The 115,343-nt window shown below is 33.9% G+C and carries 80 protein-coding genes, 4 pseudogenes, 1 riboswitch and 1 other annotated feature (1 of these 86 cut by a window edge); of the genes and pseudogenes, 13 read left to right on the top strand and 71 right to left on the bottom strand.

The window, feature by feature from the left end:
- Positions 1–71: 71 nt before the first annotated feature.
- From V5E38_RS18370 to V5E38_RS18380, 3 genes are all read right to left on the bottom strand, one after another.
- A complete protein-coding gene (locus V5E38_RS18370) occupies positions 72–962 on the bottom strand; it encodes a LysR family transcriptional regulator (protein ID WP_499211040.1) in 891 nt (296 codons plus the stop codon).
- Between the two features lie 54 nt (positions 963–1,016).
- A complete protein-coding gene (locus tag V5E38_RS18375; protein ID WP_499211041.1) occupies positions 1,017–2,429 on the bottom strand; it encodes a M20 family metallopeptidase in 1,413 nt (470 codons plus the stop codon).
- 71 nt (positions 2,430–2,500) lie between these two features.
- Complete coding sequence (locus V5E38_RS18380; protein ID WP_499211042.1) at positions 2,501–3,742, bottom strand: MFS transporter; 1,242 nt, start codon at positions 3,740–3,742, stop codon at positions 2,501–2,503.
- Positions 3,743–3,934: 192 nt separating this feature from the next.
- Between V5E38_RS18380 and V5E38_RS18385 the strand changes: the two genes are divergently transcribed.
- Positions 3,935–5,227 carry a helix-turn-helix domain-containing protein gene (locus tag V5E38_RS18385; protein ID WP_499211043.1) on the top strand — a complete coding sequence of 431 codons (1,293 nt, stop codon included), beginning with the start codon at positions 3,935–3,937 and terminating at the stop codon, positions 5,225–5,227.
- A 217-nt stretch (positions 5,228–5,444) separates the two neighbouring features.
- Here the strand turns inward: V5E38_RS18385 and V5E38_RS18390 are convergent, their stop codons facing one another.
- Positions 5,445–9,302, bottom strand: a complete 3,858-nt coding sequence (locus V5E38_RS18390) for a S8 family peptidase (protein WP_499211044.1) — start codon at positions 9,300–9,302, stop codon at positions 5,445–5,447.
- A gap of 705 nt (positions 9,303–10,007) precedes the next feature.
- Here V5E38_RS18390 and V5E38_RS18395 point away from each other — a divergent pair.
- Positions 10,008–10,199, top strand: a pseudogene (locus V5E38_RS18395) (IS110 family transposase); the annotation flags it as partial.
- On the opposite strand, the pseudogene V5E38_RS18400 reads toward V5E38_RS18395, so the two are convergent.
- From V5E38_RS18400 to V5E38_RS18415, 4 genes and pseudogenes are all read right to left on the bottom strand, one after another.
- Positions 10,200–10,364: pseudogene (locus V5E38_RS18400) on the bottom strand (YetF domain-containing protein); the annotation flags it as partial. It lies immediately after the preceding pseudogene.
- A gap of 46 nt (positions 10,365–10,410) precedes the next feature.
- Entirely contained in the window at positions 10,411–14,163 is a 3,753-nt protein-coding gene (locus V5E38_RS18405; RefSeq protein ID WP_499211045.1) for a S8 family peptidase, read from the bottom strand.
- Positions 14,164–15,735: 1,572 nt separating this feature from the next.
- Complete coding sequence (locus V5E38_RS18410; RefSeq protein WP_499211046.1) at positions 15,736–16,863, bottom strand: IS110 family RNA-guided transposase; 1,128 nt, start codon at positions 16,861–16,863, stop codon at positions 15,736–15,738.
- Between the two features lie 206 nt (positions 16,864–17,069).
- Positions 17,070–17,510: a hypothetical protein gene (locus tag V5E38_RS18415; RefSeq protein WP_499211047.1), complete on the bottom strand. Its 441-nt coding sequence runs from the start codon at positions 17,508–17,510 to the stop codon at positions 17,070–17,072.
- A 385-nt stretch (positions 17,511–17,895) separates the two neighbouring features.
- Between V5E38_RS18415 and V5E38_RS18420 the strand changes: the two genes are divergently transcribed.
- The gene (locus V5E38_RS18420) at positions 17,896–19,131 is read left to right on the top strand and encodes an IS110 family RNA-guided transposase (RefSeq protein WP_499211048.1); all 1,236 of its coding nucleotides are present in this window, start codon (positions 17,896–17,898) and stop codon (positions 19,129–19,131) included.
- Positions 19,132–19,431: 300 nt separating this feature from the next.
- On the opposite strand, the gene V5E38_RS18425 is transcribed toward V5E38_RS18420, so the two are convergent.
- The 3 genes from V5E38_RS18425 to mmuP all read right to left on the bottom strand — a co-directional run bounded on the left by V5E38_RS18425 (position 19,432) and on the right by mmuP (position 22,915).
- Positions 19,432–20,217: a hypothetical protein gene (locus V5E38_RS18425; RefSeq protein ID WP_499211049.1), complete on the bottom strand. Its 786-nt coding sequence runs from the start codon at positions 20,215–20,217 to the stop codon at positions 19,432–19,434.
- A gap of 360 nt (positions 20,218–20,577) precedes the next feature.
- Positions 20,578–21,531 carry a homocysteine S-methyltransferase gene (mmuM, locus tag V5E38_RS18430; RefSeq protein WP_499211050.1) on the bottom strand — a complete coding sequence of 318 codons (954 nt, stop codon included), beginning with the start codon at positions 21,529–21,531 and terminating at the stop codon, positions 20,578–20,580.
- Positions 21,506–22,915: an amino acid permease gene (mmuP, locus tag V5E38_RS18435; RefSeq protein WP_499211051.1), complete on the bottom strand. Its 1,410-nt coding sequence runs from the start codon at positions 22,913–22,915 to the stop codon at positions 21,506–21,508. Before mmuP ends, mmuM begins: the two co-directional genes overlap by 26 nt.
- An 83-nt stretch (positions 22,916–22,998) precedes the next feature.
- A riboswitch (SAM riboswitch) is annotated at positions 22,999–23,105 on the bottom strand.
- A gap of 480 nt (positions 23,106–23,585) precedes the next feature.
- Positions 23,586–23,798: a binding site (T-box leader), on the top strand.
- Between the two features lie 104 nt (positions 23,799–23,902).
- Here mmuP and proB point away from each other — a divergent pair.
- A complete protein-coding gene (proB, locus tag V5E38_RS18440) occupies positions 23,903–25,006 on the top strand; it encodes a glutamate 5-kinase (protein ID WP_499211052.1) in 1,104 nt (367 codons plus the stop codon).
- A gap of 165 nt (positions 25,007–25,171) precedes the next feature.
- Complete coding sequence (locus tag V5E38_RS18445) at positions 25,172–26,419, top strand: glutamate-5-semialdehyde dehydrogenase (RefSeq protein WP_098231558.1); 1,248 nt, start codon at positions 25,172–25,174, stop codon at positions 26,417–26,419.
- A gap of 595 nt (positions 26,420–27,014) precedes the next feature.
- Here V5E38_RS18445 and V5E38_RS18450 read toward each other — a convergent pair.
- From V5E38_RS18450 to V5E38_RS18460, 3 genes are all read right to left on the bottom strand, one after another.
- A complete protein-coding gene (locus tag V5E38_RS18450; protein ID WP_499211053.1) occupies positions 27,015–35,084 on the bottom strand; it encodes a glycoside hydrolase family 94 protein in 8,070 nt (2,689 codons plus the stop codon).
- Between the two features lie 239 nt (positions 35,085–35,323).
- Entirely contained in the window at positions 35,324–36,709 is a 1,386-nt protein-coding gene (rlmD, locus tag V5E38_RS18455; RefSeq protein WP_499211054.1) for a class I SAM-dependent RNA methyltransferase family protein, read from the bottom strand.
- A 13-nt stretch (positions 36,710–36,722) separates the two neighbouring features.
- Positions 36,723–37,583, bottom strand: a complete 861-nt coding sequence (locus V5E38_RS18460) for a DNA-3-methyladenine glycosylase family protein (protein WP_499211055.1) — start codon at positions 37,581–37,583, stop codon at positions 36,723–36,725.
- 638 nt (positions 37,584–38,221) lie between these two features.
- Here V5E38_RS18460 and V5E38_RS18465 point away from each other — a divergent pair.
- A complete protein-coding gene (locus tag V5E38_RS18465) occupies positions 38,222–40,951 on the top strand; it encodes a bifunctional glycosyltransferase/CDP-glycerol:glycerophosphate glycerophosphotransferase (RefSeq protein WP_499211056.1) in 2,730 nt (909 codons plus the stop codon).
- 71 nt (positions 40,952–41,022) lie between these two features.
- Here V5E38_RS18465 and pdaA read toward each other — a convergent pair whose 3' ends face one another.
- A complete protein-coding gene (gene pdaA, locus V5E38_RS18470) occupies positions 41,023–41,823 on the bottom strand; it encodes a delta-lactam-biosynthetic de-N-acetylase (protein WP_499211057.1) in 801 nt (266 codons plus the stop codon).
- Positions 41,824–41,945: 122 nt separating this feature from the next.
- Here pdaA and V5E38_RS18475 point away from each other — a divergent pair, with 122 nt between their 5' ends.
- On the top strand, positions 41,946–42,245 hold the full coding sequence (locus tag V5E38_RS18475) for a hypothetical protein (protein WP_499211058.1): 300 nt from the start codon (positions 41,946–41,948) through the stop codon (positions 42,243–42,245).
- A gap of 69 nt (positions 42,246–42,314) precedes the next feature.
- Here the strand turns inward: V5E38_RS18475 and V5E38_RS18480 are convergent, their stop codons facing one another.
- Together V5E38_RS18480 and V5E38_RS18485 are read right to left on the bottom strand one after the other, a co-directional pair.
- A complete protein-coding gene (locus V5E38_RS18480) occupies positions 42,315–43,838 on the bottom strand; it encodes a fumarate hydratase (RefSeq protein WP_499211059.1) in 1,524 nt (507 codons plus the stop codon).
- A 191-nt stretch (positions 43,839–44,029) separates the two neighbouring features.
- Positions 44,030–44,197 carry an SE1561 family protein gene (locus V5E38_RS18485; protein ID WP_098230791.1) on the bottom strand — a complete coding sequence of 56 codons (168 nt, stop codon included), beginning with the start codon at positions 44,195–44,197 and terminating at the stop codon, positions 44,030–44,032.
- A 198-nt stretch (positions 44,198–44,395) separates the two neighbouring features.
- Between V5E38_RS18485 and yfkAB the strand changes: the two genes are divergently transcribed.
- A complete protein-coding gene (yfkAB, locus tag V5E38_RS18490; protein WP_499211060.1) occupies positions 44,396–45,523 on the top strand; it encodes a radical SAM/CxCxxxxC motif protein YfkAB in 1,128 nt (375 codons plus the stop codon).
- 115 nt (positions 45,524–45,638) lie between these two features.
- Here yfkAB and V5E38_RS18495 read toward each other — a convergent pair whose 3' ends face one another.
- From V5E38_RS18495 to cax, 3 genes are all read right to left on the bottom strand, one after another.
- Entirely contained in the window at positions 45,639–46,442 is an 804-nt protein-coding gene (locus V5E38_RS18495; protein ID WP_499211061.1) for a YfkD famly protein, read from the bottom strand.
- 90 nt (positions 46,443–46,532) lie between these two features.
- Positions 46,533–47,141, bottom strand: a complete 609-nt coding sequence (locus V5E38_RS18500; RefSeq protein ID WP_499211062.1) for a YczE/YyaS/YitT family protein — start codon at positions 47,139–47,141, stop codon at positions 46,533–46,535.
- 19 nt (positions 47,142–47,160) lie between these two features.
- Positions 47,161–48,219, bottom strand: a complete 1,059-nt coding sequence (cax, locus tag V5E38_RS18505) for a calcium/proton exchanger (RefSeq protein ID WP_091023022.1) — start codon at positions 48,217–48,219, stop codon at positions 47,161–47,163.
- Positions 48,220–48,455: 236 nt separating this feature from the next.
- Between cax and V5E38_RS18510 the strand changes: the two genes are divergently transcribed.
- The gene (locus V5E38_RS18510) at positions 48,456–48,866 is read left to right on the top strand and encodes a pyridoxamine 5'-phosphate oxidase family protein (protein WP_499211063.1); all 411 of its coding nucleotides are present in this window, start codon (positions 48,456–48,458) and stop codon (positions 48,864–48,866) included.
- Positions 48,867–49,326: 460 nt separating this feature from the next.
- Here the strand turns inward: V5E38_RS18510 and V5E38_RS18515 are convergent, their stop codons facing one another.
- From V5E38_RS18515 to V5E38_RS18555, 9 genes and pseudogenes are all read right to left on the bottom strand, one after another.
- Positions 49,327–49,842, bottom strand: a complete 516-nt coding sequence (locus V5E38_RS18515) for a VanZ family protein (protein WP_499211064.1) — start codon at positions 49,840–49,842, stop codon at positions 49,327–49,329.
- Positions 49,843–49,855: 13 nt separating this feature from the next.
- On the bottom strand, positions 49,856–50,746 hold the full coding sequence (galU, locus tag V5E38_RS18520; RefSeq protein WP_499211065.1) for a UTP--glucose-1-phosphate uridylyltransferase: 891 nt from the start codon (positions 50,744–50,746) through the stop codon (positions 49,856–49,858).
- A gap of 162 nt (positions 50,747–50,908) precedes the next feature.
- Positions 50,909–51,673 (bottom strand): annotated as a pseudogene (gene tagH, locus V5E38_RS18525) (teichoic acids export ABC transporter ATP-binding subunit TagH); the annotation flags it as partial.
- Positions 51,674–51,685: 12 nt separating this feature from the next.
- A complete protein-coding gene (locus V5E38_RS18530) occupies positions 51,686–52,498 on the bottom strand; it encodes an ABC transporter permease (protein WP_097973322.1) in 813 nt (270 codons plus the stop codon).
- A complete protein-coding gene (locus tag V5E38_RS18535; RefSeq protein ID WP_499211066.1) occupies positions 52,495–53,781 on the bottom strand; it encodes a nucleotide sugar dehydrogenase in 1,287 nt (428 codons plus the stop codon). The genes V5E38_RS18530 and V5E38_RS18535 overlap by 4 nt, the downstream gene beginning before the upstream one ends.
- Positions 53,782–54,023: 242 nt before the next feature.
- Complete coding sequence (locus V5E38_RS18540; protein ID WP_499211067.1) at positions 54,024–55,601, bottom strand: glycosyltransferase family protein; 1,578 nt, start codon at positions 55,599–55,601, stop codon at positions 54,024–54,026.
- 35 nt (positions 55,602–55,636) lie between these two features.
- Positions 55,637–56,965 carry a glycosyltransferase family protein gene (locus V5E38_RS18545; protein WP_499211068.1) on the bottom strand — a complete coding sequence of 443 codons (1,329 nt, stop codon included), beginning with the start codon at positions 56,963–56,965 and terminating at the stop codon, positions 55,637–55,639.
- Positions 56,958–58,241 (bottom strand): glycosyltransferase family 4 protein, encoded by a 1,284-nt coding sequence (locus tag V5E38_RS18550; protein ID WP_499211069.1) that lies wholly within the window; start codon positions 58,239–58,241, stop codon positions 56,958–56,960. The genes V5E38_RS18545 and V5E38_RS18550 overlap by 8 nt, the downstream gene beginning before the upstream one ends.
- Before the next feature lie 113 nt (positions 58,242–58,354).
- Positions 58,355–61,045, bottom strand: coding sequence for a CDP-glycerol glycerophosphotransferase family protein (locus V5E38_RS18555; protein ID WP_499211070.1), 2,691 nt, complete (start codon positions 61,043–61,045; stop codon positions 58,355–58,357).
- A 490-nt stretch (positions 61,046–61,535) separates the two neighbouring features.
- On the opposite strand from V5E38_RS18555, the gene V5E38_RS18560 reads away from it, so the two are divergent.
- A complete protein-coding gene (locus V5E38_RS18560; RefSeq protein WP_499211071.1) occupies positions 61,536–62,462 on the top strand; it encodes a Rossmann-fold NAD(P)-binding domain-containing protein in 927 nt (308 codons plus the stop codon).
- A gap of 110 nt (positions 62,463–62,572) precedes the next feature.
- Here the strand turns inward: V5E38_RS18560 and wecB are convergent, their stop codons facing one another.
- The 33 genes from wecB to V5E38_RS18725 form a co-directional block, all read right to left on the bottom strand.
- Positions 62,573–63,673, bottom strand: coding sequence for a non-hydrolyzing UDP-N-acetylglucosamine 2-epimerase (gene wecB, locus V5E38_RS18565; protein WP_499213602.1), 1,101 nt, complete (start codon positions 63,671–63,673; stop codon positions 62,573–62,575).
- 314 nt (positions 63,674–63,987) lie between these two features.
- Positions 63,988–64,971, bottom strand: coding sequence for a glycosyltransferase family protein (locus tag V5E38_RS18570; protein WP_499211072.1), 984 nt, complete (start codon positions 64,969–64,971; stop codon positions 63,988–63,990).
- Positions 64,972–64,983: 12 nt separating this feature from the next.
- Entirely contained in the window at positions 64,984–67,098 is a 2,115-nt protein-coding gene (locus V5E38_RS18575; protein ID WP_499211073.1) for a CgeB family protein, read from the bottom strand.
- A 10-nt stretch (positions 67,099–67,108) separates the two neighbouring features.
- A complete protein-coding gene (locus V5E38_RS18580) occupies positions 67,109–67,525 on the bottom strand; it encodes a hypothetical protein (protein WP_499211074.1) in 417 nt (138 codons plus the stop codon).
- Between the two features lie 269 nt (positions 67,526–67,794).
- Positions 67,795–70,521: a bifunctional glycosyltransferase/CDP-glycerol:glycerophosphate glycerophosphotransferase gene (locus tag V5E38_RS18585; RefSeq protein ID WP_499211075.1), complete on the bottom strand. Its 2,727-nt coding sequence runs from the start codon at positions 70,519–70,521 to the stop codon at positions 67,795–67,797.
- Between the two features lie 416 nt (positions 70,522–70,937).
- Positions 70,938–71,945, bottom strand: a complete 1,008-nt coding sequence (gene rfbB / locus V5E38_RS18590) for a dTDP-glucose 4,6-dehydratase (RefSeq protein WP_499211076.1) — start codon at positions 71,943–71,945, stop codon at positions 70,938–70,940.
- A gap of 4 nt (positions 71,946–71,949) precedes the next feature.
- Positions 71,950–72,807, bottom strand: a complete 858-nt coding sequence (gene rfbD / locus V5E38_RS18595; protein ID WP_499211077.1) for an SDR family oxidoreductase — start codon at positions 72,805–72,807, stop codon at positions 71,950–71,952.
- A gap of 5 nt (positions 72,808–72,812) precedes the next feature.
- On the bottom strand, positions 72,813–73,373 hold the full coding sequence (gene rfbC, locus V5E38_RS18600) for a dTDP-4-dehydrorhamnose 3,5-epimerase family protein (RefSeq protein ID WP_499211078.1): 561 nt from the start codon (positions 73,371–73,373) through the stop codon (positions 72,813–72,815).
- 18 nt (positions 73,374–73,391) lie between these two features.
- Entirely contained in the window at positions 73,392–74,270 is an 879-nt protein-coding gene (gene rfbA, locus V5E38_RS18605) for a sugar nucleotidyltransferase (protein WP_499213603.1), read from the bottom strand.
- Positions 74,271–74,472: 202 nt separating this feature from the next.
- On the bottom strand, positions 74,473–75,393 hold the full coding sequence (gene tagU, locus V5E38_RS18610; RefSeq protein ID WP_499213604.1) for an LCP family protein: 921 nt from the start codon (positions 75,391–75,393) through the stop codon (positions 74,473–74,475).
- A gap of 193 nt (positions 75,394–75,586) precedes the next feature.
- Positions 75,587–76,588, bottom strand: coding sequence for an NAD-dependent epimerase/dehydratase family protein (gene galE / locus V5E38_RS18615; protein ID WP_499211079.1), 1,002 nt, complete (start codon positions 76,586–76,588; stop codon positions 75,587–75,589).
- A gap of 115 nt (positions 76,589–76,703) precedes the next feature.
- Positions 76,704–78,434, bottom strand: a complete 1,731-nt coding sequence (locus V5E38_RS18620) for a phospho-sugar mutase (RefSeq protein ID WP_499211080.1) — start codon at positions 78,432–78,434, stop codon at positions 76,704–76,706.
- 76 nt (positions 78,435–78,510) lie between these two features.
- A complete protein-coding gene (gene manA / locus V5E38_RS18625) occupies positions 78,511–79,476 on the bottom strand; it encodes a class I mannose-6-phosphate isomerase (protein WP_499211081.1) in 966 nt (321 codons plus the stop codon).
- Positions 79,477–79,529: 53 nt separating this feature from the next.
- A complete protein-coding gene (locus V5E38_RS18630; protein WP_499211082.1) occupies positions 79,530–80,606 on the bottom strand; it encodes a glycosyltransferase family protein in 1,077 nt (358 codons plus the stop codon).
- An 18-nt stretch (positions 80,607–80,624) separates the two neighbouring features.
- Positions 80,625–81,995 carry a sugar phosphate nucleotidyltransferase gene (locus V5E38_RS18635; RefSeq protein ID WP_499211083.1) on the bottom strand — a complete coding sequence of 457 codons (1,371 nt, stop codon included), beginning with the start codon at positions 81,993–81,995 and terminating at the stop codon, positions 80,625–80,627.
- 77 nt (positions 81,996–82,072) lie between these two features.
- Positions 82,073–83,407: a UDP-glucose dehydrogenase family protein gene (locus V5E38_RS18640; protein WP_499211084.1), complete on the bottom strand. Its 1,335-nt coding sequence runs from the start codon at positions 83,405–83,407 to the stop codon at positions 82,073–82,075.
- Positions 83,408–83,638: 231 nt separating this feature from the next.
- On the bottom strand, positions 83,639–85,144 hold the full coding sequence (locus V5E38_RS18645) for a lipopolysaccharide biosynthesis protein (protein ID WP_499211085.1): 1,506 nt from the start codon (positions 85,142–85,144) through the stop codon (positions 83,639–83,641).
- Positions 85,145–85,320: 176 nt separating this feature from the next.
- Positions 85,321–87,333 (bottom strand): HAD family hydrolase, encoded by a 2,013-nt coding sequence (locus tag V5E38_RS18650; RefSeq protein ID WP_499211086.1) that lies wholly within the window; start codon positions 87,331–87,333, stop codon positions 85,321–85,323.
- A 142-nt stretch (positions 87,334–87,475) separates the two neighbouring features.
- The gene (locus V5E38_RS18655) at positions 87,476–88,738 is read right to left on the bottom strand and encodes a glycosyltransferase family 4 protein (RefSeq protein WP_499211087.1); all 1,263 of its coding nucleotides are present in this window, start codon (positions 88,736–88,738) and stop codon (positions 87,476–87,478) included.
- Between the two features lie 20 nt (positions 88,739–88,758).
- Entirely contained in the window at positions 88,759–90,015 is a 1,257-nt protein-coding gene (locus V5E38_RS18660; protein ID WP_499211088.1) for a hypothetical protein, read from the bottom strand.
- Positions 90,016–90,040: 25 nt separating this feature from the next.
- Positions 90,041–90,859 carry a glycosyltransferase family 2 protein gene (locus V5E38_RS18665; protein WP_499211089.1) on the bottom strand — a complete coding sequence of 273 codons (819 nt, stop codon included), beginning with the start codon at positions 90,857–90,859 and terminating at the stop codon, positions 90,041–90,043.
- Positions 90,860–90,882: 23 nt separating this feature from the next.
- Positions 90,883–91,788: a hypothetical protein gene (locus V5E38_RS18670; RefSeq protein ID WP_499211090.1), complete on the bottom strand. Its 906-nt coding sequence runs from the start codon at positions 91,786–91,788 to the stop codon at positions 90,883–90,885.
- A gap of 1 nt (position 91,789) precedes the next feature.
- Positions 91,790–92,896: a glycosyltransferase family protein gene (locus V5E38_RS18675; RefSeq protein WP_499211091.1), complete on the bottom strand. Its 1,107-nt coding sequence runs from the start codon at positions 92,894–92,896 to the stop codon at positions 91,790–91,792.
- A gap of 44 nt (positions 92,897–92,940) precedes the next feature.
- On the bottom strand, positions 92,941–93,465 hold the full coding sequence (locus V5E38_RS18680) for an acyltransferase (RefSeq protein ID WP_499211092.1): 525 nt from the start codon (positions 93,463–93,465) through the stop codon (positions 92,941–92,943).
- A 271-nt stretch (positions 93,466–93,736) separates the two neighbouring features.
- Complete coding sequence (locus tag V5E38_RS18685; RefSeq protein WP_499211093.1) at positions 93,737–94,582, bottom strand: WecB/TagA/CpsF family glycosyltransferase; 846 nt, start codon at positions 94,580–94,582, stop codon at positions 93,737–93,739.
- Between the two features lie 67 nt (positions 94,583–94,649).
- Complete coding sequence (locus tag V5E38_RS18690; RefSeq protein WP_499211094.1) at positions 94,650–95,249, bottom strand: acyltransferase; 600 nt, start codon at positions 95,247–95,249, stop codon at positions 94,650–94,652.
- Between the two features lie 374 nt (positions 95,250–95,623).
- A complete protein-coding gene (gene gmd / locus V5E38_RS18695; RefSeq protein WP_499211095.1) occupies positions 95,624–96,709 on the bottom strand; it encodes a GDP-mannose 4,6-dehydratase in 1,086 nt (361 codons plus the stop codon).
- A gap of 21 nt (positions 96,710–96,730) precedes the next feature.
- On the bottom strand, positions 96,731–97,669 hold the full coding sequence (locus V5E38_RS18700) for a GDP-L-fucose synthase family protein (protein WP_499211096.1): 939 nt from the start codon (positions 97,667–97,669) through the stop codon (positions 96,731–96,733).
- A 17-nt stretch (positions 97,670–97,686) separates the two neighbouring features.
- On the bottom strand, positions 97,687–98,358 hold the full coding sequence (locus V5E38_RS18705) for a sugar transferase (RefSeq protein ID WP_499213605.1): 672 nt from the start codon (positions 98,356–98,358) through the stop codon (positions 97,687–97,689).
- Between the two features lie 24 nt (positions 98,359–98,382).
- On the bottom strand, positions 98,383–99,258 hold the full coding sequence (gene galU / locus V5E38_RS18710; RefSeq protein WP_499211097.1) for a UTP--glucose-1-phosphate uridylyltransferase: 876 nt from the start codon (positions 99,256–99,258) through the stop codon (positions 98,383–98,385).
- A gap of 342 nt (positions 99,259–99,600) precedes the next feature.
- Positions 99,601–100,374: a tyrosine-protein phosphatase gene (locus V5E38_RS18715; protein ID WP_499211098.1), complete on the bottom strand. Its 774-nt coding sequence runs from the start codon at positions 100,372–100,374 to the stop codon at positions 99,601–99,603.
- The gene (locus V5E38_RS18720) at positions 100,371–101,066 is read right to left on the bottom strand and encodes a CpsD/CapB family tyrosine-protein kinase (RefSeq protein WP_499211099.1); all 696 of its coding nucleotides are present in this window, start codon (positions 101,064–101,066) and stop codon (positions 100,371–100,373) included. The genes V5E38_RS18715 and V5E38_RS18720 overlap by 4 nt, the downstream gene beginning before the upstream one ends.
- Before the next feature lies 1 nt (position 101,067).
- The gene (locus tag V5E38_RS18725; RefSeq protein ID WP_499211100.1) at positions 101,068–101,793 is read right to left on the bottom strand and encodes a YveK family protein; all 726 of its coding nucleotides are present in this window, start codon (positions 101,791–101,793) and stop codon (positions 101,068–101,070) included.
- 439 nt (positions 101,794–102,232) lie between these two features.
- Between V5E38_RS18725 and V5E38_RS18730 the strand changes: the two genes are divergently transcribed.
- Positions 102,233–102,382: a BH0509 family protein gene (locus V5E38_RS18730; RefSeq protein ID WP_175403455.1), complete on the top strand. Its 150-nt coding sequence runs from the start codon at positions 102,233–102,235 to the stop codon at positions 102,380–102,382.
- Positions 102,383–103,178: 796 nt separating this feature from the next.
- On the opposite strand, the gene V5E38_RS18735 is transcribed toward V5E38_RS18730, so the two are convergent.
- From V5E38_RS18735 to V5E38_RS18755, 5 genes and pseudogenes are all read right to left on the bottom strand, one after another.
- Positions 103,179–104,750 carry a chitinase gene (locus tag V5E38_RS18735; protein ID WP_499211101.1) on the bottom strand — a complete coding sequence of 524 codons (1,572 nt, stop codon included), beginning with the start codon at positions 104,748–104,750 and terminating at the stop codon, positions 103,179–103,181.
- 9 nt (positions 104,751–104,759) lie between these two features.
- Positions 104,760–107,057 carry a glycosyltransferase family 2 protein gene (locus tag V5E38_RS18740; protein ID WP_499211102.1) on the bottom strand — a complete coding sequence of 766 codons (2,298 nt, stop codon included), beginning with the start codon at positions 107,055–107,057 and terminating at the stop codon, positions 104,760–104,762.
- A 98-nt stretch (positions 107,058–107,155) separates the two neighbouring features.
- Positions 107,156–107,407: a sugar transferase gene (locus V5E38_RS18745; RefSeq protein ID WP_499211103.1), complete on the bottom strand. Its 252-nt coding sequence runs from the start codon at positions 107,405–107,407 to the stop codon at positions 107,156–107,158.
- Between the two features lie 31 nt (positions 107,408–107,438).
- Positions 107,439–108,314: a UTP--glucose-1-phosphate uridylyltransferase GalU gene (gene galU, locus V5E38_RS18750; protein WP_387329849.1), complete on the bottom strand. Its 876-nt coding sequence runs from the start codon at positions 108,312–108,314 to the stop codon at positions 107,439–107,441.
- A 255-nt stretch (positions 108,315–108,569) separates the two neighbouring features.
- Positions 108,570–108,753: pseudogene (locus V5E38_RS18755) on the bottom strand (Wzz/FepE/Etk N-terminal domain-containing protein); the annotation flags it as partial.
- A 445-nt stretch (positions 108,754–109,198) separates the two neighbouring features.
- Here V5E38_RS18755 and V5E38_RS18760 point away from each other — a divergent pair.
- A complete protein-coding gene (locus V5E38_RS18760; RefSeq protein ID WP_499213606.1) occupies positions 109,199–109,273 on the top strand; it encodes a hypothetical protein in 75 nt (24 codons plus the stop codon).
- A 492-nt stretch (positions 109,274–109,765) separates the two neighbouring features.
- On the opposite strand, the gene V5E38_RS18765 is transcribed toward V5E38_RS18760, so the two are convergent.
- On the bottom strand, positions 109,766–110,452 hold the full coding sequence (locus V5E38_RS18765; RefSeq protein ID WP_499211104.1) for a response regulator: 687 nt from the start codon (positions 110,450–110,452) through the stop codon (positions 109,766–109,768).
- 172 nt (positions 110,453–110,624) lie between these two features.
- Between V5E38_RS18765 and V5E38_RS18770 the strand changes: the two genes are divergently transcribed.
- A complete protein-coding gene (locus tag V5E38_RS18770; protein ID WP_499211105.1) occupies positions 110,625–111,578 on the top strand; it encodes a phosphate ABC transporter substrate-binding protein PstS family protein in 954 nt (317 codons plus the stop codon).
- A 72-nt stretch (positions 111,579–111,650) separates the two neighbouring features.
- Here the strand turns inward: V5E38_RS18770 and V5E38_RS18775 are convergent, their stop codons facing one another.
- The 3 genes from V5E38_RS18775 to V5E38_RS18785 all read right to left on the bottom strand — a co-directional run.
- Entirely contained in the window at positions 111,651–112,616 is a 966-nt protein-coding gene (locus tag V5E38_RS18775) for a phosphotransferase enzyme family protein (protein ID WP_499211106.1), read from the bottom strand.
- 105 nt (positions 112,617–112,721) lie between these two features.
- The gene (locus V5E38_RS18780; RefSeq protein ID WP_499211107.1) at positions 112,722–114,275 is read right to left on the bottom strand and encodes a response regulator transcription factor; all 1,554 of its coding nucleotides are present in this window, start codon (positions 114,273–114,275) and stop codon (positions 112,722–112,724) included.
- Positions 114,253–115,343, bottom strand: the 3' portion of a protein-coding gene (locus tag V5E38_RS18785; protein WP_499211108.1) for a sensor histidine kinase. It continues 742 nt past the right edge of the window; 1,091 of the gene's 1,833 nt are visible here — the last part of the coding sequence; its start codon lies beyond the right edge, outside the window; its stop codon occupies positions 114,253–114,255. Before V5E38_RS18785 ends, V5E38_RS18780 begins: the two co-directional genes overlap by 23 nt.

The raw sequence follows: 115,343 nt of genomic DNA on the forward strand, positions 1-115,343 counted from the left end.
ACGTTTTTATAAAATTTCTCTCCACTAGTAAAATAGTTATAACACCATTAAAAGAATATCGTTAGGCTTTTTTATCCCATAGTAGAAATGTTATTCCAAATTTTTTGGATTAGATTAATAAAGGATTGAATTGTTACTACTTTTTCTTTTTCCTTCAATGTAATAATAGAAGTTTTTATTTTCACCTTGTTCTCAGTAACTTGGATCGGGACTAAATCACCATTGCGAATTTCTTCTTTTATGCAGAGACTACATCCTAACCCTACCCCGAAATTATTTAATACGGCCTTTTTGATACCATCTAAACTTCCAAATTCTATTACGTTTTGTGAAGAGAGTTTCGATTGTCTCATAAATTTTTTCATCATCGTTTCATAATATCCGTCAGCTTGATATTTAATTAAAGGAAATTTCGTCAGTAATTGGTCTTCAGAGTAGCTAGCATATAAATCTTTAGAAACGACTAAAACTATTTCTTCTTCTGCAATCACGATGTTCGTAATTTCACTTTTACATAGCTCACCCGAAATAATCCCTATATCGAATTTGTTTGATTCGATCCCTCTTATCACTTCATCCCTTTTACAGGAAATCAACTTAATCTGTATATGGGGAAATAGTTTCAAGTACTCAGAAATGACATAAGGAAAATAATTCGAACAAAAGCTTTCACCAGCAGCAATCGTAACAATTCCATGCGAATTAGAAAGTTCTGCGAATGATGATTCAATCTCCTCTACTATGGAAAAAAGCTGTTCCGTATATGATTTAAGGATTTCACCTTCAGGCGTCAAAAAGGTCTTCTTTCCTATTCGTATAAACAACTCTTGTTTCAATTCTTTTTCAAGTGTCTGAATTTGTGCAGTAACAGCTGGTTGAGTGAAATTTAACTGTTGCGCAGCCTTTGTAAAATTTAAGTACTCTGCTACGAATTTGAAAGTTTTCAGATGTCTTAATTCCATTATTGCTTCTCCATCTATCTAATTTTTTAGGACTTGTACATAATGGACAGAGCCTTAATAAATACGTGCTGTATATTTCTTTACTTCTGCTGGAAGTGGAGAAACATATTTCACACCGTCACAACGTTCAACTAGCTCTGCTTTTGCTTTTTCGATAAGTTCTGGACAATTAAGCACTTCCATTGCTGTAGCTGCCATCACTTTTCCAGCATGAAGCATCCCTTTATGAGCAATAGAGGTTGTTCCAGTTGCAACGATCTGCCAAGTATGTAACGGTGTTCCAAGTGGTTCACATGCCGTCATACATTGTGCTGTAGGAACTATCCAACTTACATCCCCAACGTCTGTAGAACCTGGCAGGACTCCATTTGCAGGAGAAAATGGGTCGATAAGGTCTGATAGCACTTTCCCTACTAATTCTTTATTCATTTTCACTTCTAGGTTTATATCTGCTTCCGTTAGTGTTTCTTGAATATTTTTTGCAAATTGTAATTCCTCTTCATCATGCCTTGGTACACCTAATGAAATGAAGTTATCATACATGATTTTTTCTAACGTTGTATTAGAAATTACATTAGAAAGGCCTGATGCAAAGTCAATTTCTACTTCAGTTCCAGTCATTAATGCAGCCCCTCTTGCAATGTCACAAATACGTTGATAAATTTCTTCTGTTTGTGACACACGTGGTGCACGTATAAAATAAAGTGTTTCCGCTTCTTTTTGTACCACATTTGGTGATAAGCCACCTGAATTCGTCACGGCATAATGAACCCTTGCTTCTGGAATAATATGTTCACGTAAATAGTTCACTCCAATATTCATAAGTTCAACTGCATCCAATGCACTTCTTCCTAAATGTGGAGTGGCAGCTGCATGTGAACTTTTCCCTAAAAATTTAAAGTATACTTCGTAACACGCAAGTGAAGCGATGGACATTACACCATTACGTGTTCCTGGATGCCATGTTAATGCTATATCCACATCATTAAACAATCCTTCTCTTACCATAAATGTCTTTCCACCACCAATTTCTTCACCAGGGCAACCATAATAACGAACAGTACCTTCTACATTGTTTTCCTCCATGTAGTAACGAAGGGCAATTGCTGCTGCTAGTGATCCTGTTCCGAGTAAATTATGCCCACATCCATGACCATTTCCACCTATTTTCACTGGATTATAATGTGATACTCCACCTGACTGACTTAACCCTGAAAGAGCGTCAAACTCTCCTAAAAATGCTATAATAGGTTTTCCACTTCCAAAACTACCAATAAATGCAGTATCAATGTTTCCCACACCTTTTTGAACGCAAAAACCTTCTTCATCTAATGTTTTGCATAACAATTGTGCAGATTTATCCTCTTGAAACCCCAATTCAGCATAACTCCAAATTTTATCACTCACTTGAATAAGCTTTTGACGCTTTTCTTCTATTATTTCTGATAATCGTTGACGAAAATCCATATATTTCACCTCTGTTATATTTGTAGTAAAATTCACTATATCTTTTTAAAGCGTAATGAAATGAATGTAACTTACGCTATCTTAGATGAATTGCTTTCGAAAATACCGTTATTGTTATTCTCAATTTTAAATACTAAAGAACAAATACTCGTTATACCTAATGCTACAACAAGGAAAATGAACGCAGCTTGAAACGATCCACCAAATGCATCAATTAATGCTCCCATCGCCGTTGGAGCAATAAATCCTGCCAATCCAGCAACAAAATACATAGTACCCATAAAAGACCCAACAATATTTTCTGAAACGTATTTTAACGGTATAGATAAAATAGTCATAGTTAGCGCTGATGATCCCAAAGAGTAAATACTTTGATAGACAATTACCATTTGAATAGAAGACGCATTAACCATTAACAGCAAGCAAATACTTGCTAGAATTGCGCAAAATAAAACGATAAACTTCTCTTTACCTGCCAACGATTTATCAATTAAATAGCCTGTTAAAATAGCAGATGCTAATCCAAATACTTGTGGAATCATTGAAAGAGAACCCAATTCAGTTAAATTTAAACCACGTTCTTGCTCTAAATAAGACGGCATCCATGACGAAAAGCCCCATTGTGCAATACTTGAACCAAAATACATGATGACCAGAACCCACAGGATTTTATTTCTGTATAAGTCTTTCATCGTTATTTTAGGAATGTTATGACCATCTTCTATCGTTTTTACCATTTTTGGCGGATTGTAATGTTTAGCTAAAAATAGAGTTACAACAAGACCAACGCTCCCAATAATATAAAACATTACACGCCAACCCCAAGTATCTGTGATTAAACCAGTAATATATAAAGCGAGAACCGAGCCTATTAACTGAGCAGCAAGTAAAATAGACTTCGCTCTTGCACGCACTTCTCTTTTATAAATTTCAGTAACAGCTACACTACTGCCAGTAGGTAATCCCCCATCACCTAATCCAAGAATAAAGCGCATCGCTAAAATCGCAACAAATGATCCAACCATACCTGTTAACAATGAAAAGAGAGAGATAATGAATGTAGCTATTATAATCACTTTTCTAGAGCCAAACTTATCTGAGAACCACCCTGCCAAAAGTGTCATACATGCACTACTTAACCAAAAGCTGCTAATCACCATTCCACTCTGTGTTTGAGATAAATGTAATTCTTTACTAATCGGTATGATGGCAATATTCATACCAAACAATGTCAAAGAATCAACAATCCAACCTAAGAACAATAATGAAAAGATAAAATGACGTTTCCCATTGCTCAATTGCGCTTTTTCCATAGTTCTCCCCCTAATTATCTTCTGAAAAAATCCAGATTTTAGTTTGTTATTTTCGGACCACTTACGGACATTTCCTTAAGTATATCATATCCTTTAAATCACGCCATAATATTCTGAAAATACCAGAAATTTCTTTTTAGGATTCTTATTACCAATTTCTGTTACACTATATAATGAAGGGAGCGAAAAACATTGAGTATATTTCTAGGTTTACTTGGACCAAGTGATTCTGTCGAAGTAGTTCAACAAAATTTGAAGAAATACGATGACATAACTTGTATTCCTATTGCGTTCTTAACCGAAGAGGATTTAGAAAAACGTGTTTTACCACGTAAAAATGATATAACCATGTGGCTATGTACTGGGCCAATTTCATATAATATTGTTAAAAATTGGGGGAAATTAACCGATCCTATTTTCCACCTTTCATTCAGCGGTGCTGTTTTATACAAACTATTGCTTCATATAGCTCATGAGCATAATTTGAAAGTTTACGAAATAAGCTACGATGGTATCTCTCGTAATGAGATTGAACGAGTCTTACAAGAAACTAATATTAAAACAAAACTAAAATATGTTAAATCAGATACAATAGAATTACAAGAATTAATCGACTTTCACTATCATTGCTATAATAATGGATATACTAAAGTGGTTGTTACAGGTCATCCAATTCTTCAACAATTAAAAAAGCTTGGCGTCCCTGCCTATCGAATGTTTCCATCAGATATTACTGTTGAATCAACTGTAAATGAAATTCGCAGAACGTACGAAATGCTTCTTTTTAAACGAGCTCAAATTGCTGTTCAAATTATCGAATATGATTCTGCTTTTGCTGACTTGACTAACACAGCATTTACAACTCACAAACTTCAAGAAATTGAACTCGAATTTATGAATAAATTGCGTACATATACAAATAAAATTCAAGGTTCCTATCTTTCTATTGGTCCAGGTCGATATATGATCTTTTCAACAAGAGGTTTTTTGCAAGATATCACTAATGACTTCACACATAGACCAGAAATTGATACATTTAGGGGATTAAAGGATGAGTTGGAGACTTGTGGAATTGGTATTGGTCATTCAGCATATGAAGCTGAACTCAATGCATGGAACGCTTTATTACAAAGTAGAAAGTGGGGAAAAGGTTCATGGGCAGTTTGCTTTGATGATAAGAGAATTGCAGGCCCTCTTGGACAAGAAAAACAGCTTACTTTTTCTTATACATCAGAAGAAATAAAATCTATAAAAGAAAAAACCTCTCTCAGTGTAGCGACGCTTCATAAATTGAAATCGATAATAAAAAAACGTTTAAATGAAGAAATGAGTGCTAATGAACTTGCTCAATATATGCAAATTACAACACGCAGTGCTCGACGTATACTAAGTGAGTTAGAAGTAAATGGACTTGCTCAAGTTATAGCTGAGGAAAATCCAAGTACTAAGGGACGCCCGAGGAAGATTTATAAACTATTATTATAAAGGGACTAGTTGGAACACTTACTGATTCTGGTGCAATATAGTAAAAAACAGCACCCTACACACTATTAAAAATAAAAATGGTTTACTTTGCTTAATAAATAATGGTCAAAAATATAATGAGGCTTACGTAACACACGCAGGTCATGCTAAAAAATTATAGAATAACAAACTATAAAAATAGCCTACCCATCATCTGCAGATAGATAGGCTATTAAACTTATTTCAAGCCATAAGCCTTAAAGATATCTTGAGAAATTTTGTTGCCTTGATCATCCCAAGCAGTTGTTCGTAATGAAACATACTTAGCATTCTTCGGATTGTTGATCTTGGCTAACCACTTGTTATCGTCTGTTCGCTCGAGTTTCACAGTCTCCCACGACTCACCTTCATTAAAGGAGACCTCTAATGTCGCTCCTTCTAGCTTACCGTAATCTGCTACACCTTCAAGTTTTGCAACAGATAGTTCGAGTGGAGTGGAAGGTGCCGCAAGTGCGTTACCGTTCATATCGGTCTCAACCTTATAATCCAGTGAATAGAATGGGAGTAAAGTTTTGATTCCTTTACCTTTTTGAGACCAGAATGTCCATTCTGTATGTGTACTTAATGATGTTTTCAATGTATTCCAGCGATTCGTGTCTCGCTTCGCATCATTTACTAGACGGAATTGTGTTTTTTCTTCTGGGACTGGTTTTGAAAGCATAGTTCGTCCTTTTCCTTCTTTTAGAAGAGTATCTCCTTGGTACAATTTAAGTGTTTGATTTTCTTCGTCATCATTGATATAACCTGTAGAACCATTTCCTGAATCAGCCCATGCAGGAATATTAAATTGTAAATTGTTCCCTTGGCGGTTAGGTGTATAGCCTTCACCCAAGCGCGGACGAACTACTGGAGAGAACCAGTCTTCCTGAAGTTTTTGTCCTTTTTCATACGTAACTAAAGGCTGGCGAACTACCCATGGACACTGATAAAGATAAGGATAGCCTACTGGTGCGCATGATTTTGTACCAAATACGCTAGCTTCGTGATACCAGCGAGTATCTTTCACTGCTGAAACCCACTCTGTTCGAACAGAAGGAAACTGTATAGTGTTAATAGTCCCCAGATAGTCATTTGTATACGGACGAAAATCATAACGGAACTCAGTACCACGTGCTTCACGATCTGATTTGTAACGCGTGTCGATTTTAACGAGTTCATTGTTAGATGGAGCATATGTTAAATTTTTTGGAATCTGGCCTTGATGAACATCGATCAAATCATAGACATATGGTGTCTTTGCTTCACCTTCAACAAACAGATGCAGGTTGCCGGAACGTGCTGCTGCAATCACTTCATCGCCTTCACTTTTACTAATTCCAGAAACGGGCAGAGGAATATTCTTGCCATCTAGATTTTCCAGAGTATTTCCTATAAGTGGAGTGAATTCCTCATCTAGATTGTTTACGATAATTAACAGCTTTGCTCCCGCTGCAAGTGCCGCAGTGGCTTGTGCTCGTGTCGCAGCGACCCGCTCAGAAAAAGTACCTTCCGTGATGCGATCGACGACAACTACTTTTGCATTTTTGTCTAGATGCTCAAAGTCAGCCGGTGTTCCTTTTCCTGCGTAAACCGTTGATAAGTTATATTTACCGTCAAGAAGTTCACTTGCCGACGCCAGTTGTTCATCCAACACTTTTTCTTTAAATTTGATCTCAAGGGCAGGTTTTATTAAACGCCAGCGAGTCAGAAATTCGAATTCGCCTGTTTCAACCTCCTTTGTTGGTGTAGCATATATTTTATCGACATTTGGAGCTATTGTATAGCGAGAAATCAATGATTGGTTACCAAGTGTACGGTAGTATTGCAAGCGGCGTTGACTTGGTTCTGTCTTATGCGGCACTTCAGCTGAAATTTCTTGTGCATTTCGCGCATCAAGTTCCACTGTTTTAGGACCGTCTACCTTGATTTCAGGATTACCGACTAATGCTACACTAACATGATCGGTATAGCCATCCATTCCTATATAAGCCATAGCTGAATACGTACCAGGTGGCAAACGAAGTGTTTTTGTTCCAGTTGCGGGTATGGATTCGTATGTAGGTTTCATGTTTTCGCTAACGAGACCGACAATCGTAAAATTAGGCTTTCCATTAAGGTCCTTAGCGTTAAACGTTACCGGATACCTCTCATCTTCTTTCACCATGCCCATTGAAGTATGAGCCACTTGCTTGCCTTCAGAATCAGTTGCTGTTAACTGCCCTTCAAAACGACCCCAGTTACCAATCGTTGGATCTACTGTAACGGTTACTGTCTTTTTACCATTAGCTGGAACAATAATTTGGTTTTCTGAAACCTTCAGCAAACCATCAGGTACGTTTTTGCCAACTGTATTCTTAAAATTAGCTTGGAGGTTAAGCGTAACTGCAGTATCGCTGTCGTTTGAGTATGTGACTGTTTTTTGTACAGGCTGAGCCTTGTCGTATGGCCACTCAAAGTAACCGAACGACAGAGAACCCGTTGCTCGAACAGTGCTGTTTACAGCTGCAGCTACATCCAATCGGCCCGAACCGATATGATAAGGCGAATAATCTAATCTCTTAGACGTACTCATTAACGCTTCTTTCAGTTGAGTTCCATTCCACTCAGGATGCTTTTGCAGTAGGATTGCTGCAGCACCCGCCACATGTGGGGTTGCCATGGATGTACCACTCAGACTCTTGTAAAATCCGCTTCCTGATGTTAGTCCAGATCGAGCAGCAACAATCCCAACACCTGGTGCAGACAGGTCAGGTTTCAATCCCATATCTCCAAAACGAGGTCCTTTTGATGTGAAATCAGCAATTTTGTCTGCCTTATCCACAGCACCAATCGTTAATGCAGCATCTGCTGCTCCTGGTGAACCGATGGACCCTTCACCACCTGAGTTACCGGCAGCAATAACAAACAGTGCACCTGTTTCTTCACTTAGATTATTTACAGCTTGGGACAACGGGTCTGTTCCGTCACTTTGCCCCCCTCCCAAACTCATGCTTACTATCTTTGCGTTATGTGCAGCCCATTCCATACCGTCAATAATCCATGATTCCATACCGCGTCCATTGTTATCTAAAACTTTCCCTACGAGTAAACTTGCTTCAGGAGCAACTCCTTTGTTCTTGCCTTCAGAAGCAGCACCTGTCCCTGCGATCGTTGAAGCAACGTGTGTACCATGCCCTTGACCATCATCAACCGTTTGTCCTGGTACAAAGCTTTTTGCCTCGTCTACTTGATTTGAAAGATCGGGATGATTCGGATCGATTCCTGTATCAAGTACAGCTACCTTAACCCCTTTACCTGTAAAACCAGATTCCCAAGCCGTTGGTGCACCGATTTGAGGTACGCTTTGTTCTAATGTGGCTTCCACATGACCATCAAGCCAGATCTTTTCAATGCCTTGATCGAATTCTGAATTAGATTTATTTTGCTCTGATGCCTCAGGTGTGATATCCTTCCAGAACATTTCCTCTTCTTTCTTAGATGTTTCAAGAGCAGCACCATTAATACTTTCTAACTTACGAACCGTTTTTGCTCCTTTTAGATTGGCCTTCTTTGTTTCAACGGTTCCCGCTGTTTGGGCAGATCCCACTGTTTGTACGGCTCTCGCTGACTGGGTAGATCCCGCTGTGGACTCTTTATATTCTACGATAATTGGAAGGGAAGAAAGACTTTTATCATCATAGCCGTTCTCTATTAATTCCGTTACATTAAACAAATTCTTGTCCAGTTTGTCAGCAGCTAGATAAGGAATAGCTGAATTTGGTATGACATACGTATCATCATCAATTGTTAAAATTTGTGCGCCTGCATCGTTCGGATCGGCAGGTTCCACGTTTATGACATTTTTACCGTCTTCGATCTTTTTAATTTTGACGACGTCACCCGTAATAAGGGTAATGGTTTTTTCATCGGAACCATTCAAAGGTAACTTATCAATCTTTAAATTAGGTATATTCTCTGCTATTGCTTCAGTTGAAGGTACCGAATGAATTGTTGAGATTATTAAGCCCGCTGAAAACGCCATAGTAGTTGATTTTTTAATTAATGAATTAAATTTCATAATACTCCCCTATCTGATTTAACTAAATTTTCAGAATACTAACAATTAAGTGCTCCTTTCTTAAAATTTTGAATTTCTATACTGATCATGCCTCTTTATTTGAGTAATAGAATCAGTATGTTTAAGATTTAGAGATTCATTGTAAGTGCTTTCAAATTCATGTTTCAGAAAATCTTGGCTGCTGCAACTTATATTAAAACATTAAGTTTTTATTAGATTATTGTAAAATCATAAAATATTATGGTAACCATAACATAATTTTATAGATGTTCAGAACTATACTGATATCCACCAGTCCAAAATCTAGTATTAGTACAATAAAATATGCCCTCCTCCAAATTAGAGGGGGGATCTTAAATTCACATAGTTAGTTACATTTTCTAGTGGGGAGGCTTCTTATTGAACTAACGCATGCGTTCGTATTATAAGGTCAACCAGTTAAATTTTCTGGTTGACCATTTTTTATATGGTTTTATCATTAAAGTAGTCGGGGCGGAACGAAGCTTGCGTGGGGCTTGGACCCCGTCAACTAAACAGTTCACCCCCTACTTATAGAAACATGCTTTGGGCTGGTTGGGACAAGGATCCCTAATAAAAAGCGAACCTATGACACTATAAGGGAGTATTAGGGGAACCGATAAATTTAGTTTTAGGAGGAGATCGTTATGAATCCAGTAGAGGGTCTGGATGTCGCAAAAGGAGAGAGTCAGATCGACAGGGCATTACCATTCACCTGTTATGCAGTTCTTAGATAACTTAAATTATATTTATATCGTTATTAATCCATTAATCTCTTATCGAGCTAAAAGTTTAAGAAAGGTAAAGACTGATGCCATCGATGCGTGCCATCTCTGCGAGCTGTATTACAAAGAAGAGTTAGAGCCACATAAAAAACGTGTCCCTTAACTGTTGATTCAAATAGTCTAAAGAATATCGCATTTTCCTCATATTAGCTTCCAAAATCTTTCCATTTTCAATAATGACGGTTGGGTTACCTGCAAATATATTTCTTCCAATTCTGCTTTTCATAGAAATGTAACTAACAAGTAAAATGATGGGCACTAAAAAATAGCCTACCCATCATCTGCAGATGGATAGGCTATTAAACTTATCTCAAGCCATAAGCCTTAATGATATCTTGAGAAATTTTGTTACCTAGATCATCCCAAGCAGCTGCACGTAATGAAACATGCTCAGCATTCTTCGGATTGTTGATCTTGGCTACCCACTTGTTATCGGCTGTACGCTCGAGTTTCACAGTCTCCCACGACGCACCTTCATTAAAGGAAACCTCTAATGTCGCTCCTTCTATCTTACCGTAACCAGCTACACCATCAAGTTTTGCAACAGATAGTTCGAATGTAGTGGAAGGTGCCGCAAGTGCGTTACCGTTCATATCGGTCTCAACCTTATAATCCAGTGAATAGAACGGGAGTAAAGTATAGACTTCTTTGCCTTTTTGAGACCAGAATGTCCATTCTGTATGCGTACTTACTGATGTTTTCCAGCGATTCGAGTCTCGCTTCGCATCACTTACTAGACGGTATTGTGTATTTTCTTCTCGGACTGGGTCTGAAATCATAGTTTGTCCTTTTTCTTCTCTAAGAAGAGTATCTCCTTGGTACATTTTAAGTGTTTGATTTTTTACGGATTCCTCATACATGACATGACCTGTAGAGCCATTTCCTGAATCTGCCCAAGCAGGAATATTAAATAGTAAATTTTCCCCTTGGCGGTTAGGTATCCAATAGCTTCTACTCAAACGCGGACGAACTACTGGAGAGAACCAGTCTTCCTGAAGTCTTTGTCCTTTTTCATACGTAACTAATGGCTGGCGAACTACCCATGAACTGTCTTTTACGCTGGCTTCTTTATACCAGCTAGTATCTTTCACTGCTGAAACCCACTCTGTTCGAACAGAAGGCAACTGTAGATTATTTAAAATCCCTATAGCTGCTTTATTATACGGACGTAGATCATAACGGAACTCTCCACCAGATGCTTTACGATCTGATTTGTAACGCGTGTCGATCTTAACAAGTTCATTGTCAGATGGTGTATATTTTAAATTCTTTTGAATCTGACCTTGATGAACATCCATCAAATCATATACATATGGTGTATTAGCTTCACCTTCAACAAACAGGTGCAGGTTTCCGGAACGTGCTGCTGCAATCACTTCATCGCCTTCACTCTTACTGATTCCAGCAACGGTAAGTGGGCTGTCCGTCCAATCTGTTGTACTTCCTACATAATCATAGAATTCCTTATCTTCGTTGTTTACGATAATCAACAGCTTTGCACCCGCTGCATGTGCCGCAGCTGCCTGCTCAGAAGTCGTAACTTCCGTGTTACGATCGACGACAACCACTTTACCATTTGCTTTCAGATGCTCATAGTCAGCAGGTGATCCTTTTCCTGCATAAACCGTTGATAAGTTATATTTACCATCAAGAAGTGAACTTCCCTCCAACAGTAGATCATCCAACACTTTTCCTTTAAAATTGATCTCAAGGGAAGGTTTTATTAAACGCCAGCGAGTCAAAAATTCGAATTCTCCTGTCTCAACTTTCTTTGTTGGGGCAGCATACATTTTATCGACCCATGGATACATCCAAAAAAGATGGGAAAAGTTTTTATTTTTATTATCCCAGTCACGGTGGTATTCCATGCGTCGATAGCTTGGTTCTGTTTTCTTAGGCACTTCAACTGAAATTTCTTGTGCATCTCGTGCATCAAGTTCCACGGTTTGAGGACTGTCTAGCTTGACTTCAGGATTACCGACTAGTGCTACACCTTCATGATCGGTTTCAGTATCCACTTCTATATAAGACATGGCTGAATATGTACCAGCTGGTAATCGAAGTTCTGTTGTTCCGTTTACAGCTACAAACTGGAACTTCATGGTTTCGTTATTAATAAGTCCTACAAACGTATTAATCGGGTCACCATTACGGTCCTTAGCGTTAAGCTTTAGCGGAATCCTCTGTGCGTCTTTCATCATGCCCATTGAAGTATGAGCCACTTGCTTGCCTTCAGAATCCGTTGCTGTTAGGTGCCCCTCATAACGACCCCAGTCGCCAAGCTTCGGATCTACTGTTACTGTTACTGTCTTTGTACCATTAGCTGGAACAGTGATTTGGTTTTCGGAAACCGTCAGCAAACCATCAGGTACATTTTTACCATTTGTATTTTTAAAATCAGCTTGGAGGTTAAGCGTAACTGCAGAATCGTTGTCGTTTGTATATGTGACTGTTTTTTGTACAGGCTGCGCCTTATCGTATGGCCACTCAAAGATGCCGAACGACAGAGAACCCGTTGCACGAACAGTGCTATTTACAGCTGCAGCTACATCTAGTCGGCCCGATCCGATATCGTAAGGCGAATAATCTAATCTCTTAGATGTACTCATCAACGCTTCTTTCAGTTGAGTACCATTCCACTCAGGATGCTTCTGCAGAAGGATTGCCGCAGCACCCGCCACATGTGGTGTTGCCATGGATGTACCACTCAGACTCATGTAAGATTGGTTGATTCCTGCTCGAGTAGTTAGAGCAGCAACAATCCCAACACCTGGTGCAGACAGGTCAGGTTTCAATCCCATATCTCCAGTACGAGGTCCTTTTGATGTGAAATAAGCAATTTTGTCTGCTTTATCCACAGCACCGATCGTTAAAGCAGCATCTGCAGCTGCTGGTGAACCGATTGATTCTACTGCACCTGAATTACCGGCAGCAATTACAAATAGTGCACCTGTTTCTTTACTTAGGCTATTTACGGCTTGAGACATCGGGTCTGTTCCGTCACTTGTCCCGCCTCCCAAACTCATGTTTATAATCTTGGCTTTGTGTGCAGCCCATTCCATACCGTCAATAATCGCTGAAAATGCACCGCGTCCATTACTATCTAATACTTTCCCTACGAGTAAACGTGCTTCAGGAGCAACTCCTTTGTTCTTGCCTTCAGAAGCAGCACCTGTCCCTAATACCGTTGAAGCAACGTGTGTACCATGCCCGTTAAAATCATCAACCGTTTCTCCATAGACAAAGCTTTTTGCCTCGTCTATTTGATTTGCAAGATCGGGATGATTAGGATCAATTCCTGTATCAAGTACCGCTATCTTAACCCCCTTACCAGTAAAACCAGATTCCCAAGCCGTTGGGGCACCAATCTGAGGTACGCTTTCGGCTAATGTGGCTTCCACACGACCATCAAGCCAGATCTTTTCAATGCCCTGGTCGAATTCTGGGTTAGATTTGGCTTTCTGGGATGCCTCTGGTGTGATATCCTTCCAGAACGTACGTGCTTCTTTCTTAGATTCTGCAAGAGCGGCACCATTAATACTTTCTAACACGCGAACCTTTTTTACCCCTTTTGGATCGGCTTTATTTGTTTGGATGGCTTCCGTTTTTTGGTCTGGTCCCGCTGTGGGCTCTTTGTATTCTACGATAACTGGCAGGGAAGAGAGACTTTTATCATCATAGCCGTTCTCTATTAATTTCGTTACATTAAATAAATCATTGTCCAGTTTGTCAGCAGCCAGATAAGGCATAACTGAATTTGGTATGACATACGTATCTTCACCAATCGTAAATATTTCTACGCCTACATCGTTCTGATTGGCAGGTTCCACGTTTATGATGCTTTTACCATTTTCAATCTTTTTGATTTTGACGATGTCACCGGTAATTAGCGTAATGGTTTTTTCGTCGGAACCACTCATATTTAACTTGTCAATCTTTAAACCAGGAATATTCTCTGCTATTGCTTCAGTTGAAGGTACCGAATGAATTGTTGAGATTATTAAGCCCGCTGAAAACGCCATAGTAGTTGATTTTTTAATTAATGAATTAAATTTCATAATACTCCCCTTTCTGGTTTGACAAAATTTTCAGAATACTAACAATCAAGTGCTCCTTTCTTAAAATTTTGAATTTCCATACTGATCTTGCCTCTTTATTTGAGTAATAGAATCAGTATGTTTAAGATTTAGAGATTCATTGTAAGTGCTTTCAAATTCATGTTCCAGAAAATCTAGGCTGCTGCAACTTATATTAAAACATTAAGTTTTTATTAGATTATTGTAAAATCATAAAATATTATGGTAACCATAAAAATATTTTATTGATTTTCAGCACTATTCTCATTTGCACCAGTCCAAAAAATCTAATTCTGGTGCAAATTAGCTACTGTTATTAAGTAAGGTACTGCAAAAAATGAAAAAGCCCTTGGCTGAACTCGCACACCACCATATACAAAACACAACAAATAACTGAACAAATACGAATCATTATACTATTAAAATAAATAAAAAAGGCAGCACCCTATCGGGTTCCCTGCCTTACTTCTTTAAAATGAGTTCCGCCACACACTCCACATGTGTCGACTGTAATTGACAACACAATAGATGTTGGTGGGTTTATCAACATACTTGAGGCACTTTATACCTAGGTTAATGAAATAATTCGATAGAAACTTATTAACTCCCGTATTCAACTAAAGCACGCGTTAGTTGCATAAAATCAAATTTAATTCTTTGAAATAACCGTAGTTAATTAATAGATAGAAAGATACAGTATGCGAATCCTCCAACACATAAAAATTGTATCAAGCCTATTTTTTTAGTTCTTTTATTATTACTCAGTTGACTACTTATTCCAGCAAATAAACATGTAATTAAACTTAATGAATATGAAATGACCATATTAATTCTGGTTGGAGAATGTAACATGTCATAAATACCATAAACGGAATAAACAATAAATAAAATTAAGCCACAAAAAGCTAAATAATCAAAGATTTTCTTAACCACACACTCAATCCTCTCTTATTACGATGATAACTTTAATAAGTATACCTTCAACTAAAGCATTGCTTAAGTTACATAAGTGGTACTTATATTTGTAGAATTATTTTATCATTAAACAAAAAGGCATTAATCCATCAAAAGAATCATATAATTGCAATTTCTTATTGAACTGATATGAACGAAACTGTCAAATCACCAGACCCAAATGGTTTTAAAATTAGGGTTTTATCTGTTTTTAGACAGACTTATTCTAAGACTACCAACTTAGTTTTCAAAAAGGTTTTACTCAGTCTGTGAATTACCTTTCTAAATTAATTAGAATAGGAGTATTTGGTTTTATAAGTTAAAGGATAATTACCTTAAAACCTTGGCACGAAGGCAAAAATATCAACAGTGATTTACAGTCTGATATGCGTGGGTTGGTTACCACATTTCATTCTATCCGTTACGGAGCTGCCTCGATCTAAACGCGTACGTTCAGTATTATACCTAGTACATAGTTCAACAAGAGGGTTCTCCTTACCGAGTTTGCCTCCGAGCCAAAATTTCAATAGTAATTAGACTTTATGATTTCGATAGATTAGATTTTAAATTTTTAATAATAATTAAGTAAATGATTAGTTTTTAAGCAACATTTGACTGATTTAATTTTTGATCTTCTATACTACAACCAATTGCCCAGATAAACCCAAGTAATTCACGAGCAACAGCTACTACTGCAAACTTACCTGCCTTACCTCTAGCTGTAATTCGACTATATTTTAAATTGAGACGATGTTGCGCTTTCCAAGAAATTCTTTGTGCTTCAATTGGTTGACCAGCTTGTCTTTTCAATAATTCACCTTTAAGAGAAGGTCGATGACGATAAGACCAGGAACATTCGACTAATGCACGGCGAATATGTGAATTTCCGATTTTCGTAATGGAACCTTGCCAACGATTTGATCCACTAGAGTATTCCTTTGGAACGAGACCAGCATAAGACATTAATTGTCTCGGATTTGAAAAACGGGAGAATTGACCAATTTCAGCTACTAGAGTGACAGCTGTAACTTCAGCTATACCTCTTAATGTCTGAAGAGCTTGTATTACAGGCGCGTGTTCACTTTCAACTGCTTCTTCGTGAATCTGTGCTTCAATACGCTTCATTCTTTCTTCAACTTCATAAATACAATGTAAATATTCTTGGAAAACAATGCGTAATGACTGTTTATTAAAAGTGAGTGTATTCAACCAAGTACGATATTTGACTGTCCAATTTTTCACACCTTGAGGTGGACGAATTTCGTGACGTAATAAAAAGTGAACTAATCTTTGACGATATCTTTGTAAATCTTCTCGCGTATCAAAACGCGCACGGATTAAATCTCTTAATGCTTCATGTGTTTCATCTGGAACCCAAACAGCAGTTAGCTCACCAGCTCGAAGAAGTTGAGCCAGACGTAATGAATCACGACGATCCGTTTTTACCCGATCACCAGCACGCTTTGGAATAAGAGTGGGTGCAACCACAATACATTCGATATCCATAGATAAAAGTTGACGGTAAATACTATAACCGCATGCCCCAGCTTCATAGCAGACAAGTAGTTTTTCTGGATCACCTAACTTTTTGAAAAGTTTACGAATACTTTCAGGTGTATTTTGAATGTTTCCATGAAATCTTGGTGCACCTCGTCCTTCTTCAGCAATACCAACAGAAATAAATTCTTTTGAAACGTCTAAACCAACAAATTTTTGACTATCCTTCATAATACACGGCTCCTTTTGTTTGTAGCTCTACATTTGGCATGGGTAGGCTTTTTTATCACTCCCATTATTGCCAACTGCAACCTACGTTAAGCAAACAGGAGCCGTTTCGTTCATTATGACTAAACTGCCATTTAGCGCAATAAAAAAACCGACTTAAAAGTCGATCATATTGTTGAACTAACGCATGCGTTAATTGCATAAGGTTCCTATAATTTTTCAATTAAAAACACCAAATCATCAAAATTCGTTTCAAACCCTAAGTCATTACATTTATAAATAATTTTTCCTTCTTGCTCATCAACAATCATCCCCGATGAGTATGACTGTGATTGCCTTCCATTGCCTTTATCCCAGATATTATAAAAACTTAAATAACCATTTTTAGAATGACATTTGCAAATAATATCTTTAGGAGAAGTGTCCTCCCATAAATTAATACTCAGGTAGATTTCTTCACTAAGGGCTGGTATTTCAATACCCATATCTGTTCTTAACCAAATACCTTGCCTATGGAATGAACCTTTACTAATAAATTTAATCTTTATTAATTGTTGATCTTTTATTGGTTGTACTTCCCACTTAATAACATTGCTCATTCCCTTTTCAGAAAATGACTTACTATAAATTCGCTCAATCCCAAAATCCATTTTTCTTCTCCAATTCGAGTATGTTTATATGTATTTTACACCATAAATTTACAATTTCTTTATTAAACTATCCTACCATTTAGTTTAACAAAAAAGACCGCCGAAGCAGTCGATGGTTGTACAACTAATGCATGCGTTCGTATTATAAGGTCAACCAGTTAAATTTTCTGGTTGACCATTTTTTATATGGTCTTATGATTAAAGTAGTCGGGGCAGAACGAAGCTTGCGTGGGGCTTAGACCCCGTCAACTAAACAGTTCACCTTCTACTTATAGAAACATGCTTTGGGCTGGTTGGGACAAGGATCCCGCATAACAAGCGAACCTATGACACTATAAGGGAGTATTAGGGGAACCGATAAATTTAGTTTTAGGAGGAGATAATTATGAATCCAGTAGCTGGTCTGGATGTCGCAAAAGGAGAGAGTCAGGTTCAAGGTTTTTTAGATAAAAAGACTCCTTTTAAAAGAAGTTTTAAGATATTACATACGGTTGAAGGCTTTGAGCAGCTACTTCAATTCTTAAAGAGTATCGAAGAAACAACGAACACAAAACCAGTATTGATAATGGAATCAACAGGGCATTACCATTCACCTGTTATGCAGTTCTTAGATAACTCAAATTATATTTATATCGTTATTAATCCATTAATCTCTTATCGAGCTAAAAGTTCGAGTTTAAGAAAGGTAAAGACTGATGTCATCGATGCGTATCACCTCTGCGAGCTGTATTACAAAGAAGAGTTAGAGCCATATAAAAAACGTGGTGCACAATTACTGAATCTACGAAATTTAACGAGACAACATGATCATTTAACGGGTATTAGTTCACAGGCAAAACTACATTTTCTAGCGATTCTAGATCAAGTGTTTCCTGAATATCGAGGTGTATTTGGAGATTTGTATTCTAATGTTTCGCTCTTAACTTTACTAGAGTTTCCTTCATCTGAGGCTGTGCTACAAACTGGTGAAGATCAACTAGCTAAACGAATCGCATCTTTATGTACTAGTCGTTCTAAACAATGGGCAAAGGAAAGAGCAAAGCTTTTAATTACTGCGGCAGAAAAAAATCCGTTTCAAGTTAATCTTTATAAAAGTCTTATCATTTCGCTTGAAATGCATATTAAAATGGTTCTTCAATACAAAGAACATCTATCCAATTTAAAATCAGAGATAGATGTCCTCGTAAAAGAAATTGAAGAATATACTATCATCCAATCGATTCCAGGTATCGGAAAAAAAATCGCGGCAACGATTATCTCTGAAATTGGTGAAATTGATCGGTTTGATAATCCTAAAAAACTTGTGGCTTTCACTGGTGTTGACCCGAGTGTCTTTGAATCTGGTAAATTCACAGCCAGTAGAAACCGTATTACAAAACGTGGATCTAGTCGATTGAGACATGCGTTATTCATGGCTGTTCGGTGTGCAATTCGTGATAATCGTAAGAGTAAGACAACAGACGAAATCATCCCACGAAATAAACGAATGCGACAATATTATGATAAAAAGCGCGAAGAAGGAAAACCATTTAGAGTAACAGTTATTGCTTGTGTAAACAAACTATTGCATTGGATTTATGCCCTGTTAAAAAGCAAAACAACCTTCCAAGATCTAGCTTAAAATCTGAATAACCTCTATTACCATAATCTTCCAATTTTTAAATAAGTGGAAGATTATTTGGCATGTCAAAAATAGTATAACATGAGTCATAAATATTTTTTAATGAAAAATATTGACAAACTATTAGCTGGTTTAGTTGCATTAGAAAATTACTTTTCTTGTGTTATTATGTCTAATAAATTTGGAAACGCTAATTCAATTTGGTTAATATCTAGCTTTATATTTTTTTTGGCTACTTCAATTGCTATTTAATGTAGCTCATGTTAGTTGTAAAAGGACCTTCATAGAAGATCCTTTTTCTTAAGAAGTTGTATAGAAAACAGTTGCAGCCGCACCCTCTGGTAATGCCCCATCGCCTGTTGTAATTCGAACTGATATTAAATCACATGGATCAACAATTAATGATGCAGCTGGTGACATCCCGCAACAAAACGGAGGGTTTGGACCTTGAACTGATGCGATGATGCCCGTAGCCATCGCAGTTTGAGCACAGTTTGTACTAATATAAATTTGCGCTGTTGCTGTTTCATCTGCAGCTAACGCATTGTCTCGAATACTAAAGATAATTCCCGTAATAATTCCAGCTCTTGGAATCACAACCGTATTCCGGTTAAACATTGGAGAAGATGTTCCTAGACCAATGAAATCATTATTTCCAATAGATTGGTCCGTACCGAAATAAATAAAGCTTTCACCTGCGCCTGCTGGGCCTGTAGCTCCTGCTGGGCCTGTAGCTCCTGCCTGACCTGTTGCACCCGCTGAACCTGTAGCTCCTGCCTGACCTGTTGCACCCGCTGAACCTGTAGCTCCTGCCTGACCTGTTGCACCCGCTGAACCTGTAGCTCCTGCCTGACCTGTTGCACCTGCTGGGCCTGTAGCTCCTGCTGAACCCGGTAATCCTTGTGGTCCTGTGGCTCCCATCTTTCCTCTCGGTCCTCTTTCACCCTCTTTACCTCTAGGTCCTCTAGGTCCTTCGCAACAGCAACAACATTCCTTACACTGATGACTATCATTACATTTACATTTTTCTTCTTTGTGTTCCTTGCACTTACCTTCGCACTCATCATGATGCTTGTCCTTCTTCAAATATATACTCACCCTTTTCTATATATTAGGGCTATTCCTCAGTTAACGCATATTGCCTTACCAACCACCACTATTATGATATGCCGTGTACTATAATGATGAAGTAGTAAAATACCTATTTAAAATTAGTAATATTTTACAAATACACTCTGTTAAGGCTGTCTAAATTATCGGTCTTTTTACGAATCTTGTTCAACTAAACTGCCATTTAGCTGCATAAAAAAACGATCCTTCGTTATTGAAGAATCGCATGCGTTAGTTGAATAACTTTCAGTAATATGAACTGATTTTTGAATAACTAAATTAACCTATTCGTTAACTTTAATTACGAATAAATAGTCCCCTTCACCTTCAATTGGTTCAATACTCGGAAGAACGCCACTTGTTCGATATCTCCTCAATGTGATAAGGGGTCGTTCTGCAGCATCCACCTATTAAACGTGCACCTGCTTGGTACCATTCTTCAGATTGAATATCCAACACGTTACATTGTTCATGACCATGCCATGTTTTTGTTTCTGGATTATAAGTTTCACCAGAGTTTGGATAAACAATAATCGGTTTTTTGGTGTTTGCCCTCAACTCTTGTATTGCACCAGTCACAACGGTTACTGGCGCACAATTGATGCCTATCGCTACAATTTGTTCACTTTTCTCAAAAACTCGTGCACACTCTACGAGTTTCATACCTTCACTAATCTCTTGCTCATTTTTTAACGAAAAGGAAACCCACGCATATGTTTCTGGATACTCACGTAATAATGTATCTAATACTCTTGCTTCTTGCAAGGAAGGGATCGTTTCAAATGCCAATAGATCTGCACCTGCTTCAATTAACGCTGACATTCTCGAACGGTGAAAGTCTGCTAATGTTTTATCTGTCACACCATAGTTGCCTACATACTCTGAACCATCTGCAAGGTATGCCCCGTACGGCCCAACCGATGCAACAACCAATGGTTTAGGCCTATTCGTTTGCTTATTTTCCTTCCAAAAATCATCTCTTGCCCTTCTTGCAAGTAACACCGTTTTCTTAATTAATTCCAAAGCTTCCTGTTCTTGTATTCCACGCGCGGAAAAACCACTAATAGTAGCTTGATAGCTTGCTGTTATGGCACAGTCCGCACCAGCACGAAAATAGTCCGAATGAACCTGATAAATAAGTTCCGGATTTTCTAGTAACACACGTGCCGACCAAAGGGGATCGTCCAAATTACATCCATGCGCCTCCAATTCTGTAGCTAATGCTCCGTCAAGAAGCATAATGGAATGTTGGGATAAAATAGCATCAATTGGATTGACTTTGTTCGACATAATCTACGCCCCTCTTTTTTAAATTTTTTGTTAGATAATAACTTCCATAGCAAAACAAAATAAACGGTATGCCGCAATATAAGGCAATTCTCTGTGTTGGATCGAATGCAATTCCAATACACGATGCCAGACAAAGGATAAAAGAAGCAATTGGTACTAATGGATACAGTGGTGTGCGGTAAATCAAGTCCTTTTCAGAATTTCCTTCTTTCAAAAATTGTCTGCGAAATAGGAACTGGGAAGTACTAATACTCATCCAAACTACAACTACTGCTAGACCGGAAATGGAAACAAGTACGATATAGACAGTATCTGGTGCCACAATACTTGAGAGCAAAGCCAAAGCTCCACCCACCATGCTGAAAATGACGGCATTGATTGGAACACCTTGCTTCGTCATTTTTCCAAAAATCGGAGATATCGTATTCTTATTAGCAAGCGACCAAAGCATTCTAGAAGAGGCATAAAGGCCTGAGTTTGCCGCAGATAAAATAGCTGTTAAAATAACGAAATTCATTATGTCAGCTGAATATGGCACCCCAATTCGTTCTAGAACTGCAACAAAAGGGCTCTCTAATACACCAGCATCGGAAATAGGCAATAACGCAGATAAAACAAAAATCGTTCCTACAAAAAAGATGATCAATCTCCACAGAGTAGTTCGAATGGCCTTCGGTATCATTTTTTCCGGGTTCGCGGTTTCTCCAGCTGCAATGCCTATTAATTCTGTTCCCGAAAAAGCAAAATTAACCGAAAGCATGGTCATTATAATGCCCGTAGCACCATGAGGAAATAAACCTTCACTTGTAAAATTAGAAAATAATGGTGCTGCTTTTGAATGACTCATCGGAAGAAACCCTTGCATTGCCGCTGCTCCTAAAACAATAAAAATCACAATAGCAATAACCTTTATCGATGAAAACCAAAATTCGGATTCGGCGAAAAATTTAACAGTCATGACATTTAATACAAAGATCAAAATGGCAAAAATAGCACTCCATATCCAAACATTAATCGATGGAAACCATCGCTTCATAAGTAATCCTGCGGCTGTAAATTCAGAACCTAAAGCAACAGTCCAAGTTAACCAATACAACCAGGCTACTGTATACCCTGTACCCGGTCCAATGTATTTAACTGCATAACTGTGAAATGAGCCCGTTTCAGGCATATGTACGGAAAGCTCTCCTAAACATAGCATAACTAGATAAACCACTAGCGCACCAATAAGATAGGATAGTATTGTTCCAAACGGGCCAGCTTGTTGAATAGTGTAGCCCGAGCTTAAGAATAAGCCAGTTCCAATCACCCCACCAAGCGATAGCATGACTAAATGACGTGCTTGCATGTTCCTTTGAAATTCTTGCCCCTTTTTGTTCCCCATTACTACTCTCCTTTAGTTACTATCCAGAAAAAACAAAAACGCACTCTAAAAAAGAGTGCGCTACTGACAAATAAAAACGGAAGCTCTCATCTATCAGGTTATCACCCGCTGGAATTAGCACAGTGTCTACTTAAGCAGACCTGTTGCTGAGGCTTCAAAGGGCCAGTCCCTCCACCTCTCTGGATAAGAAATATTTTTTTATAACCATATCAATCCATTCGATAATTGTCAAGATAATTCGGTTTTTTTAAAAAATTATCAATTATTGACTTACTATTTTATCATTTCTTATGCAACTATTCTGCCATTTTGTTGAATAAAAAAAGCGATCATCTATTGAAGAATTGCAAGTTTTAGTTACATAAGACATTTAGTGACGTAACAAATCGTTTAATGACAAAATAAATATAAGGATACCACTAAATAATGTAAGGAAACTTATAAATTTTGGTTTTACAACTTGTATATTATTATATATTAACTAATCAAATTTTAAATCAATTGAAGATTAGTATTACATCACTATTAACAACATAATGAATATAAAAAAACTTATGTTTAGACATGAATTTCACTTTATGCTAGAAATGTTTAGAAAATTAATTTAATTTAAAAAATTCCTATTGACATAAAAACGCACTATATTGCATAATGTATAAAAATCAAAAATTGAAAATCGTCGAAGGGAACTAGTACATATATCTTCTTGCGAAAGAGAGTGGAATTCACCGGCTGAAAGATTCCTCGTATAGAAAGTATCGAACCTATCCCTGAGTCTTAAACGAAAGTTTAGGCGTATACCTTCGTTATAGGTGTCAAGCGGATATATATATTTATATCAATAAAGGTGGTACCGCGGAACAATGACCGTTTCGTCCTTTTTATTAAGGGCGAAGCGGTCATTTTTATTTTGCTCTTTATTGCTAAATAGCATGTTAGAAGTTTAATTTACAAAAAAATTCACATTTTAGAATAGGAGGGACAAAAGTGAAAAAACAGCGAATTGTCGTGAAAATTGGAAGCAGTTCCTTGGCAGTTAATCATGGAGGTATCTCTGAGGAACAGCTTTCTGATCATGTTGCTGCTTTGGCGCAATTGAAACAGGAAGGACATGAAGTGTTGCTGGTTACATCTGGGGCAATTGCTGCAGGTTTTTCTGCTCTTGGGTATCCAAGTCGACCTGTAACAATTAAAGGGAAGCAGGCTGCCGCAGCTGTAGGACAAAGTCTGTTAATGCAGGCGTATACGGAGGAATTCCGTAAATATGGTATCGTTACCGCGCAGATTTTGCTGACGAGAAATGATTTTTCTAGAAAAGATCAATACAGTAATGCATATGCCACTTTAGGAGAGCTACTAAATCGTTCCTCTCTTCCAATAATTAATGAAAATGATTCAATTTCTTTAGAGGAGCTGACTTTTGGTGATAATGATATGCTGTCAGCTTTAGTGAGTGGGCTTGTTTCGGCGGATATGCTCATGATTTTTACGGATGTGAACGGTTTATATGACCAAAACCCTCAGAAAAATGCGGACGCGAAAAAGTATTATTTCCTCCCTGAGGTTACGGAAGAAATTGCTTCTCTTGCTGAAGATGCGGGCTCAAAACTTGGGACTGGCGGTATGAGATCAAAAATCGATGCTGCAAAGACGGCACTATCTCTTGGAGTGAGTGTATTTATCGGAACAGGACGTGGACAGGAGAAGTTTTTAGATGTTTTGAAGGGTAAAGGTGATGGAACGTATATCGGTAATGCTCCTCAAAAAGTGATTAAGATGAACAAGCAATGGATCGCGCTACATTCGCTTGTTAGTGGACAAATTGAAGTAGATGCCGGGGCAGCCTCAGCCATCATTCATCATGGAAAAAGTCTTCTTCCTGCTGGTGTTACTAATGTGTCTGGGTTCTTTCGAGCGGGCGAAGTTGTGGAGGTCATCACACAACAAGGACTCTTGATAGGGAAAGGTCAGTGTAGATATAGTGCAGAGGAACTACAGGATATAAAAGGGATGCAGAGTCACGTCATTCAGGCTCAAGGCGTAAGACATAGCTATGAAGTCATTCATAGGGATAATTGGGTTTCATTTTAAGAATAGAGAGGATCCGTTCAAGTGAAGAGGGCGGAATCCTCCATCCTAAATCTGATTGATTCACCTAATATCTATGTAGAAAAGTCTTGGATGATCGTTCCAAGTTGTCAAAGTTAAACATGCCTCAAGTTTTTATATTTTGAATCTTTAAAGGAGGAAATGAAGATGAATGAAGTATTAGAAAAGGGACAAAAAGCGAAAAAGATAGCTGGAGAACTTGTTCTCAAATCCACAGTTCAAAAAAACAAGGCACTTGCTGCGATTGCGGATCAATTGATAATAGAAACACCCTATATTTTGGAGGAGAACAAAAGAGATATTGAAGTAGGTAAAGCAAAAGGAATGTCTGCTTCTATACTTGACCGCCTTACGCTGAATGAACAGCGCATTATTGATATGACAGAGGGTATCCGGCAGCTAATTGATTTGCGTGATCCTGTTGGAGAATGTGTAACCACATGGGAAAGACCGAATGGATTGTCTATTCAAGAAATGCGTGTGCCACTAGGTGTTGTCGGGATGATTTACGAAGCGCGACCGAATGTAACTGTGGATGCGGCCACAATTTGCTTGAAAACAGGAAACGCAGTGATCTTGCGTGGCAGTTCTTCCGCTACTTATTCTAACAAAGCCATCGTAGCTGTCATTCACCGAGCTCTTAAACAAACGAGCTTGCCTCCAGAAAGCGTACAGCTCATTGAAGATACGTCACGATATAGTGCAAAGCAGCTGTTTACATTAAATGAGTATTTGGATGTTCTTATCCCAAGAGGTGGCAAACAGCTAATAGATACTGTAGTGAGAGAAGCGTCTGTTCCTGTATTGGAAACAGGTGCGGGAAATTGTCACATTTTCATTGATGAAACAGCGGATAAACAGATGGCATTTGATATTATTATAAATGCAAAAACACAGCGACCATCTGTATGTAATGCAATTGAAACAATTATACTTCATGAGGAGTGGGCGCACCGATTTGGTACCGAGCTCTTTTCTTCCTTAAAGGAAAAAGGAGTAGAGCTACGTGGAGATAAGAAGGCACTAGCTATCGATTCTTCTATTGTACCTGCTTCAGAAGAAGACTGGGGAACTGAATTTTTGTCTCTCACGCTGGCAGTCAAAATGGTCTCCTCTGTTGAAGAAGCTATTAACCACATCAATACTTATGGATCCATGCATTCCGAAGCGATTATTACAGAAAGGGAAGAAAGTGTGAACAAGTTTTTCACGTCCGTAGATGCCGCGGCGCTCTACCATAATGCTTCGACTCGCTTTACTGATGGTTTTGAATTCGGCTTTGGTGCAGAAATCGGCATCAGTACGCAAAAGCTACATGTAAGGGGACCAATGGGACTTCCTGCATTGACTTCTACAAAATACGTGATTCGTGGAAATGGACAAATTCGGAGATAAGGAATGTAGGGAAAGAGGCAAATCCTTATGATGATCATAAACGTCAAGTAACTCCAAAATATACAATAAAAGTTGATTTTAGAGTTATTTTTTGTTTTCTTCACTTTTTTTCGGCACTCTGCATCTAGACAGATGATTAATTCTGGTTAAGTTTATGTTGCAAAGATTAATAAACTTGATATTAATTATTCAAATCCTGATGGATAAAAATATTTGTAGAAGTAATCCTACAAGATTATAAAACTAATATCCATCCTTTTCTAGATTAGCTCGTAACGGCAAGTTATCATATGAGTTACGGGACATCTGCTTGCAAAATAATATTCATATTGTATGCCTAGATAAGTCAATCAATACCATTACCGGGGACCTTCAAAACTTTGGATTGTATGCTTGGCTTTATGAAATCGAGTCAGATAAAGCATCAATTGATTTTGCTTTAAAGAGAACCGAACTTAAAAAACCGCTTGAAAACTATTTAAAAGAATTGGTATTAAAAGATGATAAATTAAGTAATTCTAAAAAAATAAATCTACTTATAAATTTTAAACAACTAAAAAGGAGTGCAAAAAATGCACTCCTTTTTTATATTCAATTATATTACTTTAGAATATTGTATACCTACATAAACTACTACTTGATGATTTTCCCCATCATTTTCGAGAAATAAGTACTCGCTATTTTCTTGTTTTTTTCCATCAACTAACCATGTTGGTCCATCTTGGTTTTGGCCACAAAAAACCTCAATTGAATAGATCGAATCACCATATCTGTAATCAATACTAAATGAGTCCCACTCTAAAGGAACACAAGGTTGTATATATAAACGATTTCCTCTACACTTGATTCCTAGAATATATTCTAGACCTGCTTGGTACATCCAACCAGAAGCACCTGTATACCATGACCAACCTCCACGTCCTTCATGTGGATTTGCTGTGTAGACATCGGCCGACATTACATATGGTTCATTTCCATATGTTTTAATATCACGAATATTTTTTGTATGTGAGATTGGGTTTAAAATAGAGAACAGATCAAATGCCTTATCACGACGATCTAAGATTGCCCAAGCTACAATTCCCCAAATAACTCCATGAGTATATTGCCCACCATTTTCTCGAATTCCAGGTGGGTAGCCTTGTATATACCCCGGACTTGGATATGTTTTATCAAATGCTTTTGTTAGTAAACGTGCCAGATTCAAATCTCGATCTACAAGTTCACGATCAAATGAACGCATTGCTCTTTCCTGACGATCGATTGCTGTCCCGTTAGCAATAACTGACCAAGACTGGGCAATAGCATCAATTCGACACTCTGTATTCTCCATTGAGCCAAGCCATGTTCCTGCGTCAGTAAATGCACGGCGGAACCAAGTACCATCCCAAGCATTTTTATTCATATTTATTTCCAATTGAGCTACTTCATGTTCAAATTGCTTTACGATATCTTGTGAAAGGATACCCTCTTCAAATTTCAAAAACCTTTTTAAAATATCTAATAAAAACCAACCTAGCCACACACTTTCCCCACGTCCCTTAGCACCAATCCTACTCATTCCATCATTCCAGTCACCTATTCCCATTAATGGAATACCATGTTCACCAAACTTCAAAGAATGTTTAATCGCGCGTAGACAATGTTCTAGCACTGACCCCTTCTCATCAGACACAACTGTATCCTCATAGCGCTCCAATTCTCCTTCTTTTAGCACTTCACTATACAAAAATGGTACCTCTTTTTGGAGAATTTCTAGGTCTTCTGTCTGTTCTATGTAACGTGAAACAGCATATGGTAGCCACAGTAAATCGTCAGAAAACATCGTTCGAATTCCTTTGTGAGTTTCTTCATGCCACCAATGTTGAACATCGCCTTCAAGGTACTGATGCGCTGCGTTTATAAGTATTTGGTTTTTTAATATTGTCGAATCAACATGTAAAAAGGCTAGTGAATCTTGCAATTGATCCCTATAACCAAATGCGCCTCCTGCCTGATAAAAAGCAGTGCGAGCCCATAATCGGCAACTAAGTGCTTGGTACAGAAGCCACCCATTCATCATTATATCCATCGCTCGATCAGGTGTTTTAACTTTCACTTGTCCAAGAGTACTCTCCCAGTACTTTTTAACGTTTGAAATTGTTTCTTCATACGCAGAAGGCCTTCCGTATTGCTGTACTAGTGAACACGCTTCTTGTTTGGAAGCTGCACAACCAAGCAATATGCTAATCGTCACTTCTTCGTTAGCTGGAAGTTCGATAACAGTTTGTACGGCCCCACAAGAATTTGAAAACACACCAGTTTTCTTGTTAAGTGTCTCTTCTAATAATGCTGTTGGACACTCTAATGTATTGCCCCGCCCAATAAATTCTGTACGGTCACTCGTCCAAGAATACGTATGATGAGATTTCGCTATCGTTTCTGGAAGCGCAATATGTATAAAACCAATCGCGTCACGAAACTTTTCTTGGTACTTGTTTTGTGCAAGTAGTGTACTATTTTCTAAATTCCATTCTGTAACAATGAATGGTGCTTGCGCCTCTCTAAGTACCCCTAGAACCCATTCAGCATAATACGTTATGGCTATCTTCTTTAATTCATCACTTTTATTAAATAATCGAAGTCTAATAATTTTCAACGGATCATCTAACGGAACTGTTGTATCCATAGTAGAAACTACATCTCCATCAAGTTGTTCGAAACTACTATATCCCCTACCATGTATAACCTTATATGTTCGATCACCACCCGCAGGTTTTTGAGTAGCTGACCAAACTTGATTTGTTCCAAGATCTCTTATATAAAGACATTCACCAGGAGGATCGAGGACCGGATCATTATTCCAAGGCGTAAGTTTACATTCACGGGAATTTCGCCACCAACTATATCCAGTACCTAATTCAGTTAATAAGCATCCAAATCTTGGATTAGAAATTACATTACTCCATGGTCTAGGTAAATGCTCTCCGTTTTTTACAATCATTTGATACGCATGGCCATCATCGATAAAACTACCCCTACCATTAAAAAATTCACCAATAGGGATACTAATCGCTTGCTTCTCGTGTTGTATTTGTTTTGAAATCTTGATTTTCCGTAATGGATGTAAATCTTTTTCTAATAGACGTAATTGTGCACGTAAACTTGGCCCTCCAGCTTTCAATACTACTCGGGCAACAGCTAAGAGTAAATTTCTTTCATCCTCTGACAACTGGGTTGACTTCAATACAACAATTCGATTCATGTGATAGATTCCACGAGAAATAAGATTTTCATTTAAAGTTCTCATGAACTGATCTTGATAATTGCCAATTGTCTCATCTAGTACCACAAAATCAATAGCTAACCCCATCTTCACTAAATATTGATGCTGACAAGCTAAAAGAGTAACAAAAGGCAAATCAGACTCTTTTTTGATGGAAACTAAAATAATTGGCGTGTCCCCACTAATACCAAGAGGCCATAAGGAAGATTGTCCCAATGTATTGTGTGAAATTGCCTCACTACGAATTTTTGTTAACGGTGGGTTAAATAGAAGTCTTCCCGCCAACACATTTGCATCAGTAGCTTGCTTAGGTGTTAAATTCAAATGTCTAAGATCAATTTGTGATCGTACCCAAGCCAAGTGGAATGCTCGATCAACTTGTTTAGAATCACTAAAGCGCTGTACAATTTCAAGCGCTTGTTCATGACTTTTTGTAACACCAGTAACAAAATAAATAGTAGCGGTCTCATTAGTTCCCAATTGTAATGAACGCCTCATTGAAAACGCCGGATCAACAACGGAACCAGTTGAACCTTTTAGATGTGAGTAAATACCTTTTGGTGTTTCAAGCGTATTACCACGACCTATAAATTCTGCCCGATCTGTTTCAAATTCGTAATCTCCTTTCTCACGTCCATCTACAAAAATTGTGTGAACTGCCCAGATTTCATCCTCCTCATCCTCTCGTGGACGACGCTTAGCTAGCAAACATTGTGCATTTTTATCGAAGCTAGTTTCAATAAAAAGCTTACTAAATGCTGGGTGTGCACTATCTGCAGACTGACTTGCTAGCGCTAATTCTAAGAAAGATGTTACTTCTAATGTACGATTTTCACTACTGTTGTTAACTATTTGAAGTCGTCGTATTTCTGCGTCAATCTCAGAAGATATCGTCAAATCAAGTTTATAAGATATCCCTTCTTTTGTTCCTTCATAAGTAGTTTTGTCAAAACGAAATTGTGTTTTCATATCCATCGTTGTCTCATATGGGAAACCTGATGTACTCCAAGTTTCTTCAGAGTTGACATCATGAATAAAAATAATTGGCCCAGAAGTTCCTGATACAGGATCTTCTTTCCATCTTGTGACAGCTAACCCATTCCATAAAATCATGCCTGTTCCATCGTTCATGTTTACACTAGTTAATTGTCCATTTGACAAAACATTAACCTCTGGAATGGAGCTCGGCCCCGTAAAGGTACGTTCAGTGTCATCCAAATTACCATCAAATTCAGGAGCTTTTGCATCAATTCCTATTGGTTTTTCAATTAATGCTGCTTTTACTGGCACTCTTTCTTGGAGTAGCAAGTCCGCTGCACAAACTCGTGGATCATGGTGGAATCGGTTTACCATAATATCATCAGTCAATAAATTGACAAGGGTTAACATGCTCATACCTTGATGATGTGCCATAAAGCTTTGTATTACTTTATATTCTTGCCCCTTAGGCATTCTAGCTTTTGTAAAATCAACAGCTTCATAAAATCCATATTCACCTTTTGCACCATATTCTTTAAATTTTTGAAGGGCCAAAAGAGCATCATCACCTGCATATGGAATAGCCATAATGGTTGCATAAGGTGCTAACACCAGATTTCGCTCTAAACCTCGTTCAAGTCCAAGCCCTGGAACACCGAATGCACGATATTGATAATTTAATTGATAATCAAACGCGTAATATCCACTTTCTGATATACCAAACGGGAGTTGATATTTATCTGCATATTGACGTTGACGATCAATAGCTCCTCGATAAGTTGATTCCCAAATGGTATTTTTAAATGTCCGCATAATCAAGCTTGGCATCATGTACTCAAACATTGTTCCCGACCATGACAAAAGTGTCTTTTTCTTATTAAAAATTGTCATAGTACGAGCAAGTGTAAACCAGTGAGAAACGGGAATCTGGCCAAGTGCAATTCCTACGAAACTTGCTTGCCTAGCTTCTGAAGCAAGTAAATCGTATAGAATCGTATCTTTATGATTTGAGTCAACGTGATAACCAAGGCTAAACAAGCGTTCATCATTGTTATATAGGGATCTGAAATCTGTCAGTTCAATGAGTTGATTAATTTCAATAATAATATTTTCAATACGAGATTGAAATTCTTCTTCTCTCTTTTTCCATTCTATTAGTCCCTGTCTTACTACCATCATATAAGCAATAAAGTTTCCTGAATCGACAGTGGAAACATATCGAGGAGAAAGCGGCTTTGCAGAGCATGTATCATACCAGTTGAGTAGATGTCCATTCCATTTTTCCATATTAGAAATGGTTTTCATCGATAATTCGATTCGATCAAGCATTTTAGATGTATCAATAAAATCTAAATCACGAGCAGCTACAACACAAGTTAAATATAGTCCAATATTTGTTGGCGATGTTCGATGGGCAACGGTTTCATTCGATAGATACTGTACATTATCAGGTGGTAACCAAGATTCTTCTGACGTAACATATTTTTCATAGAACGACCAAATTTGAAATGCTAATTCCTTTAATTCATCACGTGCTTTATCCAACCAAACTCTACTTTCAACTTTTAACGGTCGATTAAATTGCTGTATGATTGGCCTTGCTAAAAACCACATAATTAGTTCCACAGTACCAAATATGTGAATTAAAGTACCTTTGGAAAACCATACCAATATACCAAACAATATAATTACTGCATATCCAATAGACTCGTACATAAAGACTCTTTTTGTAGCAGGATTGTTACTAGTCTTAGCAAACGTGACCCACTCTAGCAAATTACGTCGGCTAATGTATAGCCGGTAAAGAGTTCGTAAAGTAGCATCTACTACAAGAACCGATGTAAACGGCAATGTTACAAATTTAACCAGATTCTGCATAAAATTAATCTTTATTACACGAATGCTTCCTCTCCCAATCGCACCTTGTAAAAGTGAAAAAAGAAAGGGAAGAAAAACAGTTAAAAGTACGATTGTTTCCCAAACCAAAGATTTACCCGGTAATACACTAAATCCTAGTAAGGCAATTAGTAAAAGAGCTGGTGCAAGTAGACTGCGGCGCAAATTATCAGTAATTTGCCAACGTGTTAATCCACATAAATCAACTCGTTTATTATCACCATTACGATCTACACAATTTTTTCCTAACCATTTGATAAGTTGCCAATCTCCTCGGATCCATCTATGCTCTCGACATTGGAATGAATAAAAGGAACTCGGATACGACTCAACAACTTCAATATCAGAAGTTAGTCCCGCTCGAAGAAACCCACCCTCTAGTAGATCATGACTAAGTACATGATTATCCGGTATTCGATTTACCAAGGTTTTTTGAAATGATTCTACATCAAAAATACCTTTACCCACAAAAATTGCATGACCAAACAAATCTTGGTATACGTTTGATACGGCAAAAGAATACGGGTCAATTCCTGGCTCCCCTGCCCATAAAGAAGTAAAGCGAGACTTTTGTGTTGAGTCAAAACTCACGCCCACTCGTGGTTGTAATAATCCGAAACCTTCAATTACGCGTGTTTCATCTGCATTTAATCGAGGTCGATTATACGGGTAATGAATGGTACCAGCCATTCGGCCAACAACACCAATTGGTAATTGGGTATCTTGGTCTATTGTAAATACATATCGAATCTTCCTTAATATATCTTTATCTCCATGAATTGTTGTAAAACTAGAATTATCACTACCAGACAATAACTCAACAAACTCTACTATTTTTCCACGTTTCCTCTCCCATCCCATATAAAGATTGTCTGTTGGATTGTAAAGGCGGGATCTGTGAAATAAGAAAAATTTATCTTCCCCATATTCCTTACACAATGCATCGATCCTTGAAGTAACATGTGTTAATAGTTCATAATCTTCAGCTTTTGATTCAGTCAACGCATCCGTAAAATCACCTAAAATACCGAAATAAATATTTTTTTGACGATTTGCAAGATAATGAACTAAAAGTTGATCCACTACTTCATCTACATCTTTGGTGCTTGACCATATAACTGGAATAACGACCATTGTACTGGCATCTTCCGGAAGTTCTTCTGAATAATCAAACCTTAAAAGTTTTGTAGTGCGACTATATCGACAAATTAATTTATGGGCAATCGTTATAGCCCACTCACTAACAGGTAATATAAGAGCTACTATTATCGCTATCCACGATAAAGGTCGAAAGAATGCCCCAGCTGTTATCAGTCCACCAGAGAGAAACAATATTCCTATAAACAATAAAGCTACAGTTGATAAATACAAATACAATGGTTGTTTTCGTAAAGATATTTGTGGAAGAATACGTGGTCTAGCTTTCTTCAAAAGTGCTTTACGTATTTCTATGTTTCCTTGGGCATCAAATAAATAATAATCAATATAAGCCTTTCTCGGCATTACATTTGATTGATCTGGCTCTACTATTTTCGATTTGGCCAGATGTAGTGCTGTCTCAGCTACTAACATTTCTGGTACTTTTAACTTGTTTGCAATCTCTGCAACACGTCCACGAATTATGTCTCGACTGTCTAAATCTAAACTTTTATAATCGATAGTTGATGGATCAGAGAGTAAAAATTGTTCTAGATGTGAAATTTTTGTAAATGTTAATCTCCATGGCTGTCGCTCTAACTTATGTAAGCTTTGAATTAGATTCCCACAACTTACTTGCAAGTCCGCTTGTAATTGGTTCTCAAACGAAACTATCTGCTCAATGCTAGATTCACTATTCTCTATGTGAGCTGCAAGCCAGTCATGAACGATATGCATATTTGGTTCCAATTCGCTCAAATGTCTCACTAAATGTACAATCTCAATTGGTCCAAACGGTTTTTTACGTGCTTCTCTATCCAATAAATTTCGAATTTTATCGTCTGATAACTTTGTTATTTTTTCAAGAATTGAAGTAATAGAATCACATATTTCGTGACGACGTTGTACTTCAACCATCGTTCCAGACAAACGGCGTATCAAAGTAACTCGCATAGCACTTGGCAAAGCCCAGCATTCTAGATCTTTTAGAACAGATACCTCTTGATAGGCTTTTATATACCCTTCAAATGAGTTGACCTCATATCGACTACCCACATGCTCTAAGTAATCATTGCAAAGTGCATATATTCTTGGCATCCCAGTAGAATTTAATTTTGGTAGTTTATGTAGAGTTTCCCGTGGCAGCTTACTTAACACTTCTTGAGCTTGAGTCTCTATAAAATTAATGTGATCTAGGAGCCAGTCTTCCGCTGGTAGCCTACAATGCACTTTATTGTTACTCAGTTTTTCTGCAAACGTATGTAGATTAGCCATATCTTTTCGAAATCCTGGCCAATAACGAACAATTAAAAAATTGTTCACAAAAATTTCCTGAGTTAAAGCAAACTCACGTCCTCTTTCTTTTAATTGTTCATTACTAAGTATCATATAAACCTCCTATGTAACCCGAAAAATAGTCCATAGTGGTAAATATCCCCTAAATCCTTTTTTTTTATTTATGAAGATTAAACTTTTTGGAGCTAGAAGGATGAATTTTGAAAAGATAGAAAGAGAAAAATTTTTGAATCTGAAAATCTAAAAAATTGACCCTAAAACACTTAAGTTTGGCAAATCTCTTAAAAGAAGAAAAAGGCAACGGATTAATTTCCGTTGCCTTTTATTTTGTATTATTTAGTTTTTAAAACAAGCTCAGCCACACACTCAACATGTGCAGTATGAGGAAACATATCAACAGGCTGTAAATACTTCACATCATAACTCTTACTCAATACCTTTAAATCCCTAGCCAACGTAGAAGGATTACAAGAAACATATACTAATTTCTTCGGTTTAATCTTTAATACCGTATTCAAAAACTCCTCATCACAACCAGTTCTAGGTGGATCAGTTATAATAACATCTGGTTTCCAGCCTTCGTTTAACCATTTCGGTAATACTTGTTCAGCTTTTCCTGCTTCGTAATGAGTATTTGTAAGCCCATGGCTTAGGGCATTTGTTTTAGCATCGATGATTGCCTCTTTCGTTACGTCCATGCCTCGAACTTCTTTTGCGTCTTTTGCTAGCCATAGTCCGATTGTCCCTACTCCGCAATAAGCATCTACGACTTTTTCTGTTCCAGTAAGTGCCGCTGCTTTTTTGACTTCATCATATAGTTTAACTGTTTGTTCAGGATTTAATTGGAAGAACGCTCTTGCTGAAAGTTCGAATGATAAGTCTCCAAGCTTTTCTTCAATTACTTCTTCACCTGATAAATAGACAGTTTCACGACCAAAGATCACTGAAGTCATTTGATTATTAATGTTTTGCATTAAGCTTGTCACTTCAGGAATTCGTTTTTTAATTTCACTGATTAGTTCATTTTTCTGAGGAAAATCTTTCGTTCCAGTAACAAGTACTAATTGGATTTGACCTGTACGTAAACCAACTCTCGCTACGATTGTTCGGATTACCCCTTTATTTTTTCGTTCATTATAAACAGGGATATTTAAACGAGTTAAAATTTTCTTCACTTTACCTGTAATTTTATTTAAATCCTCATGTTGGATTGGGCAATGGCCAATATCGACAACATTATGAGAGTTTTGTGTATATAGTCCAGCGATGATTTTATTTTTTTCTAGCCCAGCTTGAAGCTGACTTTTGTTTCGATAATTCCAAGGATTTTCCATACCGATCGTTTCTTTAATTGGTGTTTTTTCTAGTAAATCTTTCGCATACTTTTCCATTGCTTGGATGACAATGTCGCGTTTATATCGAAGTTGTCCTTCATAAGATGCATGCTGAATTTGACAACCACCACATTTTTCGTAGATTTTACAAGTCGGCTCTACACGATCTGGTGATGCTTTTCGAATACGTTGAATTTTCCCTTCAGCAAAACCGTTGTGAACATTAGTTACCTCTGCTACTACTTCCTCACCAGGTAATGCTCCTTTAATGAAGACTACTTGTCTTTTGAAGTAACCAACACCCTCACCATTAATCCCAATACGTTTAATTGTTAAAGGAAAGGATTGGCCTACTTCTAATTTATTTGTTAACTGATTGCTCATATATACAACTCCATTATTCTATGCTCTTCCAAAGATAAAGGGCAGCGTAGCTTCCAAACGGAGAAACCTGCTCTTTTACATAATCCATTATTTCTTTTGAAGGCTTTTCATCTAAATTTAAAAGCTTTTGAAGTGCGATTTGAATTCCAACATCACCAACTGGGAAAATATCTTTTCGACCTAGACCAAATAATAAGAAGTTTTCAACTGTCCAAGGACCGACTCCCTTAAGCTTGATTAACTCCTTTGAAATTTCCTCTGATGATAATGTTCGATAATCTCGATGACTTAAAACTCCCTCACTCCAAGCTTTAGCAATTCCAATCATATATTCAGCTTTTCTCGTACTAAGCTGCAAATCTCTTAACTCATCTATTGTTAAATTAGCAATTATTTCAGGAGATGGAAAAAACCACGAATTACCAATTCTTTCACCGTACATTCGAACAAATCGTTTTGTTACTTGAATTGCAAATGTACGCTGTATTTGTTGATGAATAATACATGTAATTAAACAGGCAAAAGGATCATTTGAAACGGTAATTGGTGTATGTCCAAAAAGGTCAATTAGAGGAGAAATTGTAGTTTGTCTTAAATGATGATGTAGCTCTTCAAATTCTGTTTGCCATTGCAATATAGTAGCAACTTCTTCGAGAATTTTCTCTTTACTTTCATGTTCGCTAATAACTTCAAACTGAACTGGAACATCATTTATTTTCTTCACCTTTACAACTACTTGATCCCCATCAATATACAGTGGAATACTTAACCGCTTTTCAGCAGAATGCACTGTAAATGTAGGCTCATGCTCTAATCTCTTTAAAACTTCTTCCCATTGATATGGTGTTTCTAAAGCAACCTCTTCCTTCCACATTCTCCCGTTCCTCCTTAATTACTCTGAAGTGTATTATAGCATAATAAGTACCGCTTAAGAAAATTTGTGAGAAACGCAAAAAAACTAGAGAATCATCTCTAGATATGGTGTACAAAAAGTATTAAAAATTTGATTATCAGACTGATTGCAAGCGCTTGTCTTTCGAGGCGCGGAGTTACCTTTGACAGTAATGAGCAACTAAGAAAGCGAGTGCTTGTCAACAGTCTGAAGAAAAGCAAAAAAAGCTTGGGGACTAGTCAAGCTTTCTTTTGACACACACATTAAATTTTAAGGGAATGGGGAAACTTTCAAGTCCAATCAGGTTTCAAAACTGATCAAATATCGCTACAGCGGTGTTGATATTTGCTATAATCAAATGATAACGATTATCATTTTCAAAGTCAAGTGTTGAGTAAAAATAATTTGAATCTTTTTTCTATACTTATTAGAGCTACTATTTCAAAACGATTATCCACCTCTTCTCTCCTTACCTTAAAATATCTCCGTAAATAATTGGAAATAATACAAGGACGATACCTACTTACCATTCGTAAATTATGTCCTTTCGAAGACGCATTAGGTTATAATTTATGATAAACTATTTAATTGAAAGTAGAGACTAGTGAGGTAAGACTATTATGGAAAAAGCAAAAGTTAGTGTAGTCGTTGTTGCACATAATCATGAAGATGTCTTAAAAGATTGCCTAAATAGTATACAAGGTCAATCATTAACTGATATTGAAACGATTTTTATAGACAACGGTTCATCTGATAATAGTAAAGAAATAATTGAGAAATATTCAAATTCACATAAAAATGTTCGCTTCCTATCATTGGAACTAATGACAAAAAACAAAGCTCGTAACATTGGATTACATGAAGCTACTGGAGAATTTGTGGCATTTATCGATGCGGATGATCTTGTTAATCCTTCAGCCTATGAAAATTTATATAACAGTGCAATAAAGGATCATACTGATATTGCTTTAGGAAATATACAATTATTCAATGGTACAAGAAAATGGGAGCACCATGAATTAAAATCAATCATTAAAAAAGACTTACCAACATTACGTGAGTTTCATAAACATCCAGAGCTTTTGTTAAATCCTTCTATTAAAAATATGATTATTAAAAGAAGCTTGATACTCGACAATCAATTGCAATTCAATGAGCTTTTAACAGAACAACAAGATTTATTATTTACTCAACAATCTTTTATTTGTTCAAATAAAGTTTATGTAACCTCAGATATCGTCATAAAAGTGAGAGATTTAACAAACAGTGATGTCATTAAACAAACTAGTACGTTAGAATTTTTTGATAACCTTCTCGTTACTCAAACTGAATTAATAAACTATTATAATCTGAAAGATATCACCTCTCATTACTCACATGTTGAGAAAAAATTATGGGATTATTATTTAACGTCTTTACTGACAAAGGCATATTATTTCCCTAAAGAACAGTACAATGAACTTTTAAGGATTTCATCGGATTTTGCTAAAAACTTATCTGAAAATCTTATGGAAAATAATACTTCTAAAATTAGTAAAGTATTTTATACTATTTTTCTTAATCAAAATCCAGAAGAATTTCATTTATTGATGACTCTATTATCAGATCGTACTCTACAAAAAGGAGCAGTGATGATAGAGGGAAAATATTATCATTATTTTGCAAAGTATTTTCCGAAGTATAAAGAATACCTAGAAATTAAGGAATTTAATTTACATCAAAAAATTGAAATCCTTTCGTTACGAGGTGACCGCTTGCAAGTTGGTGGCTTCGCATTCATCGAGGAAATTAATAATTTAGATTCTATTAAGGAATTACAGTTTAAAAATAAATCAAATGGTCAGCTAATTACAGTTACACTCGAAACTCTTGAGCGTTCTGATTTGTCCTATCTTTTCTCAAAAAATAGTATTAATTATAGTGATGGTGGCTATAAAACAACTACAATTGAGTTAAGTAAAATTTTACCTGATGGCGATTATGAAGTGTTTATTTCAGTAAAAGTTGGAGATATTTCATTAAAAAAACCACTTCATATTTTCTATTTTTCAACAAAGGCAAATTCAAAACCTGCAACAACTAAAACACATAGTATCGTACCTTATTTTCCAAAGAAAAATTTACACATTCGAATCAAAAAAACAGGTCTACTTGGAAAATTAAAAACAAAGATCCAAAAATCATTCCGTGATATCGTTTATGAATTTGGGCTACTTGTACTTAGAAGAGAATGGAAGTCATTCCTTATTTTTTACCTTTACCGCTTAACCCAAAGATACTATCGAAATAAGCATATTTGGTTAATTGGCGAACGAAAAGATACGGCACAAGATAATTCATACCATTTATTCAAGTACATTCAGCAAAATAAAATAAGAGATAACTGTTACTATTTGATTGATAAAAAGGCAAAGGATTACGCATATATAAAACAATTCGGAAACATTGTACAATATGGAAGCTTAAAGCACACACTTTACTTATTAACTTGTGATAAAACAATTAATGCCTATTCAGAGCGTGCCAACATGTACACGCATGAGTACTTACAAGTTTTAAAATGTCATCCTGAGTGGCAGCAAAATCAAAAAATCCTTATTCAACACGGCGTTATTGGAGTTAGTCGTGTAAATCATGTACTGAATAAAAATCGAATGGGCTATTCATTATTTATCGTTTCATCTGATTTTGAAAAAGATCATATTGTTAACGAATTCGGTTATGCTGAAAATGAAGTGGCCGTTACAGGTTTGGCTAGATGGGATGCGCTTGAAAATACAGGAAATGGCAAAACCATTTTAATCATGCCAACATGGAGAAACTGGAATAAAAGTACTCAGCAATTAATGAACTCTGAATACTTTAACCGTTATTTTTCTTTACTTAGTAATCCCGAATTACATCAAATCTTAGAAAAGAATGATTTAAATATCATTTTCTATCCGCACTACCAGACTCAAATTTATATGAAGGATGTTCCGGATTTCCATAAAAGAATAAAAACGATCCGTCAAGGTGAAGAGACTGTCCAATCTCTATTAAAAAGATCAGATTTATTAATTACTGATTACTCAACAGTTTCATTTGATTTTTCATATATGGAAAAACCAGTTATTTTCTATCAGTTTGACTATAAGCGATTTTATTATGAGCATTACAACCAAGGACCAATTACACAAGACTTACTTTTTGGAGAAGTTGTATCTGAAGAAGAGCAAGTTCTTAACGGAATAAAAAAATTCGCTAATAAAGATAAACAATTCCTAGAAAATACAGTCGAAAATCCATTTGTCATCAAAACACCTAAGCAACATGCTAAACTAAACTACGAAGCAATCGCAAACCGTTAAAAAACTCGACCTTAAAGAGTAAAAAAGCTAATGATTAAAGCAGTTCATAAAACTACTTAATCATTAGCTTTTTATTTTTTAGGTAGATAAAAGCTCGGATCAAACCCGCTTCTCTCCATCATTAAGTCATCTAAACTTTTAAATTGATACCCTCGTTTATGTAAGCCAGTAATAATTGCATCCATCGCTTCTGCATTATCCTTGGATACAGTATGCATTAATATAACTGCTCCAGGATGAATCATTTTCATCACATTATCATAAGCATATTTCCAACCTCTTTGTTGATCAACCTTCCAATCAACATATGCCAATGACCAGAAAATATTTTCATATCCCTGCTTATTAACTAGTTTCAATGTACGTTCGCTAAAAACACCTCTTGCAGGTCTGAAATATTTCATTTCTGATTTCCCGGTCAATTCCTGGTATGCCATTTTAACTTGTTCTAATTCCTCTATAATCTTTTGATCACCAATCGTTGTCATATCAGGATGACTCCACGAATGATTTCCGACTATATGCCCCTCATTAACCATTCGTTTCACTAATTCAGGATTTTCCTTAATATAATGCCCGGTTATAAAAAAGGTCCCATGAACACCATGCTTCTTTAAAACATCTAAAAACTTAGGTGTAAAGCCATTTTCATAACCATTGTCAAAAGTTAAATAAACATCTTTTTTTGTAGTATCTCCTAAATAAACTGAACCTGTATTTGATAATAATTTATTAAGTTGCGCACCAGCATCAGGTGGAGTCTCATTTTTCGCAGGAACAATCCCCCAGCCGTGTGGCGCATTACTATAAGCAAATGTTGTACTAGGAAATACTAAGAAGAAAGTAAGAATATATACAATAATTTTTTTCAATTCATTCACCTCACTTAAAAATAGTATCTGTAAATAAATTAGAAATATGAAAAGAATTCATGTACTTTTGATATAAAACTAAATTTTTCTAACCAGGATTTTTGATGAAAAGGAGATGCGGATTGGTTTTTCGGTTTGATCTGAATTTTTTTACTTTAGCATCATTAATTTGCCCTAAATTTAGACTTTTTCTTCATGATTTAACTACTTATTTGCACTCTTGGCGGGGCTTATTTGCAGTTTTCGTTTATTTAATTGCAGATATGAATTTTTTAATTGCAGTTTTCGTATTTTTATTTGCAGCTCATTGTTTACTTCTTGCACCATCCGCAATTTTGTTTGCAGTTCTCATTCCGGCATTTGCACTAATCATGTTTTTATTTGCACTATCCATACCTTTATTTTCAGCTCTGTTCGAATAGCTGCAATTCTCTTCACAAAACAAAAAAAAGCAATGCCAAAAAAATGACATTGCCCTTAAAACCCAATTATTAAAATACTTTCTCAGCCATAGTAGCCAATTTCTCAAGTGAACTCTTATCTACATCTTTATGCAATGAATTACCATGAGAATCCATTGTTACAACTGCTTTAAAGTCTTCAACTTGTAAGTGCCACATAGCTTCAGGAATACCAAACTCTAGGTAGTTTACGTCTTTTACTTCTTTAATACATTGTGAGTAGTATTGTGCTGCTCCACCAATTGCATTTAAATAAACGCCGCCGTGTTCTTCTAGAGCTTTTAATGTTTTTGCACCCATTCCGCCTTTACCGATTACAGCGCGAATGCCGAATTTTTTCATGATATCGCCTTGGTATGGCTCCTCACGAATACTTGTTGTTGGACCAGCTGCTTTAATGTGATATTTGCCTTCTTCATCTTTTAATACTACAGGTCCACAGTGGTAAATAATTTGTCCATTTAAATCGACTGGGCAATCATGATCTTTTAAATGATGGTGGATTGCATCGCGTCCAGTGTACATCATGCCACTAATTGAAACTACATCTCCAACTTTTAAATCACGGATTTGTTCTTCTGTAATTGGAGCTACTAATTTTACTTCGCGTGGTGCTTCTGTCGTTTCATCAGTTTCATTTGTAAAACTAATTTCTTCTCCTTCGCGATATAACCATTCTGAAATATCACCAGTTTCAGGATTAATTTTCATTCCTAAACGACGGAATGCCCAGCAGTTATAAGCTACTGATACGAAGAAGCTCGCAGGTAAACGGTTCATTACACCGATTTTACAGCCAAGTAGAGTTGTTTCTCCACCAAAGCCCATTGTTCCTACGCCAAGCTTGTTAGCATTTTCCAAAATGTAATCTTCCATTGCTTTAAGCTCTGGAATTGAATTTTCATCATCAGATAAACGGAATAATTGATCCTTTGCTAGCTCATAACCGCTAGTACGGTCGCCACCAATACCAACTCCGATGAAGCCTGCGCTACAGCCTTGTCCTTGTGCTTGGTATACGCTGTGTAAAATACATTTACGGATACCGTCTAAATCACGACCTGCTTTTCCAAGTCCTTCAAGTTCGCATGGTAAGCTGTATTGAATGTTTTTATTTTCACATCCGCCACCTTTTAAGATTAAGCGAATATCGATATAGTCACTCTCATGTTGCTCAAATTTAACAACTGGAGTACCTGGTCCTAAGTTATTTCCGCTGTTTTTACCAAATAAAGAATCTACAGAGTTAGAACGTAGCTTACCATCTTTTGTAGCTTGTTCAATTGCAGCATAAATTGCTTCTTTTATCACAAGTTGGTTTACCCCAACTGGCGTTTTCACTTTAAAAGTTGGCATACCCGTATCTTGGCAAATTGGTGAAACATCGCCTTCAGCCATCATAATATTGTTTGTAATCGTTTCCAATGCGATGGCGCTTCTTGTACCTACAGTTTCACTTGCTTTAGCTTGTCTGATTGCTTTACGTACGTCTTTTGGTAGATTTGTTGATGTTTCGACAATTAATTGATAAATACTTTCCTGTATGTGTTGCATTCATGCTCCCCCTTAAAACCCTTTATAAAAATACTGAATGTTCCCCTCTTCATTATAATACAATTTTTAATAAACGGAATAAAAAAAGCCCTTCAGAATTAGTTTCTGATTTGGGCAAATATTTAGCTACTTCTATTGTTAACAATTAGACTATGTTCGCTTTCCAATAAAAAAAGCCCATTATAATGGACTCAATCTGGGCGATTTACTTCACGACATTTACTTTCTAAGTCATCTAGAACTGATAATAATTGATCTAGCTCTTCTAAGCTTACTTCTTCAGCTTCTAATGATTCGATTGTTTCCATTACTGAATTAAAACGTTCTTTAATATAGGATAATTGTTCTGTGTTTGACATGAAATGATCGTCCTTTCTAATACAATTGCTAATAATATTGTACCCTTATTCTCCTATATATCGTAAACTTTCGACATTTTTTTAAATTTTAGGAAGTTATTCCTATACAAGGTTTCACTTTCTTTCTTATAATAGTTGAGGAAAATTAAATTAGTCTAATACTTATGGGTGCAGTTTTGTACCTAAAGGAGTAATCAAATGAAAAAATTATTACAACAAATAACGCCTACATATGATCCTTGGGAAGCGTATTTAGATGTTGAAGAGTATGGTAAAAACATACTTACAAATGTAGAGTTTACGACTACAACGATTTGTAATATGCGCTGTGAGCATTGTGCTGTCGGATATACTTTACAACCAAAGGATCCAAATCCACTACCTATTGAGCTAGTATTAAATCGCTTAGAAGAGATTGAGAAGCTTCGTTGTATTAGTATCACTGGTGGAGAACCGATGCTTTCAAATAAAATGTTGAACGGATACGTTGTGCCTTTATTGAAGTATGCACATGAACGTGGCGTACGTACTCAAATTAATTCAAATCTAACATTAGATTTTGAAAGATACGAAAAAATAATTCCTTATTTAGACGTTCTACATATCTCTCATAACTGGGGAACTGTTGATGAATTTGTAGAAGCAGGATTTGCGATGATGGAACGTAAGCCGACATATGCGCAGCGTGCTAAATTATTCGAAAACATGATTGAAAATAGCCGAAGACTTGCTGATGCTGGAGTTATGGTTTCCGCTGAAACAATGTTAAACAAACGTACTCTTCCATACTTAGAAAAAATCCATCGTCAAATTATAGAAGAAATGAAATGTCAGAGGCACGAAGTTCACCCTATGTATGCCAGCGATTTCGCTAGTACATTAGAAGTCCTGACAAAATCAGAGCTACGCGAAGCAATTTCAACTTTACTTGATGTACGTGATGAAAATATTTGGATGTTATTTGGTACTCTGCCATTTTATCCATGTAGTGATGATCAAAACGATTTAGACATCATTCAGAGATTATATAATAGTAAAAATGTAACATTACGAAATGACCCTGATGGTCGTTCTCGCTTAAATGTAAATGTATTTGATGGTAGCATCATCGTTACTGACTTTGGTGATGTACCTCATCTAGGAAATATTCAAACCCATACATTACAAGAAGCATATGATACTTGGACATTATCAAAAACTGCAAATGAACTAAGCTGTCATTGTCCAGCAGTTAAATGCTTAGGTCCAAATATTCTTGTAAAAAACAGCTATTATCCTGAAACTGATTTTTCGAATAAAAGTACTAAGATTTTAAAGGGAAATTAAACACTAAAAAAAGAGCATGTCATATTTATGGCATGTTTTTTTGTACCAAAAAAGCTAAGTGTTTGTTCAAAAACAAAATCCACAAGGAAAATGATTTACCTTGTGGATTTCTCTATTATCTAGGGTGTGGTGAAGCGAAATAACCAAACGAAACATAATCCTGAACAGGAATCCATGCACCTACACCTTGTGATACTATATTTTTAACTTGTAGGCTTCTTTTATTACCTTTTAAGATTAAGTACACTTCTCCAAATGTAACTTTTCCTTTTTCATTAACTGCAGGAGCATAAGCATATAAATAGCCGAGTTGCTTTGGTGGTACATTATATACTCTCTCGTTTTTAGTTCCAGCTCCAACAACTGTTTGGAATGCAAGTGGAAGAGTTGTTTTCTCTGATGCATCGTGCATCATTAAATTAATCACATCATCCGCATTCCTTACTTTAGCAGTTAATCCACCTTTAACAATCTGTTGCGAATTTTGGTAGTATTTTAGTCGTCTGTACGCTTTTTCTCCTCTATTATCCAAAAAGTTTGTATTAATTTTTTTATATTGCCAATTGATTGTTGTCTCATTTGATTCGTAATTTAAAGGAAAAACCCCTAAGAAAATTCTCGCATTATAGCCTACTGCAAATGGTGCTTTGCTGACAGAGGATTCATTAAACATACGAATTAGATTTGGATTCTCAATTTTTACATTTGACGAATCTAATAACTGCTTAGCTAATCCCCCTGGTTGAAGTTCCGGCAGGTCTTGAGTTGGATTAGGGTAAGTATTCTCTTTTGTCACATTTGCAGCCGAACGTGGGACTTTAATATCTGAATTAGCTGCAAAAGTTGTTTGTCCATTATTTAAGGAAATAATTAAAATAGCTATATTAACAAGAACGAATGGCTTAAACCATTTAGACATATTCATGCCCCTTTCACAAATAAGGAAATTATTACTCTTAGCATGAACATTTTATGTAAATATATGTATTCCTTAAAATGAAAAATTTTGCTATGAAATCAGCTTAATATATAGTTTCTCAATTGGACCTCTTAATTTCTGTAAAATAGGTCCAATACTGAATGTAATTAAGACGGTTCCGATTCCAATTGGACCTTTTAGAAGAAATGCCAATACTAAAGCAAACACTTCACCGATCGTTTTTGCCACGCCTAAACTTACCCCGAACCGTTTGTTTAGCGAGATCATTAAATCATCTATTGGACTTAACGGAAACTTCGCTTGCAAATAAATCGCAATACCTATAGTCATACTTAAAATAGCTAGTACTAATTGAATATATCTAGTGACCATATTTGAATCAAATAAATGCTCCGACTCTACAGTTAGCCAAAAATCAAGAAATCGTCCAATTAAAATAAACGTAATCGCAGCAAGCCAATCCGGTCTTTTCTTTTGTAAAAAAGCATTTACAAACAATAGTATTGATGAGTTAATGATAATCCAATTACCAACAGATAAGCCAAAGGTTTTCGACTCACCAACAGCTAATGCATCCCATGCACTAGCTCCAAGTCCAGCTTTAATGGCTAAACTAATTCCTAAAGTTAAAAATAGTAATCCAATTAAATAAAATAGAATTCTTATTATTATTTTCAAGTATTACCACCTTCATTTTTTATAGTAAGTAGAAACCAATCCCCATAATCAAATAAGCAGCTAATAGGGTTAACCCTTCAAACCAGTTTGTATCTCCATCATTCATAATCGCAATTGTTAAAAATACGGAAGTGATCATCGAAATTAATTCCGGCATGGAAAATATTAATGGCATTCTTTCCCCAATAAACAATGAACAAATCACTAACACTGGCGCAACGAACATGGCAATTTGTAATGATGAACCAACAGCAATTTCTACCGAAACCCCTACTTTATTTTTATATGCCATCACAATTGCAGAAGCATGTTCAGCCGCGTTACCAACGATTGCAACAACGATTATACCGATAAATAATTCAGTCCATCCAAACTTATCACCCACTGTCGTAAACGTGTGAACTAGCTTCTCTGAAACATATCCAACTGCTACAGTAGCTAACGCTAAAATAATCATGGCTTTCCCTGTTTTCCACTCAGCTTCTTCATGCTCTTCTACGATCTCTTGATTTTTAGCTACGTACACCCCACGATGTGTAACTAATTTGAAGTAAAGTGCAGCTAAGTATAAAACCATTAAAACAATCGAAACGCCTACACTAAGTGTCATCTTATCATTTGCAGTCATTTTAACTGAAAAAATTTCAGGAATGACAAAGGCTAGTACTACCGCAAAAATCAACAAGCCTGAATTATGTCTCGCATCGTAAACATTAAAGCTTTGACGTTTATATTTTAATCCACCAATAAAAAAGGATAGTCCACCTACAAGTAGTAAGTTTCCTATTACAGAACCTGTTAATGATGCTAATACTACTTCCGATAAACCATTTTGTAATGCAAAAATCGCGATAATTAACTCTACCGCATTCCCGAATGTTGCATTTAAAAGTCCCCCAATTCTCGGGCCAGCTGCAATCGCTAAACTTTCAGTAGCTCTTCCCATAATGCCAGCTAATGCAATAATCGTTAAACAGTAAATGATAAATAATAAAATCTCGCTCCAATGCATTAAGCTCCCAATTACCGATAATGGTACACCGATAAATGTAACAATAAAAAATAAACGATGAGCCATAATTACCTCCTAAATAAAATTCCTTATAAATATCATATGCAAAAGACTTAAAAAAATAGGTTTAAATGTAAAACAATTAACAAACACTTAAAGTGTTGATGGCAAAGTTCATCGATTATACCTATATTGCTCAAAGGATTATGACCTCGAGAACTAGAATTACTTATGTTGAAGATTCGGTTGGTAGAATGGATTTCTACCTTCCCTTCTTCTGAACTAGGAGGGAGTTAATAAAAATGATTCAAGAAAATATTATGAAGGTGCTTAAGGCGAAACAATTAGGTCTATTTACAACCATTCGTGAAGACTTTCCGCATAGTTGTTATATGGTATTTTTCTTTAAAGGCCTAACACCTTATATCGCTACAAATAAGAATTCACAAAAAGTAGAAGATATAAAAAATAATCCAAACGTACATATACTACTTGGTCATGATGGTGACCGATTAGATGATAACTTTGTAGAGATGTTTGCAAGAGCTGAAGTAATTGAAAATGCAGGTCCTGAAGAGAAAGTATGGACTGAGGAATTGTCTAGATGGCTTGAAGGTCCCGAGGATCCTAATTATGTATTGATTCAAATGAATCCGGTTAAGATCGGTTATGTAGAGAAAGCAGGTACAGAGCCTACTTTTATAAATCTGTGAAAAATGAAATCTTATCTAATTGAATTTAGGTAAGATTTTTTTGGTAAAAAAAGAATCAAATTTTCGTAAAAGGAGTAAAGTGATGTTGATTTCCACTACGGTATGCTCGCTTTCCATGGGGCGGGACCTGAGCCTCCTCGGCGAGCCTGAGGTCTCAGCCTTCCCGCTTATCCCATAGGGGTCGAGCAACATCCACTCCAATCAACTTATTCATTAAAATAAGTCTGCATAAAAATCTACTTTACTATCTTTTACTTAGAGTAATAACAGATCATTAATCAGATTTTCGAACATTAATTATAATATTTAAAATTCCGTGACTATAAACAGTTATAAGTGTTAATGTTCATTTAATTTAAGGTTTCTCTTGGCCTTTAATATTTCACACCTTGGAAATGGTTGTCTTTATAACTTCTTTCTTGTTAGCGTTTATTATCTCATACAAAAAAAATCCATTCGATTAAACTCGAATGGATTTTTGAACTTTTGCTTTAAGCTTCTTACTTATTAATAAAAATATAGATGCTCCTATTAGTGCTCCGATTGAATCGATTACTACGTCTTGAACTAACGGAGTTCGGTTTGCAGTGAAGGATTGGTGAAATTCATCAGAAGCTGCATAAAGGATTGAAAAAATTATGCCTACTAAAAAGGCTCTGTTCACATAAAGCTTTGCTAATCTTGTAGCAAAAAAGGCAAGTAAAAGATAGATTGAAAAATGTGATAGTTTACGAATAAAGAACTCTGTAAATCCTGCCACTCCAAGCTCTTTTATACTTACTTCATGTCCAGCGTAGTTAAAGTGGACAAAGGTAAAATGCTTCATTAGATCATATAAAAATGTAATGTGGCTTATTTCTGGTCTTATATCTTGTTTTTCATACGGTGTTGCTGATGAATAAAAGATAATGCCAGCTATAAGGATCACAGGTATCCAGTATTTAATAAATGTTTTAAAAGAAATAGAATTTTTCATTCTTATTGATCTATTAGCCTAATTCATTAATTTTTTGCTTTAAATAGTCTAATAAGTCATCTCTTAAATCATCACGTTGAAGTGCAAAATCGATCGATGTTGTAATAAATCCTAATTTTTCACCAACATCGTAGCGCTTACCTTCAAAGTCGTATGCAAATACTCGTTGAATTTTATTCAGCTTTTGAATTGCGTCTGTTAATTGGATTTCACCACCAGCTCCAACTTCTTGCTCTTCTAGGAATTCAAAAATTTCAGGAGTTAATAAATAACGTCCCATAATTGCTAAGTTTGATGGTTGAGTTCCTTTTGCTGGTTTTTCAACAAAATTACGAACTTGATAACGTCGACCATCTTTCTCAACTGGGTCAACAATACCATAACGATACGCTTCATCTTCAGGAACTTCTTGCACACCGATCACTGATGAATGAGTTAACTCGTACTGCTGAATTAATTGTTCAACACCTGGTACTTCTGCTTGAATAATATCATCACCAAGTAGTACAGCAAATGGCTCATCTCCAATAAATTTACGAGCGCACCATACAGCATGTCCTAATCCTCTTGGCTCTTTTTGTCTAATATAATGAATCTCTACTTTTGAAGACTCTTGTACTCTTTCAAGTATGTCATATTTCTTCTTTTCTAATAGATTTTGTTCTAATTCGAATGAAATATCAAAATGGTCCTCGATTGCACGTTTACCTTTACCAGTTACGATAATAATGTCTTCAATTCCTGCTTCAATTGCTTCTTCAATAATATATTGAATTGTTGGTTTGTCTACGATTGGTAACATTTCTTTTGGCATTGCTTTTGTAGCCGGTAAGAAACGAGTACCTAATCCCGCTGCTGGGATAATGGCTTTACGTACTTTTTTTACTTTGTTATTATTTTCCACAATAATCACCTAATATTTTTTATAGTCTATATTAATAAAGTTTAAGCTTTTAATCATCACTCAACTGAATAATAAAGTATTTCATATATATAATGCAAGGAAACCTAAGCTTTTTCAAACTTAGGTATCCCATAAACTATTTAATTAATTATAATGCATATTTTTTTCACGATCTTTTGTACGTTCTTCAGTAGTTAATTTATTGTACTCAGTAAGGAACTTTTGATAGTTATCGCATACAGGACTAATGTCTCCATACTCTACCACTTTTCCGTAATGAATCCATAACCCTTTTGTACAAAAATCCCTTACTTGACCTAATGAGTGACTAATAAAGAATATTGTTTTTCCTTGTTCTTTAAAATCATTCATTTTATCTAAGCAACGTTTTGTAAATGTTGGGTCACCAACAGATAATGCTTCGTCAATTACCATAATGTCTGGATCAATATTAACGGAAATTGCGAATCCTAATCTTGATCTCATACCGCTTGAATAGGATTTAACTGGTTGGTTAATAAACTTACCAATTTCAGCAAACTCAATAATATCAGGCGTAATTTTTTCAATTTGTTTTACCGTAAGACCCATCATTAAACCTTTAAGTCTAATATTTTCCAAACCAGTTAGTCGATTATCTAAACCAGCTTGAATGGCAATTAGTGAAGCAACACCATTTACTTCGACTTCACCTTCATTTGGCATTGTCACACCCGCAATTAAGTTTGACATAGTACTTTTACCAGATCCATTTAATCCAATGATCCCTACGATTTCACCTTGTTCAACCTCGAAGGATACATCTTTAAGGGCATGAAAGAATTCGCCACCTTTACCGCCAAAGAATAAATCCTTTAGCTTGTCGGTCGGCTTACTATACATTTTAAACTTTTTTGTAACATTTTTAAAAATAACTTTTTTTGTCATTGTGTTCACCTTCTATAGGAAATCAACAAATTGCTTTCTGAACTTGATATGGAAAATAGAGCCAATTGTAAAGATGATAATTAACACTGCCCAAAAATAAACTGTATATTTTGAGAAGATAATATCAGAATGACCATATAAAAGAGCTCCACGATAACCTTCTACAATATAATAAAAAGGATTTAATTTCATTATAAAAAATAAAATTTTTGATGCACCAGAACCTCTAGATGGCTCCCACAAAATAGGAGTTAAATACAAGAGCATTCTAGTAAAGGACTGAATAAAAAGATGAATATCCCTAATCATTGTTGAAAGTGTAGAAGTAAATAGCCCTAATACAATATTAAATATTAAGCCTGCAATCATAAAATAAATCAGAGCAATAATATTCATTTGATCAAAACCTTGACTGATAACAACCCCAATAAATAGTACTCCCATCATAAATACATGGGTATTAAATCTTGAAAGTACCACATAAGTAGGAATGATACTTAATGGGAAATTCATTTTTGAAACGGTCCCAATACGATTGAAAATAGAACTTGATCCCTGCATGATTGAGTTACTAATAAAGAACCAAGGAATAAGTCCACAAAGCATCCAAATTAGAAATGGAATACCATTAACTGGAGCTCCGCCTCGTATACCTGTACCGAAAGTTATCCAATATACTGCAATTTGAAATAGTGGGTTTAAGAAAACCCAGATAACGCCAAGTTGGCTATCAGCATACTCTTTACGCGTCTCATATGACGATAATCGGAATATGAGTGATAGATTATTAATCTGTTCTTGCAAAACTGTTTTTATACTATTCATAGATTTACCACATTCTCTTTAATTACTTTATTTATATTACCATAGTTTACAAAATTCATTTTTGAACTATTTGAAGAATTAACACAGTTTCTAGTATCAAAAACGATTGGGTTTTTCATTAAAGGTGCTAATTCATCATAATTCATGTTTTTGAATTCATTATGATCAGTTAATACTAAAATTAAATGAGCATCTTTTACTGCATCTTCTGCAGATAGAAGTGTAAATGTTTCTGTACTAGCAACGTGTGGATCATGAGCTGCTACAGTAATACCTTCATTTTTTAATAGTTCAATGATATCCATTGCTGGACTTTCGCGCATATCATCAACATTACCTTTATACGTTACACCGAAAGCAGCAACTTTCGGATGGTCAACATTTCCAATTATTTTCTTAACATTCTCAACAACATAGCTAGGCATAGATGAATTTGTTTCACGAGAAAGATTGATTATTTTAGCAAGATCAGGTGCTTTTGCCACAATAAAGTAAGGGTCTACTGCTAAACAATGCCCTCCAACCCCTGGACCAGGTGAATGTATATTAACTCGTGGGTGTTTATTTGCCATTTCAATTACATCTAGTACATTGATATCAAGCGTATTACATACTTTTGTCAGTTCATTTGCTAGTGCGATATTAACATCACGGAATGTGTTTTCCATTAACTTAGACATTTCCGCAGTTTTTGCATCAGTACGAATAATTTCACCTTGTACGAAAGTACTATAAACTTTTGCCCCTGCTTCAGAACACTCCGGTGTAATTCCACCAACAATACGGTTATTATATATTAATTCGTGCATAATTTGACCAGGTAATACTCGTTCTGGACAATGTACTAAAAATAAATCTTCACCAACTGTAAAACCTGATGCTTCTACTAATGGTTTTACAAAATCATCCATACTACGTGGAGCAATTGTTGATTCTACAATTAATACATTCCCTTTTTGTAAATAAGGAATCGTCGATTTAACTGCACTTAATACGTAAGTTAAATCACAAGATTTATGCTCATCATCATTATTTGGTGTTGGTACTGCGATAATAAACGCATCAGCAGCTTCAGGTGTTAAAGAAGCTTTAAATAAACCTTTAGACACTACATCTTTCACTACTTCTGCTAATCCTGGTTCTTCAATATGAATTTCCCCTGCATTAAGCTTATCAACAACACTTTGATGTATATCTACACCAACTACTTCTACCCCATGTTTCGCGAACATTGCTGATGTTGGTAAACCAATATATCCTAGACCAATTGTACAAATTTTCATTTAGATTACCTCTTTCAATAAAATCACTTAATTTGTATTAATTACATTAATGCTATTTTATAATTTTTTTCTAAAATAGATATACATCGTAACAATAATAATACAATAAATTAATATTTTCAGTATTACCCAAATACGAAATATAATATAAATTTTACAATTTTATATCCACTTAATAAAACTTTTATAAAATTTTTAATACAAATTATTTGGTCCCTATCATTTAAATAGATTTTATATCTTTATACAAATCTTTTCGTAAAATTTTTAAGCTTATTACCTAAAAATTTAATTCTACCTCTCGTACTTACTTCTTTAATAGATAAAGTTAACTCATGATTTACATAAACAGGTGTAATTTGTTGTTTTCCTATAATTGACGACTTTATGTGTCCCCTATCACTTTTAGAAATTTGAAGATCAGTCTGATAGAATAAACCTTCGACTTGCGTCTTAAATGAGACTTTCCAATCACCAGATGACAAATACGATAGAATCGGAATCGTTACTGTATTAAAATCAACGTATTTATATTGTTTGGAATGCGTTTCTTTCCGTTCATTCGTTGCATGATCTACTAATTTAACGTTGATTATTTCTCTACTTTTGTTATTGGTAAAAACCATTTCCATACTTTTAATCGCTAATGGGCTATTCGCATAATAAATGGAACCACCAATTGTAAAGATCCCTTTTTCTAAACTAATATTTTTGATCGTTTGACCAATAAGAAAAGTATTTTTCGATGAATCAACTGCATAATCTGGAAAATGCTCTAACAAGTATTTATGATACTCACTATTCATTCTTATTTGGTCTTTTGGGACATCACTATTTGTTAATACATTTAAAAACTTCAAAAAGCCATCTTTGTTTTCATCTACTATTAATTGAAGTAATAACAAATCCCGATTTTTTAAATTTGTAAAAATCTCTTTATTGTTAATTGTGTTAATAAAATCGACACAAATATTATATAAAGAAAATTGTTCTTCTTTACTTAATTTAGAAGCTTTCATATAAATTGAGTCAAAAAAGAATCTAAATTGTCTATTTTCAATTGTTTTTATCTCTTGCATTAACTCTAATTCATGATAAAGATTAGTTAGTTCTTTTTGCGTTTTTACTAATTGTTCGAAAAAACTAAGACTTACTTTTTTTACTAAACTACTATCTAAATCATTTACCCGATATTGAATCACGTCAATATCCTTCACAACTGTTTTATTCGAAAGCAACAAGCTTTTCTCTGTAAAGAGTAAATCTTCGCCTATTCTTAATGATTCATCAAATTGAATACCTTTTTGTAAAATAAACTCTCTTTTATAAAGTTTATTCCAAACAGCAGGTGTAAAATGTAGTTCGCTATTTTTGCTTACATGTCTAATGGAAGGTAGATTCTTCTTAAATACCTTCCCCATATATGCTAGGCGCCACTTTTTTAAATCATTAAAACAAATAAAATTTCCGATAGCTGTATCAGCATCATTTTCATTTGCTATTGCCAGTAATTTTTCATAAGCACCTTTAATTGCCAGGTCATCACTATCTAGAAAAGTAATGTACTTTCCAGTTGCTTCTTGGATTCCCGTATTTCTAGCAGCACTAGGTCCGCTATTTTTTTGAGAAATGAGTTTGACATTAGGGTGTCTTTCAGTAAAGTTTCTACTTATTTCTAAACTACCATCTGTCGAACCATCATCTACTATAATCAACTCTAAATTATTCATTCGTTGATTTATAACTGATTCAATTGTATCTTTAATAAACATTTCGTTATTAAAATTAATTAAGATTACGCTTAGACTGTAAACTGTCATTAAATTACACCCCGTATTAGGAAGTAAATAGTTTTTTATCCTACATTAGTCGCTAGCTTTTGACCATTTAATACTTTGTCATATATATCGATAAAAATCTTTTTCTCATTATTCCAATTGTAATGGTGACGTGCTTCTAAACAATTAACACTCATTTTATCTCTTTTTTCTGGGTGATCTAAAAGATAGTTTACACCTTCAGCAATTGAATCGACTTCATGTGAATCAACGCATACACCGACATATTCTTTTTCTACAACCTTTTGGATTTCAGGGAAGCTACATGCTACAACTGGAACACCGCTCATCATATATTCAAACAACTTATTTGATGATGCAGAGTAATGATTGAAATTAATATTATTTAAAACTTGAAAACCAAGATAAGCGTTACGAGTATAATTTAAAAGCTCGTCTACAGGTACTTTATCGATAAATTTCACTCGATTTTCTAAATTCATTTTATCTACTAAATCTAAAAGCACAGGCTTAATTTTACCGTCTCCGATAAATACAACTGTCCCACGTTTAAACTGAGGAGTAGCCTTAACGATTAGCTCTAAGCCACGACCCTTTTGAATCCCACCTTGATACAACAAAATAGGTTCATTTGGATCTAATCCAAGTACTTCATGTAAATTGATTGCTTTTTTTTCTTCAGGTTTTGATACGAACGGATAGTTATGGATCACTTCAGGTAAATCAATATGATATAAATCTTGAGTGTATTTCGCACGAGTATAATTTTCATGAATCATAATATCGATGTAACGTATTAAAAACTTTTCAATCTTACCAAAGATTGGATTTTCATAGCCAGATCGACTAGATTGTACTTCATGTGAATCATAAACTAATTTACTACGATGGAACACTTTAGCACATAAAATACCTTGTGGTAATGTATTTAAATCATTTGCATGGTATATATCATATTTCTTTTTACTCCCATGGTAGATCATTTGAAGAATATTATAACCCCTCGTTAAAATCACTCTTACATAACGATTCCCAAATAATATAATAACGGCTGCAATAATAATCGTTGCAATAATGTTAACAAATAACCCAGCAACTAATAAGATTGCTGCAAGTAATTTTGTCATTATATTTGATTTAAAGAAAATGTTGAGCTTTGCACAAAAGTTGATTAAATGATAGATTCCAAATGGTAAACGATTATTTACACGAATGACATTAAAACCTTCTTCATATCTTTCTCTCTTCGGTAAGATATCCGAATCATCATGCAATGCAATTAAATCTACATCATAACCTACTTCAGCTAATGCTGAACACTCACGTAATACACGCGCATCATTTGTAAAGTGGTTAAACACAAATGCACAAACTTTCTTATTCATGGATTTCCTCCATCACTTGAATTAACACATTAATATTCGTTTTCCATCTTAAATTTTTATAAGCATAATTGTATCCATTCTCACCAAGCGTTTTTCTCGATGTTGGATTATTAGCTAATTCAATTATTTTTTTATACAATTCCTGTACTGATCCCTCTTTCAGAACAATACCACAATTTGCACTTTCAATAATTTCACCTGCATAACCTGATACATTTCCAATAATAGGTTTCTTTACGCTCATATAATCGATGATTTTTCCAGGTAATACCGTTTTAAAAACTTCCTGTTCAACTAGACTGACGTACGCAATATCAGATTCTGATACGATTTTAAGTGTATCATTACGAGACTTGGCAGTGTGTAATGTTACGTTTTCTAACTGTTTATCTTCAATATATTTTTTTACTTCATTTGTATTTTTACCGTACCCTACAATCGTAAAAAATATAGTTGGATTTTCCTTGAACATCTCAGCAACACTTAACAGTTTGTTCAAATCTTGAGCAAATCCTAAGTTACCTGTATACGTCACTTCAATTTTTTGGCTGTCGTCATTACTCGGAACTTCAATTGATAGTTCTTCTTCTGAAAGTGAGTTTGGAACGAACTTGATTTTTTCAGCAGGAACATTTTTATTTGTCATATAGTTTATAAAGCTACGACTATTAACAATGATTCTTGTTGCTTTTTTATATAATAGTTTTTCTACTTTATATGCCGTAGATAGGATTAATTTATTGGAGAACACTTTTACACCTACTAAGGATTCTGGCCATAAATCCCTAATATCTAATATTAAAGGTGCTTTTAATCTCCATTTTGCTATTAATCCAGCAATACCAACGAAAATTGGTGGTGACGTTACAAAAATATAATCGAATTCCTTTTTATATTTAAAAATAGCTCCTATAAAACGGAACATAACTTCTAAGTATAAATAAAGTCTCTTAATGATACTTGTAGAATGAGTTTTAATTGATGTATCAACTCGAACAATATCATCTTCATCGATTAGCTTTTCATTCCAGAATCGCTTATTTTCATAAAGCTCGCGGCTTGGATATCTTGGGTGTAAAGTAAGTACCTTCACATCGTAATTTTTTTCTTTTAATTCTAGATAAATATTTTTTAATCGATTTGCAGCACTCCCAATTTCAGGATAGAAGTGTTGAGTAATTAATAAAATTTTCTTTTTGTTAGCTGTAATATTAATACACCTCCTAAACAGTAATATTACACTCTCAAAACTACAAAACAAGAGGTATTGTAACATAATTAGACCTATAATTCCATTAAATGCCCATAGTATTCATGTTACAGTTTGACAAACTCTGTCGATAAAAGAGAGACTGTCCAATTTGAACAGTCCCTCCTTGACCACATCGATTACTTTAAACCATCCTCGATTTCCATTATTTCATCAAAAACCCTTTGAGAATTATTTCGATCTGTATAAGCATAGAAAGAATCAACACGTTCTTTGTATTTGTCTTCCATTTCACATTGATTAGCCATATATGAAATAAATTTATCCACTAACACATCGTGATTGTCGATAATATCCCCAAAGCCCATCGTCTCGAAGTTAAAATAACCTTTTTCAAAATGATAGTAATCATATTGATAGTAGATAACTGGTTTTTTCTGATATGCAAAATCAAAAGCAACAGAAGAATAATCTGTCAGTAAGATACTCGATTCATTGAATAATTTTTGATAGCTTGTGTTATAGTCAGCAAATTGAACATAATCGTTTTTATCAAAATCTCTGTTTTGAATTTGAATTTCTGGATGTGGGAAAAAGATAATTTTGTAATTATTCTTTTTCGCAAAATCGATTAACTTCGGATCATTAATTAAATCATTGTAACGCTTAAAGTACTCAGATTTTTTGAATGCTTCATTATAAGGTCTTACCCCTAAAGCCTGGTTTTTTCTTAGAACTAGATTCTGTCTCCAAGTAGGCATGATTAAAATTTGTTTTTGGTCATTATTAACTAGACCATCATATCTTGGAAAACCAGTTAATCTTATATTTTCACTTGTATAGCTATAGTCACCCTCAATTAAAGATTGAGCTTCCAGGTGAGCTGAAGTAAACATTTTACGAATGTTTTTATTAAATCTATTTAACCAATGCGTTAAGTTGGCCATTGTAATACCATGTTGTAAGAAAATATAATCAAACGTCATCAAGTCTCGATAATAAATCTCCGCTTTAAAGAAAGGATTCGTTACCCATTGGTCTGCATGGGATGAAATAACTTTTGACGCTCTTAACATTAGGAATTTATGCTTATATGAACCATAAGGAACAACATTTCCTACTTTTGAAATTCTTTCAAAATCAGGTGCGTCTTTTTTGATGACATAATAATTTTTAATTGATTTTTGCTGAGAATTAGCAAATTTAAATAATCGTTCTGCATTATCATCTGCTTTATCTTGTCGATCCATGAATAACCAGACAGGTTTTGACTCTAGCTTTCTCAATGTCTTTGCGACAAGTCGCGTAATGATTGCCTTTTTCGCATGAACTGAACCAAGTTTCCATAAACCACGTATAAACTTAAGTTCGTTAATAAGCTTTTTGGCACCACTTTTTTTCGTTACCTTTATATGATGTGTTCTGCAAGAGTAGATATATTTTTCTTTTGCTGAATAAGAACCTCTAATTCTTTTTGAAAGACCTGTAAATTTATTCACATTATAATTTACTTGAACTTGTACTCCATCAACTTCTACAAAAAATTCGATTTTATAATCATCTGGAAGTTTAGAGAAAGGAATTGAAATTTTGAATCCCTTATATTGTTTAATAATTTCATCTAAACTTTTATATTGATTAACCGTACGATCTACATCTTCGCCTACATAATCAACACCATTGACCTTAGCGATAATTTTACATTCTTCACGATCAAATAACGATCCAAAGAACCCTTCTATCATAAGGTTTGAATTCTTTTCTTCAATAAATTCGATTGTAACTTTGTTTTTAGATAGCTTAGTAACTAAGTACTCGTCACGATATAATCCTATATCTTGACCTTGCTCTAGTTCTTCGATCGTTTTTGTAAAAACTTCTTTTAAAGGTGTATTGTGTTTAAGACTTAGTGCAAAATGTAAATAGAACTGACTAATCTTTTTCGTTTTTAAAATTACTTCGTCGTCGATATAAGTTAAAATTTCTTTTATCTTATTTTTAAATTTAATATAATCTTCATCACTTAATGGAGTATCTGCCTGGCTTTTAATAGAAAACTTCCATTTTAAATCATGCATGATGATGTATTGAATATACTCAGGTAATTCCCCTACTTGTTCAATACTTTTATGAATAAGATCTAAACTAAACGTATCTAATGAATGGATAAACCAGTCATTTTTCATAGCATTTTGCATTGCCGAAGTGCCGTCATTTCTTAAACGGTAGTTGTAACTAGCATTTTTTAAAACACCATATTTATTTTTCTCTAAAATAACATGGCTTACTAACTTACAATCCTCACCAATTCTACAATTACGATCAAATTGATATTTCTTCATTAAATCACTTTTAATAAAAGCTGAAGCTGCGTGAGTTAATAATAGATTTGGTTGTTCAATGATATCAATCACTCGAGTTCTACCAAATTTATTGTTTAATGTGTGATTACCCGTTCTAGCTTCAAAGAATTTAATTGGAATCGCAACAAGATCAATCTCTTCTTCGTGCTCTTCAAAGAATGTATACACATTTAACAATGTATCAATTGAAATCGTATCGTCTGGATCAAGAAACTGAACATATTTTCCTTTAATATAATCAATTCCATAATTTCTAGCGCTACTTACTCCGCCGTTTGGCTTCTTTAAATATTGAATATTTTTAGGATATCTATTTTGATAATCTATACAAATTTTTTCGCTATCATCTGGACTTTCATCATTAACTAAAATAAGTTGTATATTTTCTTCAAAACCTATTGTTTGGTTTATTACACTATCAATAGCCTCTACAAGAAATTTTTCAACATTATAAATTGGCATAATTATTGAAAATAGATAATCATGACTTTTATCAATAGAATTCATTTAGTACTGCACTCCTATATTTGTTTAAATTTAATTCGCAATATGATTTTCATATTCTGTTTTACTCATCAATTGCCAAATTATTATATCATACTGTATAAAAGAACGATTCATTATTCTAATGATTGTTTTGTTTTGCCAGTATAAGGCTTTCATTAAAAGAGCGAATTGTAATATTATTATTTTTTCAAAAAATCTAGTTTATCATACCATTTTTAAGATGAACATTAAATTAATAACCATTTTTGTTTTCTTGTCACAAATATTTCTGTAAAAATAGGAAACAATAAATAACATTTTAACCTTTTGATGGTGTAGTTTATTTGTCTAACCACTACTCTATATGCCCTATCTCAATAGATGAATATGGATATTTTTATTTATTTTTGATAGACTAAAAATGATTAATTATGTTTACAATCTACTACCATTGTTTTCCTAAGTTAATTTACATATATTGATAAACTAGAAATCAAAAGGAGAAATAAGTATGAAAAAGGTATTAGTTACTGGTGGAGCCGGTTTCATTGGTTCTAATTTAGTAAAAGCATATATAAATGAAGGTTATAAAGTAGTTGTCGTTGATAACTTATCTACAGGTTCTATAGATAATATTCCATCAGATGTAACTTTTTATGAAGAGGATATTAGAAGTAATAACTTTGCTGAAATAGTTCTAAAAGAGCAACCAGATATTATTAATCATCATGCTGCACAAATTGATGTACAATTCTCTGTTAAAAATCCTATGGAAGATGCTAGCATCAATATTTTAGGAACAATCAATGTACTTGAATCAGCTCGTCTATTAAAACAAGTAAAGGATGTAACGCTTGTGTACGCTTCATCTGCAGCTGTATACGGAGAACCTCACTATCTTGGTGTAGATGAAAAGCATCCAATTCAACCACTGTCACCTTATGGTGCTTCTAAGTTTTCTCCTGAATTTTATTTTGATATGTATAATAAACTACACAACATTCAATATACTGTATTCCGCTATGCAAATGTATATGGCATTGGTCAAGATCCGAAAGGTGAAGGCGGAGTTGTTAGTATTTTAGTGGATTGCATAACATCTAATTCATTATTTACTATTTTTGGAGATGGTGAGCAAACTCGTGACTTTATATTTGTAGATGATATTGTTGCCGCTAATCTTCTTGCAAGTAAAAATCCAGTCAATACAATTTGTAACGTATCGACAAACACACAAACATCCTTAATTGATTTATTAAAAATTTCAGAGGAAGTTATTAATACTAAAATTGAAATGGTATTTGCAGAAGAAAGATCTGGAGATATTAAACACAGTTATTTAAACAACGAAAAAACAATTCAATTATTAAACTGGAAACCAAGTAATACACTTAAAGAAGGTTTAGATAAAACAATTCAATATTACAAAACACGCTAAATAAAGAAAGCTGATTTTTGATTCATTTCAAAATCAGCTTTTTATTTTGATAAAAATGAAAGCTCAAAAAAGACTATCTTTACAAAATTTGCAAAAATAGTCTTTCATCGTTAAATCTTATTTTTAAAATGCTGAATAATCACTTCAACAATTCTTCTAGAAGCTTCGCCGTCTCCATATGGATTAGATGCTTTAGACATTTTTGCATGAGCCTCTTCATCCGACAACAGTTCATCGGCTAATGAGAAAATAACTTCTTCGTCAGTTCCAGCAAGCTTTAAAGTACCAGCGTCAATTCCTTCAGGGCGTTCCGTCGTATCACGTAAAACAAGTACTGGTACGCCTAATGAAGGTGCCTCTTCTTGTACACCACCAGAATCAGTTAGGATTAAATGTGATCTTGCAGCAAAGTTATGGAAATCAATGACATCTAGTGGTTCAATTAAATGAATTCGATTGTCATTTCCTAAAACTTCATTTGCAATTTCACGAACAACAGGATTCATGTGTACAGGATACACAACTTGAATATCGTTATGTTTTTCGACTAAGCGCTTAATCGCTTTAAACATATTTCTCATTGGTTCCCCTAAATTTTCACGACGATGTGCAGTCATTAAGACTAATCTGTCGTTACCAATCTGGTCAAGAACAGGATGAGCATACTCTTCTTTTACTGTTGTTTTTAGTGCATCGATCGCAGTATTACCAGTAATGAAAATGGTTTCTTCCTTTTTATTTTCAGCTAATAAATTTTGTGCTGATTTTGTCGTAGGAGAAAAATGTAAATCCGTCAAGACACCAGTTAATTGACGGTTCATTTCTTCTGGATATGGTGAATACTTGTCCCAAGTTCGTAAACCAGCTTCAACATGACCAATTGCAATTTGATTATAAAAAGCTGCAAGACTAGCAATAAAAGTCGTTGTCGTATCACCATGAACTAATACAATGTCCGGCTTTACTTCTTGCATAATCTTATTTAAACCTTCTAAGCCTCGCGTTGTTACATCAATCAGTGTTTGGCGATCCTTCATTATATTTAAATCATAATCAGGCGTGATTTCAAAAATTTCGAGAACTTGATCCAACATTTGACGATGCTGAGCTGTAACCGTCACAATTGATTCTATTTGATCAGGATGTTTAGCTAGCTCAAGCACTAGTGGCGCCATCTTAATCGCTTCTGGTCTTGTTCCAAAAATTGTCATTACTTTAACAGTCAAAATTCTTTCCCCTTTCAAAACAACGAATCGGTTTATGTAATATATATCTATCTATTGTATCTTAACTAAGGAAATAAAGACATTTTTTACCATGAAAAATACCGTTTATTCCCCTATTTACATGACTAATTCTAAAAATTCATCGTCTTAATCCCTAATAAGTTCTTTAACTAGTAAATATTCGATTCTATACACTTAGTTTCCCACATTTTGAAATCATTCATACTCGATGTACATAATAATAGAAGAAAAAAGCACAGTTCCTTCTACTCAAGAATTCACTGTGCTCTCCAAAATACTTAATGAACTAATTTTACTTGTAACTCACCAATTAGACTCAAAATCTCTGAACACATTTTATCCATACAGTAATTTTCCTTCACAAATTCAACTAGTTCTTTCTTAGTTCCTTTTCTACTATCCGCAATGTACTGCGCTGCTTGATCGAGTGATTCGAAAATATACTCATCAGGGAATATCGTTCGAGCTCCTTCACGATTTAAAACAATTGGCACTGCGCAAGAAGCCATCCCTTCAACAGGTGCTAAGTGAAAACTTTCATAATCGCTAACTGATAAGACAAAACCAATTGACTCGAGCCATTCCGCTGAATCTCCCCACTCTTCAAACTGAACTTGATTACGATAGTGGGATTTCTCAATTTTTTTAAATAAACTTGTATAATAATCCTGCTCTTGCTGATTATTCCAAACCCACGGAAACTCTTTCGGATGCTTTCCTTTTATCGAAAGAGTATATCTGCTGTCTTTTTCATACAACTTTTCAAATATCTCAAGCGCTCGATCTAATCGTTTTAACTTCGGTACATAACCAAGTAATCCAATTCGAAAATCTGCATCATACTGCTTAGGCAAATGGAATCGATCTACATCAACACCATTTTGAATGACTATCATCTTTTCTCTAGGAATCTTTGCAACACGATTAAATTCCTCATATATATAGGAAGAGATTGCGATAATCTTATCAATCTTCGTAAAATCAAATCGTTCTGGAAAAGGAGTATTCATTTCAAAACGATGCATTCTTACAATTAATATTTGATGATCTTTTTTATGCTCTTGATACCAAATCACATTTCCAAGTCCCCATTCGCAAAAAAGAACATCCGCCCAATTAACGATTTCTAAGCTTTTGCCAACTTGATGAATTGTATGGCCTTCCCATAAATCAATTTTTATTTCAATGTCACTTCTAGCTTCAAACCTCTTAATCGCTTCGTTTATAAATTTTAAATCATGCCCTATAATCGCCAGTTTCATAAAAACAGCTCCTTATACTAAAATACTCTCAATTTTGTCTCGGCTAATGGCTTGTTCATAGGCATCTCGATAAAAATTAAACTCATCAATTTCAAAAAATTGAACGCCAGCTTTTGAGAAATGTCCAATTGATGATTTATGATCTAAAAGCTTTATAAATTCATTTGGATGAAGAAATCTAGTCGCCTTTATACAAATCAATGCTTCGTCAATATGGCAATCATTTACGTAGTTATAGCTATTTCCATTGCCTTTAGCAATAATCGTATCATTCGTATACTTAGTAGCTAACATCAAATCTCTTAAATAATTCTCTCCATAATAATGATCTAGATTAATTGGAGCAATATAATTCGAATCAACGAGATCATTCAAGCTAAAATAATGATGGCAGTAATCAATTAGGTAGGTTTTTACTTCCCCATGATTGTTTTGATTAAAAATATCTAAATAGCCATCAAACAAATCGAGTAAGATTACTAGCTTTTTTTGTTTGATTCCTTGTCTATTGTAAATCGCGATTAACTTTTCATAGTCAGCTTTACTTCGAACGATCCCCACTAAAGTAGCAGTCTCTTCATATTTCTCGTATGGCAGATTAATCATGTTGAATAAATCTTCCACTCGATTCGTATAAGTGTGTTCTTCTAATACTTTTCGCAATGCGAGTAAACGATTTTTCTTATAGAAGGTCTCATCAGCATAATAATTTGAAAGTCGTTGCTTCATTAGTTTTTCATCATCTGTAGCCGTTACTATGTCTCCAAACATTCGATGAATCCCCTCTGAATGGGAACTAATTATTGGAGTATTACTTGCTAACAACTCAAATACTCTCCGGGCAAACATTGTCGGAGATTTCGTAATACTATTTACATTCAGAGCTACTTTATATCCTTTATACGCAAGATCAATTTCATTTTGTTTTAAGTTTCCAACAATAAATGGTTTATACTCATCTGGAAATTGATTAGGACTAGTTGGATTATGATAGTTTCGGTCATATATATCCAGTCCGTATTCCTTCGAAGAATTGACTAGCTTCTCCATCGCACTCGTACGCTCAGGAAACTTTTTACCATAATAAGCTCCAGCAAAAACTACTTTCTCTTTACGTGGAATGTATTCAATTGGATTGTGAATTTTCGGTTGAGCAGCAAAAGGTAAACAATAAACATTTTCACAGCCTTCATCTACATAGTTCTGAACTGATTCAAAATCAGTCGTGCATACATAATCAAAATGCTTAGCTGTATCAATAAAGGCTTGGTAATGAAATGGATCTTCTTTATTCCAAAAAACAGTCGGGATATTGTGTTCTTTACACCAATAAACTAGTTTTAATAGTTTCGTATGATTTCTGTGACTTTTCGTACCGATTTTATCCTTCCAAGCTCCGTCGTTTCCAAGCCACGCAGACTCACAAAAGAATAAATCAATTCGATGCTTTTTAAATTCAGTCAACCAATTCTCAGGCGTAATTTTAACAAGTTGAAACTCATAATCAAAACATCTTGTCGTAAATTCGTCTGCAATAAAACCAACCCGAAAGTCCTTAATTTCTTTCTTTTGTTTCTTAAAGTGACGATTGTCTATCGTATTATTTTTATATGAACCCATTAATTTAGCATGGAATAAATGGAGTGTGGCAGCACCTGTCATGTAAATCGAAAAAGAAGCCGATTGGATCTTATTTTGATTAAATTGAGATAGATCCACTAACTCGTCCATATGGAAATTGACTGTACTTGCGTTATTCTCATAATCCACCAATCGTAATTCACAAACTACCTCACACTTACCGCTGACAAAGCCGGTGATGCCAAATTTAGTAAATAACCGACTTCTTCCTTCATTAAAAAGTAGTTCCATTAATTTCTTTTCATCTTTATAATCAATGACCGCAGTCTGTTTTATTAGTTTGTTATGAAATAGCGTTTTCTTTTCCTTGTGAAACTTTTGAATACCTTTACTAACTGTAAAATCATCGGCCAAAAATGGAAGTAACTCATGATTTTGAAAATAAAAGGGTTCATCCACATTCATTAATTCTTGTAGCATCATTTTTGTGTCATATTTTTCATTACGTAATCTAGTAATTTGTTTTTCGATTAATTCTTTTAACATAAATGATCCCTCATTTTCTTTTTAAATACTTCAAGATCTTCCAATACTTCCTTGCTAATTTGCCAAACTTAGAGTTCCTAAACGTTTCATAATTTAATTGCAGCTTTTGATATTCTTCTTGCAATTTTTCATATTCATACGAACCAAATGATTGCTTTACTTCATTTACAAGAACATAATCATCGAGCCCCATCATAAATTCCTCATGCTCAACGATTAAATCCAACTGGCGAAATAATTGCTCTTCCATTCTCTTTTCAAATTCCATCACTTTATTAGAAAGGAATTCATTTTCTTTCATTAACAATTCATTTTTCCGTAGAATATTAGCATCGAAATCCTCAGTCGAAACCTCTATTAAACTTGGTTTAAAATTTACAGTTGTTGAATCCACATGACTACTATTCAATAATTCACTATTCTTCATTTCAAACCTCCAGAACAATAAGATAAACACTTTATTCAAAACATAGGTGTTTATTAAAAAAAGAAAATATTATGATTAATTTAAGATTAACGATTTTATGTGAATCTAAATAAGTGTCCATGTTAAAAAAATGTAAAAAAAATAACTGCCAATGCAAAATTCGCAATAGCAGTTTTACGGTAATAATTTATAAATTTTGTTGTGTCTCTATAGGATTTTTCCTAGTAAAATATTTATTATTCTACTTATGAAACAAGTAAATTGTAAATTTAATTTACAATTGATTTAAACACAAGCTCTGTGTGAGATACTTTTGGTTTGATAATGTATGGATTTTTCTTTGCTTTGTTTTTCCATTTACTACGATTATTAACCATATTTTCTAGTATAGAAATTACCTCATCCTCTTGATCTGTTACAGGGCCAAATAAACGATTTTGAGTAATTGGTCCTTCATTATAATGTCTTGTGTAAAATTCGTTATAATCAAATTGATAGAATAATACAGGTTTCTCTAAATACGAAAAGTCAAATGATACAGTTGAGTAATCAGTAATTAATACGCTGTGACGTTTTAAAAGAGACTGAACAGTTTCCTCTCCTTGAACCATCACCTTAATACGTTCATGAGGTGACTTGAATTCTGGCATATATAATTGCGTTTGATAATGAGGATAAAAAGTTAATGATAAATCTTTCTTTTCAAGGAGTTCATGTAAATACTTATTATGAAGTAGTTTCATATAACGTTCCCAGTATTCCGATTCTTCAAGTGCTTCCTTTGATCGATTCCATGATCGCCACGTCGGCATTAATAAAATCTCATTTCCTTTACTTTCATCAACAAGTGCATCCCATCTTGGGAGTCCAGTTACGATTACTTCGTCCTTTCCATAACCAAATTCCGAGATGATATGTTCTTTTTCAAATTCACTAGAAACGACAAACTTTTTGTAATCAACTTTATTTTTATGCAACACGTGACTAACACGACTAACACCAATAACACCGTGTTGTAAAAAGATCCTTTCGTTTCGTTGAATTTCAGGTAGCTCCTGAACAATACTTCGATAAGCGTCAGTATACATATTTGGATCTTCCGCATAGCTATTTATTGTTTTAGTAGAAAGTAGCAATATCAAACTGTGGATTATACTACCAAATTGAACAACATGGCCAAGATGTGCTATATGGTTATAATCAGGACTATTCTTATCTATTACATAGTACGCATTAATTTGTGGGTACTTTCTTCGAATATATTTGAATAAATGATATGAGTTATCCTGTGCAGTATCTTGTCGCTCGCCAATTAACCATAGCTTTTTACTCTTCATAAATTGATAAACTAGAAAATAAAGACAATAAACAACTAACGTATGCCATTGTTTTTTGTAAGCAAACTTTACAGCAGGACGAACAACTCGTTTTACTCTTCCTATATTAAATTTCATTTGTTTGGTCACTGGCATTTCAACAACTCGGAAAGATAAATTTCTCTTTTTGTAATACGGTGCAATTTTTCGGTTACCAATTAAATAAGGTCTAGTTTTTTTAGTTTGTTTGTATAATCCTACTCTTAAAGGTTCGGTAACTGTTTTATTGCGATCCGAAACTGTCATCCAAACACTCCAGCTACCGTTATCGAGTAAAGTGGATAAGTTTTCAAATATACATTCATAACCCGACTCATCATAATTAATATGGTTATTCCCTTGTACATAACTAACATCTTTACGAGAAACATTCTCAAGTGGAAATTCGACTTCTTGTTTTGTTTTCATTTCTTTAAAGACAATCTTTTTCACACTTCCATTCGTACTAATCCCATTAATAAATGCAAAACCTTTTATCTTTAATGTATCGTTTGAAAGTGAGATGTCTTCAACTTTTTGACAAAGACTAAATCCTTTAATTTCCAAAAATTGTTTCCACTGTGGAAAATGATTTACTAAAAAACTATACGTTACGTCCTTTATTTCAACGGTTTCTCGACTAATATTCAATGTATCCATTAGTAAGATTAATTTGTATAAATCATCAGCTGTTCCTTCATTAAAAATTGCATAAAACAGTCCTTGATACATTCGACTACCCGTTAAAATATTTTTATAATGAATAGATTGAATATATTTTTCTCCTATTTCATACAAATTGAAAATATCTTTTTTAGTAAACTTTTTTCGTTTATTTATGATACTCTGACAAAAGAAGACCCATTGCCTCTTTTCAATCGGAAACAGGCGTATAATTGTATTGTTTTCCTCATGAAATGACACTAACCTTTTTTGAGTCTCTACTAATCCTTCAAAAAATGTTAAGTCTGCTTGCTGGACTAAACTTTCCCCGTTTTGTTCAACTCGATAATTTAGTACACTTTTATCTATAACGACTGTTCTATTCGATTTAAATAAAGCTTTTTGTGTAAATAATAGATCTTCTCCAACACGTAAATCCTGATCAAACACAATATTGTAAACTTCTAATAAGTGCTTCTTAAACAATTTGTTACATACACTTGGCGTGACATGTAAATCTTTTGAAGTCCTAATATGTCTAACAGGGTTAAGATTTTTCTTAAACAAATCATCCATATACATAAGGCGCCATGTTCTTTTTTCATTAAAACATGTGATATCCCCAACTACTGTATCAGCATTATGTTTTTTTGCTTCATCAAACATACTTTTGTAAACGTCTGCATCTACTGTATCGTCACTATCTAAAAATGCAATATATTCACCTTTTGCCGCTGAAAGCCCTCTGTTTCTTGCAGCTCCTGGTCCTCCATTTTTTTGCTCAATTAATCGGAAATTCTTATAGCGTCTAATTTCCTTTTTTATAACTGATACACTATTATCTGTGGAGCCATCATCAACAATCACAACCTCAAGTTGTTTCATTGTTTGTTTTTTTAGTGAATTAATACATTCTTTTATATAGTTCTCTTTATTAAAATTGATTACTACAACCGTAACACCTATTTGTTTTTTCACCACGTATTTATCCCCTTTTTAAAACTTTGCACTTCCTCTTATTTCAAAATTTAGTAAATCATGATTTAACCTCAAAATTAAATCAGGTCAAAACAATTAATTCCTATCTAATAGGAAAAATTAGTTTTTAAATAAAAAAAAACCATTTAAATTTTTGATTTAAATCGCTTTTGTTTCGAACAATACAAAACTTTAAAGTTATTATAAGTTTATTGTAATGTAATTTTAATAATTTTAATAATAATATGATTATACCATAAAAATACAACTAAAGATGTATTCTAAATATTTTAAATTCACGTCTCTTTCAACCCTCTTTTAGCTTCGCACTAATCTAAGATTATATTAAAAAAATGCCACTGCAATTATGCAGTGGCACTCGATTTATAAGAATCTATAATTAAATAATTGTTCTTTTAATTACAACCATCTTCATCATAATTCTTATACTCACCAGAAATAATTTTTTCCCACCATTCTTTATTTTCCACATACCACTGCACAGTTTGAGCTATTCCAGTGTCGAAATTATAGATAGGTTTCCATCCTAGTTTTTCTAATTTACTTGGATCAATCGCATATCTTTTGTCATGACCTAAGCGATCTTGTACGAATTGGATTAAGTCTTCAGATTTTCCGAGAGTAGAAATGATAGTTTTAACGACCTCTAAATTTGTCCGTTCGTTATGTCCACCTACATTGTAAACTTCCCCATTTTCTCCTTTATGCATGACTAAATCAATTGCAGAGCAATGGTCAAGAACATGTAACCAGTCGCGAATATTTTCACCAGTACCATAAACAGGAACTTTTTGGTCATTTAATACACGTGAAATGGTTAATGGAATTAGCTTCTCTGGAAAGTGATATGGTCCGTAATTATTTGAACAACGTGTGATATTCATAGGAAATCCATACGTTTCATAATATGCACGAACTAATAAGTCAGATGATGCTTTACTTGCAGAGTACGGGCTATTCGGTTGTAGAGGTGTATCTTCGGTAAAAAAGGTTGTAGGGTCAAAATCTAGATCACCGTACACTTCATCTGTGGATACATGTACAAATTTCTTAACGTTTATCGCCTTTGAAGCATCTAGTAAAACTTGAGTTCCTACTACATTTGTTGTCACGAATATTCCTGGGTCTGCTATTGAACGATCAACATGACTTTCTGCTGCGAAGTGGATGACATAGTCGAACTTTTCTTTTTTAAATAATGCCATGATTTCTTCACGGTTTGATATATCAATTTTAATAAAATGATAGTTTTCATTTTGCTCGATGTTTTTATGCTTTGTTAAGTCACCTGCATAAGTTAAAGCATCTAGATTGTAAATTGAATAAGATGGGTATTTATTGATCATGTATTGAACAAAGTTTCCACCGATAAACCCGGCACCGCCTGTAACAGCTACTTTCATCTTTTTACTTTACCTCGTCTCTTTTTAATTGAACTAAATATCTAGCTAATGCGTCTTGCCATGAAGGTAAGGATTGGAAGCCATTTTCTACTAGCTTTTGTTTTGCTAATCTCGAATTTTTCGGTCTAGTTGCTCGAGTAGGATAATCTTCGGATGCAATCGATTTTACTAAAGTTTTACTGTCGGTTTGTTTGAATAGTTCTTCTGCAAAATCAGCCCAACTAGTAAAGCCTTCATTTGTTGCGTGATAGATTCCATATTTATCGGATTTAACTAAATCTACTATTAAGCTAACCAAATCAACTGTATAGGTTGGTGAACCAATTTGATCTCCGACTATATTTAATTCATCTCTAGTTTCTGATAATCTTAGCATTGTTTTAATAAAATTATTCCCATTAACACCAAATACCCACGAAATACGAATGATAAAATAGTTTTCGATGAATGATTGAACAACTTTTTCACCTTCATACTTTGTTAATCCATAATAACCGATTGGGTCCGGTTGGTCACCTTCATTAAACGGACGTTCACCTTTCCCATTAAATACATAGTCTGTACTAATATAGATGAACTTTGAATGATGCTTTTTCGCAGCTTCAACTAAAGATCTCGTTCCTTCAACATTTACATTCCAGCAATTCTCTTTATCATCTTCAGCTTTGTCTACCGCTGTATAAGCAGCACAGTGGATTATAACATCTGGTTTATATGAATCTACTATAGAAAATACTGATTCTCTTTTAGTTATATCAAGCTCTTGTCGACCGCAGCCCTTAACATGTAAAGCATGCCGCTCACATTCTTGAACAACATCATAGCCTAGTTGCCCACCGTAACCAGTTACTAAAACCTTCATTTATATTACTCCTTATAAATAAAATTATTTTCAGCATCCTTTAATAATGGTGCAATTTTGTCCTTTGCAGATAATAATGGAGAAATATTGATTGGCCATTTCACTTGAATTACAGGATCATTCCAAACAATGCCTCGATCACATTCAGGTGAATATAGCTCATCAACCTTGTATTGGACATCCACATCGTCTGTTAAAGTCATAAAACCGTGAGCAAACCCTTTTGGTATGAATAATTGTTTTTTATTTTCTGCACTTAACACGATTCCGAACCACTTTCCGTATGTCGGACTCCCTTTTCGAATATCGACAGCTACATCAAAAATCGAACCCCTTGTACATCGAACTAACTTCGTTTGTGCTTTTGGAGACAACTGATAATGTAATCCACGCAACGTGCCCTTCAATGCCGAAAATGATTGATTATCTTGAACAAAATTTAAATCTATTCCAAAGTCCTTCATTTTAGAATCATTATATGTTTCCATAAACCAACCACGGTGATCACCAAAAACAGTTGGTTCAATAACTACAATTCCTTTTATAAAAGTTTCTGTAATTTTCATTGATAATGACCCCTTAAGCTAATATTTAATCTCACCGTTTGCAACTTTTCGTAAATAGTTACCATAACTTGTTTTACTAAGTGATTCGCTTAAACGTAATAACTGTTCTTTATCGATCCAACCATTAATATAAGCGACCTCTTCTGGAGCAGAAATTTTAATCCCTTGATGCTCTTCAATTGTTTTGACAAAATTTGTTGCCGACACTAAACTCTCGTGTGTTCCAGTATCTAACCACGTATAACCGCGCCCTAGCAACTCCACTTCTAGTTCACCCAAATTTAAATAAGCCTCATTTATAGAAGTAATCTCCAATTCTCCACGATTGGATGGTTTTACGCTTTTAGCAATCTCAATGACACGATTATCGTAAAAATACAATCCCGTTACTGCATAATTTGATTTCGGAGCCACTGGCTTTTCTTCAATACTCAATACTTTCCCAGACTCATCAAACTCAACAACACCAAAGCGCTCAGGATCCTGTACATGATAACCGAACACTGTTGCCCCTTTTTCTTTCATTGCGGCTTTCTTCAAAATACTGCGTAACCCGCTGCCATAATATATATTGTCACCTAATATCATCGAAACAGAGTCGTTTCCTATAAACTCTTCACCAATAATAAACGCTTGAGCCAACCCATCTGGACTAGGTTGTACTTTATATTTCAACGAAACTCCAAACTGAGAACCATCACCTAATAAAGCTTCAAAACGGGGTAAATCCTCTGGAGTCGAAATAATTAAAATCTCTCTAATACCGGCCAACATTAAAGTTGATAACGGATAATAAATCATTGGTTTATCATACACAGGCAATAGCTGCTTACTAGTCACCATCGTTAATGGATAAAGTCGAGTACCACTACCACCTGCAAGTATAATCCCTTTTATCGCAAAGACCTCCTAAACATTTAGGAATATATATATTAGTATGATGGTGATTAAATGGTTGTGTAGGTTATATTCTTAGGGGATAGGAATGAAATGGTGAATTCTAAGTGGAATATAATAGGGTCCTAGATGTAAAAAAGACATAAAAAAAGAACCACCGTTAAAATGATAACTTTTAACGGTGGTTATTGAGATTTAGATATTATTTTGTTTCTGAAGGTAATTCTAAGTGCTGACGAAGATCATTAGATATACTATCTTTTTCTTGTTTGGGTACAATAAAATAATAAATTTTATCAATCATCTTGCCTTGACCTTTAACTTGGGCCTTACTAATATTTTGCGCAGCCTGACGGTAATCCTTTTGAATTGAAACCATATCATTTAAAGTGATATTTGTTACAACATTCTTTTGAATTGCTTGTAAAATCGATTGATAGTTTGTTAAAGAAGAAATTGAAGCTCCCTTTTTAATAACCGCTTCAAGAATTTCTCTTTGACGAAGCTCTCGACCAAAGTCACCACGTGGATCTAACTTACGCATACGAGAGAACTTTAAGGCATCATCACCATTTAAATGAATTGGTCCTTTCGTAAAGTGAACACCTTCATAAGTAAAGTCTAAGTCATTATTTACATCAACTCCACCTACTGCTTCAACGATATCCTTAAAGCCTTCCATATTAACTTCAAGATAATAATCGATAGGAATGTTCAAGAAGTTTTCAACTGTATCAACAGACATTTGAATTCCACCAAATGCATAGGCATGGTTAATTTTATCTTCTTTCCCTTTTCCAACAATTTCAGTTCTTGTATCACGTGGTATACTAACCATTTTAGTTGTATTTGTATTCGGATTAACCGTCAACGCCATCATCGAATCCGAACGACCTTTATCACCAGGACGATGATCCACCCCTAATAGTAAAATAGAGAAAGGTTCTTTCTTTTCAACATTTACTTCTTCTTTTCGTTTATCTGTTTTCTTTATGTCTTTATAGATTGCGTCTGATGTTTTATTTACATTGTGGTAAATTGAATATGCATAACCGCCTATTCCTAAACCAATGACAACTAGTACACTTAGTACGATTATTAGTACTTTTTTTGTTGTAGACATTTTTTTAGATGAGCTTTTTTCTGATCTGGACAAGATTTTTCTCCTTTAATTACGAACTTATTTTTCGATGAAAAATAGTCAGAATTACTTACCTTTCTATCTTACTTGATTAGACAGGCATTTGCATAACTTTTATTGGTAATTTTTTGAAAAATAAAAAAAACACAACCTCCGAAAGAAGGTCATGTTAACTTCAGTTCATAATAAATTGTTTCTTATATCCATTTGGATTCTTTTGATGCCAATTCCATGCTGTTTCGATTATTTGCTCTAAAGAATACTTCGTCTCCCAGCCTAATTCTTCATATATTTTTTGTGATGAAGCAATTAGTTGAGCTGGATCGCCTTCTCGACGGTCAGTAAAGATGATATTTGCATTTTTTTCTGTAATTCTTTCACATGTTTCAATAATCTCTTTTACAGAAAATCCTTTTCCATTCCCTAAATTATACGTCTTATTAAGGTCACCATTTTCTAGTAAACTTGCTAGAGCTAATATATGTGCCGATGCCAAGTCAGTAATATGGATATAATCGCGGATACATGTGCCATCTGGCGTTAGGTAATCACTTCCAAATACACTGATTGACTCCCGTTGACCAAGTAAATGTTGAAGCACTAGTGGTATTAAATGAGTTTCAGGAGTGTGATCCTCTCCAATTAATCCTGTAGCATGTGCTCCCGCTGCATTGAAGTAACGGAGAACAACATAGCCTAAACCATACGCTTTATGGAAATCTGCAAGTATTTTTTCAATCATTAATTTTGATTGACCATATGGATTGATTGGATTCGTTACTGTTTCTTCTGTAATGATATCAGCTTCAGGAATACCATATGTTGCTGCAGTAGAAGAGAAGATAAATTTCTTTACGCCAAACTTTATCATATTGTCTAGTAATGTTAATGTCGCACCAACATTGTTTTGATAATATTTTAATGGATTAATAACAGATTCACCTACTAAACTATAAGCAGCAAAATGCATTACGGCATCAATATTATAAGTTAAGAAAATAGTTTCTAAAATAGTTGCATCTCCTAAATCACCTTCAACAAAGATCGCTCGCTCATCTACTGCTTCACGATGACCAGTTGTTAGATTATCTAATACAACTACTCCATAGTTTTGATCGACTAGTTCTTTAACTGCGTGACTACCTATGTATCCAGCTCCACCAACGACTAGAATCATGAAAACCTCTCCTTTTTAGTTTCTTCTATAATATAGTGTAGGCATAGCCTCTATTTTTCACAAAATAAAAAAAGCACAGGATCTTCATTTTAGATTCTCCTGTGCACCCATTTTCTTACTTGTCAAAACGACTTAATAAATCTCTTTTAATTGCGTCTAATTTTTCAACGCTATTTGTTAATGAATTTCCCTTTACTCCGAAATAGAATTTAATTTTCGGCTCAGTACCTGATGGTCGTAATGCACACCATGATTCATCAGATAGAATGTATTTTAGTACATTTGATTTAGGAAGATTGATTTCAATAGTCGTTCCATCTTCAAGATTTGTTTTAGTACTTTCCTTATAGTCTTCAATTACTGCTACTTCAAGACTAGCAAACTCTTTCGGTGGATTCATACGGAACTCATTCATCATTTGTTGAATTTGCTCCGCTCCATCTTTCCCCTTCAATGTCATAGAAACTAATTCTTCCTTAAAGAATCCATACTTTTCAAAGATTTCTAGTAATCCATCATATAAAGTTTTTCCTTGAGATTTATAAAAAGCAGCTACCTCACAAGCTAAAATAACTGATTGAACTGCATCTTTATCTCGTACAAAATCACGAATTAAATAGCCATAGCTTTCTTCATAGCCAAATTGGAATTTGTATTCACCTGTTTGTTCATATTCCTTAATTTTCTCACCAATAAACTTGAAGCCAGTAAGTGTATCAATCGTATCAATACCATAGTTTTGTGCAATCACTCGTCCAATTTCAGAAGTAACGATTGTTTTTAAAACTACTCCGTTTTCTGGTAAAGTTCCAAGTGATTTCTTTTGAGATAATAAATACTCAAGCATTAACGCACCAGTTTGGTTACCTGTTAAAATCGTAAATACGCCTTCAGCGTTACGCACAGCAACGCCTAAACGGTCTGCATCTGGATCAGTTGTAATTAATACATCTGCATTTACTTGTTCACCGTACTGAATACTTAGTTCGAATGCCGCATGTTCTTCTGGATTTGGAGATTTTACAGTTGTAAAGTTTGGATCTGGAAGCTCCTGCTCTTTGACTACAGTTACATTCGTGTAACCTAACATACTTAATCCATTACGAACAGGAATATTAGATGTCCCGTGTAAAGGTGAGAAAACAATATTTAAATCCTTTGCATGCTTTTCTACAATTTCAGCATTCACAACAACTGTTTTTAACTCTTCTAAATAAGCTGAATCTACTTTTTCGCCTATTATTTCTAGTAAACCATTAGCTAGTAGATCTACTTTTGAAGCTACTTCTACTGATAATTCATCTTCTACCTGATCTACGAAGCTAGTTAATGCATCTGCTTCTGCGGGAGGAAGTTGACCACCATCGGGACCATATACTTTGTATCCGTTGTATTCCGGTGGATTATGACTTGCTGTTAGTACGATTCCACTGAACGCACCTAAATATCGAACTGCAAATGATAAAACTGGAGTTGGTCGTAAACTCTCGAAAACATATGTTTTAATACCATGTGTGCCTAGAGTTGTTGCTGCTTCCATTGCAAATTCGGGTGATTTGTGACGTGAGTCGTAGGCAATTACTACACCTTGATGTTTTGCTTTTTCGCCTTGGTTTTCGATGAAGCGTGCTAGTCCTTCTGATGCTTTTCTTACTGTGTAAATGTTTAGGCGGTTTGTTCCTGCGCCTAGTTCTCCTCGCATTCCGCCTGTGCCGAATTCTAGGTTTTTGTAGAAGTTGTCTTCTATTAGTTTTTTATTTGATTTCATTTGTTCCAGTAATGATTTTATTTCATAGTCTAATGATGGATGTTTATACCATCTTTCGAATTGATTTATATAATTCATATATCGTAACCTCTTTTTTAAATGTATAGAATGTCAAAAAATTAAGCGTTTATTTCAAACTATCAATTATACCTCTTTAAACATGGGAAGTAATTAATTCCATTTCACCATTAAGAGAGAATTCTTTTACATAGCATGGGATTAAAAAGTGCATTCCCTTTTTTAGAGAATGAGTTTCTTCATTAATAGTAATACTTCCTTCACCTTCAATAACACTAGCTAAAATGAAAGGATTATTATTTAGTAGATTTGTTGTAGCAGTTACTTTCCATCTTTCCACGGAGAAGAATTCATTGTCTATAAATTCTGTAATTAAAGTACCTTCTTGTTGATATTCAGCTCTTATTGGGTTGGCATTAGCATGAGGAAAAGTAATGACATCCATTGATTTTTCTATATGTAACTCTCTTAAATTACCGCTATCATCACATCGATCATAATCATATAAACGATAAGTTGTGTCTGAGTTTTGTTGCGTTTCTAGGATTAATGTTCCTTTACAAATTGCATGTACTGTTCCGCTTGGTATATAGAAAAAATCTCCGGGCTTTATTTGAATTCGACGAAGAATTTCATCCCATTTGTTCTCCTCAATTGCGGAAAGAAATTCAGCTTTTGTCTGAGCATTATGCCCAATTATCAATTCAGCGTCTTCTTCACAATCAAGAACATACCAGCACTCAGTTTTTCCTAACTCACCGTTTTCATTGATTTGAGCATATGTATCGTTAGGATGAACCTGAACTGATAAATCGTTTTTTGCATCTAGAATTTTTGTTAATAGTGGAAATTTCTCACCTTGTAAATTTCCAAATAAGTGTCTTTGCTGGTCCCATAGTTCGCTTAAAGATAAACCTTTATACTCCCCATTAGCTATAACACTAGAACCATTATCATGTGCTGAAATTGCCCAACATTCTCCAGTTTTGTCATTAGGAATCTCGTAACCAAAAATTTCTTCTAGTTGAGTTCCACCCCAAATGCGTTCTTGAAAGACCGGTCTAAAAAAGAAAAGATCCTGTTTTTCTATTAATACGTTCATTTACAAAAACCTTCCCCTTAATTATTCTAATAATAAAAATCCATCTAGAAATTCTAGATGGATTCAGGATTAATCTTTAAGTTTAAAATTTCACAAATTTTATTTACAATAAGTCCCACTTCATTTTCATTTTTAACTTCTTCACTAATTGGTAAATCTTTAACTGAATATAATTTTTCTAATGTAATTGCTTCAGCTAAATTATATTCTTTTAAATATGAAATAGTATTTCGATCTTCATTTAATGATTGTCTATCAATGACATAAAGTGACTTACCTTGGTTTACAGCCTCACTAACTGTACCCCAGCCTGCTTTCGTAATGATGATGTCACTCGCTGCGATATAGTTTTGTGACTCTGTATAGTCGGAAGGGATCTTAAAAATATTTTCTCCTTCCACTTGAATATTTGAGGAAACAATATAGACGTTTTCATCATTGGACCATATAGGTAAATCCATTAATGACATATCTATTTTCATACCTATACCAACAAAAATTACCTTTTTGTTGCCAAGTAGATTTACAATTTGTCTTATTCTATTAACTTCTTTTAGTTCAACTGTTCTACTGAAAAATGAAAAATTGAATTCTCCAACTCGACCCCATTTTTCTTGATTTGTTGCAAGAGAAAAATAGTAATCAAGTTGTTCATATGATTTTCTTAATCTTTCCAAATCCTGTTCTTTTAGAATGTCTTTGTATGCAGAATACCACGTGAAATTAGAAATACCTATCGTAGGAACATCGAGAATAGATCCTACTTCTATTCCAATCGGAGATATATCAGATAGAATACCTACAATACTTTTTTCTTTAAAATATTCTAGTTCATTTTCAACTATTTCTTCCCAATTTTGATAGTAATCATAAAGTCTATTTTTAAGTGCAATCGGGTCTGGCTCTAGTGAATCTTTTTTAAGCACATATCCGATATCCGTCTGAACTTCATGAAAAACAACACGTTCACCATATTCAACTAAAGATTCTTTTAAAAATTCTATAGCGAACGAATTACAAATAATTACTCTAACATCTGATGTTCTATTTAAAAAATTACGGATAACGGCAATACTTCTAGAAGCATGACCATATCCGTAATCTGAAATATAATATGCGATTGTTTTCATCGATTACCTCATAAAATATTATCTTTTTACCTTGTAACACTCACGTTCAATATCTAACCATTCTAAATATTTACGTTCAATGTCACCCTCAACAACTGGATAGCCTGTTTGGACTTCAATAAATTCTAAATCAGTTATCGCTTTTAATGTGTGGAAAGATCCAACAGGAATAGTTAATACATCTCCTTCACGAACAACGTTAATTTGTCCATCAATGACAAATATTCCTTCACCCTTTACAATCGTCCAAACTTTTTCACAATGTTGATGACGATGATAGCTTAAGTTCTTTCCAGGTAGTATGTTAATTCGCTTTGTAACGTTGTGCGTCCCATTATCATATACCATTTGATCAAGTACACGATATGAACCCCATCGACGCTCTTCAAACATTGGACGCTGATCTAAATTTTCTACAACTTCTTTAATCTTTTGACTTGCCATTTTTTCAGATACTAATATGCCATCAGGACTAACTGAAACAATAGCATCTTGAATCCCCATTACTGTTACAGGAATATGCAATTCATTAATGACATGAGTATTTTCACAATTACCCCATTTAAAAACTTGCCCTAAAGTATCAGAACCCATTTCCTCAGTTAACGTGTTCCAAGTTCCAAGATCTTTCCAATAGCCTTCGTAACCAATCGCAACAATTTTGTCTGTTTTTTCAACAACTTCATAGTCAAAGCTTATTTTTGGAAGTTTACTATAATTTGAAGAAAGCTCACTATAAACTAACGGTAAATCTTTTTCTTCAAGAATCTTTAACAATGATCCCAAACGAAATGCAAATACGCCACTATTCCAAATTGCACCATCATGAATTAACTCTTCTGCTTCTACTTCAGATGGCTTTTCTTTAAAATGACTTACTTGGATAACTCCATCATTTACTGTTTCCGGAACTATATAACCATATTTTGACGAAGGATAAGTTGGGTTAATTCCCATTAAAGCTAAATCTGCATCAGAATTCTTCAAAACATTTTCTAAATCTAAAACACGTTGAAAAAATGCTTTATCAACGTAAGGATCAACTGGCAATACTGCAACAATTTCATTTTCATCAATAAGTTCTTCAGAAAATAAAAAAGAAGAAGCTAATGCAATCGCTGGGAACGTATCTCGTCGTTCTGGTTCAACAATTATTTTAACTTCTTCACCTATTTGACTTTTTATCATTTCTGTTTGTGTTTTACTAGTAGCAATTACAGTATTTTCTGCTACTCCTAAGCTTTCTAATTGGCTCCATACTCTTTGAACCATAGACTCTAGCTCGTTATGTTCATTAGATAATACTTTTAAAAATTGCTTTGAACGCGAGTCATTAGATAATGGCCATAATCGTTTACCTGAACCGCCTGATAAAAGGACTAAACGCATAAAATCTCTCCCCACTATTTATATAATTAATCCCAATAAAAATAGCCCTCATTTTCTTAATAGAAAATAGGACTATCTCAATTTAATATACTCTCAAGAACAGGAACTCCCACTTCACGACCAATTGAATGATATTCAACACCTGCTTGTGCCATATCTATAGGTTTATAACAATTTCTACCATCAAAAACGATTGGGTTCTTCATTAAATTACAGAATTGATTAATGTCAAAGTTCATAACATCTTTCCACTCAGTCATAATAAAGCACATTTCACTTTCATTTAATGCTTCAATTATTGAGGTAGTATACGTAATTTTGTCACCAAAATGTTTCTTTGCATTTTCTATTCCAACTGGGTCATATGCTACAATATTTGCGCCACGTTCAATAAGGTAATTAATATTTGGAATCGAAGGTGCTTCTCGCATATCGTCTGTGCCCGGTTTAAATGTTAACCCTAATACTGCAATTTTCATTCCTTCAAAGCTTTCAACCATATTACGTGCTTTTTTAATTAATCTCATTTTTTGATTTTCATTTACTTCAATGGCAGCTTTTATTGTTTTTAACTCATAATCTTGATCACTTGCTAACCAATGTAATGCTTTTGTATCTTTAGGGAAGCATGATCCACCATAGCCTAGACCTGCTTTCAAGAATTTATTGCCAATGCGGTCATCATAGCTCATTCCTTTTGCTACATCTTCAACATTTGCACTAACAATCTCACATAGATTTGCAATGTCATTCATAAATGAAATCTTTAAAGCTAGGAAGTCGTTTGATGCATACTTAATCATTTCCGCACTACGACGATTCGTAACAACTATTGGTTGATTAAAAGGTTGATAGATTTTCTCTAAACGTTCTCGAGCCCAGTCACTTTCTACACCAATAACTATTCTTGAAGCATTTAAAGTGTCATAAACTGCAGTACCTTGTGCGAGAAATTCAGGATTTGATGCTACTTCAATATGCACATTATTTTTTAAATATTTTCTTAAATATGCTTCAATTTCATCATTTGTACCGATTGGAACGGTAGATTTAACAACGATTAGTACATCCTTTTCTACGTTTTCTGCAATTTGTCGAGCTACTTTTTTTACAAAATCTAGGTTTGCAGATCCATCGATTCGTTCAGGCGTACCTACAGCAATAATAATTATATCTGCATTTTTATATGCATTAGTATAGTCGATTGTATAATCAATTCGCCCAGCAGCATAGTTTCTTTGCATTAGTTCTTCTAGATCCTCTTCATAAATTGGAGTGATTCCTTTTTTCATTTTATCTACTTTTTCATTATCTATATCTACACATAAGATCTTATTTCCTACTTCTGCAAGGCATGCTCCGGTTACTAAACCGACGTAACCAGTACCAGCAACTACTATATTCACATACATGCACTCCTTTCGCATTTTATATTAACCCATAAAGATAAAAATTTTATGATGTAACAAATTAACTAATATATATCTTATAACCAGATTTTCTAACTAATTTTTTATTTAAACTTAATCATTCAGTTAAACCTCAAGATAATCTTAACCGATTCCTTAATAGTAATAGAAGTACAGAATGTTAATGTAATTAAATATTTTTATTGTGAATAATACTTCTTCTTGGAATTTTAATCATTTTAGAAATTTGCCTAAAGAAGGTTTTAGATATTCAAACAGCGTAGCTCTAGCTTCTTTTTCAATTAAAGATATTAGAACGATATATAGTACGCTTAATAAAATAAATACTAAAATACCAACACAAAGAAATTGAAAGTAATTTTCTATATGAAAATCGATTGTGTTACTGAATAATATTAGAACCGTTGCAAGACACAGACAGGCTAAAGCACGACGAAGTGGAAGAATATTTGAGCGCTGTAAAATTTTTTTTGAAACATACTTTATTGATGCAAAAGTAAAATAAAACATCGATAGAAATGTACCAATTAAAACACCATATATTCCAAAAAACTTTACCAAAATCAAAGATAACACTATGTTTAAGATTGCCTCTGTAATTGCATAGTTTTTTAAGTCCTTATATTGGCCTGTAATTGTAAATACATCACCTGAAGGAAATCGTATCCCCTCTTGTATGGAAATCATAATAAACAAAAGTGGTAGCCATTTATCAATGTAATTTATGTCTGTATTACTAATATATAATTTTAGAAATGGAGTCAATAAAATATAGGTAGTAATAAAAAAAACGAATGATAAGGCAATATAATAAGCTTCATAAAAGTTAAATACTTTTTTAAACTTGCTTATATTTTCATAATATAATTGACCCATACCACCAATAATTCCTTTGGTAAATATTTGGGGAAAAGATACTATTTGAGCTATAATCATATTATAAATGGAGTAAACGCTCACCACTTTTAAGTCGCAAAATAATGTTAATAATAAAACATCGGTATTATGTATAATAATACCTAAAATTTGAAATGCCATTACATCATTTTTCTTTGAAATTGCTGCAAAATCTGGAGTTACTAATGGATTTAGATTAGAATATCTTTTCTTAATATATCTTACAAAAATAATAGAATTTATCATACTCAACACAGCTGAGGACAGAAGTACCACTACAATGTCAGATCCCCATACAATTAATATTATTTTTACAATGTTAGATAATATATTAAATATAGTTAAAAATGCCGTTACTATATAACTTTTATTATCTGCTGTTATTAATATATTATATTTACCTTGAAAAAAGTAGCTTACAAGAGTAGGACAAGCAGATATTAATATTAACATTACTATCTTAAAATAACTGATTTGACTATGAACTGCTAAAGGATATAAAAAAGCCATTACAGCAACACAGGCTAAAAAATAAATTCCAGTTTTAGTATAGTAGTTCGATGTAGCAGAAAAAATCCCATTAATTTTATCTTGGTTTTTCTGTGCAATCTGTGAATACAACGCTTGAATTGAAGCTCCTCCTACACCAGCCTCAAGCAAATTAAGATAAATAAATATTCCTGTAATAGAAGAAATTAGTCCATTGTATTCAGAACCGTAATTTTCAATAATAAGTTTGGGTACTACAATTGCAAGTACAAGTGTAATAATTTTGCTAAAAATTCCACTAAATATGTTAAGTAATGCTGATTTTCTTTTCATTAATAAACTAATCTCCCGAAAAAAATACTTCTGATAGTTGTATTGTTATTTTGAATTTATTAAAAATCAAAACAAAATGTATTAATTAAGAATTCTGTTTTTAATTTTACTTTTACTTATTTAACCAAACATCAGAATCAAAATAATATTCTAAATGATTCTGATTCTGATTTTGGTTATAGTAGATTTAATTTTTTAAATATTTTCTTTAAATCTATTAAAATACGTTTTACACTTTTTCTAAATATCCAATTACCTAAAAGTTTACATAAATAAGCTTCTCTCCAAAGTGACGATTTCATATGAGTATAGCTACTTTTGGGATTAATAATATATTTATAGATAGGTAATGGTTTAGCCAGATTAAACGTACGACCAAAATCGAAATGTGTTAGGCTTCCAAGTAAACTTGCTTCTCTCTTTGTAGGATAGTCATGTAACCTCCTCAAAAGCGATATTATCAACTCTTGATCTATGTTCGAGTTTAGACTATCTTTTACAATTTTATTGTAGTCTTTTACAAATTCTATAATTCCGTCTTGTATACGCATTATTTTTGATAGTTCAGCTTCACTAATTCTAAATTCTTCAAAAGAAGGTATATACTGACCTTCAACCTTTTTAAATTTCTTTAAGCTAGGATGTGGTGCGGTAAAAATACTTTCTAATAATACTAAGTTTTTTGATACTACCAAATTGTTTTCATATGGAACTCCATTATTCACCAAATATCCTTCTAAAAAATAACCGGATTCTAATTTATCTCTAACTGTATTAAACGTAGAAAAATAGTATCCTTTTATTTGATATTCGTCATCTATATCTTTAAGTAAATCGGAAAAAGCCTTTTGTATATTTCCATTCCAACCTATGTCAATTAATATAATATTTTTTGACTTTAATACATCTTCTTGGTCTAAATACCCTAATAAATTAGATCGTTCAATTGAAGCCCTATTAAGAATTTCCTGCTCTATTGGATAACATTTAAACAATTTTTTCAGAGAATCGATTTCACTGTCATTTATGATAATTTGATCAACAGAACTAAAATTGTGTTTAAGGATAAGTTCCCTATGCTTATCATAATTGATACTTGATCTTTCAAATACTTCTCTAACCCTTAAGCTCTTTACATTTCCCGTTAAATAAGATAAATCTTCTTCATTTAATGACTCTTTCATATGTGCCATCCGTAAAGCTCGGCGAGACATATATATATATTTTGAATTCATATTAGAATCTGCATCTGGAAGTATAGTGCTTACTAGTTTTTTAAACAGATACGCATCCCTAGCTAGAAAGCATACCACACTATTTTTCTCTTTTGTTATCTTATCGATAATCCACTTTGTAAATCCATAAGCTGCAATACCAAAAGTTGAATAACCCAAATCAAACCAAAAATCATTACTTTTCACTTCAGGATTCGAATAAAACTGACGATTTATTAGGCCATAATAAAAGGATTCAGAAGCTGTTGATGTACTTTGTAACAACTGATCAAACATATTTTTTTTATATACTTTTTTTCGTACTTGTTCTGAGTTAGAATAATAAAATGTGTTTATTCCTATTTCTGATGGAATTTTTATGTCTGAATGTACATGGTCACCTATATGAAGTAACTCATCAGGAGAACATTTCAGGTTTTTTAATACAAATTTGAACAAATTACCACTATACTTCGTCTTAAGAATATCAGAAGAAAGATATAGTCTTTTATATTCCTCATATCCCTCTCTTTTCAATATATGTTCTATATCTTCCTTATCAAGGTACATATCAGATATAAATAAAACCTCTTTCTGTTTTTCGATACAATAACTATAAACTTCATAAATATATTGATTTCTCACGATTAAGTTTTTTTCTATTAATTTTTCCATTTCGTAAAGCTTATCAGATGCCTCTTTGTCATATGTAAGATAATTATAATAACTATAAATATCTTTAAGTGTAACTTCTTCACAATTATCATTACATAAATAAACTCTTGCATTTTTTTCTGCTTGAATTCGAGCTTTAACAAAATCATAACCTAACTGGTTATTTTCACGATTATATTTTTCTGAAATAACTTTAAATACATCTATTGGTTCTTTTACCAATCGCAAGATTGCTGTATCAAAAATATCAAAGGATACATATGTTGCTGCATCTATTTTCTTTTTTAATTCACTTATCATTTATATCCCACTTCTATAATTAATTTTCCTTGCATTCTTTAAGTGTTAGTGTAATAATGTTTTGCTCTAACTATTACATTAGATAACTAATAAACTTTTTCACGCCTCTTTGTATATATTCTTAATAAGATTAATCATTTAATTATTCAATCTCTTTATATACTTTAATTAAGGTCTCTAAATTACTTTCTCTATCATGTGTCTTTTGGGCATGATTTCTAGCATTCTTAGAAAAATTTATTGCGATTTCATCATTTTGAAAAATTTGTGTAACATAATATGCTAACATATAAGGGGCATCTGCCTGAAACACATATCCTTCTTCTCCATGATTAATCATATTTTTTACTCCACCAACATCAGAAGTAACTACAGGAACCCCTAATAACATTGCTTCTCCAACGGAATTTGGTGAATTTTCAATTGATGATGCTGAAACAAATACATGCGATTTACAGAATCTCTTACACATTTCATATTCATTGAGACCACCTAAAAAGACTACATGATCCTCTAATGAATACTTTCTAATTAGATTTTTTAAATATTTATCATAAGTGCCCTCTTTAAAAAATGATTTCAAGCTCTTATCTAATCTATTTTTTCCAGTCGCGTAGACAATAGTATCGGGATATTTTTCTAAAATAATAGGTAATGCCTCAAGTAATATATGTAATCCTTTAATAGGGTATTGGCTTTGGCTAACAAAAATTGAATGTCGTTCGCATTGCTCTATTTCCCATTTTTCAATATAAAATTGATTTCTGAGAGTTTCATTACAGAAATGGTACTGAATGCTTGGGTTTATTTGTGTTGAACATGCGATATCCCAATCTGTACGGCCAATTACATGTCTAGCAATCTTTAAAGTTTCTATTTCATATTTTCCTCTTTTAACAAAAGACCTTTTCTGTTGTACTATGCTATCTCTTTTAATTAATTCTTTTATGGTACATTTATTAACGAATTTTTTCTCTATAAATCCATAAAAATGTTTTTCATAAACAGAGACTAAACCTTGTATTGATACGACAGTTGAATCTAATAAATCTATATTTTTACATGCAAGGATAGCACAGTAAGAATGAATGTACTCTGTTCCCCAAATATGAATAATATCTGGTTTATAATCTTTGATTATATTTTCAAATATCTTAACACTACTTGTATTAAATTTTGTTGTATTCTTTTTAAAAGGAACAGCATAATAACTTATGCTATCTACGGTACCACTTATAAGCTCGGTACTCTTTGAAGCCGGGAAAGCAATGCATAACTCAATATCTGAATTGGCTGATAGCTGATTGCTTAGTTCAACAAGCCATCCGCCACCATTTCCTGTGTTTACACCTATCTTATTTGCAATATTTGGAATAGGCTGATTTGTAATCCATAAAATCTTCATTTATTATAACTACCTCCGAATTATCCTTCATCATTCCTCTTAACATTTATATTTGATGATTTAACGATTTTATTACCTAAAACCAGTGGTATTACCAATAATACAGGAAACCAAAAAACAGGCTGAGCCAACGAAGTATTAATAAGCATGAATAAATATACGGTAAAGGATATAAATGATTTTCGATTCTTCCATGCAAACCTAATATAAAACCACATTATAATTAGAGTTGAAGGTATACCTATAGTTGCTAAAGATTTTGTAAGACCTACTGGAGAAGATAGGTCTGGAATATATTCAACTAAATAATTTCTCCACTCATCCTCATAAATCTCGAATCCTGCGCCAAGTGGATGCTTTAGCGCAACTTGTATATCGGCAATCATAGAAACTGTTCTCGATCGTCCTGTTGATACGTTTAAATCAATTGCTCCCTCAGAATTTGCGATTTTGTTTATAAAATTTTTATATATAAAACTCTCTGTACCTTGAAAAGAAACTAATAACGTCAACAGGATTATAGCCCCTATTAAAACTTTGTTTAAACGCTTCTTCTGAAGGTCCTTTTTTTGAAATATATAACCAATAAATAATACTATTGTTGAAATAAAACCCGTCGTTGATTGAATTGTTAGAATTGTAATAATCATTATAGTTATATATTTAATCCTAGTATTCGCCTTAATTTTCAACTCACTCTCATCATAAAATAATAATAAAAATAAGACGACATTAATAGCAATTTGATGGAGTCCAGGTTCCCCATAAATACCTATATTTCTACTAGCATCACTCTGTAAGATACAAAAAAACGGGCTCCAATAATACATACTGGTATCATATATTAATCTAATAAATATATTTCCAAAAATATTCATATTGATTAAAGATATAAAAAATCCTATTAGACTAAGCACTGAGAGAAACACTACAATTTTAACCATGCGAAAACAAAAATTTTCCTTATCATATTGGTAAACAAAATAAACCAACATAAACCTACTTATAATATTTAACACGGTGGATAAGGACAGAGATCCGGCGGAAATAATACTCGTTAATAACAATATTGAGCTAAGGATAAAAATAAATAAAATAGTTTTATCAATGACTTTGTTATATAGTATTTTTTTAAAAATAAACCAACCAGATAATATAATGGTTCCAACAACAAAATAGTCCAAAAAGGGTTTAAAAATAACCCCTCCTTGGAAAAGTAATAGTAGATATATCATTAAATAATGATATATTGCATATTTTTTTATTATTAATTTCATTCTATAAATATCCCTTCAGAAAAAACTACTTCCCCATTAAAATCCTTATATACGGAGATAAAGAATATTTAATTGCAAAAATCAAACCAAAATTTTTATTTAGGTAATAAAACCATGGTTTAAAAGGTGGCCCCTTTATAGACTCCTTCTTCTTTAATCTATCTAGCCTTTTAAGTGAAGTGTCTTTCCATGTACCTTTAATTGAATTGGTATGACAAATCCCTACAAAATCTTCAGATACTTCGATGTAATAACCAGATCTACTAATTTTTAAACCGTAGTCTAAATCAGCCAAAGCATGTTGATAAACCTTATCGAAATTTCCCATTCTATCAAATATTCTTTTAGGCATTAAAACACAATTCATATTAAATGTGTCACAATTCCCCTTAAAAGCAGGCTGTACAGGATAATATTGTCCTTTTACTTTTCCTTCATTAAGCTTTAAGGCTCCATAAGTTAATTTTCCATATTCATCACTCGTAGCCCCGACAACTACTGAACCAAGATTATTTTCTTGATTAATCAATTTATCAATTGATCCTTCATAAAAATCTACGTCATCATTAACAAACAGAACATAATCTGATTCATATTTATTGTTATGACAGTATTCAATTCCTTTTCTCATTCCACCTGCCCAATACAAATTTCCATCACCTGATAATATTGTTATATTTGGCCGCAACTCATTCAATGCTTCAACTGTGCCGTCATTACTATTATCATCTACCACAACAAAAGAAAATTCTAACTTTCGGTTTCCATTTACCAGACTATTAATACATTTAGTTGTTTTTTCTCTTCTATTAAAACAAGTTAAAATAACTAATACTTTTGTCATCTTTCACACCACTTTTCACTCTATTACCAATAACTTCCACCTTCTACTTTTTCAATTTTAGGAGGTGTCTCGTCAGCAGATGGGCGAGTCCAATCTTCATTATAGAATTTAGAAATAATTGGATGATTATCCCACCTAAAGCCCTTAATACCAAATAGTAATTGTGTTGCCCCAGACATTTGTATAGATATTTTTCCAATACTCTTAACAAATGCTGCTAAAGGTAATGCATATGCACCAGCACCAATAATAGCTATATCAAATTCTACTTTTGCAATTTCATTGCACATATATAGATAAGCACTATTCCAATCTAAAAATTCGCTATCTGCACCAGCGTTAGATTGAACCGCTCTAACAAACTCTATTGATTTAAATTGTGGGAGTACATTTTGATTTGCAAATATCTTTTCTCTTTTTAAATATTGCTTTTTAATACTATCTGTAAAGGGGTGAACTATCAGAACACGTTTTCCTTTTAATGCTCTAGTCCAAGGATTTTCAAAATAGTATGGCTCGATAGAGCGCGCTCTTATTAATGTTGCACTTGCGCAATATTTATTAACAATAGTTTTTTCTTTATATACATTGCAAAGAGCCATAATATCTGCTTTGCTAATTGCATCCGAGTATATTTTTGAAAAAATAGAATTTCCTTCTTTTGTTGGAGGAAAAATTCCGGCACAATACATCCCATTTTCTATCGTTTTTTGTTCTACTTCTTTACCATAAATCCATGGATAAATGCAGCGTGTTTCAACAGAGCCCAATCTAACTATCATACAAGGCATTCCATCATTAACTTTCTGAAAAATTAAGTTATTACCTGCCTCCTCAGACAATACACTTTTATTTAAGTACTCAATTTTAAATTTTAATGCTTTATACACACTTTTTAGCTGTTTAACAATTTTAATATCGTTATCCATACTAATTAATAATCCCTTCTATTACCTTAGCAGTCTTCGCCCAAGTAAATTCATCTATAACCCTATTATGCGCAGCTCTACCGATATTCTCGTAATGTGTCAAAACTCCTTTAACTAAATCTTTATCAGATTTACAAAGTATTCCGCTTATACCGTTCTCTATAATATAATTTGGGCCAGGTGCTTCCCAAGCCACTACTTTACATTCATAATACATAGCTTCCAGGATAGCCATTCCAAATATTTCTTGTTTATTTAAGTTAATAAATGCATTTGATATTCTATATAATTCCCATATCTCGGTATTCGGAACTTTTTCTATTATCTTAACAGAATCAGATAAATTTTTTTCTAAAACTGCTCTTTTTATTTCATGCTTAAGATAACCGGTCCCGATTATTAAGAGTTTAAAAGTGATATCTTTCTTATATATTTGTTCAAATATCTCTAAAAGTTTTAATGGCTGCTTTTCATGAACCAGACGTCCAATGAATAGCAACACCTTGTCAGAGCTTTCAAATCCCCATTTAACCTTTAATTTTGCCACTGATTTTCCAGCATATTTAGTCTTCATTATGCTTAAATCTAGACCAACAGGGCCAATTCTACAATTCTTAACCTTTTGCTCTTTTAAAACTTTATGTACCTGCGGATTTTTTACCATGCATGTACATTTCTTATAAACGGAAACATTTCTCTTGAATAGAGCATTGATAATAACCTTTCTTATCTTACTCTCACTATGGCTTTCAACTACACCAATATATGGAATTAGTGTTATACCATTCTTTTTGCACCACTTATAAACCTTTGGAACCATTAGCTGTGTATCAGAGAAGTATACTAGTGCATCAATAGTATTATCCAGTGTATTAAAATCCAAAAATCCATTAATCCCTGAATGTTTCGAAGGAATAAAATTTATCGTTGTGTGATTACAACCAACTACCTTATCAGATATGAACTTTTTATCCTTTGTAATTAACTTATAGATAATGACTTCATCAAATATTTTATCTAATTCTTTTGCTAAACCAATTTCTTGGGAATTATAAAAACCCTTTTGCCCAAAGTTTCCAATACTAGTGATTAATAATCCTACCTTCATATCCTCACCACTCTTCTACACATAACTCTATGTGCTACATACTTTTAAGAATAATTTTTTTCATGCTCAAGAATCTGTTCTGAAGTAAACCTATTTGAAATTACTCTAGCTGGATTTCCTCCAACAATCGAATATGGCTCTACATCCTTTAAAACTACACTACCTGCTGCGACAATAGAGCCTTTCCCTATTCTAGTTCCACTTACAATAATTGCTCCATATCCAATCCAAACATCTTTTTCAACTACGATCTTTAAATTTTTACCTTTGAACTTGTAGTCTTTATCTCCTATCCAAGGACTATCTTTGATGCTTTTTCCGATAAAACTATAATCATGATCATACTTACCGATAAGTCCTACATTATTTCCAAACAAAACATCATCAGCTACTTCAATATCAGTCTCAAATGAACAGTATTTTCCAATATAAACATTATTTCCTATCGTAATTTTATTGGGAGCATAGAACACCGTACCGCGACCAAATGTAGAGTATTTTCCAATTGAAATATTCTTATATTTTGCTAGAAGAAGTTTACATCTTAATAATTTTAGTTTCTTAAACATTCCCACAATATTCATTCCTTTTTAAACAAAAATACTTGATACATTCTAAAAAATGAGAACTTTCTTGATATTATCTATAAAATTTGTTTAGGCAAATATTCATCATTTTTGTAAAGTTATATTCAAATATTAATTTCCCAATGATAAACCTATATTCTAAACAATACCAATTTTGAATTACTGAAGTACCGCGGATATAAGTTACTAAACATAAGCCACAACTAAAAGCACATCATTTGATAAATACAACAGAATTTTCCTTTCTTACGATTCATTTACCTTTTATTAAAGTTAACCAAATGAACTTTGTATTAGTTTTCATATAACGAGTAAACAATCTTTTAGGTTCCTGGACGAGTCTGTATAACCACTCCAAATTTACTTTTTGCATCCACTCTGGAGCCCTATCGATGTTCCCAGCAAAATAATCAAAACCTGCACCAACTCCAACCATCAGAGCGTTTACTTTACCCTTATGAGCTGCCATCCATTTTTCTTGCTTTGGTGCACCAAGTCCAACCCATATAAAATCAGGTTTAGTACTGTTAATTTGTTCTATAATTGCCGCATCTTCTTCATCTGTTAAAGGCCTAAATGGTGGACTTAACATTCCTGCAATTTGCATCCCTGAATAGTTCTCTTCTAAATTAAAATGTAACCTTTTTAAAGTTTCTTCTGTAGATCCATAGAAAAAATGTCGATAGCCATTCTCAGCTGATATTTCAAATACTTCTCCCATTAAGTTTGGTCCAGGAATTCTATTCATATTATTATGTCCGCGTCTTCGACCAATGGTAGCTAACGGTCCACCGTCTGGAATTGCCATTAAAGCATTATTCTGCACCGAACAGTATTCATTATCTTCATAAGAAGTTACTGTAGTGTGCACATTGGAAACACATATATAATCACCAGCCAAACGATTGCCAAATTTACTCTTTACATTTGTTTTAAGGTATTTCAAAAGCCAGTCCATATTAATAGCTGCAATATTTACACCTAGAATATTACAAGTGGGAATCTCCTTCTTATCAACTAATCTATTGAAGGCGCCGTCTGAGTTAATTGTATATTTAGTCGTTGAATAATATTTCTGAATTTGGATTTCAGATTTCACCTCATTAATCCCTTCTTTTCTTGAAATTTATTTTATTTGTAAATAGATTAATGCTAATCTATATTCTTTATTTAAATACTAAATCTACTTTTCTAATAAATTTAGCTGGGTTACCAGCCCAAATCTCTCCACTCGGAATATTCTTCGTTATTACAGATCCAGCACCCACAATAGCCTTTTCTCCTATTATGACTCCTTTTAGAATTATTGAATGGGCCCCAATGAAAGCTCCATCACTAATAACAATTGGCTTTGAAACTCCTCCTGATTCAGAAAGCCTCAAATCGTAATCTAACCAATGAAAATCAGTATCATAAATCTTTACACTACCTCCAATAAGAACATTATTACCAATTTTAATAGAATCGCAGGCAAAAAGGGTTACGTTACTCATACCTACGTTGTCTCCAATTCTTATTTTTGCATTTCCTTTTGCAAAAATATTTGTTCTTACATCTCCACCGATTGGATTAGATCCTCTAGACGAATTTATTGAGACATTATTCCCAATTACAATTCCATCACAAGAGTTAGAAACACAAAAAAGTCGACCAGATACCCTTAAATTGGATCCATATTTTACATGTCGATATCTTAATAGTGTAAAGTTATAAATTGAATTAGGTATACCTAAAATTCTTCTTAGAAAAGTTTTTATTACTGCCATTCTAATCCTCCAACGTTTGAGAATACTGATAACCATTATTATATTTTCTTACTCTCGAACTCCTTATTTATTAAAATAATAGTTTTTTATAAGCAAAAAAATATTAAAATTATTTATAGTAGCATCCATTTTTCTATCAGATTACATTAGCAAAAAAAAGGAGTAACTCTCTATATTCTTTTATTTTGAATAGCAATCACCATTTCAAGAACAACAAGAGAATAGCTCCATTATGCGTTAAATTTATTTCTATCCTCTCACACAACAAATTTGAACCTTTAATAGTCATAAAAACAATGTTTGGAATGATCAATAAAAAGTTTCATTAATTTAGCTAAATCTTTTTTCACTTAAAGTAAACAAAAAAATTTCTCTTAATCAAACATCTTTTTAATCCTATCTTCCTTCTTAACTTTACTCATATCATGAGTAACCATAATCTCAACTAGCTGTTCAAAAGAAGTTTTAGTAGGATTCCAACCTAATAATGTTCTAGCCTTTGTAGGATCACCTAACAATTGATCAACTTCAGCTGGACGGAAGAATTTTGGATCAACTTCCACAATTACGTCACCCGTAGCTTTATTGATTCCTTTTTCGTTAACACCTTCACCTTCCCATTCAACTTCAATACCAGCGTTCTTAAATGCTAATGTCGCAAATTCACGAACAGAGTGCATTTCCCCAGTTGCAATAACAAAATCCTCTGGCTTATCGTGTTGAAGTATTAACCACATACATTCTACATAGTCTTTCGCATATCCCCAATCACGTAAAGAATCTAAGTTACCTAACATTAATTTATCTTGTTTCCCTTGAGAGATACGTGCTGCTGCAAGTGAAATTTTACGAGTTACAAATGTTTCACCGCGTCGTTCTGATTCATGATTAAATAAAATTCCATTAACAGCAAACATATTGTAAGATTCACGATAGTTCTTAGTAATCCAAAAACCATAAATTTTTGCTACTCCATATGGAGAACGTGGATAAAACGGTGTTGTTTCCTTTTGTGGAACTTCCTGTACTTTTCCGTATAATTCAGACGTAGAAGCTTGGTAGATTCTAGTAGTTTCAGATAAACCTAACATGCGAACTGCTTCTAGAATACGTAATGTCCCAACTGCGTCAACGTCAGCAGTGTACTCTGGTACATCAAAAGAAACACGAACATGTGATTGTGCAGCTAAATTATATATTTCGTCAGGACGAATTTCACTAATTAAACGAATCACATTTGATGTATCAGTTACGTCACCATAATGTAGTTTAAAGTTTTCATCAGACATAAACGCATATTTATCCTCATTAAATAAATCTTCTAAGCGTTCTTGGTTATAAGAAGAGCTACGGCGAATTATTCCATGTACTTCATAACCTTTTTCTAATAAAAATTCTGCTAAGTAAGACCCATCTTGTCCTGTTACGCCAGTTACTAAAGCTTTTTTCTTCTTTGTCATTTCTCTGTTCTCCTTGTCTAATTACTTAGTTATTTGAAATTGTGCTAAAAATGCTTCGTATGCTTTCACTAATCCTTCATCTAAAGAGGTTTTTGCCGTCCAACCTAAAGAATTAATTTTTGTTGTATCTACTAATTTACGTGGTGTACCATCGGGTTTTGTTGTATCAAAAATAATTTCTCCTTCAAAGCCCACTACATTTTTTATTTTTGCAGCTAAATCACCGATTGTAATATCCTTCCCTACCCCAACGTTTACAATTTCATTTCCCTCATAATTGTGCATTAAGAAAATACAAGCATCTGCTAAATCATCAGAGTATAAGAATTCACGTAAAGGTGTACCCGTTCCCCATACAGTTACAGTTGGTTCATTGTTTTCTTTCGCTTCATGGAATTTACGTAATAACGCCGGTAATACATGTGATGTATGTAAATCAAAGTTATCATTAGGTCCGTACATATTTGTTGGCATTGCAGAAATATACTTTGTACCATATTGACGGTTATATGATTCACACATTTTGATACCTGTAATTTTTGCAACTGCATATGCATCATTTGTAGGCTCTAACTCACCAGTTAATAAATATTCTTCCTTTAATGGCTGAGGCGCCATTTTTGGATAAATACAAGTACTACCTAAAAATAATAGTTTTTTAACATCGTTTTTATAAGCGGCATCTATAACGCTTGTTTGAATCAATATATTGTCTCGAATAAAATCAGCAGGATATTCATTGTTTGCAACAATTCCACCAACTTTAGCTGCTGCTAGAAAAACATATTCTATTTTTTCCTCAGCAAAAAACTCTTCAACTGCTTTAAAATTACGTAAATCTAGTTCTTTACTAGTAAGGTAAACTAAATTTGTATAGCCTTCTTCTTGTAATTTTCGCAAAATTGCTGAACCTACCAAACCACGATGGCCAGCTACATATATTTTCGAATCCTTCTTCACTTTTCTCTCTCTCCTCATTAAAACGCGTTGTTTGAACCAAATAATACCCCAAACGTCTTTAATATGATCTTAATGTCATAAACAATTGATCGATTATTTATGTAAGTTAGATCTAGTTGAACCATTTCATCAAAACCTACACTGTTACGGGCACTTACTTGCCATAATCCTGTACAACCAGGCGTAACTAGTAATCTCTGCTTATCATAATCTGTATATCCATCAACTTCTCGAGGAAGTGGTGGTCTTGGACCAACAAGTGACATGTCACCTAAAAAAACATTAATGAATTGTGGTAATTCGTCAATCGATGTTTTTCGAATAAATTTACCAATGTTAGTAATCCTAGGATCTTCCTTCATTTTAAACATTGCACCAGAAACTTCATTATACTTTAAGAGTTCCTTTAATCGTTCTTCTGCATCCGTTACCATTGAACGGAACTTATACATTTTAAATTCTTTTCCATTCTTACCAATTCTAGTTTGATAAAAGAAAACTGGACCTTTTGGATCTTCTAACTTAATAAAAATTGCTACTACAATAAACACTGGTAATACTAATAGAAGACCAAAAATTGCACCGATTAAATCCATTAATCGCTTTGTTATCAAATAAATCCTTCTTTTTTCAACTATTTCTTTCGATAAGAGCGGTTGAGAAGCATATTCTGATTGTTCAAATCTCATTGCTTTCAATCTTATCATCCACCCTTATTTAATATTTACTGTTAACATGTCATGTAAATACTTCAATAAATCATCTCTTAAATCATCATGCTTTAATGCAAAATCAATCGTCGTTTTAATAAATCCTAGTTTCTCACCTACATCGTGACGCTTTCCTTCAAAGTCATATGCAAACACACGTTGAATTGAATTTAATTTTTGAATTGCATCCGTTAATTGGATTTCGCCACCAGCACCGATATTTTGTTCTTCTAAGAACATAAAGATCTCAGGTGTAAATACATAACGACCCATAATCGCTAAATTAGAAGGTGCTGTACCTGGTGCTGGCTTTTCAACAAAGTTTTTTACTTCGTATCTTCTACCTTCTTGCATAATCGGTTCAACAATACCATATCGATGCGTCTCTTCTTCTGGTACTGTTTGAACACCAATTACTGAAGAATATGTATTGTCATATTGGTCCATTAGCTGCTTTAATCCTGGTGTTTTTGCTTCTACAATATCGTCACCAAGTAATACTGCAAATGGTTCGTTGCCGATAAAATTACGCGCACACCACACTGCATGACCCAGTCCTTTAGGTTCTTTTTGTCGAATATAATGAATATCAATATTAGACGGCGCTTTTACCTGTTCTAATAACGCATATTTTTCTTTTTCTAATAAATTTTGTTCTAGCTCATATGAGTAATCAAAATGATCTTCAATTGCACGTTTTCCTTTACCCGTTACGATGATGATATCTTCAATTCCTGATTCAATTGCTTCTTCAACAATGTATTGAATTGTTGGTTTGTCTACGATAGGAAGCATTTCTTTCGGCATTGCTTTTGTTGCAGGTAAAAAGCGTGTTCCTAACCCCGCAGCTGGTATGATTGCCTTTCTTACTTTCTTCATTTCTAAGTCCCTCCATTGCTTTCTTTCCCCAAATTAATAAAGTTTCCACTTCTATATTCATGTGAATAAATACACAAGAAGAAACTCTATATTCTTATAATTTAAATAGTATTTAGGGCATCTAACCCTTCCTCACACTATACCTCTGACGACAAGCGTCTAAGCAGATCATTTCAAATTTGTCATTCCTTTTCTCGAATACACATAGCCCTTTAGTTTGAGTCATTTCATGGGGTCTATTTGTGCACTAAGATAAACGGAAAACTAATCAATATAATCATCTACCACAATATAGCCGAGTACCCCCATTGATAACGGTAAGGAGATATCACCGATCATTTATTAGATTCCTAGTAAACGACTAAAAATATTTTGTTTTAATTTAAGAGGTTCTTCTGGATAAAGAATGTCACCATTCAAAATTGATTGCGCATTTTCCCTCATTTGGAACTCGGTTTCTATTCCAAATTTTTCTCGGATGACTTCGTATGCATCAATTAACTCAAAATTCCGATTTTTCGTGTTATGTGCATCTGATGCAATGATATGTACCAAATTTGCCTCAATACATTTAAAAGCAAATTTTTGAATTTTTTTACCGAATGTTCCTGTTATTGATGAAGCAGTTAGTTGAGTTAAAATCCCTTTTTGGACAAATTCAAAAAGAATGTCTGGTTCGTTTATAAGAACTTTGTTCCGTTCAGGATGGACAAGTATCGGTATGATTCGATTTGCTTGCATCTCATAAAACAACTTTTTAGTAAAACGTGGTATATGGGCTGACGGAAGTTCGCATAGTAAATAGCGCCTTCCATCATTAATTGAAACAATTCGATTAAGCTCAAAGTCTTGGATCAATTCCCCATAAAGTCTTACCTCTTGACCAGGTAAAATCGTTAAAGGTATTGCTTTTTCATTTAATACTTTATTTAGCTCTTCTACTTTTTCTAATATCTCTTTTCTGTCTGTATTGTAACGTCCGTTCTGATGATGAGGTGATGCAACAATTGTATGAATCCCATTGTCCACGGCTGCTCGAGCCATATTAATACTATCTTCCATTGTAATTGGACCGTCATCTAGGCCAGGTAAAATATGACAGTGAAGATCAATCATTTTTCGCTACCATAATAATCGTAATAACCGTCTTTATCCTGTTCCGCTCGATTTAAGACAACACCTAGGATATTTGCGTTCACTAGTGTTAATAGCTCTTTTGCTTTTTTAATTTTTTCTTTTGCCGTGTATCCTCGACGGACAACTAAAATCGTACCATCACATATTTGTGAAATGATTTGAGCATCGGTAACTGCTAACAATGGAGGAGCATCAAAAAGAATCACATCATATTGTTCATGCATTTGTGCAATCAATTTCTTCATTTTCTCTGAAGATAATAGTTCAGATGGATTTGGTGGAATAGGACCTGAAGTTAGAATTGAAAGATTGCTAATATCCGTTTTTTGTATAACGTCCTTTAAGGACTTTTCTTGTGCAATAGCAGTTGTTAAACCTTTAAAATTCTCTAATTTAAAATCAGAATGCAATTGCGGTTTACGTAAATCTGCATCTACTAAAAGGACTTTCTTTTCTTGCTGAGCATATGTAACAGCAAGATTGGCAATTGTCGTTGTTTTACCTTCAGACGGTTCTGAAGATGTCACTAAAATTGATTTTATTTTTCGATCGATCGAAGAAAATTGAATATTCGTACGAACTGTTCGATATTGCTCCGCAAATGGTGATTTAGGGTTTGTTAATGTAATAAGAAATCGTTTTAATTTTTCTTTAGTTGTTTTTCTAACCATTTTACGCACCCTTTCCCAATTTTAATTTTATTTTAGGAGTGATCTTTCCCTTTGTTACTTCAGAAATAACACCTAGAATCGGTAACTCCAATAATTCTTCAAGCTGTTTTTCAGTCTTAACTGTGTTATCTAAAAACTCAAGTAAGAATGCAATACCAACTGAAAGCATTAATCCAACAGCAAAACCAATTGCAATATTTAATTTCTTATTAGGTTTTATAGGGCTTGGATTTTCACCTAAATCTGCTTTTGCCAAAACAGTTACATTATTTACGCTCATAATTGTTTTAATTTTTTTTTGAAAAACTTCTGCGATCGTATTAGCAATCGCTTGTGCTTGCTTCGGGTCTGAATTTTGTACAGAAACAGTAAATACTTGTGAATCTTTTTCACCTATAATATTAACTTCATTAGACAGTTTTGCGAATGAATAGTTTAAATCTAACTGATTAATAACTGCATTTAAAATAGTTGGACTCTTGATAATGACGTTGTATGTATTAATCAATTGAATGTTTGTCTGAACTTGATTGTATTGATACACTGTCGATTCTTGTCTTTCTTTTTGATTAACTAATAATTGTGTTGAAGATTGATAAATCGGGGTTAAAAATAAATAACTAATAACTCCTGTAACCACTGTGGCTACAACTGTAATACTAATTATCATGATAAGACGTTTCTTAATAACGCCGAATAATTCCTGTAAACTAATCGTCTCTTCCATCGCTTCCTCCTTAAATTCTATACGTTTATTATTCTATTAAAATATACCCTCAGATTCAACAGTGACTAGTATAACAATTACTTAACGAAAAGTTAAGTAAAAATTAATCTACAAATAGGGAACTTTGGTTAAATTTCCCATAAAACAAGGTATTTTGTCGGATTATTTACCCATTTAATGGAAGCCCTTACAATCTGGTCTAGTTATGTTACATTCATTAATAAACATTGTAATATTAGATATTATTCCGAAATAATATATTCGTTATAAAATGAATAATGATCAATGAAATGATAAAAATAATTTTTTCCTTATTTAGTAAAAATCACTAGCACATTTTGATTTTTCTGTTATATAATAAATTATAAATAAATACACTGTATTAATACAGAATTGAAAACAAATTAATCATTCATTTAAATCAAAGGGAGTGTTGTTAATGATGAGTAGAGAAGAGCGTAAAAACATGGTTCAATTTTTGGAATTAACAAAAGGATTTTCAACTGAGGACTTAGTTTTCATGACGGATGCTGATTTAGAGCACCTTTACGACACAGCTTATACGTATATGTTACATCACGCTGAGTAAGATCTTACAACTTTGGATTACTGCACTTATAAAATAAAAAGCTAGATGACTATCCAAATTTGGATTCATCTAGCTTTTTCATTTATCAATGTTTCTTACGTTAATGCTGTATCCAATTACTTATTTTTCTTCTTTTTTTCGGATTTACAAAAGACATCAAAAGACCTGCTTTTCCGACTATATTTCTTAATTGAGTCTAAAACATTTTAAAAGAGTATTTTCTATGTATCTTTTTGTTATATCGAAATTTTATTTTTATCAATATATGGTAAAGAAACAAATCGTCCATTTTTGTTGTTTAACCCATAAAAAATGTATACAATTTGTACGTTTTTTCTTAGTTATTTTGTCTAATAGTGTTTGTACAAAAAAAATTTTTTATTTAGTTTTTAATAAATAACTTTGTCTATTTTTTTATTAAAAACAATAAAAGTACATTTCTCTATCCAAGACTCTGCCTTATAAAAATAAAAAAGCTAAAATGAATTCTTTAAAAGAATTCACCTAGCTTTTTAGTTTTACTCATATTCAATTAACAAGCGTTTCAAACAGATAGCCTTTTCCCTTAATCGTTTTAATATATTTAGGATCATTCGGCAGGTCCTCAATTTTATGTAAAAACTATGAATATAAATATCTTTAATCTTCTATTTTTACATACTTGAATGTGGAAGGTTTTTAAATGGGTTCATATACCAGTTTATCGGCATTTCGGTATATGGACTTTCATATTGTATCATTGTTTTATTTTGGTAGGCAAAAATTAGGTACGTATCTACCATAAGCCTAACCATCATTATTTCTTAATTTCCTGCAACACTTTCTTAATTTCATCCTGAGTCAACTGTTCCCATGGTGCTGCATCATCATTAGCAAGTGGTTTTTCAGGATTTTCATCTTTGTTCCACCATTTTGCCTCATACGGGATGCCATTAACCATTACCCGATCACCAGCTCCATAGACTGCTCCTTCTTCCCATTCCTGATAGGTTCCTTTAGGCAAGCTAACTTTTGGTATTGGTTTTTCTCCAGGCAATACCGGACCAACAAGTTCCCAAGGAATTGTATTTTCATCTAAGATAGGTGCATCAGGAGCATCTCCTTTTGTCCACCATTTAGCTCTATACACATTGTGTCTCCAGACAACACGCGTACCTTTTAAATAGGTTGTCGATTCATTCCATATCTCATACGGGGAAGTTTTCGGATCATCAGGTTTATTCAAATCTATATTCGTTACATCTGACTTGGTTGTTCGTTTTGCATCACTAGAAACACTACCATTCATATTCTGTTTCAAAATCGTTGCAAACTCTTGATTGTTTTGTTTAACACCACTGTAAAAGTTGGAAACACTTTGAATTCCAACACTATTCTCACTGGATTTTCTGTCACGGTTTGCTGACCACATAGACAATCGTCCTAAACCATTTTCTATGGCAAATTGATTCAGCTTAGCAGCATCTTCTAATCCAAAAACTTCACCTTGGATATCATTTTGGCCAATCATTGGTGTTGCGCCGAGTTTTCTCCATAATGCTTTATCGCTTAAGTTAACTCCTTGTTTTTGATAGATAATCTTTAGTTGGCGATGGGTTTTTTTCAAGGCATTAATCGAATTGTCTGCCATAGAAAGTTCTGAATTACGACTTTCCCCATAATTCATTGTCATGATATTGACGCCAGCTAAATCTACTCCAGCTCTCAATAATGTTGTTACTGCATCCGTACCATCCTCAGTCAAACCTTGTGGGGTTACTGGTAATGTTACCCAAATAGCTAGCTCTTTTTTATCTTTTTTTCGTTCTTGCTGCAATTTTGCCAAAGCTTCCCCACGAAGTTTAGCGGCATGCTTGTTTGTCAAGCCTTCTTGCTCTAAATCTACATCAATCGTATTTAGATCATAACGCTTTACAACTTTAGCATATGCATTTTTTATTTTTCCAACATCTGTTGTTGTAATTGCTAATTCAGAATTGGATAAGCCACCAAATGAAACAATGACTTCTCCCCCTTTTTGTCGTAGGCGAGCAATTCGTCGATCTATATCTAAATCCTCAGATGCCTGATCCAACGAATAGGCACCTCCCCAACTAGGAACAGCACTATTTTTATTCTTAGCTACTATGAAAGAAAGCACAACATTACCATCAATTTTTTCGAATTCATATTGCGGTGTCAGAGTAGCATCGACATAAGAGGCAAACCAAGGATTTGATTCTGCTGCCGTTTTTTCTGTTTTTTTTGTTTTTTCTATTTTACTAACTACGACTATATTATCTCGATAAAAATAACTAACTCCTACAGCTACCACAACTAAACATACCAACATTAAACGCGGAATTGATAATTTCTTTTTATTTTGCATAATCTTTTTTCATCCTATTTTTTTATTGCTGAAATTATGTTTATCTTCAACTTCAGTTGTCTCTGTATCTTCCAAATTACCAAGTGATATACTTAAAGGAACTTCTGTATTCCCCTTCGCATCACCATAGTATAAAACCGATTGCCAATTGATTTCTGATCGATCTTGTTCAGCTTTTTCAGTTTGCTTAGGTTTTACTTCTACAAAAATCCAATCTTTAAAGTTATGAATTAAATCCACAAGCATATTGACAGGTCCGATAAATGATAATGCAGCCCACCCACAAGTAAAGGCGTTAAATAAGGAAAATATAGCATTCGGCCAATTTCCGAGCATGAAAGAGCGCCAGCAAATAAAAGCAGAATAAGCAATAATAATGATCGGCGCTAAGATATAAAGTGTTGGCGTGCCAGTTCGATCATTAACCTTAGGTGTTCTTGCAAAAGGAATTTTTTCACTTGTTAATATCTGTTGGATCGACTTTAGCACTCCTGCCGTATTAACAGCCAACAAGATTAGATTCAGACCATAAATTCGGAAGATGTCCATTCGTTTATAACGATTGTATTTTAAATCACTCGCCATTGCAGTAAAGTAAGGGACAGCAGCACCAACAATAAAAACACTCAATAATCGATCGTCAAACGGATAGGCTAATAGGAAGATTAAGCCAAAACTAGACCAAGCAATCGATGCCATGTAATTGACTCGTAACAAGATTTCCATTAACTTGATTGGATTCCCTTCTTGACGGCGTTGGCGAATAGTAGCAAATAGTTTCGACATAATTAATAATCCACCATTGGCCCAACGACGACGTTGGATGACTAGAGAACCGAAATCTGGTGGAGTTGCTGAGTAACTCAAACGTTCCGGATAATTCGCCAAGGTCCAACCATTTTTTTCTAAATCAATACTAGACTCCGTATCCTCAATTACTGTACGGTCTTGGATAAAACGGCGAACCTTAAATCCATTTACATATTCTGTTTCAGCAATATCCTCGATCGCACGTTTTCGGATGACCGCGTTCGCCCCTACCCAGAAGGTCGCGCCATAATACGTTGTTCCTTGGTGTAAAGTGTGTTGAATATCTGTTGTAGCACCAGCAATTCGTTCGATTCGAGTTGGACATCCACGGAAAGAAGAATAAGGAGTTTGTGTTACAGCTACATTTTCATTTCCTTCTTGATTCAATAGATAGACCAGACGTAAACAATACTCTTTTAGCAGAATAGAATCGGCATCAAGCGTTAGTAAAAATTCAGTATCTGGAATGACTAAATCTGCTTCTGCCTCTGAAGATACTCTCTGCAATACTTTACCAGCTGGTGTTTGGCGAATCTTGTAACTGCCTCCCATTAAATCAATATAAGAGTTAAGATTCATCGCTTTATTGGCTTCATCAGATAAAGAAACAAACTGTTTTCGTTGGAAATACCCTACTTTTCCCGTGAAAATCCATACTAATCGAGAATAAAACTGATAGATACGTTCATAGCTCATACTATAATTTTCTTTTGAGGATTTCTCTAATGCTACTGCCGTTACGGCTAATTCCTCAGCTAAATCTCTTAAAACTTGATTATTAAAGAAATCATCTACATGAGTCTCCTCAGGTTCATCATCAGCAAATTTATGTATCCATTTGGCAGCATAATTATATTGCTTTATTAAATCATTTAAAGTAGAAGAAGAGATTTTCCCAGTTTTTTTATATGTCTCTTCAAAATCGTCACGAGCTTTTGCTAGTTTAGTATAAGGGACTTCCAAAAGCTCTGTAATTTCTTTTGCAAGATTCATAGTTGCTTGCAATTTTTCCCTTTTTTGCGGATCTGTAGGATTCGGCTTATCATCAATCAGCAGTTGTACATCTATTTTCGGATATTCTTGTAAAATAGCTGATAGTAATGTTTTTCGAATAACGTCAACCTCTTCATCATACGATGGAACCAAAACAGTAATTCCTGGTTGATTCTCAGAAAAATAAGCAGATAGGGTTTCACGTGGGATCCGAGTATGCTCTTTAAAGCGGATCAATGCCCCTTGTCTAGAATAAAGATACATCAATGCGGAAAAACATAGTGTCGTAACAATCAAGATATATAATCCCGCTTCAACGACTTGTTTAAAACTACCATTCCCATTATGCATTTGGTCAAAAATTGTGGATGCTACATAAAGCAACCAAAATCCAATCGTAAACAAAATATAGATTCGATTCAATGTCAATTTTGCAGTGGATGGTTTTTCATGCACTCTTGGTAATGGTTCCAAATTGCTTTCAGTGTTCAGTTGTCTTTTCATTTTGTTCATCCCTCTTGTTAGTCAAGTCCCTATTATTGGGTAAATAAAAAAAATACAATGTTTCAACGATTTATGGGTGGGCAGATTAAATTGTCACGTCAAAAATCTCCCATCCTTTTCCGAATAAACTCTTTTCCATTTTTACCGGAGTTTAAAAAAAAGAAAATTAGACCTTTAGGATCTTCTAACTTTAAAATAATAGCAATAATCATATGAACTGGTAATAGTGGTAAAAGACCCAAAAAAGCGCCAGATAAATCCACTAAGCGCTTAGTAAATAAATAGATCCTTCTTTTTTCAATTGTTTCTTTCGATAAGAGTGGCTTTAGAAGCATATTCTGATTGTTCAAATCTCATTGCTTTCAATCTAATCATCTATCCTTAACTAATATTGACTGTTAACATTTCATGTAAATACTTCAATAAATCTTCTCTTAAGTCTTCATTTTTTAAAGCAAAATCAATTGTTGTCTTAATAAACCCTAATTTTTCACCAACGTCGTGACGCTTTCCTTCAAAGTCATATGCAAACACACGTTGAATTGAATTTAATTTTTGAATGGCATCCGTTAATTGAATTTCGCCACCTGCACCGATATTTTGTTCTTCTAAGTACATAAAGATTTCAGGTGTAAATACATAACGACCCATGATTGCTAAATTAGAAGGTGCTGTACCTGGTGCTGGCTTTTCAACAAAGTTTTTTACTTCGTATCTTCTACCCTCTTGCATAATTGGTTCAACAATGCCATAGCGATGCGTTTCTTCTTCTGGTACTGTTTGAACACCAATTACTGAAGAATATGTATTGTCATACTGGTCCATTAGCTGCTTTAATCCTGGTGTTTTTGCTTCTACAATATCGTCACCAAGTAATACTGCAAATGGTTCGTTGCCGATAAAATTACGCGCACACCATACAGCGTGACCTAATCCTTTAGGTTCTTTTTGTCTTATGTAATGAATGTCGATATTAGATGGAGCTTTAACCTGTTCTAATAACGCATACTTTTCTTTTTCTAATAAATTTTGTTCTAGCTCATATGAAAAATCAAAATGATCTTCAATTGCGCGTTTTCCTTTACCTGTTACGATAATGATATCTTCAATGCCTGATTCAATTGCTTCTTCAACAATGTATTGAATTGTTGGTTTGTCTACGATTGGTAGCATTTCTTTCGGCATAGCTTTTGTTGCAGGTAAAAAGCGTGTTCCTAAACCCGCTGCTGGTATAATTGCTTTTCTTACTTTCTTCATTTACAAATTCCCTCCATTGCTTTCCTTCCCCAAATGAATAAAATTTCCACTTCTATATTCATGTGATTAAATACACAAGAAGAAACTCTATTTTCTTTTAAAATAAATAGTATTTAGGGCACCTAACCCCTCCTCACACTCATTGTTAGCAGTTACTGATGCAAAAAATCATTTCACAAGTGTGTAATGACTTGTAATAATCTGCTTAGACGCTAGTTGTCAGAGGTATTAAGGAGCACATCATATTGTTCATGCATTTGTACAATCTAGATTTATTTGATTAATAACTTCGTCCAAAATAGCTGGACTCTTAATAACGACATTGTATGTTGATCAATTGAATATTTGTTTGTATTTGATTATTCTGATAAATCAAAGAATCTTTTGTTTCTTTTTGGTTAACTAATAATTGAGTTGAAGATTGATAAATTGGGGTTAATCCGTTTATTATCCCATTAAAATATACCCTAAAATTCAACAATGCCTAGTATAACAATTACTTAACAAAAAGTTAAGTAGAAATTAAGCTATAAATAGGGAATTTTGTTTAAATTTACCATAAAACAAAGATTTTTGTCGATTTTTTTTACCTAATTTTTGAAATCTTTACAAACTGGTCTATTTTCGTTACATTAATTAATGAAAATCGTAATATTAGATATTATTCTGAAATAATTATTGTGTTGTAATTTAAATAATAATGAATGAACTGATTAAATTATCTTTTTTATTTATTCAGTAAAAATCTCGAGCACATTTCAACTTTTCTGTTATATAACAATCAGTAAATAAATATACCGTATTAAATCAGGTTAGCAACAAATTAGTCAATCATTTAAATCAAAGGGAGTGTTGTTAATAATTAGTAAAGAAGAGCTAAAAACATGGTTCAATTTTTGGAATTAACAAAAGGATTTTCAACTGAGGACTTAGTTTTCATGACAGATGCTGATTTATAGCACCTTTAAGACACGGCGTATACTTATATGTTACATCACGCTGAGTAAGATCTTACCAGTTTTGATTACTGCACTTATAAAATAAAAAGCTAGGTGAACTCCCTTTTTCGGATTCACCTAGCTTTTTCATTTACGAACTTTTCTATGGTTAATGCTGTATCTAAATACTTATTTCACCTCTTTTTTATGAATTTATAAAAGACCCCAAAAGTCCTACTTTGCCTTCTAGATACCTCAATTTGTAACAAAAACATATTATAAGGGTATTTCCTATGCATCTTTTTGTTATATCGGAATTTTAATTTTACTAATATATGGTAAATAAGTAGATTGATCTTTTTTGTTGTTTATTTGTCTAATAAGGTTTGTACAAAAAATTTTTTTTAAAACAATAAAAGTACATTTCTCTATCCAAACCTCTGCTTTATAAAAATAAAAAAGCTAAAATGCATCCTTTAAAAGAATTCACCTAGCTTTTTAATTACACTTTATTCAATTAGCAAGTGTTTCAAACCGATAGCCTTTCCCCTTAATCGTTTTAATATATTTAGGATAATTAGGCAGTTCCTCAATTTTATGTCGCAAACTATGAATATAAATATCAATTAATCTTCTATTTTTATAAACAGAAATGACTTCCATTAATTCTTCTCTCGTTACAATAAGGCCGGCTTTTTTTATTAAAAACAGTAAAATTGCGTATTCTCTACCATTTAATTCGATCCTCATTTTGTTTTTATAAACCTCTTCTCGGTTTAAATAGAAGGAAATCTCTCCAAAATATAAAACTTTTTCTCGGTCTTCTTCTATTTTTTCAGTGCCTGCCCTCCTCATAACTGCTTTTATTCTTGCGGATAAGTCTCTTGGATGAATTGGATATTTCACATATTGATCCGCTCCAGCTTCAATGCAAATCGCTGCCTCGTATGAATCATACGTTTCAACTAATAATATGATCGGTATTTCTGATATCCGTCTTATTCTCATGATTAATGGAATAAACTCGTCCAAAACTTGGCTTTTCATTAATACTATGCAACCTTTTAAGAAACCAAGATGTATGTCTTCATTAAACTCTCCATATCGATATGTGCTGATTTTAATTAATCCGAATTGTTTACTTTGTTGAAGCACATGTTCAATCTCGTTATGATCCTGGATGATGACAATTTGCTCCACCGTATATCTCTCCCATTTTTTACTGTTTATACGGTCATTTTAATTGGTTATTAACAAAAAAGGGGGACTTTCACTATACCTTTACAAATTCTTTACGTAGCGTTAAAAGCAAGTTAATCTTTGTGGGATATTGTAAGAAATGTAGCAAAAACAACGAGGGAGGAAACTGTAGATGCAACGAAAGAAAGTACTTTTATTAGTCGTCGCAATCACAGCTATGTTATCTTTAGCGGCCTGTGGAATTGCCTATCATCCTAATTCAAGTACAGCTGAAAAACAATTAACTGGTAGTGTACTAATTGACGGTTCATCTACCGTTTTCCCAATTATGCAAACAATAACGAAACAATATAGATCTGCACAACCCGAGGTAACTATTTCATTAGGTAATAGTGGTACAATTGATGGTTTTAAAAAATTCACAAATGGTATAACTGATATAAACGACGCATCTCGTCCAATAACAAATGAAGAAGATACAATCGCTAGGCACAATAACATCGATTATATTCAATTAAAATTAGCTTACGACGGTCTATCTGTTGTAGTAAATAAAGACAATGATTTTGTTAATCAATTAACAGTTGAACAATTAAAAAAGTTGTGGTCCGTTAATAGCAAAATAAAAACTTGGAATGAACTAAACTCAGCTTGGCCAAAGGAAGAAATTAAATTCTTCAGCCCTGGTACTGAGTCAGGAACTTACGAATACTTTAATAAAAAAATCTTAAATCAAGCTGGCGAACGGAAAGATGCTCAAACGTCTGAAGATGACAAAACGCTTGTCGCTGATGTTGCTAGTGAAAAAGGTGCAATTGGATACTTTGGTCATGCTTATTATGAAGAAAACAAAGATCAATTGAAAATCGTACCCATCGTTAATCCAAAAACAGGTAAAGCAGTTCTACCGACTGAAGAGACGATTAAAAATGGGACTTACCCTCTTTCACGTGAACTCTACACATATGTAAATAGTAACTCACTTAAACGTCCTGTCGTTTTGGACTACTTAAAATTTGCGAATGAAAATGCTCCACTTTTAGCTGAGCAAGTTGGCTATATCCCTTTAGAAGATGAGCAATATGAAATCAATATAAATAAAATAGAAGAAGCTAGACACAAATAACCTTACTCACCCCCCCAATTTTAATATAAAAAAAGCTACGATTCGTGTTTGAATCGTAGCTTTTTGTTTAATTTAAAGATCAATGATCGTCTTCCTATTTATGATACGCTCTTTTAGTTCTTCACAAAGTTCAATTACTCTTTGCGTTTTTTCTTCATATTTCATATTCAATACATGATAAAGCGTAATATCACGACATTTTAAAAATGAAGGAATTCGGCTATACCATTCTTCATCTAATACATATTCAGTTTCATAACCTTTTCGAAAGATTTCTAGCTGTCTTTTTGCGAAATTAGATTTTTCTTCGAATGATGCCTTACTACCCCAAGCAGTATAATATAGAACAATTGCGATATCTGAAATGAAATAATTATATTGCAGGTCATCGAAATCAAAAGCCGTTATTTCACCTTTATCATTTACGAAGAAATTGTGGAGATGCAAGTCACTATGGATTAATCCATATGAATCTTTCTTTCTTTCATATCCTTGGATTTCTTCTATTAATTCCTTCGTAAAAATGCCAAGCTCTTCATCAGCTACCATTTCATTTAAATAAGCTTCTTCGTCCCAATGCTCACGATGATTTGTTACAGGATAATCAACTGTTAACGCGTGAAGCTTTCCGATTGTTTTTCCCCATGTGTACATGAGATCATCATTCCACACAGCTGGGTTTGTCCGATCAACTAATTGCCCATCTGCCCATTCAAACATTGATGCGTAAAAACTTGTGCCATCACTTGCATTTTGGACTTCTACTAAATGACCGTTTAAAGAAGGTAAAGAACCTGCTGCATTTGCTTCGTTTTCTCTAGCATATTTTAAAAACTCTAGCTCTGCCTCAATTTCTTCTTTTGAGCGATGAGATGAATGCGTTAATCGTAAAATGCGATCTGTTCCATCGGCCAGTTTACCTTTAAAAAGATAGTTCTCGAACTCCCCGACTGGTTTTTCTTCTACTGTAATACCAAATTGTGATGCTGCATTCGTTAAAATCTCTTTCGTAAAAACTCTTTCAACTGCCTGTTCCATTTTTTAATCCCCCGAAACATTAGAATAAATATACGTAGAATAAATATCTAATTACTTATTCCTCAGTTTCCAAGGATTTCCTGCAACTTTTTTACTAAAGAATTACTAATCATTCATATTTCGGTATTCATTTGGGGTCATCCCAACGATTTTCTTAAACACTTTTCGAAAGTATTTATCATCTTGATAGCCGATTTTCCCTGCTATTTCATAAATTTTTAAATTGGGGAACTTCAATAATTCCTTCGCTTTTTCAATCCGAATTGAAACAATATAATCTGAAATATTCACACCGTAAATTTGTTTAAACTTACGGGATATATATTCACGGCTCAAATAAAATTTCTCTGAGAACTCCTGAAGTGAAATTTCTTCAGCATAGTTCAGTTGAATATAATTTGCGATTGCTTCAATGCTATTTAGTTCTTGGTTCGTTTGATTTTTTTCTTGAATAATCGACTGTACTCTTTCCCTTTGAGTCGCAACATAATCACCAATTTCAAAATGCCCTTTCGCATTCCAGAACAATTCGAGATTTACTTCCAGAATGGTTTGAAGTGATAACTTATTAATCCAATGATTAAGGAAGATTAGAAACTCCTGATGCAATGAAAGTAACTGCGCAAAAGGCAGATAATTCTTCTGTGCGATTCGTTTACTAAAAAGTTGAATGACTTCATCGTAAATATAAATATCCTGCTTCTCAACCATTTGTTCAAACAAGTTGATGATTTCTACTAGATTAATCGGATGATACTCTTTTATATCTTCATAAGAATAAACTGGTACATCTCGCTTTTCTAAAATATTTACATGCTGTAGAACATTTACAACTTCCTCATACCCAGACTGGATCGATTCAATTGTTAACTTTCTACTGATTGCAAAATGAAACGGAAAAGGTACAACTGTCGATAAAATTTTAGCTATATGTTGGATACTGTCAGTCACTTGCTCTCCCCAATATAGTAAGCAAATTTCCTTTGTACCTTGTAAATTACGAAATGCAATTCCTCCATTTTGGTTTTGAAGAACTTCATTTACTATATTCAATAGGGCAAAAAAGCATAAATCCTCTGGCCAAATATCTTTGAATGTCTCTAAATTTCGTAATTTTAGTAAAGAAACATGTAAAGTTTGCCCTTCTTCATATCCTAATTGGTTTAACATGTTCTGATTATATTCTTTACCGTAAATTGCATTTGTTAATTGTTTGTCCCTGTAAACAGGTAAAACTTCCTGCAGCAAACGAAAATCATTTAACGCATCAATTCTCTCTTTTTCTTTTTCATTCCAATCTGATACAACTTTTACTAAAGTTTCATTCAATATATCCGGATCAATTGGTTTTAATAAATAATCAGACGCACCGAACTGAATGGCTTCTCTCATATAATGATAGTCATCATATCCGGTTACAACGATTACTTTACAATTAATGTTTTCTGAATGAAGCCACTTTAATAATCCTCTACCGTCTAGCTCTGGCATCATTAAATCAGTAAATATAATTGTCGGTCTTTCCTTTATTATGATGTCTTGAGCAATCGCTCCATTTTCTGCTTCTAATATCTCAGTAACACCAATTGCATCCCAATCTGCAAGAATTTTTACACCTTCTCGTACATGCTTTTCGTCATCTATTAGTAGAACCTTCATGATTAACTTCTCCTCTTGTCATTTCAATCGGTATGATTATCGTTACAACAAAGTTTTCATGCTTCACACTTTCTATTTTCACTTCTGCTTTTTTACCATAATAGAAATGAATGCGATCAGAAATATTTTTCAACCCGATACTCTCGTGAGTATTTAATCCTCCTTCTGATAGCGATGAATTGATGATTTCTAATTCCTCTTCTGATGCACCTTCACCATTATCAGCAATGACTATTTTTAAGCGATCATCTTGTTGTCTATGAATCGAAATATTTAATTCACCAAGCTTTTGTTGTTTTTCAAAACCATGTTTAAAGAAATTTTCTACGATTGGCTGTAAAATCATTTTTGGCATTTTTACTTTGTTTAACCCTTCATCCACATCCAGGTTATAAACAAATCTGCCATCATATCGTTCGTTTTGAAGCGATAAATAATCTTTTATATGGTTTAATTCATCTTTAAGCGTTACAAAATCTTCATTATTTTTCATGCTATATCTCATGATTTTTGATAGTGACATAATTAAACGATAAACTTTTATTCCGTCATTTTTTAATGAAAGAGTTCCAATTGACTGCAAGGCATTGTATAAAAAATGCGGATTAATTTGAGACTGGAGTACTTTTAGTTGATTCGTTTTATTCTCTATTTGAAGCTTGTATTCTTTTATATATAAATCATTTAACGTATCGACCATTGAAGTAAAATGTTTACCTAACTGACCAAACTCATCATTTCCTAACGTATCAAAGGAAACTGCAAGCTCTCCCTTCTCGATTCGCTGCATATCTCGAATTAAAATTCGTATTGGTCGTGTAAATCTGAATGATACGATAATGGTTAAAATGATGACTAATAAGACTGAAATCGCCCCGAGTGTAACTGTAATTTTCAATAATTGATTCGAATTATGATAGAGATTTTTATATGGAATGCTTTTAATGATTGTCCATTGTTGATGATTGCTGCTTTTTATTTTGTCATACACATAGACCCCACTAAAATCCTTTCCCTTCCATTCAAAACTAGTTTCACCTGATCGATCTGAGCTAATCTTTTTATACC

Source organism: Rossellomorea sp. GAMAL-10_SWC (genome assembly GCF_049568075.1).
In the GTDB taxonomy this organism is placed as follows: Bacteria; Bacillota; Bacilli; order Bacillales; family Bacillaceae_G; genus Gottfriedia.

Coding starts and splice junctions, on each gene's coding strand:
- V5E38_RS18630 (WP_499211082.1), bottom strand. CDS start 80,606: ATGAAAACAATCGCATATTATATTTCAGATTACGGATATGGTCATGCT.
- V5E38_RS18495 (WP_499211061.1), bottom strand. CDS start 46,442: ATGTCTAAATGGTTTAAGCCATTCGTTCTTGTTAATATAGCTATTTTA.
- V5E38_RS18770 (WP_499211105.1), top strand. CDS start 110,625: ATGCAACGAAAGAAAGTACTTTTATTAGTCGTCGCAATCACAGCTATG.
- V5E38_RS18510 (WP_499211063.1), top strand. CDS start 48,456: ATGATTCAAGAAAATATTATGAAGGTGCTTAAGGCGAAACAATTAGGT.
- V5E38_RS18465 (WP_499211056.1), top strand. CDS start 38,222: ATGGAAAAAGCAAAAGTTAGTGTAGTCGTTGTTGCACATAATCATGAA.
- V5E38_RS18645 (WP_499211085.1), bottom strand. CDS start 85,144: ATGAAAAGAAAATCAGCATTACTTAACATATTTAGTGGAATTTTTAGC.
- galU (WP_387329849.1), bottom strand. CDS start 108,314: ATGAAGAAAGTAAGAAAAGCAATTATACCAGCAGCGGGTTTAGGAACA.
- rfbC (WP_499211078.1), bottom strand. CDS start 73,373: ATGAAAATTACAGAAACTTTTATAAAAGGAATTGTAGTTATTGAACCA.
- V5E38_RS18730 (WP_175403455.1), top strand. CDS start 102,233: ATGATGAGTAGAGAAGAGCGTAAAAACATGGTTCAATTTTTGGAATTA.
- V5E38_RS18720 (WP_499211099.1), bottom strand. CDS start 101,066: ATGGTTAGAAAAACAACTAAAGAAAAATTAAAACGATTTCTTATTACA.
- V5E38_RS18780 (WP_499211107.1), bottom strand. CDS start 114,275: ATGAAGGTTCTACTAATAGATGACGAAAAGCATGTACGAGAAGGTGTA.
- V5E38_RS18635 (WP_499211083.1), bottom strand. CDS start 81,995: ATGCGTTTAGTCCTTTTATCAGGCGGTTCAGGTAAACGATTATGGCCA.
- yfkAB (WP_499211060.1), top strand. CDS start 44,396: ATGAAAAAATTATTACAACAAATAACGCCTACATATGATCCTTGGGAA.
- V5E38_RS18660 (WP_499211088.1), bottom strand. CDS start 90,015: ATGAAATTAATAATAAAAAAATATGCAATATATCATTATTTAATGATA.
- V5E38_RS18405 (WP_499211045.1), bottom strand. CDS start 14,163: ATGAAATTTAATTCATTAATTAAAAAATCAACTACTATGGCGTTTTCA.
- V5E38_RS18575 (WP_499211073.1), bottom strand. CDS start 67,098: ATGTTAAAAGAATTAATCGAAAAACAAATTACTAGATTACGTAATGAA.
- mmuM (WP_499211050.1), bottom strand. CDS start 21,531: ATGTCGAACAAAGTCAATCCAATTGATGCTATTTTATCCCAACATTCC.
- gmd (WP_499211095.1), bottom strand. CDS start 96,709: ATGACAAAGAAGAAAAAAGCTTTAGTAACTGGCGTAACAGGACAAGAT.
- V5E38_RS18415 (WP_499211047.1), bottom strand. CDS start 17,510: ATGGATTTTGGGATTGAGCGAATTTATAGTAAGTCATTTTCTGAAAAG.
- V5E38_RS18370 (WP_499211040.1), bottom strand. CDS start 962: ATGGAATTAAGACATCTGAAAACTTTCAAATTCGTAGCAGAGTACTTA.
- V5E38_RS18715 (WP_499211098.1), bottom strand. CDS start 100,374: ATGATTGATCTTCACTGTCATATTTTACCTGGCCTAGATGACGGTCCA.
- V5E38_RS18450 (WP_499211053.1), bottom strand. CDS start 35,084: ATGATACTTAGTAATGAACAATTAAAAGAAAGAGGACGTGAGTTTGCT.
- V5E38_RS18735 (WP_499211101.1), bottom strand. CDS start 104,750: ATGCAAAATAAAAAGAAATTATCAATTCCGCGTTTAATGTTGGTATGT.
- V5E38_RS18620 (WP_499211080.1), bottom strand. CDS start 78,434: ATGAATTATATAAATCAATTCGAAAGATGGTATAAACATCCATCATTA.
- V5E38_RS18535 (WP_499211066.1), bottom strand. CDS start 53,781: ATGAAAATTTGTACAATTGGTCTAGGATATATTGGTTTACCAACATCA.
- V5E38_RS18480 (WP_499211059.1), bottom strand. CDS start 43,838: ATGCAACACATACAGGAAAGTATTTATCAATTAATTGTCGAAACATCA.
- rfbD (WP_499211077.1), bottom strand. CDS start 72,807: ATGAAGGTTTTAGTAACTGGTTACGGTGGGCAACTAGGCTATGATGTT.
- V5E38_RS18545 (WP_499211068.1), bottom strand. CDS start 56,965: ATGAATAAGAAAGTTTGTGCATTTGTGTTTAACCACTTTACAAATGAT.
- V5E38_RS18680 (WP_499211092.1), bottom strand. CDS start 93,465: ATGTTTAAGAAACTAAAATTATTAAGATGTAAACTTCTTCTAGCAAAA.
- V5E38_RS18550 (WP_499211069.1), bottom strand. CDS start 58,241: ATGTTACAATACCTCTTGTTTTGTAGTTTTGAGAGTGTAATATTACTG.
- V5E38_RS18675 (WP_499211091.1), bottom strand. CDS start 92,896: ATGAAGGTAGGATTATTAATCACTAGTATTGGAAACTTTGGGCAAAAG.
- V5E38_RS18540 (WP_499211067.1), bottom strand. CDS start 55,601: ATGACAGTTTACAGTCTAAGCGTAATCTTAATTAATTTTAATAACGAA.
- V5E38_RS18460 (WP_499211055.1), bottom strand. CDS start 37,583: ATGTGGAAGGAAGAGGTTGCTTTAGAAACACCATATCAATGGGAAGAA.
- tagU (WP_499213604.1), bottom strand. CDS start 75,393: ATGTCTACAACAAAAAAAGTACTAATAATCGTACTAAGTGTACTAGTT.
- V5E38_RS18485 (WP_098230791.1), bottom strand. CDS start 44,197: ATGTCAAACACAGAACAATTATCCTATATTAAAGAACGTTTTAATTCA.
- V5E38_RS18530 (WP_097973322.1), bottom strand. CDS start 52,498: ATGAATAGTATAAAAACAGTTTTGCAAGAACAGATTAATAATCTATCA.
- V5E38_RS18375 (WP_499211041.1), bottom strand. CDS start 2,429: ATGGATTTTCGTCAACGATTATCAGAAATAATAGAAGAAAAGCGTCAA.
- rfbB (WP_499211076.1), bottom strand. CDS start 71,945: ATGAAAGTAGCTGTTACAGGCGGTGCCGGGTTTATCGGTGGAAACTTT.
- V5E38_RS18515 (WP_499211064.1), bottom strand. CDS start 49,842: ATGAAAAATTCTATTTCTTTTAAAACATTTATTAAATACTGGATACCT.
- V5E38_RS18665 (WP_499211089.1), bottom strand. CDS start 90,859: ATGACAAAAGTATTAGTTATTTTAACTTGTTTTAATAGAAGAGAAAAA.
- V5E38_RS18740 (WP_499211102.1), bottom strand. CDS start 107,057: ATGAAAAGACAACTGAACACTGAAAGCAATTTGGAACCATTACCAAGA.
- V5E38_RS18570 (WP_499211072.1), bottom strand. CDS start 64,971: ATGAAACTGGCGATTATAGGGCATGATTTAAAATTTATAAACGAAGCG.
- V5E38_RS18775 (WP_499211106.1), bottom strand. CDS start 112,616: ATGGAACAGGCAGTTGAAAGAGTTTTTACGAAAGAGATTTTAACGAAT.
- cax (WP_091023022.1), bottom strand. CDS start 48,219: ATGGCTCATCGTTTATTTTTTATTGTTACATTTATCGGTGTACCATTA.
- V5E38_RS18655 (WP_499211087.1), bottom strand. CDS start 88,738: ATGAAGATTTTATGGATTACAAATCAGCCTATTCCAAATATTGCAAAT.
- rlmD (WP_499211054.1), bottom strand. CDS start 36,709: ATGAGCAATCAGTTAACAAATAAATTAGAAGTAGGCCAATCCTTTCCT.
- V5E38_RS18690 (WP_499211094.1), bottom strand. CDS start 95,249: ATGGCAGTAATAAAAACTTTTCTAAGAAGAATTTTAGGTATACCTAAT.
- mmuP (WP_499211051.1), bottom strand. CDS start 22,915: ATGGGGAACAAAAAGGGGCAAGAATTTCAAAGGAACATGCAAGCACGT.
- V5E38_RS18420 (WP_499211048.1), top strand. CDS start 17,896: ATGAATCCAGTAGCTGGTCTGGATGTCGCAAAAGGAGAGAGTCAGGTT.
- V5E38_RS18640 (WP_499211084.1), bottom strand. CDS start 83,407: ATGTATGTGAATATAGTAGTTGCTGGTACTGGTTACGTCGGTTTAGTA.
- V5E38_RS18705 (WP_499213605.1), bottom strand. CDS start 98,358: ATGAGATTTGAACAATCAGAATATGCTTCTCAACCGCTCTTATCGAAA.
- galU (WP_499211097.1), bottom strand. CDS start 99,258: ATGAAGAAAGTAAGAAAGGCAATCATACCAGCTGCGGGGTTAGGAACA.
- V5E38_RS18555 (WP_499211070.1), bottom strand. CDS start 61,045: ATGAATTCTATTGATAAAAGTCATGATTATCTATTTTCAATAATTATG.
- V5E38_RS18445 (WP_098231558.1), top strand. CDS start 25,172: ATGAATGAAGTATTAGAAAAGGGACAAAAAGCGAAAAAGATAGCTGGA.
- V5E38_RS18580 (WP_499211074.1), bottom strand. CDS start 67,525: ATGAAGAATAGTGAATTATTGAATAGTAGTCATGTGGATTCAACAACT.
- V5E38_RS18725 (WP_499211100.1), bottom strand. CDS start 101,793: ATGGAAGAGACGATTAGTTTACAGGAATTATTCGGCGTTATTAAGAAA.
- V5E38_RS18670 (WP_499211090.1), bottom strand. CDS start 91,788: ATGGATAACGATATTAAAATTGTTAAACAGCTAAAAAGTGTGTATAAA.
- V5E38_RS18560 (WP_499211071.1), top strand. CDS start 61,536: ATGAAAAAGGTATTAGTTACTGGTGGAGCCGGTTTCATTGGTTCTAAT.
- galE (WP_499211079.1), bottom strand. CDS start 76,588: ATGATTCTAGTCGTTGGTGGAGCTGGATACATAGGTAGTCACGCAGTT.
- V5E38_RS18650 (WP_499211086.1), bottom strand. CDS start 87,333: ATGATAAGTGAATTAAAAAAGAAAATAGATGCAGCAACATATGTATCC.
- V5E38_RS18390 (WP_499211044.1), bottom strand. CDS start 9,302: ATGAAATTTAATTCATTAATTAAAAAATCAACTACTATGGCGTTTTCA.
- manA (WP_499211081.1), bottom strand. CDS start 79,476: ATGAACGTATTAATAGAAAAACAGGATCTTTTCTTTTTTAGACCGGTC.
- V5E38_RS18410 (WP_499211046.1), bottom strand. CDS start 16,863: ATGAAGGATAGTCAAAAATTTGTTGGTTTAGACGTTTCAAAAGAATTT.
- wecB (WP_499213602.1), bottom strand. CDS start 63,673: ATGACAATTTTTGGAACAAGACCAGAAGCGATTAAGATGGCGCCACTA.
- V5E38_RS18380 (WP_499211042.1), bottom strand. CDS start 3,742: ATGGAAAAAGCGCAATTGAGCAATGGGAAACGTCATTTTATCTTTTCA.